The organism is Vibrio sp. JPW-9-11-11 (assembly GCF_013369335.1).
Classification (GTDB): domain Bacteria; phylum Pseudomonadota; class Gammaproteobacteria; order Enterobacterales; family Vibrionaceae; genus Vibrio.
This window is the reverse complement of sequence record NZ_SZQJ01000008.1, coordinates 57,672-173,014: the sequence shown is the minus strand read 5'-3', so window position 1 is coordinate 173,014 and position 115,343 is coordinate 57,672. Positions and strand designations below refer to the sequence as shown.

Genomic DNA, 115,343 nt, shown 5'->3' with positions numbered 1-115,343 from the left:
TCACAGCTGTCTCAGTTCATGGACCAAAACAACCCGCTTTCAGAAGTCACGCACAAGCGTCGTATTTCTGCATTGGGTCCTGGCGGTCTGACTCGTGAACGTGCTGGCTTCGAAGTACGTGACGTACACGTAACTCACTACGGTCGTCTATGTCCTATCGAAACGCCGGAAGGTCCAAACATCGGTCTGATCAACTCTCTATCTGCGTTTGCGCGCTGTAACGAGTACGGTTTCCTAGAGACTCCATACCGTCGCGTAGTAGATGGTGTAGTAACAGACGAAGTCGATTACCTATCTGCTATTCAAGAAGGTCAGTACGTTATCGCTCAGGCGAACACGGTTCTGACTGAAGAAGGCACATTTGCTGAAGAGCTAATCACAGCTCGTCAGAAAGGTGAATCTGGCCTGCACCCACGCGAACATGTTGACTACATGGACGTTGCAACTAACCAGGTTGTATCTATCGCTGCATCGCTTATCCCGTTCCTAGAACACGATGATGCGAACCGTGCATTGATGGGTGCGAACATGCAACGTCAGGCAGTTCCAACACTGAAAGCTGATAAGCCTCTAGTTGGTACTGGTATCGAACGTAACATCGCGGTTGACTCTGGTGTTACAGCGGTAGCGAAACGTGGTGGTGTTATCCAGTCTGTAGATGCTTCTCGTATCGTTGTTAAAGTGAACGAAGACGAGCTAGTACCAGGTGAAGCTGGTATCGATATCTACAACCTAACTAAATACACTCGTTCTAACCAAAACACGTGTATCAACCAGCGTCCATGTGTGATGCCGGGTGAACCAGTCGCACGTGGTGACGTTCTTGCTGACGGTCCTTCAACAGACCTTGGTGAACTAGCGCTTGGTCAGAACATGCGTATCGCGTTCATGCCTTGGAACGGTTACAACTTCGAAGACTCGATCTTAGTATCTGAGCGCGTAGTTCAAGAAGACCGTTTCACGACTATCCACATTCAAGAGCTGTCTTGTGTGGCGCGTGATACTAAGCTTGGTGCTGAAGAGATCACTGCTGACATTCCAAACGTAGGTGAGTCTGCCCTGTCTAAACTAGACGAGTCAGGTATCGTTTACATTGGTGCAGAAGTGAAAGGCGGTGACATCCTTGTAGGTAAAGTAACGCCTAAAGGTGAAACTCAGCTAACGCCTGAAGAGAAGCTACTACGTGCAATCTTCGGTGAGAAAGCATCAGACGTTAAAGATACGTCTCTACGCGTACCAAACTCAGTGTCAGGTACCATCATCGACGTTCAAGTATTTACTCGTGACGGTGTTGAAAAAGACAAACGTGCACTTGAAATCGAACAGATGCAGCTGAAAGAAGCGAAGAAAGACCTGACTGAAGAATTCCAGATTCTTGAGGGTGGCCTTCTAAACCGTGTTAAAGCTGTACTCATCGACGGTGGTTACACTGAAGCGAAACTCGATGCTATCGATCGTAAGAAGTGGTTAGAGCTAACGCTTGAAGACGATGCTCAACAGACTCAGCTAGAGCAACTAGCAGAGCAGTATGACGAGCTGCGTGCAGATTTCGATAAGAAGTTTGAAACTAAGCGTCGTAAGATCACACAAGGTGATGATCTAGCGCCAGGCGTACTGAAGATCGTTAAAGTTTACCTAGCGGTTAAACGTCGCATCCAGCCTGGTGATAAGATGGCGGGTCGTCACGGTAACAAGGGTGTAATCTCTAAGATCAACCCTGTTGAAGACATGCCTTACGATGAAAAAGGTCAGCCTGTCGACATCGTACTTAACCCACTGGGTGTACCTTCGCGTATGAACATCGGTCAGATCCTAGAAGTACACTTAGGTCTGGCAGCGAAAGGTATCGGTGACAAGATCAACCAGATGGTGAAAGAGCAGCAAGAGCTCGCTAAGTTCCGCGACTTCCTACAGAAAGTCTACGATCTTGGTGAAACGCGCCAGAAAGTAGACATCGCGTCTCTATCTGATGACGAAGTTCGTACGCTAATCAGCAACCTCCGTGGCGGTCTACCGATTGCAACGCCGGTATTCGATGGTGCTAACGAGACATCAATCAAAGAGCTACTGAAACTAGGTGACCTACCAGAATCTGGTCAGCTAACGCTGTTTGATGGTCGCACAGGTGATGCGTTTGAGCGTCCTGTAACTGTTGGTTACATGTACATGCTGAAACTGAACCACCTTGTTGATGACAAGATGCACGCTCGTTCGACGGGTTCGTACAGCCTAGTAACTCAGCAACCACTTGGTGGTAAAGCTCAGTTCGGTGGTCAGCGTTTCGGTGAGATGGAAGTATGGGCACTTGAAGCTTACGGTGCTGCTTACACGCTACAAGAAATGCTAACTGTTAAGTCGGATGACGTTAACGGCCGTACTAAGATGTACAAGAACATCGTAGACGGTAACCACAGCATGGAACCTGGTATGCCAGAATCGTTCAACGTACTGTTGAAAGAGATTCGCTCGCTAGGTATCAACATCGAGCTAGAAGACGAAGAGTAATCCCACGGGATTATTTGGTAGAAGGTGCTCACTTTTGCGGGTGAGCTCCTTTTAACTCCTTACAGGAGCTGATTGTGAAAGACTTATTAAACTTTCTAAAAGCGCAGCATAAGACCGAAGAATTTGATGCAATCAAAATCGGTCTATCTTCACCAGACATGATCCGTTCATGGTCTTTCGGTGAAGTTAAAAAACCTGAAACGATCAACTATCGTACGTTCAAGCCTGAGCGTGATGGTCTGTTTTGTGCGCGTATCTTTGGTCCAGTAAAAGACTACGAATGTCTTTGTGGCAAATACAAGCGTCTAAAACACCGTGGCGTTATCTGTGAGAAGTGTGGCGTTGAAGTTACACAAACTAAAGTTCGTCGTGACCGCATGGGCCACATCGAGCTTGCTTCACCAGTTGCTCACATCTGGTTCCTAAAATCGCTACCGTCTCGTATCGGTCTACTGATGGATATCCCTCTACGTGATATCGAACGTGTTCTTTACTTCGAAATGTACGTAGTCACTGAACCAGGTATGACAGATCTAGAAAAATCTCAGATGCTGACTGAAGAAGAGTATCTAGATCGTCTAGAAGAGTGGGGTGATGAATTCACGGCTAAGATGGGTGCAGAAGCGATCAAAGACCTACTTGCGTCTATGGATCTGCCTGCTGAAATCGAAGAGATGCGTGAAGAGCTTCAGTCTACTAACTCAGAGACTAAGCGTAAGAAGATCACTAAACGTCTGAAGCTAGTTGAAGCGTTCGTTCAATCGGGTAACAACCCAGAGTGGATGATCCTAACTGTGCTTCCGGTACTTCCGCCAGATCTACGTCCTCTAGTACCACTAGATGGCGGTCGCTTCGCGACGTCTGATCTGAACGACCTATACCGTCGCGTCATCAACCGTAACAACCGTTTGAAGCGTCTACTAGAGCTAGCGGCTCCGGACATCATCGTACGTAACGAAAAACGTATGCTGCAAGAGTCTGTTGATGCACTTCTAGATAACGGTCGTCGCGGTCGTGCGATCACAGGTTCGAACAAGCGTCCTCTGAAATCTCTTGCTGATATGATCAAGGGTAAACAAGGTCGTTTCCGTCAGAACCTTCTAGGTAAGCGTGTAGACTACTCTGGCCGTTCTGTAATCACAGTAGGTCCATACCTTCGCCTACACCAGTGTGGTCTTCCTAAGAAGATGGCACTTGAGCTATTCAAGCCATTTATCTACAGCAAACTAGAGACTCGTGGCCTAGCGACGACAATCAAAGCGGCTAAGAAGATGGTAGAGCGCGAAGAAGCGATCGTTTGGGATATCCTAGACGAAGTTATCCGCGAACACCCAGTACTATTGAACCGTGCACCTACACTTCACCGTCTAGGTATCCAGGCGTTCGAACCAGTACTAATCGAAGGTAAAGCGATTCAGCTACACCCACTTGTGTGTGCGGCGTACAACGCGGACTTCGATGGTGACCAAATGGCGGTTCACGTGCCTCTAACTCTAGAAGCACAGCTTGAAGCTCGTACTCTGATGATGTCGACAAACAACATTCTGTCGCCAGCATCGGGCGATCCGATTATCGTACCTTCTCAGGACGTGGTATTGGGTCTTTACTACATGACTCGTGACAAGATCAACGTGAAAGGCGAAGGTATGTACCTTGCTAGCCCAGCTGAGGCTGAGAAGGCATACCGCACTAAGACGGCTGAGCTGCATGCTCGCGTTAAAGTTCGCATCACTGAGACCGTTGTTGACGAAGATGGCAACAGCACAACAGAGACCAAGTTGGTTGATACCACTATCGGTCGTGCAATGCTATGGCAAATCGTGCCTCAAGGCCTACCTTACAGCATCGTTAACCAAAAACTAGGTAAGAAGCAGATTTCTAACCTACTTAACGAGGCATACCGTAAGCTTGGTTTGAAAGACACGGTAATTTTTGCTGACCAAATCATGTACACAGGTTTTGCTTACGCGGCACTATCTGGTGTGTCTGTTGGTATCGACGATATGGTTGTACCAGACGCTAAGTACACTGAAATCTCTGAAGCAGAAGAAGAAGTTCGCGAAATTCAAGAACAGTACCAATCTGGTCTTGTAACAGCGGGTGAGCGCTACAACAAAGTGATCGATATTTGGGCATCGACCAACGATCGCGTAGCTAAGTTGATGATGGAAAATCTATCTTCTGAAACCGTGGTTAACCGCGACGGTGAAGAAGAGCAGCAAGAGTCATTCAACAGCATCTACATGATGGCCGACTCGGGCGCTCGTGGTTCTGCAGCGCAGATTCGTCAGCTAGCGGGTATGCGTGGTCTGATGGCGCGTCCAGATGGTTCAATCATCGAAACGCCGATCACCGCGAACTTTAAAGAAGGTCTAAACGTACTTCAGTACTTTATCTCAACGCACGGTGCTCGTAAGGGTCTTGCGGATACGGCACTGAAAACAGCGAACTCGGGTTACCTAACTCGTCGTCTAGTAGACGTTGCTCAAGACGTAGTTGTACACGAGCATGACTGTGGCACCCACGAAGGTGTTGACATGATGCCGCACATCGAAGGTGGTGACGTTAAAGTTGCACTTTCTGAGCTTGCACTAGGTCGTGTTGTCGCTGAAGACGTTCTTAAGCCAGGTACAGACGAAGTTCTTATTCCACGTAACACCTTGATCGATGAGAAATGGTGTCAAATCATGGAAGAGAACTCAGTTGACCGCATGAAAGTGCGCTCTGTAGTTACCTGTGATGCAGACTTCGGTTGTTGTGCACAGTGTTACGGTCGTGACCTAGCACGTGGTCACCTAGTGAACCAAGGTGAAGCAGTGGGTGTTATTGCTGCTCAGTCTATCGGTGAACCGGGTACACAGCTTACGATGCGTACGTTCCACATCGGTGGTGCAGCTTCGACTGCAGCGGCTGAGAACAGCATCCAAGCGAAGACAACAGGTACGGTTAAGCTACACAACGCTAAGTTCGTAACCAACAAAGATAAGAAGCTTGTTATCACTTCTCGTGCATCTGAACTAACCATCATTGATGAGTTCGGCCGTACCAAAGAGAAGCACAAACTTCCTTACGGTTCTCTATTGACCAAAGGTAACAACGACGCAGTTGAAGCCGGCGAAACAGTGGCGAACTGGGAAGCGCACACCATGCCAATCATCACTGAAGTGGCTGGTCGCATCCAATTTGTGGACATGATCGACGGTGTAACAGTTTCTCGTCAAACAGATGACCTAACCGGTCTATCTTCAAGCGAAGTAACGGAAGCGGCTGCGCGCCCTGCAGCAGGTAAAGATATGCGTCCAGCTATCAAGCTTGTTGATGAGCAAGGCAATGATGTAACGATTCCTGGTACTGATATGCCAGCTCACTACTTCTTGCCTGGTAAAGCTATCGTGAATATCGAAGACGGCGCAGAAGTGGGTGTGGGTGATACGCTTGCACGTATTCCTCAGAAGTCTGGCGGTAACAAAGATATCACCGGTGGTCTACCACGCGTTGCTGACCTATTCGAAGCACGTAAGCCGAAAGAGCCTGCGATCCTTGCTGAGCACACAGGTACTGTGAGCTTTGGTAAAGAGACGAAAGGTAAGCGTCGTCTCGTGATCACTCGTGAGGGTGGCGATACATACGAAGAGATGATTCCTAAGCATCGTCAGCTTAACGTGTTCGAAGGCGAGAAAGTGGAACGTGGTGATGTGATCGCCGATGGTCCAGAGTCTCCACATGACATCTTGCGTCTACGTGGTATCCACGCAGTGACTCAATACATCGCGAACGAAGTTCAAGAAGTATACCGTCTGCAAGGCGTTAAGATTAACGATAAGCACATCGAAACTATCGTTCGTCAGATGCTACGCAAATGTACGATTACTCACGCTGGTGACTCTGAGTTCCTAGCGGGCGAGCAAGTAGAATACGCGAACGTTAAGATTGCTAACCGTGCTCTAGAAGCTGAAGGTAAAGAGCCTGCACGCTTCGAACGTGAACTATTAGGTATCACTAAAGCGTCGCTAGCAACTGAATCGTTCATCTCTGCGGCATCGTTCCAGGAGACAACTCGCGTATTAACAGAAGCGGCAGTTTCTGGTAAGCGTGATGAGTTACGTGGTCTGAAAGAAAACGTCATTGTAGGTCGTCTAATTCCTGCAGGTACGGGTTTCGCTTACCACCAAGATCGTCAAGCGAAACGTGCAGAAGAGCAAGAAGGTCCTTCAGCTGAACAAGCGACTGACAATCTTGCAGCGCTGCTAAACGCTGGTTTTTCTGCGGATGAATAATCCTGCCGACGAATAATCGTTGAGTAAGCAATGAGAAAAGGCACCTTCGGGTGCCTTTTTTGTTTCTGGAGAGAAAGAATGAGTGACGCTCGGATGGCGAACTGTGATGCTGGGCCATAGGTACCTATCGCTATGGGACACATCGAGTTGCGCTATCCTGCAACCTATGCGGCGTTATCTGCTCCCGCTTCAGTCGTACTCAGAAGTGTGTTCATAAAAAAGGTCGACGTTCACACGTCGACCTTCTCAACTCTTTAACTATTCACTAGGTCTATGCGCCGGGCGGCACTGCTAGGCTATCGGCAATCAATTGAATTAGGTGATCTTCGACTTCAAAGCGCGCTTCAATGATCTCGCCGATGAGCGATAGATCGCTGTCGAATGACTCAAGATCATCATCTTCACTGACATCGGCGTATTTATCGGTAAAGTCGAGTAAAGGTTCGGTGGTAAGGACGATTTGGCCGTAGGTATGGTTAATATCATCAGTCGCTTCAAACCCAGTTGCACGCCACTTATCCATCACCATATCGTAGATCTTAAAGTGACCTTCTGAGATGTAATCAACTAAGTGCTGACAAAAATTCTGTAATTCGGCAGGAGTCGGAAGGGAAGAGAGAGCTTGTTTAGATGAACAGGGTTTCAGTGCGGCGAGTTTGCAATACTCAATGATCAATGACTGTCTGGTTTCAAGCCAGTGGTCGATGACTTCACTTGAGCCACCCCATTGTTCTTGTGTTTTTTTAAATTTATTTAGCATGACCATATCCTCATGATCGGATCACAACTCCGGTGATCGTAAAGCTTTGAATAGCAAAGCACATACAGAGATATAACCTCTTGTCCTTACTAAAATTTATAGTCGTAAATTTACGTCACTACAAACTCTGGTATGAATTTAGATTGCCAGTAAAATAGAACAACTGCAAGCGATGAGGGGAGCTCATGTTAAAGAAAGGTGACATAAACCGTACCAAGGCGGCGTATTGGTGTGTGGTATCAGGAAGTGATATTTGGTTAGATCAAGGTCAACTGCCATTTGCGAGTGCAGAGTCGTTAGACTTGCCTTATCAATCTGCGGTAGAGGTTGGTTATTACCAAGGTCACCCAGTGATGTGGCTGAATGAATCGGAAGTCGAACAAGAGCTGAAGTTAAGCTCTTTACGAGACTGTTTGAATGTCGAATCTGAGCTTTTTTTATTGATGAGTAAAGCGGTTCAGTATGGTCACATGAGTCAAACTCTGCGTTTTTGTCCTCAATGCGGTGGTCGCAATTACCTTAACCACAATCAACTTGCGATGCAGTGCAGTGATTGTCGAACGCTACACTATCCAAGAATTTTCCCGTGTATTATTGTCGCGGTCAGAAAACAGCACCAGATCCTCTTGGCGCAGCACCCTCGTCATCGCAACGGTATGTATACCGTGATTGCTGGCTTCCTTGAAGTGGGAGAAACCCTTGAGCAATGTGTCGCCCGTGAGGTCAAAGAAGAGACAGGTATCGAAGTGATTAACATTCGCTATTTCGGTAGCCAGCCTTGGGCTTTTCCGTCGAGTATGATGATGGGGTTTGTTGCTGATTACCTATCGGGGCAGTTAAAGCCCGATTATAGTGAGTTGAGTGATGCTCGTTGGTTCACAATCGACGCACTGCCACCCGTTGCCCCTCAAGGCACAATCGCCCGCGAATTGATCGAACATACGATTGAACAAATAAAGCTATCTTGCTGAAAATAAGTAAAAAAAACCCTCCAGAAGGAGGGGGTAAGTAAGATGTCGTTATGAGATGCCAAGCACGAAGTGCTCGGTTTATAATTGTAGTTTTCGCTAGCAAACAAATTTTTAACACTGATACTGGGTGGGTGCAAATTAAGCACTGATTTAAAAGTTAATAACATGATCTAGGTTGCAAAGCACACCGCTTTTGCGAGCCAAACAGTGTTAGAATACCCGCCATAAAAAAGTAAGCCTAATAATTGGAAGAACGGAATGACTGAATTAAAAAATGACCGCTATCTTCGCGCGTTACTAAAGCAGCCAGTTGATTACACCCCAGTATGGATGATGCGCCAAGCGGGTCGCTATTTACCAGAATACAAAGCGACGCGCGCACAAGCTGGCGACTTTATGTCGTTGTGCAAGAACGCAGAGCTCGCGTCGGAAGTGACTTTACAGCCGCTGCGCCGTTTTCCTCTTGATGCAGCGATTTTATTTTCAGACATTTTGACTATCCCAGATGCGATGGGACTGGAGCTGCGTTTTGCTGCCGGTGAAGGCCCTGTGTTTGATAAACCGATCACGTGTAAAGCCGATGTCGAGAAAATTGGTATCCCAGATCCAGAAGGCGAGCTGCAATACGTGATGAACGCGGTGCGTCAGATCCGCAAAGACCTTAATGGTGATGTGCCCTTGATTGGTTTCTCAGGTAGCCCGTGGACACTGGCAACCTACATGGTTGAAGGTGGCAGCTCAAAAGCCTTCACTAAGATCAAAAAGATGATGTATGCCGAGCCACAAACGCTGCACCTACTTCTCGATAAGTTGGCAGACAGTGTGATTGAGTATCTTAACGCGCAAATTAAAGCGGGTGCTCAATCGGTGATGGTGTTTGATACTTGGGGTGGTGTACTGACTCCACGCGACTACAATCTGTTCTCACTGCAATACATGCACAAAATTGTTGATGGTCTGATTCGTGAGAACGATGGTCGCCGCGTTCCTGTGACTCTGTTCACTAAGAACGGCGGTATGTGGCTGGAGCAAATCGCCGCGACGGGGTGTGATGCAGTCGGTCTAGACTGGACAATCAACATCCAAGATGCGGTTCAGCGTATCGGTGATAAAGTGGCACTGCAAGGTAACATGGACCCGTCCATGCTATATGCTTCTCCAGAGCGTATTCGTGAAGAAGTGGCGACTATCCTGGAAGGATTCGGTGACGCAGGAACTGGTCACGTATTTAACTTAGGTCACGGTATCCACTTAGATGTGCCACCAGAGAATGCTGGTGTGTTTGTCGAAGCGGTGCACGAGTTATCTAAGCCATACCACAAATAACTGAGTAATCAATGAAAAGCGCCTGATATGACCAGGCGCTTTTTTATTATCGGTTATACTCATGGTTCCACCGCCGTTAGATAGATTAGGGAATACGGATTATTCATGAAAACTCGCGACAAGATAGTGCTGGCCGCACTGGAATTATTTAATCAGCACGGTGAGCGTAATATCACCACCAATCACATTGCTGCGTATATCGATATCAGTCCGGGCAATCTGTATTACCATTTTCGCAATAAACAAGAGATCGTACGTGAGATCTTTGCTTTGTATTCTAACGAGTTACTTGAACGCTTTACCCCAATTCAAGGTCAGCAAGAGAGCTTAGTATTACTTAAGCGCTATTTGGACTCGATTTTTACTCTGATGTGGAAGTATCGTTTTTTCTACGCCAACTTACCTGAAATTCTTCAGCGTGATGAAGACTTACACGACGAGTACATTAAAGTTCAAGAAAAACTGCAGGGTAACTTGATCAACATTATGCGTGCCTTCGTCAGCTTGGAGCTCGTGACTGTCGATGACAGTGAACTTAAGTCGTTGGTGAAAACGCTGCATATGATCGCGTCGAGCTGGCTGGGTTACCAGGCGGCAATGTCGCCGAAAACCCAAATTTCTGAGCAAGTGATCCACCAAGGCATGTTACAGATGATCTCGGTTATGAAGCCGAGAGCCACCACGCAGGGTCTAGAGCAGCTCCAGTTGTTAGAAGACGGTGTGAAAGCGATCCACGCGTAACTACCTAAGATATAACCAATTCAAATTGTCCCTTGTCGGCTTACCCATTAAAGTATTGCTAACAACTTTAATGGGTTTTTGTTATGCACTACGACGTTTTTAATGGCGATGCTGACGGCATTATTGCTTTGCTACAGCTGCGATTGGCTGAGCCGAAAGTTTCAACTTTGGTGACAGGGGTTAAGCGCGATATCCACTTGCTAGATAGATTGGCTGTTGAGCCCGGCGATTCTGTTGTTGTCCTAGATATCTCGATGCATAAGAACAAAGCCGCACTAGAAAAAATATTAGCGGTAGGGGCGCAGGTTTTTTACGCCGACCACCATCAGTCTGGCGACATTCCTCAACACTCTCACTTACAGGCTCATATTGATCTCGATGCCAATACCTGCACCGCACTGATCATCGATAAGTTACTTAATGGTCGTTATCGACTATGGGCGATAACGGCGGCGTATGGTGATAACTTGATTGACACTGCCGACCAGTTGGCCGATGAGGCGGGATTAAGCGCAGAGCAAAAAGCGCAATTAAAAGAGCTGGGTACGTTAATCAACTACAACGGCTATGGCGCGAAGTTAGCAGACCTTCACTTTGATCCCGCTAACTTGTTTTCCCAGCTTTTGGCCTATGATGATCCGTTTGCGGTTATTGCTGATCCCAACTCCCCCTTTCAAGCATTGTCTGCAGCGTTTAAAACCGATATGGGTCAAGCGATGGCCATAGCGCCTCATTATCAAAGTGAAAGGTTGACGGTCTTTGAATTGCCTAACCAGGCTTTTTCGCGACGAGTCAGTGGTGTGTATGGCAATGCGCTCGCCAATCGGTCTCCACACTCAGCACATGCGGTATTGACCGAGAATAGCGATGGCACCTACACCGTGTCACTACGAGCACCTTTGCAAAACAAACAAGGTGCAGGGGATATTTGTGCTCAGTTTCCTAGTGGCGGAGGGCGGGCAGCCGCTGCAGGGGTCAATGCATTACCGAAACAGCAGCTAAGCGCATTTATTGAGGAGGTCGAGCAGTACTACCGCGACTAAAGGATTGAACTCGGCAGGGGGCCGCGAATTTGGAATAGTCTACGACAAGTGTTAGCGGGTTAGCCAGCTTTTCGGGTTTTGAGTTTTACTATTGCGTCGAATTTCAAAGTAGAGCGAGGGCTGAGGTTGTCCCCCTGTATCACCAGCTAGTGCAATGGTTTCACCTTTAGTGACTTTGTCGCCCTCTTTTTTCAGTAGACTTTGGTTGAAGCCGTAAAGCGTCATATCGCCTTTGCCGTGGTCGAGCAGTACCACTAACCCGTAACCGCGTAAATAGTCAGCAAAAACCACCGTCCCCGAGTAAACAGACTTAACTGCTTGACCATAATTGGCATCGATCACCATGCCTTTCCAATTGATCTGCCCTGTCTGGCGAGACCCATAATGGTGGAGGATTTTGCCTTTCAATGGCCAAGATAATTTGCCTTTCTGTCGCGCTAAGCCATCCATAGGTACAGCATTGCGTTTAGCCGCTTTGGCGATTTCTGCTTTGAGGCGTGTTTCATTGCGCTGCAACTCTGACAAATACACTTTGTCATTTGAAATACTGCGGCGAATCTTAGACACGGTCCCTTTGCGTTGTGATTGCGCTTTGGCTAATTGATCGCGCTTTTGGGTTTGCTGGGTAAGCAAAGTGGTGATCTGCTGCTTTTCTAGCTCAAGCTGTTCACGGCTATTCGCCAGTTCTGCTACCACTCGCTCTAATTCAGCGATAGTCACGGTTCGTTGTTTGGCTAAGTGCTGAAAATACTGACTAATTCGGTCTTCTTCGACGCCTTGGTTAAGGATTTTACTCGATGATTTGGCACGCTGGGTGACGTAGTAGGTTTGCAGCAGCTCGGCCAGCTTGTCGCTTTGTTGGCGTTTTTTCTGTGCCAGTTGCGCCACTTTGTTTTCGAGATTGGCAATATTGCTATTGGTGTTAGCCAGAGAGCGTTTGGTTTGCTTAATTTCGTTCTCTAAGCGATTGATCGTGATCTCTTGGCTTTTCAGCGATTGTTGTAGCGTGTCTAACTGCTTTTTTTGTGTCGACAATGACTGTTTTTGGCGTGATATTTCGCCACTGACACCTTTGAGCTCATCATTACTGGCAGCGTAGCTAGGAGCTAATGAACAGGCGGAAAGTATCAGTCCGAGAGCAAAACATGTTTTGCTTACTGAGCGTATCCGGTTTGCAATCACCACCATTGAACAAGGCTTTCCTAACATCTTGAGAGGGAATCAGTATACCCAAACCTTTGATCGAGAAGAAAGAGGAAAGTCAAAACTTGTGCTCCTGTGAACGCTTGTCCATAAAAAAGCCCAAGCATAGGCTCGGGCTCAATAACTCAAGTTGGGATATTCTGATTAGGTTTATTTAACCAGAACTTCGCCCGTCATCTCTGCAGGGATCTCTAGGCCAGTCAGAGACAGCATAGTAGGAGCTAGGTCAGACAGTTTACCGCCTTGTTTAAACTCAACCGCTTTGTCACCCACGTAGATGAGAGGTACTGGCAGGTTAGTGTGCGCAGTGTGTGTACCACCAGTTTCTGGGTCTACCATCATTTCAGCGTTACCGTGGTCAGCGGTGATCAGCATCTGACCGCCTACTTCTTCGATAGCCGCAACAACTTTACCTACACAGGCATCTACCGCTTCAATGGCTTTTTCAGCCGCTTCATAAACGCCAGTGTGACCCACCATATCTGGGTTCGGGTAGTTACAGATGATAGTGTCGTACTTGCCTGACTTAATCGCAGCAACCATCTTCTCTGTTAGCTCTTCAGAGCTCATCTCAGGTTGTAGGTCGTATGTCGCGACTTTTGGCGAAGCAACAAGTTGACGCTCCTCACCTTCAAATTCTGATTCAACCCCACCGTTGAAGAAGAAAGTGACGTGTGCGTATTTTTCTGTTTCAGAGATACGTAGCTGAGTTTTACCTTGCTTAGATAGCCACTCACCGTAAGTGTTCTCAAGAGACGCTGGTGGGAAGGCAATGGCCAGAGGAATATCAGCAGCGTATTGCGTTAGCATTACGAAGTTGATCGCTGGGAATACTGCACGCTCGAAGCCATCAAATGCAGGGACGAAAGTACGCGTGATTTGACGCGCACGGTCAGCACGGTAGTTCATAAAGATTACCGCATCGCCATCTTGGATAGCCGCGTCGTCTTGGCCTTCCGCTTTAATCGCCGTCGCTTTCACGAACTCATCGTTCTCTTCACGAGCATAAGCGGCTTCAAGACCAGCAACGGCAGAGTCGTACGTGAATTCTGCTTTCGCTTGAGTCAGGAGGTCGTAAGCCACTTGAACGCGATCCCAGTTGTTGTCGCGGTCCATAGCGTAGTAACGACCCACTAGAGAAGCGACACGGCCTTTGCCTAGTTTGGCGAATAGATCTTGGAAGCGCTGTAGAGAGCCTTCAGCGCTGCGTGGCGGTGTGTCACGACCATCTAGGAAGCAGTGTAGATAAATTTTCTCTGCGCCACGTGCAGCTGCCATTTCAACGGCGGCGTAAATGTGGTCTTCGTGTGAGTGTACGCCACCTGGAGACATCAGCCCCATGATGTGTACTGCTTTCTCAGCTTTCACCGCTGCGTCGATAGCTTCCACCAACGCTGGCGTTTTAGCGAACTCGCCGTCAGCGATAGATTTAGTAATACGTGTCAGGTCTTGGTATACAACACGACCTGCGCCAATGTTAGTGTGGCCAACTTCCGAGTTACCCATCTGACCGTCAGGCAGACCAACATCCATGCCAGAAGCAGAGATTAGAGTATTTGGTTTGTTTGCAAACAAGCTATCCAATACAGGAGTTTTCGCGTTAGCGATTGCATTGCTTGCTGTATCTTCACGGTGTCCGTAACCGTCAAGAATAACTAGAGCCATTGGCTTCTTAGCTGTCATAGTGATGACCTCGTCAAATTTCAAAGTAACTTTAGAAACAAAATTAGCGTAATTTTACTACACTTTGTAACCAAAACTGTAGGTTAAGATCAAATATTGTGTGCGAAATATCGTTGTTATCTTTCACTATGCTCACGGTTGCTGAGTGTTTACTGCACCTTGTTACACGATCAAAACACCACCATTTTGGCATCTGATAGACAAAAATAAACCGGTTTGTGCCTATTAATATGATAGTGATTAACCCACTAGGATTCCGGTTCCGCTGACCGCTAGTATGGCGCCGATCCAAGCAAAGCGGTTGGGACGTTTGCCCGAGTAGACCCATAGTATAGGCAACAACATAATCGGTGTGGTAGAAGAGAGTAGGGCGACCATGCCGACATTACCCTGCTTGAGGGCGTAGAGGATCAGTGTCATACCGACCGCCATGGCAAGAAAGCCGTTGATGGCGGTGATCGAGAATATCTTGATAGTCATGGGTTGGGTGGCGCGAGCAAGTTTGGCCCCACTGATAAATAACAAGCAATGCGCCGCGAAGGCGGTCATCATGCGTATGGCTGATGCGGCAACAGGATCTATCTCCGTCAGCATAATGGGCTTGGCAATGATGCCGCCCAGAGCCTGACAAAGTGCCGCGACCAGACCAAGACTTATCCCGATCCAGACATTGCCTTTTACCGCTTCCAATTGGTTGGCTGATTGGCCTTTACGACCAAAGAAAATGGCGGTCAATACCCCTGAGAAAACCAGCAAGGCCCCAAGCAGTTCTAGCTTGGTCATGGTTTCGCTAAACAGGAAGTAACCTAGAATGGCGGAAAAAACCGCATGACAAGAGAACAGCAAACCTGCTTGCCGCGGCCCCATGCGATTGAGACAGGCAAAGAGAGCCGTGTCACCAATAAAAATACCGACCACTCCCGAGAGCATCATCGCCGAAATCGCGGTTGTTTCAACACTTGACCAGCCGCCAGTCACAAGCGCCATTGTGCCAAGAATGACCGAAGTACACCCCATACGCCAACGGCTATAAGCAAAAGTACCAAGATGTTGGGCAGGAACCACCGAGAGGAGACTGGCAACCGCCCAAAGAAAAGCCGCTGCCAGTGCCAGCCATTCATAACCCATCGACACGATTTCCTTGTGAGTAGGGAACAATAATGGCTGACAATATGCATCAAAAATACGTTAAAACAAACCTTAAACTTTAAAGCGTCCGACCTCCTCACGCATGGTCTGAGCTGAATTGCGCATATTATCGGCGCTTTGACTGCTTTGAACCGCTTGTCCCGCGAGGGTGTCCGAGGCGTCTTTGATCCCTTGTGTGTTGCGGCTGATGTCTTCGCTCACTGCGCGTTGTTCTTCGGCTGCGCTAGCAATTTGCAGCGCCATATCATTGATTTCAGTGATCGCATCGGTAATTCGGCCCAAGCTTTCTGCAGCTTGCTGAGCGTAGTTGACGCTGGTATCCGCCAGTGAGGTGCTGGTCTGCATGCTGTTGACCGCTTGCTTGGTATTGGTCTGCAGCGTTTCAATCATATTGCGAATTTCTTCTGTTGACCCATGGGTCCGTTGACTGAGTACTCTGACTTCATCGGCAACCACGGCAAAACCGCGCCCTTGTTCTCCGGCTCGAGCCGCTTCAATCGCTGCATTGAGTGCTAGTAGGTTAGTCTGCTCGGCGATTTCCTGAATGGTCGACAAGATTTGGTTGATGCTTTGTGTGTTATTTTCCAGCTCAGAAATAACACCAGCCGCTGCCGTCACTTGATCGGCCAGTTCGACGATCGCTTGGCGGTTTTTCTGGATCACTTGTTGACCATCTTGGCAGGCCAAGGAGGAGGTCTGCGAGGCGTTGGCGGTCAGCTCTGCGTGACTTGCAACCTCTGCGGCGGTGGCCGACATTTGGTGAATGGCAGTCGCGATCTGGTTGACGTCATTTTGCTGCACTTCGACTTGATGAGAAGATTGCTGCGAGAGTTGATTGGCTTGGATCGCTTGAGCCGCAAGGGTTTCGCTATGCTGAATAATTCCGCTTATCATCGCTTGCATTTGGGCTAAGAATTGATTGACATGTTCGGCCACTTCACCAATCTCATCACGGCGTTTGATCTCAACACGTTGGGTTAAATCGCCTTCGCCTTTGGATAATTGCTGTAAGGAAAGCGAAAGGTCTTGAAGCGGCTTTAACAGCTTAGTGATGGTGTAAGTGCTGACCGTGGCAATCACTAGATACAAAATGATAGAGGCCAATGCCGTGAACTGGATCTGTTCACTGACCGAGGCAAATGCAAGCGTTTTGTCGACCACAATACCGAGTGACCAATCGGTTGAAGGGACGTTGATCATGTAAACCAGCTTGTCACCCTGATTAGGCCAGCTGATGGTTGAAATCGTGGCATCGCTGATCAGAGATTGGATTTTGTTCGCGGTCAACACAGGGTTAAGTTCCGTCACCGGCTTTTGACTTAGCTTTTCATCTTGGTAGGCGACAATATTGTTGTTGCCGTCGACCAAGAAAGTAAAACCATCGTTGTCGAGGGTGACATTGAGGACTTGGTCGATGATATTGGTGACCGTTAAATCGGCCGCTAGCACGCCGGGTTGCTGTCCGGAAAATGCTTTGGCAAAGCTGACCACAATACTGCCATCAAAGTCTTGATAAGGCTCAGTTAAGATTAATCCTGACGCTTTCATTGCATCTTGATACCAAGGGCGAGTTCTCGGGTCATAATCCGCTGGCCAGTCTTCGCTTGGGTCGCCATAGGCAATGGAGCCATCCTCAAAGCCCGCGTACACAGAGAGAAAGTCACCTGCCCGTTTGGTGACCAGCATTTCACGCTGTGGGTCGCTTGATTCTGAGATGACCTTTTCATTGGCCAGCATCATGTCACTGCGTATGTCTAGCCAGTCGCTAATATAGCGTGCCGTCGCATGGCTGACATTGGCCATTTCGCTGTTTAGCGCGGCCGAGGTTTCATTCTTGAGTTGGCTTACGGATATCCAAGCTTGAACGCCACTTACGATGGCGATAACGATTGCAATCGCAACCTGCATTTTGAGTTTGATGGTATTTCTCATTGCCTTTCCTTTAGTTACGAGACAATAAATCGAGAAAGCGGTCGCTGGGAGCACCTGTCTGTAGCTGTATAGCGACAAATGGAAACGTACCGCTGAATGTTATTGTTCACATGAATGAGTGAAGCGGATCTTATTGTTATTATTCAGCAGATATTATATACACATCACAGGTAAAGGGTTGATCCATGTAGGGAAACTAGGATTTGTAGTGTAGGAGCAATGAAGTACTTGAACAAAATGTGACCTCAAGTCAAAAACAAGAGGTCACCGAAAGGGTCAGGTTAGGATGAGCGTACCCATATAGACGATCAGTAAGCCGATCACACCGATGATGACGCCTGTTTTCGCCATATCCTTGCTCTCGATTAAGCCTGTCGAGTAGGCTAGCGAGTTAGGCGGCGTTGAAACCGGTAAAATCATACCGAGCGAAGCAGAGAAAGCGACCACCACCAGTAAGCCTTGCAACCCTCCAACGCTGACTAAGCTCTCCATAGACGCGCCAATCGCAGCAGCAATTGGCATCAGCAAGTTGGCCGTTGCCGTGTTGGACATGAAATTGGCCATGATCCAACACACTAAAGACAAAGTCAGGACGACGGCAATGGGTGATAGCGACTCATAATCAATCGCGTGAGCCAGCGCTGAAGCTAGGCCGGTTTTGTCGAGTCCGATACCAATCGCGATACCGCCAGCAACCAGCCACAACACATCCCAATTGATCAGTTTCAGTTCAGACTTGCCCATAATACCGGTGAGTGTAAACACGGCGAGCGGAATGATCGAAACTACGTAGGTGTTCATACCATGCACCTTGGTGGTCATCCACAATAGGATTGTCGCGGCAAAAGTGACGTAGACGACAATCGCGCGCCAGTTCTTTTGAAATTGGCCATCCAGCTTTAAGGTCATGGTTTGTTGTGAAGCCGGGAAAAGCTTCTGCAGTAGGAACCAAGCAATTGTGAGCTGAACAATAACAAAGGGCAGACCCATCATCATCCAAGTCAAGAAATCGATACTGTTTTCTCCGGTTAGATACTGGAGAGCAATAGCGTTGGGGGGCGTACCGATTGGGGTGGCGATCCCCCCTGTGTTTGCCGCAATAGGAATACATAGCACTAGAGCTTTTATCCCGATATCCCCCTTCGGCGCTGACGCGACGATGGGCCCAAGTAGCGCGAGCATCATTACTGTGGTGGCGGTATTTGACATAAACATCGAGAACACGGCGGTGATCAGCATTAAACCGAGCATGATAAATTTAGGCTGGTGACCAAAGGGTCTGAGCAACACTCGGGCTAAGTTGTTGTCGAGTTCATATTTAGAAGCGGCGATCGCGAGGGCAAATCCGCCCATAAAGAGGATGATGATCGGAGAGGAAAACGCGCTAAAGATATCGGTATAGTTCATCAACTCCCCTAAGTCGTGACCTTCGGGTGGAGTTCTGAATAAATGCAATCCTTTGTTGGATATCATGACCAGTTCTAAAGCGATAATTAAAATCGAGGTCGCAAATACCGGTACGGGCTCCAACACCCACAGTAGGGCGGCGAGCAGAAAAATGGCCAATAAGCGGTGTTGGATTAAGGTGAGATCAGCGATCGGAATCCAATCAATGGGCATAAATAGCACACCAACCGGTAGGCCGAAACTGATTAAAAGCTTAATCAGAACGCCAGAATCAATCTTGAGCATAGTAAGAACAGCCTTGTTGCAAACAAATATCAGGCTATAGATTAATTTACAAACAGGGCAGCGTCTTCGACCGAGTCTAGACTTTTGATAAACAGTTGAATTTGTATGACTAGTTTTGTTTTGGGTCAAAAAAGCCCCGCAGTAGCGGGGCGATATGTCGGTTACCGGGTTTAGCTTTGCTGAGACTCGGATGATGGGGTTTGCACATGAGCATAGGCAGTACCCATGACCGTGGATTGACCATTCTGCATGCTGTCATCGAACTGGATTGCACCTTTAGCAAACAAGTTGATAACCGTCGAGCCGAGCTTAAAGCGGCCCATTTCCTCACCTTTTTTCAATATCACGGCTTTGTCGCCTGTTGCGGGATAATCCCATTTGTAAACGCTGTTGCCGCGTGGAGGAGTGATAGTGCCCGCCCACACTTGTTCAATGCTACCGACAATCGTTGCGCCAACCAACACCTGCGCCATTGGCCCAAATGCGGTGTCGAAAATACACACGACACGTTCATTGCGCGCAAACAGGTTAGGTACGTTCTCTGCCGTTAGTGGATTGACCGAAAACAGATCACCAGGAACATAAATCATCTGACGCAATGTACCATCGCATGGCATGTGGACACGGTGGTAATCACGTGGAGAAAGGTAAAGTGTGGCGAATTCCCCGTTTGCAAACTCTGCTGCCAGATCAGCGTCACCGCCGAGCAGCTCTTGGGCAGAAAAATCATGACCTTTCGCTTGAATCAATTTTCCGTCGGTAATTGGGCCGAACTGGCTCACACACGCGTCGGCCGGGTGGGTGATGACTGAATCCCCATCAGCAATAGGGCGCATTCCAGGTTTCAGTTCACGGACAAAAAAATCGTTAAACGTCTTGAAGTGCTTAGGGTCTGAATGCAGCGCTTCGTCCATATTGACGTTGTACTGTTTAATGAACCAGCGAATGACGGCCGTGGTTAGACCGCCTGCCTGGGCTGAGGCGAGTTTACCCATAAGCCGAGTTAAGCCGTGCTGTGGTATCCAGTATTGCAGTCCAACTTTAATCTTATCCATTGTGTTTCATTCCAATGTTATGTGTACGATTGACGAGTTTATGGGCGCGAGATGTTACTGAAATTGTTTTTCGATGTCAGCTGTTGCGCGCGTTTGCTTACAAAATTACCGCTACAGGTCGGCTTTTTTATTGCGTGAGTACTGACGGTTCGCTTTGTTCTCGGCCATGCTCTCTAAAATGCGATGGTAGTTTTCAAAACGGACTTCGCTGATTTCGCCCTCTTCAACCGCTTGGCGAAGTGCGCAGTTCGGATCGTCATTATGTTTACAATCTCGGAACTTGCAGCCACCAAGATAGGGACGAAACTCAATGAAAGCTTTGGTGATTTCGTCTGCCTCAAGGTGCCACAGGCCAAATTCGCGTACTCCTGGTGAGTCGATGAGATCGCCCCCAGTTGGAATGTGGTACAAGCGGGAAGCGGTGGTGGTGTGTTGGCCTAAACCAGAGTTTTGAGAAACCGCGCCTTCTTCTACGTTAAATTGTGGCATTAAGGCGTTGACCAAGCTGGACTTTCCTACCCCTGACTGGCCAACAAAAATGTTGATGCGGTCTTTCAGTTCCGCTTCCAGTTCTGCAATGCCTTCACCAGTTTGTTTACTGACAAACAATACCTTATAGCCAATGCGCTCGTATTCGCTTAGCCAAGATTTGTATTCTGCTAACTGCTCGGATTCGAGAAGGTCAATTTTGTTGAGTACCAGTAGCGGCGCAATTTGTAACGTTTCAGACGCGACTAGGTAGCGGTCAATGATGTTCAAAGACAATTCTGGTAACACAGATGACACGATGACCATTTGGTCTACATTAGCCGCAACGGGTTTTAGGCCGTCATAGTAGTCTGGACGAGTTAATACTGAAGTTCGAGGCTCGACCGCTTCGACAACGCCGCTGATACCTTCCATCGATTCTAGTCCTGGGCGCCAAATCACTTTGTCGCCAGAAACAAGCGTTTCAATCCCACGGCGTAGGTTGCAGCGTTGGACTTCTCCACTTTCGAGGTCTTCGATGTCAGCGTGCTGTCCAAAACGAGTGATAACCAGGCCGGATTTACTGCCTCCAAGCATAGACTCATCCCACTGGACGGTCTCTTCCTGCTTGAGTTTGCGTTTTTGGTTATGGCGAACACGCCTTACCTGACCTTTGGTTAGCTTTTTCTTTTTAGCCACGTTTCTCTACTTCAGTTGATTAATTTATCGAGTGATACCCATTTGACGAACGTATCTCAATCTATCTTGGATATCGGAATTTGGGTATAGTACCTCTTTTAGCACAAAACCAATAGGCAACGATTTATGTCCTTTAGCGATCAAAATCTGATTTGGGTTGATCTTGAAATGACTGGGCTGGACCCAGAAACACACAAAATTATCGAAATCGCCACCATAGTGACAGACAGTGAATTAAATATCTTAGCTGAAGGACCTGTACTTGCCATTCATCAACCTGAGCAAGAACTGCAAAAAATGGATGAGTGGTGTACTACCACTCATACAGGAAGTGGCCTCGTTGAGCGCGTACGTGAAAGTAAAATTGATGAGCAAGAAGCGATTCGCCAGACCATTGAGTTCCTAGAAAAGTGGGTACCGAAAGGTAAATCGCCAATCTGTGGCAACAGTATCGGCCAAGACCGTCGTTTTCTGTACAAGCATATGCCTGAGCTAGAGCAGTATTTTCACTATCGTTATATTGATGTCAGCACACTGAAAGAGCTCACTCGTCGCTGGAAGCCGGAAGTGCTTGAAGGGTTTAGCAAGCAAGGGAGCCACTTAGCATTGGATGACATCCGCGAATCTATTGCCGAATTGCAATATTATCGTCAAACCATCTTTAGCATCTAATCTCAGTAAAAAGAGCCGCATCGAAAGTGCGGCTCTTTTGCTATGAGGTTACGGGATAGGTAAAAAGACAAACTGTGCGACACCTTGGGCCACTTTGGTAATGCTGCGATTGGTTTTATCCGCCACAATCAGCGCCATCATATCTTGAATCATGATCATCTTGGTGAATAGTCGGTCGAAGCTCATATCACCGCCTTGCTCATTGGTATCGTTGGTGTAGATCAGCGGATTTCCTTCGCTATCTTTGCGGTGGTATAGGCGCCAAACAAATATCTCGATGTTTCTCGCGCTGTTGTACAAAGCTTGTTCGTCGAGCGAATCAAGGATAAAAAATTCTTGCTGGTGGTTGTAAGAACGTCTGAGCATTTCGGTTAGGCCGACCACAGCAGCGAAGACGCGATCGCCTTGATAGTTGGGGTCAAAGCTCAACAAAATTGCGTCAATGCCCGTCACTTGATTGAGCTCGTCAAATAACAATGACGGTAGCTCGACTTCTTCTTCTGAGCCTAAGATCTGTTCAATGCGACTTTCAATCGTTGCATCGGGTTTCTTGCTCAATTGAATAGGATTGCGAACATAGAGCTTGCGCGTTAACTCAGCCACTTGGGCCTTGAGTTGACGGGCGTGCACGTCCATGACGAAGTCAACATCGCTTTTCCCTAAGTTTCTGACTGGCTTAGGTAGGGAACCACATCCTGAAAGCAAAAGTACGAGCATGAGTAATGCGGCTAAGGGTGCACGAGAACGGCGAAAGTGCATACAAGATTAAATCCGTTTAATTAATTCAGCGAATTGAGGTTTCTACGTCCTGTTATATAGAAAAATTTAGGCTTCGGCGACGGAGTGCTTGCAAAAGGCAGGTCGATATCCCACTTTGTGTTTTTAAGGTCGGCTAGGTACTTGCTGCAACAGGGTTTTGGTCGGTTTTCAAGTCATTTACCCTAACGCTGTGCACTTTTTGCTCAAACACAAAAAAAATGGATGTTTTTTGCATGAAGGACTTGCATCACAAAAAAATGCTCTTATAATTCGCAGCCCTAAACGACATAAACGTTGTTGATGCGACACTAGCTCAGTTGGTAGAGCGCAACCTTGCCAAGGTTGAGGTCACGAGTTCGAACCTCGTGTGTCGCTCCAGTTTGATAGCTTTCATTGTGCTTAACAGTGACACTGCGACACTAGCTCAGTTGGTAGAGCGCAACCTTGCCAAGGTTGAGGTCACGAGTTCGAACCTCGTGTGTCGCTCCAAATTGATAGCTCTCATTGTGCTTAACAATGACATACGGACGCGGGGTGGAGCAGCTTGGTAGCTCGTCGGGCTCATAACCCGAAGGTCGTCGGTTCAAATCCGGCCCCCGCAACCATTTTTAAAGGTGTTGTGAATCGCTAGCTCGTCGTGCTCAGCCATTCATAAAACCCAGCGAAGGTCATAGGTTCAAATCCGGCCCCGCAACCAATTTCTCTTCAAGAGAATATGCGACACTAGCTCAGTTGGTAGAGCGCAACCTTGCCAAGGTTGAGGTCACGAGTTCGAACCTCGTGTGTCGCTCCATTTAATGGTCTTCATCGTACCTAACGGTGACATAATACGGACGCGGGGTGGAGCAGCTTGGTAGCTCGTCGGGCTCATAACCCGAAGGTCGTCGGTTCAAATCCGGCCCCCGCAACCAATTTCTCTTCAAGAGAATATGCGACACTAGCTCAGTTGGTAGAGCGCAACCTTGCCAAGGTTGAGGTCACGAGTTCGAACCTCGTGTGTCGCTCCAAATCTCCTCAGGTGAGAGATCACTTGAATCGGTCTTATGACTACCGCTCTTTTGTAATGCTGAGAAGCATCATGCCAAAGTAAAATAGTCCTCCTAATTATTAGGTGGGCATTTTTATGTCTAAATTTAGTCTTTCAACACGTGACGTGTTCATCCCAATTGATGGCAAGCTAGGTGCGAGCTAGGGTTCCACATAACCATCAACAGACTTATCCACAGAATATTGTTTGTGGATAACTTGGTGGGTAAGCTGAATTTTCTCTCTGTATAACACGGGACTAAAACGATCTTTTGCTACTATCTAGTATCAGTCAGAATGCGAGTCATGTTGTAAGTCATTGTTTTATCGTGATTTTTGTTTGATTTTCTTGTCTGGGGAAAGTCAGCCATTCGATCATTAAGTTATTGTTTTTTGATCCTAATCATTTATTAGTGATGTGGTTAACTTTTTCAACTGAAACAATTTGGCCTATGTTGCTTAATTTTTTCCACATTCTGATTTTTGGAGCTAAATCAAGTTCTGATGATGTCTAATCGGCAAGTATTATGCATCTCTTGGCAGTCCTTTTTCTACTATCCTGATCAGACGTTCAGTTTGAGTGGAGGTGTGAGCTAGCTGTTGTTGTTGCTCTGCTAGTGCCCAGTGAATATGTTGGTCAAGCATCTCATTCAATCCAAGGCGATCGGTAAGCGCCTGTACAATACGTAGGGAGTAGGGGGCATTGCCCATCGCGATGGCAAGATTCCTTAGCCATTGGACATGGCCAATTCGACGAATCGCTGAACCTTGCATCTTATTGAGGAAGGTTTGTTCGTCCCACATAAACAACTCCACCAAGTCGGCGTTATTTAACGCCTCTCGACGATGAAAATCTTCTTGCTGCGTGATCGCCGCAAAACGATTCCACGGGCAAACCAACTGGCAATCATCACAGCCATAAATGCGATTTCCCATCGCTTGGCGAAATTCTTCAGGGATGACGCCATCGTGTTCGATAGTTAAGTATGAGATACATCGCCTTGCATCAACGATACCGTCTTCAACAATGGCGTTGGTTGGGCATGAGGTGATACAGGCTTTGCATTTTCCGCATTCATTCTGGCTCGCTTCATCGACTGGAAGCGGAATATCAATGAGCAGTTCACCGAGAAAAAACCATGAGCCTGCTTCCTTGTCGAGAATCAGTGAGTGCTTCCCTGTCCAACCTAGTCCCGCTTTTTGCGCTAAAGGTCTTTCCAATATAGGGGCGGAATCAACGAAAGGGCGATAACCAAGTTGAGAGACTGCTTGTTCAATCTTTTGCCCTAGCTTTTTAAGCTGGTTTCGTATCAACTTGTGGTAGTCACGACCTAGGGCATAGCGGCTAATGTATGCTTGAGTAGGATCGGCGAGATTGGAGGCAAATTGTGCGTGTGGCGGAAGGTAGTCCATTCTTACACTGATAACACGCACTGTGCCAGGTAGTAGCTCATCAGGACGCGCTCGCATCATTCCGTGACGTGCCATCCAATCCATCTCACCATGAAAACCGGCATCAAGCCATTTTTGCAGCTGCGCTTCATGTTCAGAAAGGTCGACATCACAAATCCCTACTTTCTGAAAGCCGAGTTCTTGACCCCAAATTTTGATCTTGTCGGCGAGCTGTTGGTAGTTCATGTAGATGTGCTCCTGATAAAGGGGGCAGGATCTTAACGGATCTTATACTTAGGATCTAGCCAGCAAAAAACAGAAAACAGCGTCAAATTGATGATTTTTCGTTTTACTTACACAAGATCGCTTGTCTCTCAATTCCAACCCAGTTTACTATTCCAGTTCTTTTGATTTTTATATAATCACAGCCTAGAGATTGATCTTCATGACCACCAAACAATTTGCCCTTAAAGATGAACAAGCAACGATTCAACTAGGAACCGTTTTAGCGCAATTGTGTTCGCAGCAGACCACCATCTATCTGCATGGTGATTTAGGCGCCGGTAAAACTACTTTCAGCCGAGGCTTTATCCGCGCATTAGGTCATGAAGGTAACGTCAAGAGCCCTACTTACACCTTAGTTGAACCTTACCAACTAGCGGATTGGCAGGTGTATCATTTCGATCTTTATCGCTTGGCCGATCCTGAAGAGCTCGAGTTTATGGGCATTCGAGATTACTTTACCTCTGATGCGATCTGTTTGGTTGAGTGGCCAGAGAAGGGCCAAGGTTTGCTACCTGAAGCCGATCTCGATATCGAGCTGCGTTACCAGGGTAAAGAACGTATCGTTGAGATAACAGCGAACAGTCAATATGGATGTCAGTTATTGGAACCGTTGGAGTTATGTTGAAGCTTACCGTATTAAGGGCTGTTTTCTTTCCTATTTTCTTCGCCCTAAGTTTATTGCCGAGTTTGGTCATGGCGAATGCCCTTGAAGGGATTCGTGTTTGGCCATCACCTGATGAGACTCGTGTCGTCATTGATCTCCAATCTGAGGCTGACTACAGCTATTTTTCGCTTTCAAGTCCTGAACGTTTGGTGGTCGATTTAAAAAAAACATCGCTCAATACCCGTTTGCCGCTAACCATCTCAGACAGCCCGGTTCTGAAAAAAATTCGTAAAAGTTCCCCGCCGGAGAAAAGCACTTACCGATTAGTCTTCGAGCTTAAGCGCAAATCCACAGCCCAAATTTTTAAGTTAGCCCCTACTCCGGGTGGTCAATACGGCCATCGTTTGGTGATCGATTTGGCGCACCGCAATAGCACCAGTACTTCAACGGCATCAACCACGAACAATGCCACTCCTGCAACGGTGAGTCGTGATGCTTCTGAGCTATTAGGTACCGCGGATATTGTTGTCGCGATCGACGCCGGTCATGGTGGTGAAGATCCAGGGTCAATTGGTCCAACGCGTAAATACGAAAAGCACGCGACGTTGGCGGTATCCAAAAAAATTGCTGACCAGATTAATGCGGTACCGGGGATGAAAGCGGTGTTGACTCGTCGTGGTGACTACTACGTTAATCTGAATAAACGCTCGGAAATTGCGCGTAAAAACAGAGCGCACTTGTTAGTCTCAGTACATGCCGATGCGTTCCACTCGCCAAAACCTCGTGGCGGGTCTGTGTTTGTGCTAAACACTCGCCGCGCCAATTCGGAAATTGCTCGTTGGGTTGAGAATCATGAGGAGCAATCACAGTTGCTTGGCGGTGCTGGTGAGGTACTGGCGAAAAATAATAGCGACCGCAATATCAGCCAAACGCTACTCGATCTGCAGTTTAGTCACTCACAAAAAGAGGGCTATAAAGTTGCGACGAATATTTTGCGAGAGATGGGCCGAGCGGGAATTTACTTACATAAAAAAGAGCCAGTGAACGCAAGTTTGGCGGTTCTCAAGTCACCAGATATTCCGTCGGTGTTAGTAGAGACCGGCTTTATTTCGAATCCGACTGAAGAAAAATTGCTGTTCCAGCGCAGTCATCAAGATAAGCTAGCACGCTCGTTGACCAAAGCGATTGTGCAGTACTTCGAAAGTAGTCCACCAGAAGGGACGCTGTTTGCTAACCGTGGTAAGAGCCTTAAGCACAAGGTATCGCGAGGTGAATCACTGTCTATTATTGCGAGTAAATACGGTACTAGCGTTCAAGTATTGATGCAGGCAAATAAGCTGAAGAGTAGCAGTCTGGCAATCGGTCAAATCCTTGTCATTCCAGGTGCGAAAAATGCGATCAAAGTGCCTGAAATTACCAATCCTGTAGAAACGAAAACACTGACGCATGTTGTTCAGCGCGGGGAATATTTAGGTAAGATCGCCGCCAAATACAAAGTGTCGGTTGCGGCAATAAAACGTGAAAACAGGCTCAAGTCAGATACGTTAAAACTGGGGCAAAAACTCAAGATAACGGTGAGCTTGAAAGATCAGCCTCTGCGTAAGCACAAAGTTCAGCGTGGCGAGTTTCTTGGTAAGATCGCTTCGAAATACGGGGTGAGCGTTGATAGCATTCGTAAAGCCAACAAATTGCGCTCGGATCAACTGGCGGTTGGCCAAGTGTTGATCATTCCACACAATTGCTTCTGGAGTGAACCCGATGACGATCAAGATCCTTCCTGCCCGCCTTGCCAACCAAATTGCAGCTGGTGAAGTGGTCGAACGCCCTGCTTCTGTGGTGAAAGAGTTGGTGGAGAACAGCCTAGACTCAGGTGCAACGCGTATCGATATCGATATCGAGAAAGGGGGCGCTAAGCTTATCCGTGTACGCGACAACGGCAAAGGTATCGTTAAAGATCAACTTGGCTTAGCACTGAGCCGACATGCGACGTCAAAGATTCACACTTTAGACGACCTAGAAGCCATCATTAGTTTAGGCTTTCGTGGAGAAGCGTTAGCTAGTATTAGCTCGGTCTCTCGACTCACCATGACCTCGCGCCCTGCGGTGCAAGAACAAGCTTGGTCGGCATACAGCGAAGGGCGAGAAATGCAGGTTAAACTGCAGCCTGCGGCCCACCCGATTGGTACCACAGTTGAAGTCTTAGATCTTTTCTTTAATACCCCTGCGCGGCGTAAGTTTCTTCGAACTGAAAAAACCGAATTTACCCATATTGACGAGCTGTTAAAACGCATCGCACTGAGCCGCTTTGACGTGACGATCAACCTCAAACACAACGGAAAGCTGGTTAAACAGTACCGAGCGGCGAAAACTGAGCCTCAGGCTGAGAAACGTATCGCCGCGGTTTGTGGGAGTGCATTTGTGCGTCATATGCTCAAGATAGAGCTCGAGCATCAAGGCCTAAAGCTGCATGGTTGGATTACGACGCCAGAAGGGGCTCGTCAGCAAAGCGATTTACAATACTGCTATGTCAATGGCCGCATGATGCGGGACAAATTGATCAACCATGCGATACGGCAGAGTTACGAGAGTAGTTTACGACCTGATCAGTTTGCTACCTATGTGCTGTTTATTGAGCTTGATCCTCATCAGGTCGATGTCAACGTGCATCCCGCTAAGCATGAAGTTCGCTTTCACCAAGCGCGCTTAGTACACGATTTTATCTATCAAGCCTTGAGCGATGCGTTAGCGCAAAGTGAGCATATCAGTAAAACACAACAAACCGCGTCGGCTTTCCATACCGAAACCACGCCGTCTGATGTTGCTTCGATTGCGCCGCAAGAGCTTGAACCGTCTAAGTTTGAGCAAGAACAAGAGGCGATAGAGTCAGTGCCCACTTACCCAGGACGTAATGACTATCAATCCAGTCAGAGGCAAGTGCGAGAACGCAACCCGCGCAGTGATTGGCATGAATCCCGTCCTGAGCCACGTAACAAACAGAATGAGCGCTATGGTGAGCCAACCCCTCGCAAGCAAGAAGTACGCGCATATCAAGCACTACTCTCTACTCCGGATGTGGCACCAGAAGAGCGCCTTTCTCAAGCCCAAACGCAGACAGCGTCTCAGCCGCATCAAGAGGTTGAAGCGTTGGGTAAAGCCGTCGCTGTCGTACACGGATGCTATCTTGCAATGGGGGACAAAACCGGATTGCGCTTGGTCAGTTTGGCGCGCGCAGAGTGGTTGAGGGTCAGCGGTCAGTTGTCGTTAGGCCAAGGCGGTTTAACCAGTCAGCCTTTACTGGTGCCTTTAGCCCTGACGTTAGACAGTGTACTGCTTGAGGCCGCAGAGCAATCGGCAGCGGTACTAAAACAGTTGGGTATTGAACTTAAAGTACGAAATAGCAAATCGCTGATGGTGATGGGCGTTCCCCAACCGTTGCGACAGCAAAACCTGCAACAACTGTTGCCAGATCTGTTATCTTACGCTGTTTCTCGCTCGGCAACATCGCCTTCATTGAGTCGCACAGAGTTGGCAGACTGGCTTAGTGACCGTATTACTCAAGTGAAAAGCGACTACACTTTGTCGGAAGCGATACAAATTGTGTCTGATATTGAACACTTGTGGCAGGGTCAACTGCCTTTAGATGACAGCACATTTGTTAAACCGATTGATTTTTCTGCAACGATTGCAGCTTTAGAGTTATGAATAACGAACAATTACCTTTGGCGCTGTTTTTAATGGGCCCCACCGCATCGGGCAAAACAGAGTTGGCCATCCGTCTGCGTAAAAAATTCCCAGTCGAAATCATTTCGGTGGATTCCGCTTTAATTTATAAGGGGATGGATATTGGCACCGCTAAGCCCGATGCAGAAGAGCAAGCACAAGCGCCACATCGACTGATTGATATTTTAGACCCGAGTGAAGCTTACTCAGCGGCTGACTTTCGACGTGATGCACTGATTGAAATGCATCAAATTGTTGAGCAAGGCAAGATCCCACTTTTAGTCGGTGGCACTATGCTTTATTACAAAGCATTGCTGGAGGGATTATCCCCACTTCCTGCCGCTAACCCTGACATTCGTCAGCAAATCGAGCAACAAGCATTGACTCTTGGGTGGGATAAGTTGCACGATCAACTCAAGCAGATTGATCCTGTCTCAGCAGCGCGAATTCATCCCAATGATCCACAAAGGTTGTCTCGGGCATTGGAAGTTTATCGAATTTCGGGTAAAACTCTTACTGAGTTGACACAAACTAAGGGTGAAAGCCTGCCGTTTAGAGTCAAACAATTTGCAATAGCTCCCAAGGAAAGGGCAGAACTCCATCGTCGAATTGAGCTACGTTACGAGAAGATGATCGAGGCGGGATTTGAGCAAGAGATGCGTGCCTTGTACGCACGCAAAGATCTTCATCCTGATCTCCCATCGATTCGTTGTGTTGGCTATCGGCAGATGTGGGACTATTTGGATGGGAATTGCACGCTAGATGAAGCGATCTTCAAAGGTATATGTGCAACCCGCCAATTGGCCAAGCGACAAATTACCTGGTTGCGCAGCTGGGATAATTTAACTTGGTTGGATAGCGAAAACATTGAACAAGCACTAGAAACTGTCTCAAATGCCATAGCATCGGACGGTTTTAGCTGTGTATAATGTGATCGCTTTTGCGTGAATCCATCCTGTAAAGGTTTTGTTACTTGAAATTTCGGTGTTTTACCGTCATAACAGGTAACGACAGGGTGTTATTTTATTCGTTTAGCTCAGAGCAAAGGCCGCATCATTTTATGCCGCGCACCACTAGCTAAATAACTAAAACAAAATTACAAAATAAGGAAAATAAAATGGCTAAGGGGCAATCTCTTCAAGACCCATTCTTAAATGCATTACGTCGTGAACGTATTCCTGTATCTATCTACCTTGTAAACGGAATTAAACTACAAGGTCAGATCGAATCATTTGATCAATTTGTTATTTTGCTGAAGAACACAGTCAACCAAATGGTGTACAAGCACGCTATCTCGACGGTTGTTCCAGCTCGTCCAGTGAGCCACCACAGCGGTGATCGTCCACAAGGTGAGCGTCAGCAAGAGAAGTCAGAAGATTAATCAGTCTGAAGTATCTAGAAAAACATTAAGGAGTTGATTGCTTGTTTGACCGTTATGAAGCCGGTGAGCGAGCCGTACTTGTTCATATCAACTTCACGCAAGAAGGGGAGTGGGAAGATCTCAGCGAGTGTGAGATGCTGGTCTCTTCAGCAGGCGTGACTGCGTTACAAGTTGTAACTGGCAGCCGCCAAGCACCACACCCCAAATACTATGTCGGAGAGGGTAAGGCCCAAGAAATTGCCCAAGCGGTGCACTTAACGGACGCCGATATTGTGATTTTTAATCACGCCCTCTCTCCTGCCCAAGAACGTAACCTCGAAAAATTGTGCAAATGCCGAGTATTGGACCGCACCGGTTTGATCCTTGATATTTTTGCTCAGCGAGCCCGTACTCACGAAGGTAAACTGCAAGTTGAGCTTGCTCAACTGCGCCATATCTCTACCCGACTGATCCGGGGTTGGACCCACCTAGAAAGGCAAAAAGGTGGTATTGGTTTACGTGGTCCAGGTGAAACTCAGTTAGAAACTGACCGACGTCTATTGCGTGATCGAATTAAAGCCATACTTCGTCGCCTAGATAAAGTGGCTAAGCAGCGTGAACAAGGTCGCCGAGCTAGACATCGAGCGGAAATCCCAACCGTCTCCTTGGTTGGTTATACCAATGCAGGGAAATCGACCCTGTTTAACCGCATTACTGAAGCGGGTGTGTACGCCGCGGATCAATTATTTGCTACTTTGGACCCGACGCTACGTAAAATTGAGTTAGCAGATGTCGGTCCGGCCATACTTGCAGATACGGTAGGCTTTATTCGCCATTTACCCCATGATCTGGTCGCTGCGTTTAAAGCGACACTGCAAGAAACGCAAGAAGCTGACATTTTGTTACATGTTGTCGATGCCAGTGATGAGCGTTTTCGTGAGAATATCCGAGCTGTTGATGAAGTTCTGGAAGAAATAGACGCCCATGAGGTGCCTTATCTGATCATCATGAACAAAATTGACAACCTAGAAGGGCAGTCCCCGCGTATTGAGCGTGATGAGGAAGGCGTTCCTCGCCGCGTTTGGGTATCTGCGATGGAAGGTCTAGGTATGGATCTGCTATTCGATGCGTTGACCGAGCGCCTCGCTAGCCAAATGGTTCAATACCAATTGCGAATTCCGCCACAACATCAAGGCCGGATTCGTAGTACATTCTTCCAGATGAAATGTATTCAACGAGAAGAATATGACCAAGACGGTAACCTGTTGATTGAAGTTCGAATGCAACAGGTAGACTGGTCTAGACTTGAAAAAAGAGAAGGGGCAGTTTTACGTGACTTTATAGTTACTTAAATGACTGCTACAGTATAACGTCATATCAAATGATGGAGCTTTCTAATGGCGTGGAATGAGCCTGGTAATAACAACGGCAACAATGGCCGCGATAATGACCCTTGGGGTAGTAATAATCGTGGTAACAAGGGTGGCCGTGATCAAGGACCGCCAGACTTAGACGAAGTATTTAATAAACTGAGTCAGAAACTGGGTGGAAAGTTTGGTGGCAAAGGTGGTAAAGGTTCGCCGATGGGTGGCGGTAGCGCACTAGGTTTTGGTGTGATTGCTGTTATCGCTATCGCAATTTGGGTCTTTGCTGGCTTTTACACTATTGGTGAAGCGGAGCGTGGCGTCGTGCTGCGTCTCGGTAAATACGATCGTGTCGTCGATCCAGGTTTGAACTGGCGTCCTCGTTTTATTGACGAGGTGACACCGGTTAACGTGCAGGCTATTCGTTCATTACGTTCATCTGGTCTTATGCTAACCAAAGATGAAAACGTAGTGGCCGTGGCGATGGATGTTCAATACCGTGTCGCTGACCCATACAAGTACCTATTCCGAGTCACGAATGCTGACGATAGTTTACGCCAAGCAACAGATTCTGCGCTGCGTGCGGTGATTGGTGACTCGCTGATGGACAGTATTTTGACCAGCGGTCGTTTATCTATTCGTCAGAACACTCAAATTACTCTCGAAGATATCGTTGATAACTACGACATGGGTATCGAAGTTGTTGCGGTGAACTTCGAAGACGCTCGTCCGCCAGAAGAAGTGAAGGATGCGTTTGATGATGCAACGGCTTCTCGTGAGGACGCACAACGTTTCAAACGTGAAGCTGAAGCGTATCAAAATGATATTATTCCTAAAGCGAAAGGTCGTGCTGAGCGTCTACTCAAAGAAGCTCAAGGTTATAGTGAGCGTGTAGTCAACGGAGCTTTGGGTGAAGTGGCTCAATTTGAAAAGCTGCTTCCAGAGTATCAAGCGGCTCCAGAAGTGACACGTAATCGCCTTTACCTGGACACGATGGAAAAAGTCTACTCCAGCACATCGAAAGTTCTGATTGATTCAGAGTCGAGTGGCAACCTGTTATATCTGCCTATCGACAAGCTTACTGGTGGTCAAAAAGAGGCAAGCAGTCGCTCAATGAAAGAAACGTCTGCATATGATCAAATCGAGTTAGAGCCACAATCAAATAGTCAAACTAACGACTCTGGTTCTCGTTCTACATCACGTCAAGGGAGATATTAAGAATGCGTAAGTTAATGATCCCTGTTTTAGTCGTTGCACTTGCCCTTATGCTGATGTCGTTATTCGTGATCCCTGAAGGGGAGCGCGGCATCGTTATTCGCTTTGGTCGAGTATTGAAAGACAATAATGAGATCGCGCGAATTTACGAGCCGGGTCTGCATTTTAAAATGCCGCTGTTTGACCGTGTCAAAACACTGGATGCGAAGATCCAGACCATGGATGGACGCTCTGACCGTTTTGTAACGTCAGAGAAAAAAGACGTCTTGATCGATTCGTACATCAAGTGGCGTATCGAAGATTTTGGTCAATACTACTTGGCAACTGGCGGTGGTAACGCAAATACGGCGCAAACGCTGTTGAGCCGCAAAGTCACTGACGTGCTACGTTCAGAAATTGGTTCGCGCGAGATTAAACAAATCGTTTCTGGTCCGCGTAACACTGATGTATTGCCTGACAGCGCTGATTCAGACGTGGTAACGACTGAAGCGGCAAAAGAGGCATTGGAAGTCGATGGTGAACGTGACATCATCATGAAGAACGTTTTAAACGATACACGTAAAGATGCGATGGAAGACTTAGGTATCCATGTCTTCGACTTTAGAATGAAGAAGATTAACCTGCCTGATAGTATCAACCAGTCTATCTATAATCGTATGCGTGCAGAGCGTGAGTCGGTCGCAAGACAGTTCCGTTCTGAAGGTCGAGAGCAAGCTGAGATTATTCGAGCTCAAGCGGAGCTAGAGGTCGCTACCATTCTGGCTGAAGCGGATAAAACCGCTCGAATCACTCGAGGTGATGCAGACGCAGAAGCGGCCAATATCTACGCGGAAGCTTACAACAAAGATCCTGAGTTCTTTGGCTTTATTCGTTCATTACGCGCTTATCAATCTTCATTTAACAGTGAAAGTGACATTTTAGTGTTAGATCCTAAGAGTGATTTCTTCCAGTACATGAACAATGCGGCTGGTGGCAAAGCTCAGTAATTGGCTATTTGTTAGCATAAAGGCTCCGTATGGAGCCTTTATTTTTGGTAGAGAAAAGTATGTCGAACTCACTCTGGCTAGCGTTTGGGCTAGTGCTCATTGTCGAAGGGTTAGGCCCCTTGATCGCCCCCAATGGCTGGCGCAACATGGTGGCTCAATTGAGTCAGCAACCAGACTCGCAACTTAGACGCATTGGAGGTTGCCTTGTGGTGGCTGGCGCCGTGATCGCTTACGTTTTCAGCTAGTAGTGCGGAGGGGGCGTTTCTTCAGAAGGGTCGGCTAAGTTCGAAGAGTCGATGTTTTTGACTTTTCCTACCACGTACTTCATCTGATCTTGCATCTTGGAGATCAATAACTGTTGTTGGCTTAAGGCCTGATTCAACTCTTCAATCGTCTGCTCTTGGAAAGCCAATTGACACTCTAAGTCATTGACTCGGCTTTCTAATTGTTCAACTTGCTGCTTTGTCATCACTAATAATCCACATTCCAAGCCTGGGCGATACCTGCGGAGGTGCCCGAAATCACGCGATTTTGCGTATCAAAGGCAGCATCATACACCACAGCGCGTGGGGGGCGAGTATCTTTTAGTGGTTCGGCTTCAAAACCATCGACCCGTTTGCCGCTGTGACTGTCCCACACCATGATGCGGCTTGAAGGGGTTCCGGTGACTAAATAGCGCCCATCGTCAGAAAAACGCGCAGTAGAGAAAATCAATTGGCGCGAAAAACTGCGTAAATTTGATAGCGCTTCGCCAGTCGTTAAATCCCAGACAATGGCCTGATTGCCACCATCGGATGTAAAAGCGTATTTACCATCACGGTGCAGCGCCACCCGATTGACTCGTTGTTCGTGCTCAAATGTTTTTAGGACTTGTCCGGTTTGGGTGTCCCACAGATAAGCTTTGTAGTCGTTTCCACCCGTTAGGGCGAATCGGCCGTTGGGTGATAGAGCCACCGTGTTAACTTTTTCGTTGTGGGCAAGGAACTCTAGGCGCCTACCAGTGACTAAATCGACGTAAATTGCTTTACCGTTTGAGAGTCCAAGCAAGACTTGTTCACCGTTACTGGCAATGTCAATATCGCGAATTAGGCCGTCAGAAATAGACCAAAGCCCCTGAGCTTGAGTCCATGCAAGGTCCCAAACGGCAAAGTTTATCTGGGTTGCCGTGACGGCAAAGCGGCCGTTGTCGGAAATACGAATGCGAGACACTGTACTCGCTTGCGGGTCTTGTGCGCCTAAAGAGGCGAGCTCTTGGCCTTGGTAGAGGTCCCACAACACAAGCTGGTGCTCTTTTGAGTAGAGAAGTGCGAAACGTGCGTCTCGGCTCAATGCGAAACTCGTGGTCCCTTTGGGTTCAATTGTCCATCGTTGAGTGTCTGTGCTGGAGAAAAAACAGCCATTTAACCCGATGATGACAATTGTAATGATAAGTGAGTTAAAAATTATACGCATTGAGTCCAAATATCCGCTTGGTTTACGTTTAATTACAGCGCATATTGGTTATATTGGTACAACATGCAAATGTGTACCAATCTTTCTTAAAGATTTGTGCACAAAGACAAAAGTCTCAATTGGAGAGTTAAATGAAATCGATTTTTAAAGTGTCACTGCTGGCTGCAACTGTTGCACTGGCTGCGGGCTGTCAGAAAGAAGAAGAGCCAAAAGTAGACACCACCCCAGCGGCTGAACAGGTCCAAGCTGAAACGGGCAAACAAGTAGCGTTCAAAACAGAGGATGACAAGGCTGCGTACGCTATTGGTGTCTCTTTTGCTAATTACCTCAGCACCAGTTTAGACAAGCCTAGCGAAATCGGTATCACACTAAACAAAGATTTAGTCCTTAAAGGTATCGAGCATGTGTTCGCGGGTAACCCAGAACTCAACGAAGAAGAAACGCGCGCTGCGCTTGAAGCGTTAGACAAGCGAGTGGCGGAAACCATGCAAGCACAAGCCGCTGAGAAAGCGGCAGAAGCGAAGAAAGCGGGGGAAGACTTCCAAGCTGAGTTCGAGAAGCAAGAAGGCGTGAAGAAGACAGAAACCGGGCTACTTTACCAAGTCTTGACACCGGCAGAAGGTGAACAGCCGAAAGATACCGATACGGTTCAGGTCCATTATAAAGGTACTTTGATCGACGGTACTCAGTTCGATAGCTCTTACGATCGCGGCGAGCCTGCCACTTTCCCATTAAACCGAGTGATTCCTGGTTGGACAGAAGGCGTACAGCTAATGCCTGTTGGCTCGAAGTTTAAGTTCGTGATTCCACCACAACTGGCTTACGGTGAGCAAGACACGCCAACCATTCCTGCTAACTCTACTTTAGTGTTTGAAGTGGAATTGCTAAAAATCGATAACGGTGAAGACGCGACTCAATAGTCACTGGCAGCGATTAACATCAGGCCTAGCATAAGCTAGGCCTTTTTTATTGATGCCAAAGCGTGACTTTGATAACCAAATTTTTTTGTTCTAAATCACTAGATGGTCGGTTAGCTAGGTGTGCTTATCAAAATTTCTGATAAACTTACACCAATTTGTTGATTTTTCGCGCTAAGGCTTAAATAAAGTGACCACTACAGAAACAGTAAACACGGATATGTTGCTCGAAATGGAATCTGTCAATGTGATGCCATTTAGCGAGCACGACAAAATAATTCTAAGATCGTATGAAGCGGTGGTCGATGGCATCGCGAGCCTAATCGGACCGTTTTGTGAAATCGTTCTGCACTCATTAGAAGATTTGAATACGTCCGCGATCAAAATTGCCAATGGCGAAAATACCGGGCGTCAGGTTGGTTCACCGATCACCGACCTTGCTTTGAAGATGCTCAAAGATATCGAAGGATCTGAGCGTAACTTCTCCCGTTCCTATTTTACCCGCGCCAAGGGCGGAGTGTTGATGAAGTCGATCACGGTTGCAATCCGTAATGGAGAGAATCGTGTCATTGGCTTGTTGTGTATCAATGTGAATTTAGATGCACCATTCTCTCAAGTGTTGCAATCTTTTATGCCAACGGAAGAAGCGAAGCAAGCGGCCTCTTCAGTCAACTTTGCTAGCGACGTTGAAGAGTTAGTCGACCAAACGGTTGAGCGTACGATTGAAGAAATCAACGCGAATAAGTCGGTATCGAACAATACCAAAAATCGTCAAATTGTTATGGAGCTGTATGACAAAGGGATTTTTGACATTAAAGATGCCATTAATCGCGTTGCTGATCGTCTCAATATCTCTAAGCACACGGTTTATCTCTATATTCGCCAGCGCAAAACTGAGGACGAGTAACGGTGAGTGGTTTGACTTACACCCTAGTGGTTAATGGTCCGGTTTATGGTCGACAATCAGCAAGAAGTGCCTACCTCTTCGCCCAAGCCTTGATTGAGCAAGGTCATACTGTCGTCAGCGTGTTTTTCTACCAAGATGGTGTGACCAATGGCACGGCTTTGAGTGTTCCTGCCAATGATGAATTTGATTTAACCCAAGCATGGCAAACCATGGCCAAGCAGCATGCTATCCGTTTAGAAACCTGCGTTGCTGCAGCCCTGCGTCGTGGAATTGTGGGTGAAGATGAAGCAAGCCAGCATGGCCTAGCGCATAGTAATCTCGCGACTGGCTTTGAGCAGGCGGGGTTAGGTAGTTTAGCAGAGGCGATGTTAACCCAAGATAGAGTGGTGCAGTTTTGAGTCAGCTAACTTATTTATTTCGCAGTGCGCCGCATAGCCAAAATGCAGGCCGTGAAGGCGTCGATGCGTTGCTCGCAGCGTCGGCTTACTGTGAAGATATTTGCGTGCTGTTTGTCGGTGATGGTGTTTATCAGCTTCTGCTTGGGCAAGACCCTAGTGCTATCTTGAGTAAGGACTATGCGCCGATGTTAAAGCTGTTCGACTTGTATGACATCGAGCAGGTATTTGTGTGCGGTGAATCGTTACAAGAGCGTGGCCTAGCAAAGGCTGACTTAGTCATTGATGCTCAACTGTTGACTGTTGAGCAAATCCAAGCTCAATTACAACAATCCGCTAAACTGCTGTCATTCTGAGGCGACTATGTTACATATCATAAAATCGGTCGCGGCACTCAGTGACGCCGTGCGACTATGTCAGACACAAGATGAGTTATTGCTGGTGGAAGAGGCGGTTTACGCGGCTATCCCTCAGCACAGTGCTTTTCATCAACTAAAAAAGCTATCTGTTTTTGCCCTAAAAAACGACTTGGATGCCCGCGGTATCCGTCACCGGATTAGTCCATCTATTAAGGTGGTCGATTACGCAGGTTTTGTTGAGCTGACCGTAAAGCAAGCCAAATCTCTCACTTGGGATTGATCTCTTGTTCGTCTCGATGAAACTTTACGGACGAAATGTCCGAATTGGACAAAAAAGATCCGTATATTTCTTGACACACCTCTCACTGCTGAATAGAATTTTGCGTCCCTAACTGCCGACGGTGGTTGGGGCTAGATTTTTCACAAAGCTTACTTTCAAGTAAATCAGGAGCTAGTTAATGGCAACTATTAACCAGTTGGTACGTAAGCCACGTGCAAAGCAAGTTGTTAAAAGCAACGTGCCTGCACTAGAAGCGTGCCCACAAAAACGTGGTGTATGTACTCGTGTTTACACTACTACACCTAAAAAACCTAACTCAGCACTTCGTAAAGTATGTCGTGTTCGTCTAACGAACGGCTTCGAAGTGACTTCGTACATCGGCGGTGAAGGTCACAACCTTCAAGAGCACTCAGTTGTTCTAATCCGTGGTGGTCGTGTTAAAGACCTTCCGGGTGTGCGTTACCACACTGTTCGCGGCGCATTAGACTGTGCTGGCGTAAATGACCGTAAACAAGGTCGTTCTAAGTACGGTGTGAAGCGTCCTAAGTCTTAATGGAATCCGTTAAGTAAGGCCAAACACTAAATTATTTTTAATTTTTTGAAAAAACTGAAAAGTTTTGGATAAAACCTGAAGAAGACAACGGAGATAAATCCATGCCACGTCGTCGCGTCATTGGTCAGCGTAAGATCCTTCCAGATCCAAAATTCAAATCTGAATTGCTGGCAAAATTCGTTAACATCCTTATGGTTGACGGTAAAAAATCTACTGCAGAGAAAATTGTTTACACTGCACTAGACACTATGGCTGAGAAATCTGGTAAAGATCACTTAGCTGTATTTGAAGAAGCTCTTGAAAATGTTCGCCCAGCGGTAGAGGTTAAATCTCGCCGTGTAGGTGGTTCAACTTACCAAGTTCCTGTAGAAGTTCGTCCGGTTCGCCGTAACGCACTTGCTATGCGTTGGTTGGTTGAAGCTGCGCGTAAGCGTGGTGAAAAATCTATGGCTCAACGCCTAGCTGCTGAAATGCTAGACGCGTCTGAGAACAAAGGTACTGCGGTTAAGAAACGTGAAGACGTTCACCGCATGGCTGACGCAAACAAAGCGTTCGCACATTACCGTTGGTAATACCTTTCTGTGCCGCAGGGTTCCCTGCGGCGCTACTCTAGTTCCTATGCGCAAGCCTAGGAACTATTGCTATATCTAGGGGTAGGGAAAATTGCGTTAAGCACTCCTAATATCATCTAGAGATAGCAATAGTCCCTAATTCAAGAGGATTCAATCGTGGCTCGTAAAACACCTATCGAGCGCTACCGCAATATCGGTATCGTCGCTCACGTAGACGCAGGTAAAACAACCACAAGTGAACGTATTCTGTTCTACACTGGTCTTTCTCACAAAATCGGTGAAGTTCACGATGGTGCTGCTACCATGGACTGGATGGAGCAGGAGCAAGAGCGTGGTATCACCATCACCTCTGCTGCTACGACAACCTTCTGGCGTGGTATGGAAGCGCAATTCCCAGACCACCGCATCAACATTATCGACACCCCTGGACACGTAGACTTCACTATCGAAGTAGAGCGCTCATTGCGCGTACTTGATGGTGCCGTTGTTGTGTTCTGTGGTTCCTCGGGTGTTGAACCTCAATCTGAAACTGTATGGCGTCAAGCAGATAAGTACCACGTTCCACGTATGGTATTTGTCAACAAGATGGACCGTGCAGGTGCCGACTTCCTACGTGTGGTTGACCAAATTAAAAACCGTCTTGGTGCTAACCCTGTTCCTATTCAACTTAATGTTGGTGCAGAAGAAGACTTCAAAGGTGTTATCGACCTTATCAAGATGAAGATGATCAACTGGAATGAAGCTGATCAAGGCACGACCTTTACTTACGAAGATATTCCAGCAGATATGATGGAACTGGCTGAAGAGTGGCGCAACAACTTAGTTGAGTCGGCAGCAGAGGCTACTGAAGAGCTGATGGATAAGTATCTTGAAGAAGGCGAACTGACTGAAGCTGAGATCAAACAAGCACTGCGTACCCGCACACTAAACAACGAAATCGTACTGGCTACTTGTGGTAGTGCGTTCAAAAACAAAGGTGTTCAAGCGGTACTCGATGCAGTGGTTGAGTTCTTGCCATCACCAATCGACGTTCCTGCAATTAAGGGCGTGGATGACAATGAGAAAGAAGTGGAACGTCACGCAGACGATAACGAACCGTTTGCAGCGCTGGCATTTAAGATCGCCACTGACCCATTCGTGGGCACGTTAACCTTTATGCGTGTTTACTCGGGTGTGGTGAATTCTGGCGACGCCGTTTACAACTCTGTTAAGCAGAAAAAAGAGCGCTTTGGCCGTATCGTACAGATGCACTCAAACAAGCGTGAAGAGATTAAAGAAGTTCGTGCGGGCGATATTGCCGCGGCAATCGGCCTAAAAGATGTAACAACAGGTGATACGCTTTGTGATGCTAACCACAAGGTTATTCTAGAGCGTATGGAATTCCCTGATCCGGTTATTCAGATCGCCGTTGAACCTCGCTCAGTTGCTGATCAAGAGAAGATGGGTATTGCACTAGGTAAACTAGCGGCAGAAGATCCATCTTTCCGTGTCGAAACGGACGACGAAACAGGTCAGACTCTGATCTCGGGTATGGGTGAGTTACACCTAGATATCATCGTTGACCGCATGAAGCGCGAATTCAGCGTCGACTGTAACGTAGGTAAACCACAGGTTGCTTACCGTGAAACTATCCGTGGCAGCGCGGAAGTGGAAGGTAAATTTGTTCGTCAATCTGGTGGTCGTGGTCAGTACGGTCACGTATGGATCAAACTGGAGCCATCTGAACCTGGCGAAGGTTTTGTCTTTGTCGATGAAATCGTGGGTGGTGTGGTTCCTAAGGAATACATCAGTTCGGTAGCGAAAGGTATCGAAGAGCAAATGAACAGTGGTGTACTAGCGGGTTACCCAGTGCTAGATATTAAAGCAACACTGTTTGATGGTTCATACCACGATGTTGACTCTAACGAAATGGCGTTTAAGATCGCCGGCTCGATGGCATTCAAGAAAGGTGCACTTGAAGCGCAACCTTGTCTTCTTGAGCCTATGATGAATGTTGAAGTAACGACTCCAGAAGACTGGATGGGTGATGTTGTTGGTGATCTTAACCGTCGCCGCGGCATGATCGAAGGTATGGACGATGGTGTGGCGGGGATTAAGATTATCCGTGCACAAGTTCCGCTATCTGAGATGTTTGGTTACGCAACAGACCTACGTTCTGCAACTCAAGGCCGTGCGTCTTACTCTATGGAGTTCAACGAGTACGCTGAAGTACCGAAAAACTTCGCAGAGAAAATCATTGCAGACCGTGGTTACTAATAAAACGCTTTGAACGAGAAAAAAGTCTGGCTTTTTTTGAAGATCAAGGCGTCGAAATATTGCGCTGACTGACGTTGGCGCATAAAATAGCAATTTCTGGCGCGTCTCGATCAATAAGGATCGCGGCGAATCATAACTAGGAAGGAACACGATCGTGTCTAAAGAAAAATTTGAACGTACTAAACCGCACGTTAACGTTGGTACTATCGGCCACGTTGACCACGGTAAAACAACTCTAACTGCAGCTATCTGTACTACTCTTGCTAAAGTTTACGGCGGTGTAGCTAAAGACTTCGCATCTATCGATAACGCTCCAGAAGAGCGTGAGCGCGGTATCACAATCGCAACTTCTCACGTAGAGTACGATACTCCAACTCGCCACTACGCACACGTTGACTGTCCAGGACACGCGGACTACGTGAAAAACATGATCACTGGTGCTGCACAGATGGACGGTGGTATCCTAGTTGTTGCTGCGACAGATGGCCCAATGCCACAAACTCGTGAGCACATCCTACTAGGCCGTCAGGTTGGTATCCCATACATCATCGTATTCATGAACAAATGTGACATGGTTGACGATGAAGAGCTACTAGAACTAGTAGAAATGGAAGTACGTGAACTTCTATCTGAGTACGACTTCCCAGGTGATGACCTACCAGTTATCCAAGGTTCTGCACTAGGCGCACTAAACGGCGAAGAGCAGTGGGAAGCGAAGATTGTTGAGCTTGCAGAAGCACTAGACAACTACATCCCAGAGCCAGAGCGTGCAATCGATCAGCCATTCCTAATGCCTATTGAAGACGTATTCTCAATCCAAGGTCGTGGTACAGTAGTAACAGGTCGTATCGAGCGCGGTATCCTAACTGTAGGTGACGAAGTAGAAATCGTAGGTATCAAAGAGACTACAACGACTACTTGTACTGGTGTTGAGATGTTCCGTAAGCTTCTAGACGAAGGTCGTGCGGGTGAAAACGTTGGTGCACTTCTACGTGGTACTAAGCGTGACGAAGTAGAGCGTGGTCAAGTACTAGCGGCTCCTAAGTCAATCAACCCACACACTAAGTTCGAATCAGAAGTATACGTACTGTCTAAAGATGAAGGTGGTCGTCACACGCCATTCTTCAAAGGCTACCGTCCACAGTTCTACTTCCGTACAACTGACGTAACTGGTAACATCGAGCTACCAGAAGGCGTAGAAATGGTAATGCCAGGCGATAACATCAAGATGACTGTAGAACTAATCGCGCCAATCGCGATGGATGAAGGTCTACGTTTCGCAATCCGCGAAGGTGGCCGTACAGTTGGTGCTGGTGTTGTTGCTAAGATCTTCGACTAATTCTTACGAATTAATTGAAATCTTGCGCACTTCTTCTTTATTGAAGAACACGCATTAGAAAAAGGGAAGCTTAGGCTTCCCTTTTTCGTTTTTGGTTATAAGAAGGTCAAATTGAGATAGAGCGGTAATTAGCTGAAAAACAACAGTTATTGAACGCACTCTCGATCTCAAGTTATGGCGATTTTCTCTAAGGCATTGAATAAGCCCTTCGAGGAACAAGCCGATATAACAAAAGATTCTGGCTACGACTTAAATACAACTAGAAATGATAACGGTTCTTGTTTATATTTCTCTTTGTTGAGAGATATAGGAGTAACTGACGATGTATGTTTGTCTTTGTCATGGCATTTCAGATAAGAAAATTAGGAAGTTAGCCGTTGAGCAAGGCATTACGGACATCAAAGGCATAAAAAGATGCACTGCGTTGGGTAGTCAATGTGGCAAGTGCATTAAACCGACGAAAGAGATTTTAGCCGAAACAAGCTATCTACAATTAAAACAGGCCAGTTAGCGCTAGTGCTGATTGCTTTTTGACACCCTGCTATTTGGAACTAGAGTTAAAGGAGCCAAAGAGGAGGGCGTTTGTCATGAAAGGCGATCCAATCATTATTCAACATCTCAACAAAGTGCTCGGTAATGAGCTCATCGCGATCAATCAATATTTTCTCCATGCCCGTATGTATAAAGACTGGGGGCTAAAACACCTTGCCGACAAAGAATATCATGAATCCATTGATGAAATGAAACACGCCGATCATCTGATTGAACGTATTCTGTTTCTGGAAGGCTTGCCGAATCTGCAAGATTTGGGAAAGCTTATGATCGGTGAAGATACTCAAGAGATGCTTGAGTGCGATTTGAAATTAGAGATGGCGGCCATACCTGATTTAAAAAATGCCATTGCTTACGCAGAAGATGTCCATGACTATGTGTCGCGTGATCTTTTCCAGGATATTCTTGAAGATGAAGAAGAGCATGTTGATTGGCTCGAAACTCAGTTAGGTCTGATTGAAATGACGGGCATTCAAAATTATCTTCAAGCCCAATATGTCGATGATGACGAAGATTAGCTTAAAATAACACGTCACTAAGACGCTTTGAGCCCGCCCGCTAAACGAATAGCGGGCGGGCTTGTTTTACGTCACATTTTGCTTGCCTAAACTGGTTTGTTTCTGTACTATTCGTGCTCCTTAAACTCAGTCAATTATCTTTAGTTCCTTGCTTCCTCTGGATGACTGAGCCAATTGTGGAAGCTGAATAATCCGTAAGGAGCAACCAATGCGTCATTACGAAATCGTATTCATGGTGCACCCAGATCAAAGCGAGCAAGTTGCTGGCATGATCGAGCGTTACACTGGTTCAATCACTGAAGCTGGCGGTACTATCCACCGTCTAGAAGACTGGGGCCGCCGTCAACTGGCTTACCCAATCAACAAGCTTCACAAAGCTCACTACGTTCTAATGAACGTTGAAGCTGACCAAGCTGTAATTGATGAGCTAGAAACTGCTTTCCGTTTCAACGATGCAGTTCTACGTAACATGATCATGCGTACTAAAGCAGCGATCACTGAGCAATCTATCATGCTTAAGCAAAAAGAAGAGCGTGCTCCACGTCGTGAAGAGCGTTCTGAAGCTAAGCCTGAAGCTAAGTCAGAAGCTGCTGAGTAATTTGTCTTATGACCAATCGAATGGAGCTATCTGGCACTATCGCCAAACCGCCCGTTCGGAGTAAAAGTCCCAGTGGCATTGAACACTGTCGATTTTGGTTAGAGCATCGCTCTACTGTCATTGAAGCTGACCTACCGAGACAAGTGTATTGTCGTATGCCGGTAGTCGTTAGCGGGCAAAGGTCACAAGCATTCACTCAGAATTTAGTACAAGGCAGTAGCATTAAGGTAGGGGGCTTTGTCACCTATCAAACCGGCCGAAATGGTGTGGGAAAATTGGTGCTGCATGCCGACAACATTACTCAAATTTAAGATCAGGAGATAGCCCATGGCTCGTTTCTTCCGTCGTCGTAAATTCTGCCGTTTCACTGCAGAAGGCGTACAAGAGATTGATTACAAAGACGTAGCAACTCTTAAAAACTACATCACTGAAGCTGGTAAAATCGTACCTAGCCGTATCACTGGTACAAGCGCTAAATACCAACGTCAACTAGCTCGCGCGATCAAACGTTCTCGCTACCTAGCTCTACTACCGTACACTGACAAGCATCAGTAATCGGTTCGTTTTTAAAAAGAGGAATTAAACAATGCAAGTTATTCTACTTGATAAAATCGGCAAACTAGGTGCTCTAGGCGAAACTGTTAACGTTAAATCTGGCTACGCTCGTAACTTCCTTATCCCTCAAGGTAAAGCAGTTATGGCAACTAAAGCTAACGTTGAAATGTTCGAAGCACGTCGTGCTGAACTAGAAGCGAAAGCTGCAGAGCAACTTGCTGCTGCTGAAGCTCGTGCTGAGAAAGTTAACGCTCTAGAAGCTGTTGTTATCGCGTCTAAAGCTGGTGACGAAGGTAAACTATTCGGTTCAATCGGTACTCGCGACATCGCTGATGCAATCACTGCAGCTGGCGTTGAAGTGGTTAAGAGCGAAGTTCGTCTTCCTGAAGGCGCACTACGTAACACTGGTGAGTTCGAGATCAGCGTTCAACTTCACTCTGAAGTGTTCGCGACAGTTAACCTACAAGTTGTTGCTGCTGAATAATTCAGTATCAAGACGTATTTTAAAAGCACCTGTTCGCAGGTGCTTTTTTTATGTCTATCGTTTGGGATGCGGCTAAAACAAAAACAGCAGGTTGACTGAAAATATAGAGTCAGCCTTGGTCAGTCCTTCTGGGACTTTATCGTGATATTGGCGTGAGTGCGCGAGTTTGAGTGCAATGTCTTCGGTAATGTTGTTGGTGACGCTGAGGTCAGTGTCGGTGCGAGTATTGCTATGGCCTGAGACGATAGTGACATCCGCAGAGATAGATAGACTGTCCAACACTTGCCAACGAGTATTGATGTTACCGCGGAAAATTCCTTCACGAACGGTTTCAGGAAAGATGATGTCATCATCATCAATCTCATCGAGATTTGGCTCTTGATAACGAAAGCCGGGACCGACTTCGAGCTCAAACACGAAGGTATCCGTGTTTGAAAATTGATAGCCTAAACCACCTGATAGGGTGTAATCCTTAAAATAAGCACTATAAAGTGAATCAACGCCGCGGAAGCTGCTGTAAAGGTATGTTTTGGGCGTAAGCTTGTAGTCACTTTGCGCGCTGTAACTAGACTGCCTCTTGTCTTCCTCGCCATCTTTGTATAGCAGGTAGAACTTCCATTCGCCACTGGTTCGATGGCGGCCTGAGACATACTCGGCGTTGAGGCGCGAGTTCAGTGAGCGTGAGTCAGAGTTGCCAGTGTGCGCTTGATAGCCAAATTCGACCTCAGTTTCCCAAGGCGAGGGCAATTCAATATCCGAGTGGTTCTGTCCTTGTTCATCGGCATATACATACATTGAGCTGAATAGTCCCAAGCTCAAAAGCCAAAGTTTAGACACTAACGACCTCAAGATAGAAAAAATAATGGGATAATAGTAGAGCCAAAGGATAAGGTTACCGTCAACAACAGGTAAAATCTGGATGGGAATCCGACAAAGTCAGTTCTGGCTACAGACATCAGCGCCATTCTCGTTATAATTAGCGGTCCAGAGCAAGTTGTTGAGCAATACCATGGCTGAATCGAAAGTAGATTACCGAAACAAAAAGTTTAGCGACGCACAAGTTGATGCGATCAAAGTCCCCCCTCACTCACTGGAGGCAGAGCAGTCGGTCATCGGCGGTTTACTGCTCGACAACGAGCGCTGGGATACGGTGGCTGAGCGCGTGGTAGCCAAAGATTTCTATAGCCGTCCACATCGCCTGATCTTCGAAGCAGTCAAAGCGATACTTGAAGATAATAAGCCCCTCGATCTGATTACGCTCTCTGAGTTCCTCGAGCTGCGCGAGCAACTTGAAGACGTCGGCGGTTTTGCTTACCTTGCCGACCTGGTCAAGAATACGCCGAGTGCGGCCAATATTAATGCCTATGCGGATATTGTCGCTGAACGTGCTCTGGTGCGTGACCTGATTGGTGTCGCGAATGAAATCGCCGATGCCGGTTACGATCCTCAAGGCCGCAACTCCGAAGATTTGCTCGATCTTGCTGAGAGTAAAGTTTTTGCTATTGCCGAATCGCGCACCAACGAAAATGAAGGCCCGCAGAACGTCGACAATATCCTGGAGAAGACCCTAGAACGAATCGAGCTGCTGTATAAAACCCCGCAAGACGGCGTAACAGGGGTCAATACTGGCTTTACCGACTTAAATAAGAAAACGGCAGGCTTGCAAGGTTCTGACTTAGTCATCGTGGCTGCACGTCCTTCGATGGGTAAAACCACGTTTGCGATGAACTTGTGTGAAAATGCGGCGATGGAGCAGGAAAAACCAGTGCTGATCTTTTCGCTAGAGATGCCGGCAGAACAGATCATGATGCGTATGTTGGCGTCACTTTCGCGCGTTGACCAAACCAAAATCCGTACCGGCCAGCTCGATGATGAAGATTGGGCGCGTATCTCTTCTACCATGGGCATTCTGATGGAGAAGAAGAATATGTACATTGATGACAGCTCTGGTTTGACTCCGACAGAAGTGCGTTCACGCGCGCGTCGCATTGCCCGTGACCACGGCGGCTTATCGATGATCATGGTCGACTACCTTCAGTTGATGCGCGTACCGTCATTAACCGAAAACCGTACGCTTGAGATCGCCGAAATTTCCCGCTCGTTAAAGGCGCTTGCCAAAGAACTTAATGTGCCAGTTGTGGCGTTGTCTCAACTTAACCGCTCGCTTGAGCAACGCGCCGATAAGCGCCCTGTTAACTCAGACCTACGTGAATCGGGCTCTATCGAGCAAGATGCCGACTTGATCATGTTTATCTATCGGGATGAGGTGTACAACCCAGATAGTTCGATGAAAGGTACAGCGGAAATCATCATAGGTAAGCAGCGTAACGGCCCGATCGGCTCGGTGCGACTGACTTTCCAAGGTCAATGGTCACGCTTTGACAACTATGCAGGCCCTGCATTCGATATGGACGATGAGTAACTTATGACCCACATGAAAGCGGCGACCGCTTACATCGATTTGGCGGCACTCAAGCACAACCTCGCACAGATTAAACGTCAAGCGCCGCATAGCAAAGTGATGGCGGTGGTGAAAGCGAACAGCTATGGCCATGGCCTGCGTCATATTGCTAAAAGTGCCGATGGTGCCGATGCGTTTGGCGTGGCACGTATTGAAGAAGCTCTCCAGTTGCGTGCTTGTGGAGTGGTCACCCCCATTTTGCTGTTGGAAGGGTTTTACTCACAGGGCGATCTGCCTGTGTTAGTGACCAACAATATTCAGACGGTTGTTCATTGTGAAGAGCAGCTCGTTGCCCTAGAGCAGGCTCAGTTAGATACCCCTGTGGTGGTTTGGCTGAAAATTGATAGTGGGATGCATCGTCTCGGTGTTCGGCCAGAGCAGTATCCAGATTTTATAAGTCGTTTAAAAGCCTGTCGTAACGTCGCTAAGCCGCTGCGTTATATGAGTCATTTTGGTTGTGCTGATGAACTGAATAAATCGACCACTAACGAGCAAACCGAGCTGTTTATGTCTTTAACCGAGGGGTGTGAAGGTGAGCGTTCTCTCGCGGCGTCTGCGGGCTTACTTGCTTGGCCTGATAGCCAGCTCGATTGGGTGCGGCCAGGTATAATCATGTACGGCGTGTCCCCGTTTGGTGACACAACCGCTCAGCAAATGGGCTACCTGCCCGTGATGACGCTTAAATCACATCTAATTGCGGTGCGTGATGTCAAAGCGGGTGAGAGCGTTGGCTATGGCGGTATTTGGACCAGTGAGCGTGACACCAAAGTGGGCGTGATCGCGATTGGTTACGGAGATGGTTATCCAAGAATGGCCCCATATGGTACGCCTGTTTGGGTCAATGGTCGCAAGGTGCCAATAGCAGGGCGAGTTTCAATGGACATGCTGACTGTCGACCTTGGACCTGATGCGACCGACAACGTGGGTGACGAAGCGACCTTATGGGGAAAAGCGTTGCCCGTTGAAGAGGTGGCCTCACATATTGGTACGATCGCCTATGAGTTGGTGACCAAGTTGACCTCAAGGGTTGAGATGGAGTATTCGAAGTAAGCTAATGTCCTCCCAATTACTGAGAAGGCTGGCAGTGGTTGCCAGTCTTTTTGTTTGCGCGCCTGGGTTAAGTACTGAGAAAGACTCGGCATTTCTGCCTTTTTATTTTAGTAGTGACACACTGGGTCATACCTTTGGGGTTGCCGGGGTAGCCAAAGGGGTGGGTCAGCCACAGGCCGCTCTGTTCGGTATGGCGCTCTATTCAGACAAAGACAGCTATGTTGGATTTGTTTCTGCCTTTAACTATGCGCTATCTAATAATCTGCTGTTTAGTACTCAGATGTATCACGCTCAGTTTAATGACAGCCCGTATTACTTGGGCGAGCAGGGTCGTAACGACTCGCAAACGGGTCATCAAACAATGACTAACGGGTTTGAGCAGAATTATCAGTTTGAGTTTAAATACTTGCTACCTTGGGGCAGTGTTAAAAACGACGGCTTGATGGGCGCCTTCCAACCGGTTCGAGATGTCAATTTTGCTTCACCTGTCGAGTCTGGCGTGAGCTCACTTGTCTTGACGCCGTTCTACTCCTCGCGGGACTTGGAAATCCTAACCAAAACAGAGAAAGCGACAGGGATTGAGCTGACATTTGATTGGGACAACCGCGATAGTGTGAGAAATCCAACCAAAGGCTCACATTCTTCATTGGAAGTGACGTTAGGCGCTGAGCGCTGGCAGAGCGAAGATATCTGGACGAAATGGGCTTTTCAAACTAGTCAGTATTACGCGCTAGGACCTTTGGGTGAGTTATTTAATCAGCAAGTCTTAGCGTTTGATTTTTACACGGCAGATACTCCAAGCTGGAACCGTGTAAAACCGCCGGAACAAGACCAGGTTCGATTAGGAGGCTTGTATCGTCTGCGAGGATACACCAGTGGTCGCTACCATGGCCGCTCAGCGGTGCACTACTCGGCGGAATACCGAGTCGTACCTGATTGGCAGCCCCTTGATAGTATTCCAATCGTTAACTACTACGATTTGCCTTGGTGGCAATGGGTTCTGTTTGCTGAGGTAGGGCGCGTCGCTGATGAGTACGACGTTAAAACCCTACATAGCGAAATGAAGTGGACTTTAGGTGGCGCAGTACGCTTTCAGGTTGAGGGAATCGTCGTTCGTGCTGAAATGGCTCAGGGTAACGATGAAAGCACTTTTCGTGTGATGATCAACCAACCTTTCTAGGCATCTTCAGCCAGTGGTGCGAACCATGTTACTCCCCTTGAATTGTCGCAATAAGGGTTCTTGAACCTCCAAAGTTGCGGTGCTCACCCAAATATATGCCTTGCCAAGTACCTAACGCCAGTCGACCATTTGAAATTGGAATCATCACACTACACCCTAGCGTGGACGCTTTGATGTGCGCGGGCATGTCGTCGTCGCCTTCATATGTGTGTTGGTAGTAAGGCGCACGCTCTGGAACAAAGTGGTTGAAGTGTTTTTCCATATCATCTCTTACCGTGGGATCGGCGTTCTCATTGATGGTCAAACTGGCTGAGGTATGTTGGATAAATAGCTGTAATATTCCCACAGAATAGTCAGCAATCTGCGGCAATTGTTGTTCAATTTCATCGGTTATCAAATGAAACCCGCGTGGTCGCGCCCGAAGGTGGAGTGTTGTTTGTGTCCACATAAACAGAACTATCCTAGAAGTGTTGTGACAAATGGTTAAGCTTAATCAAGGTTAGTGTTAAGATTCTTAGCGTGATTTAGGTTGTTGTTCACTTTTGGATCAGGGAACGTGACCTAACTCAATGTGAGGGTAACTCACCTGCGCCATAATGTACGCTTGAAAAAAAATTACAAAGGTAGTTTAGTGGCATTTTGCCTAAACATACCTAATATTATTATTTTGCTTAATCGGGGATTCCACCAGTTTTCGCTAGACTGTATGGAATAGAACCTACTGTAACATCGGGATAGGTACCATGTTGAAAAATATCAATCCAACGCAAACACAAGCTTGGAAAGCGCTGACGGCGCACTTCGAATCGGCACAAGATATGGATATGAAAGCGCTGTTTGCTCAAGATCCAGCTCGCTTTGATAAGTTCTCAGCACGTTTCGGCACAGATATTCTCGTCGACTACTCAAAAAATTTAGTCAATGAAGAAACGCTAAAACACCTCTTTGCTCTAGCAAATGAAACTGAGCTGAAAGCAGCGATTGAAGCGATGTTCAGTGGTGAAGCGATCAACAAAACAGAAGATCGCGCAGTATTGCACACGGCACTGCGTAACCGCAGCAACAAACCTGTAGTGGTTGACGGTGAAGATGTGATGCCGGCTGTCAATGCTGTGCTAGAAAAAATGAAATCATTCACTGATCGTGTAATCGGTGGTGAGTGGAAAGGTTACACGGGTAAAGCGATTACTGACATCGTGAATATCGGTATCGGCGGCTCTGACCTGGGGCCTTACATGGTGACAGAAGCTCTTGCGCCATACAAAAACCACCTAAACCTGCACTTTGTTTCGAACGTTGATGGCACCCATGTCGTTGAAACGCTTAAGAAAGTTGATCCTGAAACAACGCTGTTCCTAATTGCGTCGAAGACATTCACCACGCAAGAAACCATGACTAACGCGCACTCTGCTCGTGACTGGTTCCTAGAATCAGCGGGCGATCAGGCTCACGTTGCTAAGCATTTTGCAGCGTTATCGACGAATGCGACTGCCGTATCTGAATTTGGTATCGACACAGACAACATGTTTGAGTTTTGGGACTGGGTTGGCGGTCGTTACTCGCTATGGTCTGCCATCGGCCTCTCTATTGCTCTTGCTGTTGGCTACGACAACTTTGTTGAGCTACTTGATGGTGCACACGAGATGGATAACCATTTCGCGTCAACGGAACTAGAAAGCAACATTCCAGTGATCCTCGCTTTGATTGGCCTATGGTACAACAACTTCCATGGCGCTGAATCGGAAGCGATTCTTCCTTACGATCAGTACATGCACCGCTTTGCGGCTTACTTCCAGCAAGGCAACATGGAGTCTAACGGTAAATACGTTGACCGAGACGGTAATGCAGTGACATACCAAACTGGCCCAATCATCTGGGGTGAACCTGGCACTAACGGCCAGCACGCGTTCTACCAGTTGATTCACCAGGGCACTAAGCTGATCCCTTGTGACTTTATTGCACCGGCCATTAGCCACAACCCTGCGGGTGACCATCATCAGAAACTGATGTCTAACTTCTTTGCCCAAACAGAAGCGTTAGCGTTTGGTAAGTCGGAAGAAACAGTGAAAGCGGAATTTGCCAAAGCAGGTAAGAGCGAAGCAGAAGCGGCGACGTTAGCACCATTTAAAGTGTTTGAAGGTAACCGCCCAACTAACTCTATTCTAGTTAAGCAGATCACTCCGCGTACTCTCGGTAACCTAATTGCGATGTACGAGCATAAGATCTTCGTACAAGGTGTTATCTGGAACATCTTCAGCTTCGACCAGTGGGGGGTTGAGCTAGGGAAACAGCTCGCGAACCAAATTCTGCCTGAGCTTGCCGACGAGTCTGAAATCAGCTCGCACGATAGCTCGACGAACGGCTTGATCAACGCATTTAAAGCGTTCAAAGCTTAATCGCCGTCATACTTGAAGCGGCAGCGTTGTTGACTGCGTAAGTTGACCCAAATCGAATAGATCTCCTATTTTCATTGGGCAGGACTTCACGGCGACCTAGCTGCCACTGCAATTATTTAGGCTACCCATGTTTTATGACGCCAACCTAATTAGGTTGGCGTTTTTTATGCGGCAAGAGATGTCTTAAGCGGTTGTATCGATGCTTGGAGAGGCTTCGGTGCTGGCGGTAAATTTCTGACTCAACATGGCAACCAGTTGGTCGTAGTACTGCATATTGGGTTTGTTGCCCAACAATTTACATAATTCATTGCCGGTGGGACTAAAGCGATAGTAGATCAAGCGAACGCCCTTGCTATGTGCTTGCAAAGCGAGTTGTTTGCCTTGGTATAACAAGGGTAATGGAGAGTCGAGTTCTATCTCGCCTGACTCAAGCTCAGTACCATGCATCAGGCCGAGTTCAAATAATACCAACAGGCTCGAGTAGGGGAGTTGGTAATTCCCTACATTGATATTGCTGGTGGTTGAACGCTTGCCAAAACTGAAGATTCCGCCTTGCGCTCGATAGCCGACCAGCAACTTTCGGCTATTATCCCCGCCAAAACTGCACGCCAACGCTGCCGCCCGTTGAAGAATTTGCGCTTCTTTCGGGGTCATGTCTTGGAGGACTTTGAGCGCTTTCATTGAGGTTGAGCCCGGGTTGGTGACTTCGCGTTTGAGTACCTGTGCCCATAAGCGCTGCATGGCGTGGTTGTGAACTTCTTGCGCCATATCGAAGTAGCGATACAGCCAGTCTTGGTCTGGGTCGCCAGCGGTTTCATCTTTACAGGAAATATGGGCAAGTTTGAGAATTTGTTCGAGGTTTTTCTGCCTGAGCTCTTTGCGCTTTCGTTCGCGAATGAGCGCGCGTTCAAGAGTACTTTTTTCGGGTTTGTCAGTTTGCAACAGGGCATCGAGGCCATAGGTCTGTGCAATATTAAGCACCCGGCTAGCGCTGTCTTTAATGTAGCTCGACTTCTTTTCACGCCGCTGCGGTTGCTCAGCTTCGTGCTCGATAACAACGGGCTTATTGGTTTCAGACATGCTATTTCCTTCGCCATCAGATGCTTAACTGGAGTATTAACTGTACCTCGGAACCCGTGAACCCGCCACAGAAAGAGTGTGAGCCAGTTTATAAAAATATCGCTACCATAAATGATAACAAGTTGTTAAAATTGTTATCATTAATTGTGAGGGCTTATGAAGTATTTTAATGACAATAAACTGAAGAAGCACCTGTCAATCGCCCTATTGTTACTGCTTTACCTAGCGGTGCTTGGTTATCTTTCTCGCTATATAGCTTAAAAAGGGCGCTAACAGGTCGCTCATTCTATTCACATTTACATATCATCGTACTCGGCGATCTCAGTGCCTTGGATGACATACCCCGTCTCTGCCAATTCATGGCTAATGGTTTCTGTTTTGAGTGTGCCTATCACATAAACCACGTCCCACAACTCTTGTACCGGTGCTCCTTTGGGAAACTTCACATAGATAATTTGATTGGGCGGCGGTGGCGGAACATGGATACAGGCACCAAAATAGGGAACCAGTAGAAATTCGGTGACCCGATTTTCATCGCCTTCCAATGGGATGACAAAGCCCGGAATTTTCACTTGGCTACCATTAAGCTCCGTTCTGACCCCGCCAATTTTGGATTGTTGCATCACGTCGCCTGAGTGGTCGACAGCGGGCATGCCATACGAGTCGAACTGATTACGTTCGCTTTCTGGGATCAAGTCAATCCACTCTAATTTGAGTGGCTCATCTGCATAGGCAGTGAGGCTTGTCCCGCCAAAAATCATTAATGTAGTGAGTAGTAGAGAGATAAATTTCATTGTTTAAACTCGAATTGTCATTCCGTCACTAAGAGACTGTTTATAAGCCCGCAAGGCGGGGATAAAGCCAATTAAGGTTCCAGCCAGTTGCACGGCCAAAAGTAGCATAAATTCGTAATGAGATAAGCCGACTAAAGCTAAGTTGATGCCGTACGTCTGTTGAATGAACGGGGCGGCAAACGCCAACAGCGTATATAAGCCTGCAGTGCCGACCGTTACGCCAATCAGTGTCAGAGCACTGGCCTCTAAAATCAGCAAACTAAACACATGTCGTGGCCTTGCGCCCATCGCTCTGAGGATTGCCATTTCTCGCCGCCGCTCTTGCAAGCTCGTCAACAGGCTCGACAACATGCCAAGCAAGCCAGCAATGACGACAAACACCGACACCGCCATCAAAGCTTGTTCGGCGACAGACATCATTCCCCACAGCTCATGTAAAGCTACGCCAGGTAAAATAGCACTTAACGGTTCTTTGGTGTAAGTATTGATTTGACGCTGCAGCGCGAAGGTTTGAATTTTCGATTTGAGTCCCAGCATCATTGCAGTGATCTGCTTGGGTTCAAAGTTCATCGCTTCGAGTTGGCTGGCAGTTGGAGTGTTACCTAAATTGGCACCACTCTCCCAGCCGACATGAATGGCTTCGATGGCTTGCAAAGAGACATGAACGGTTTTGTCTACAGGGGTTCCGGTAGGCGCAAGAATGCCGACCACGACAAAAGGAAGATTATCGTGGCGACTGAAACCGACATCGCTAATACCGTGCGCAATCACCATCTCACTCCCTACATGATAATTGAGCTGTTTGGCAACGTCTGCACCGATCACCGCTTCAAATAGGCCGTCGAACTCTCGTCCCTGACGAAAAGCCAAGTTCTGTTTTTGGCCGTAGCGATAATGCTCAAAATAGCGATGGTTAGTCCCCATCACGCGAAAGCCTTTGTGTGAGTCCCCCAGTGAAATAGGAATCGCCCAGTCAACCGAGCGGTGTTGGCTAAACTCTTGATAGCTCTTCCAATCGATATTATTGGTTGCATTGCCGATACGAAATACCGAGTAAAGCAGCAAATTTACCTGACCAGAACGACCACCCACGATTAGGTCAGTGCCTGAAATTGTATTGGCAAAACTGCTTTTAGCTTGGGTTCTAATACGCTCGACACCGAGGAGTAAAATCACCGAGATAGCGACGGTCAGGATCGTTAATACGGCAGTCACTTTGCGGTTGCGAACGCTTTTGAGGGCTAGAGTCAGCGTTGGCGTCATTGGGTACCTCCGGCGTAATTAAGTTGCTGAAGGTTAATGGTTTTATCAAAGCAAGCTTCTAAGGTTGGGTCATGACTGACGAACAGCAGCGTAGAATTGGCTTGATTGACTTGTTCTAAGAGTAATTCAATAAACGCACTGCGATTATCAAAGTCGAGTGAGGATGTGGGTTCATCAGCAATGATCATTTTGGGTTGGCCAATCAGAGCTCGTGCGGCAGCCACACGTTGTTGTTGACCGATACTCAGTTCCGTCACGGGTTTATCGAGCAGAGTGCGGGGTAAATGTAACTGCTGTAACAGTACGCGGGCCTTATCGGCTAAATCGCCGCTGACTTGTCGACGACGGGCAGATGAGAACTGGCAAGGTAACATCACGTTTTCAATCACGTTCAGATAAGGAAGTAAATTAAACTGCTGAAATATATAGCCTATGTTGTCCGCACGGAACCGGTCTCTTTGGCTGCCTGTCATCGATGAAAGGTCGCGACCCAATACCGAAACCTTACCTTGATTGGCGGTATGGATACCGGTGAGTAAACCTAACAGAGTCGATTTGCCACAGCCGCTTGGTCCTTTGATGAAAAGGTGTTCACCTGTCTTCACGCTTAGTGAGCGAATGTCCAGTGTCGGTTGACTGTTACCCGGCCAGGTGAAGCTCACGTGGTTTAGATCAACGACGGATTGGTGTTGTTGATTGTCCATTTAGTCTCCCATATCTCAGGCGGCCCATCCTTACTGAGCCGCCTGAACAAGGTTAGAAAGAGATGGTGTTTTGGCCGCGACCTAGTTCCAGTGCGGCTTGCTTCGTGTCTGTCAGGATGTTGACCTTGATTGACTCAGTCGCCGGGAAGAGTGTGAACCACTGGGTTTCAACGTTATCAATGGCTTGTATATTCTGGCACTGATAGTGGTATTGAACCGTAAATTCTCCATGACTTGAGTGCGACTCATGGTCTTCATGCTCATCGTGTTGATCATGTTCATGGTGCTTGTGGTTGTCGTCAGCATGGTCATCATGATGGTCGTGGTCGTGGTCGTGGTCGTGGTCGTGGTCGTGGTCGTGGTCGTGGTCGTGGTCGTGGTCGTGGTGTTCATCGCTCTCACCCGGAGTATGACGGATCGACTTATATTCAAGCTCGCAACCCGCACTGTTGGCGATGGTGAACACATTGTCTGCTTGCTGCAGCGTCGCTAGCGCTTTATCGAGGGTGTGCTGCTGATCTGTGTTTTGCGCAGCATGCTCAAAACCGACCACGTCTGCACCCGGAGCGGTGATTTCAAATAGAAGCTCATTGCCATCTTGGGCGATGTTGAACTCAACCTGGCCGTGAACATGAGCATCGTGTTGACGAAAGCCCTCGTCAGCGTGCGCGAAAGTGCTGGAAGTGAAGGCTAGGGCAAAAGCGATAGGAGTCAGTTTTTTCATTGTTTATCCTGAAATATTTAATCGATGGTTTACAGCCTTGTTGTTACGGCTGCTGAGGCAGTAATCATTAAGTATGGTTCAGGACAGGCGGTGAGCGTGCCAAATAGGCAAACACCAGTATGGGGGAGTAATGATAAGGTGTCAGCCGCTCAATCTCGCTGCTGATAGGCATCGAAACGATACCTGGCGTTGCGGCGCTAGTACCATGCAGGCCAGTGGCAAACAGTTGACAATGGTGCTCGGCATGATGAGCGCTGGCAAGGTCATATTGGTGGTCAAGGTACGCGGCGTTTAACCATAGCACCATCGCGATCGCCAAGCAGGCAATCATCTTTGAGCACAAGGGTGGGATAGCCAAACGTTTCACGATAAACCACAAGCCGAGAGTAAAAAAATGGAACTGTTATACTATAACAATTCCATTTGAAAGGCGAAGTCTAACTTGAGTGATTAGATGTGTTGTTTGATGAGGGTCAGCACTTGTTCAATCTCTTGCTGGTTTAGCGCGCCTTCTTTGACAAAAAGAACTTTGCCCTGTTTGTCTTGGACAATAATGGCCGATGATTCTTCGGCTAATTGCCAGGTTTGGGCGACACTGCCCTCTTCATCTAAGATGATTGATGACCAAGGGAACTCTTTTTTACTGTCTTGAGCGGACGATTTGACAAATGAGCCTGTTCCCCAAACCGCATCGTCTTGATTAATGATGGTGGTAGTTTGGTAACTCTGCTTGGCAAACTGAGCGTCAGTAATGGCGCTCATCAAGGCGGCGTTCATCTCTTTAGCGCTACTGCGTCCAGCGATTGCTTGAATGACGCGTACCTTACCGAGCATATCTTGGCTAGACCAAGTTTGAAAACTTGTGTCGTCACCGTTTAGTGTCACTTCACCATAAGCGGTGACCTCAACCTCTGGTACGGATTGACCTAGGGTGATGTTGTGAGCAAACGCAAAGCTTGGAGAGCATGCGATTACGAGAGCAAGTAGGGTTTTGATTTTCATTATGTTGTTCCTCTTATGTAAGCGCAAAAAGTATATACCGAAACTTTTCTAGTCGGTAAAAATCGATTGGCATAGCGTGAGCGAAGATCATTTTGTTAACAAATTAGTACACATTCGACTTTGATACGGTATAATCCACTCAAGTTCTAAGGATAAGAACGCTGCGGCCACTATTGGTCGCCTCATAGAAGGATATTGGAGTCGTTATGCTGCGTGAGTTTACCAATTACCGTCCCCAACAGATTGCTCGATTTGTTAAAACTTTGTTTAAAGGACAGTTTGCCATTCAAGGCGTCGGGGAGTTTGATTTTGATAATGGCAAGGTGTTGCTGCCAGATGTTAATGATCAACAGAAACTGATGACATTTAAAGAGATCAATCAGGCGATCGATGCCTTGTCAGCGTAAACAAACATCTGATGATAAAAGTCGCCCGTAGGCGACTTTTTTAGTTTTGAGGTGGAAAACACACCCCCGTACCGCCTAGTCCGCAATAACCTTGAGGATTTTTGGCTAAATATTGTTGATGATATTCTTCAGCATAATAGTAGCGCCCTGCTGGCAAGATTTCGGTCGTGATGTCGCCCGCTTTGGCGCCCAACAAAGCTTGATACGCTTGTTTGGACTCAAGCGCTGTGTCCCATTGCTGGTCGCTGTAAACATAGATGGCGGAGCGGTATTGGGTGCCCAAGTCATTCCCTTGGCGCATACCTTGAGTCGGGTCGTGTCGCTCCCAAAAAGTATGCAGCAGTTGTTCTAGAGAGATGACCGCGGGATCAAATACGACGCGAACGACTTCGGCATGACCGGTTTGACCGCTACAAACTTCTTGATAAGTGGGGTTGGGCGTGAACCCGCCAGCATAGCCAACACTGGTACTGAGTACGCCCTCTAACTGCCAAAACAGGCGTTCTGCGCCCCAAAAGCACCCCATGCCAAACAAGATTTTTTCGCAACCTTGGGGTGGCTCCGCTGTCAAACTAGATTGATTGACGAAGTGGCTATCTGTGATCGCCATGGTTTCGTTTCGTCCTGGTAACGCATTCTCTGCCGATACTAGGGTTTGTTTGTTGAGCATGATACACATCCTTAACTCGTCATTTTTTGTATAGACCGTCTAATTGACTGTTTTCATACAGACTTCTATTTGTACAGGCGGTATTATTCTGATAACCGATGTAAGCAGATAATTAATCATGATCCGACACTCTTTACCAGTTCTATTCTCACTACTTTGCTTGGCCCCCATGAGCTGGGCGCAGAGCGTTGATCTTGAGATTCAAGGTATAGAGGGGGCATTACGGGATAATGTGGATGCCTACTTATCGGCTATTCCCGAACAAGACTATGAAGTGAGCTTGCGCTTTAAAGCGCGTTTAGAGCGTAACTTCAACGAAGCCCTCAATGCACTCGGTTACTATCATCCTAGTTATGAGTTTGATGTCTCTGAGGATCAAACTCGGGTGACAGTGACTATTGAGCCTGGTCCGGTGGTGCTGATTGAAGAAGTGGACATTCAGGTCAGCGGCGAAGCGAGCACAGACAAAGACTTTTCCGCTGCCATTGAAAAAAGTGGTTTAAAAGTGGGCCAACCACTTATCCATAGTCAATATGATGCACTAAAAAGTAACCTACGTAACTTGGCTTTACAGCGGGGCTATTTTGAAGCGAACTACACGCTGAGTCGCTTAGAGGTATCACCGGATCTCAATCAGGCTTTTATTCGACTTCATTTCGATAGCGGCATTCGTTACCACTTCGGTGAAAGCACCATTCATGGCAGTCAAATTGACCAAGAGCGGGTTGAATCCCTGGCACCATATCAGCGTGGCGAACCTTATCTCGTTTCTCAAGTCGGTGAGTATAATCAAAACCTCTCTAACACCGATTGGTTTTCGTCGGTGTTTGTTGAGCCTGATCTGAGCAAGTTGGGACAAGGACGAGAGTTACCGATGAAAATCTCTCTGGCCCCACAAGCGCGCAATCAACTTGAGACAGGGTTAGGCTATTCAACGGATGTGGGCGTGCGTGGGAGTTTAAAGTGGAAAAAACCTTGGGTGAACAGTCGCGGGCACAGCTTTGATAGCAGTTTCTCGCTCTCTGCGCCTGAGCAAACGATCACGGCAGGTTATCGGATACCGCTCGACGATGTGTTGCGAGAGTACTATCGCATCCAGTATGGGATGAAAAAACTCGATAGCCGCGACACGAAGAGCTTAGAGTCTAATCTTGCTTTAGAGCGACATTGGGTGTTGGACAATGGCTGGCATCGCACTCTGTTTGTGCGGTATTTGATCGAAAATTATGAACAGGGTTTACAAGATGATACCGGGCAGTTTGTGCTGCCGGGCATCTCGTTTTCACGTAGTCGTATTCGCGGTGGCACCATGCCTATGTGGGGCGATCGCCAGACTCTTACCGTTGAGTATGGTGACTCGAGTATGTTGTCTGAAACTCGGGTGACTCGACTGATGGGGGGGATGACTTGGATTCGCAGTCTTGGCGGCAATCACCGTGGGATCTTCCGCATTGATGGAGGGGCAAATATTGCGGATGAGTTTGACAAACTCTCTCCATCGTTGCGTTTCTTTGCTGGTGGCGATAACAATTTACGCGGCTACGGCTACGAATCTATCTCTCCTAGAGATGCCAGTGGCGCGTTAACGGGCGCGAAATACATGGCAACCACATCCTTGGAGTATCAATACCGCGTTCACGGTAACTGGTGGGGGGCCGTGTTTTACGACCTTGGTGACGCCTTCAACGAAAAACCAGAGTTTAAGCGGGGTACTGGGGTAGGGATACGTTGGGCTTCGCCGGTTGGGCCGATTCGTCTCGATTTTGCATGGGGGCTAGATGCCGCGCCGGGTGACGAGTTTAAGATTCACTTCACTCTGGGGCCTGAATTATGATCAAACGGTTGGTGAAGTGGTCGAAGTGGTTGTCGCTTTCCATCGCGAGTGTCTTAACTCTAGTGTTGGTTATACTGGCGGTGGTGCTGTTGACCAACCCAGGGTTAAACTTGATAGTCTGGGGCGCGCAACAAGCGTTGCCGCAGTTGAAAATCGAGTCTACTCAGGGCGCGTTGCTGCCCCGCTTTACATTGCATGGAGTCAGCTTCAATGATTCAACGCTCAATATCACTACCCAAGCCAACTCAATCACATTGGCTCTCAACCCAGCCTGTTTCACTGAACCAGGCTTGTGTATCGATGAGCTTGGCTTAGATGGCCTACGTTTTTCCCTGCCCGAACTGGCGCCAAGCCAATCCAATCAGAGCGAATCGGATCCACCACAACCACAGCGCTCCATCACATCGCCGATCCCCGTCAAACTGAGCCGTCTGGTATTAACAGACGTTGACCTTGATCTCTTGGGTCACCATGTTCGGTGGGGGTTATTGAGTACCGGAGCATCGTTTCAAGGCAATCGTCTTAGAATAAACAAAACTTTACTTGAATCGGTGCGTATTCGGTTAGCTGAAACTGATGCAGAGGCATCGACGCCTCAATCAGGTTCTGCTGCTCATTCATCATCCACGATTGAGCCGGAACAAGACTTTGTTTTGCCGCAAGTGGTCTTGCCGCTGCAACTGGAGTTGGTCGGTATTGATGTGAAAGACTTTGTGCTTGATCAGGCCACGCCAGTTGTCATCAATCAGTTGGGGCTTGTCGCCAATGCGCGCGAGTCGCGGGTCAGCGTGAAAAAGCTCACTCTTGATATGCCACAGATTGATGCTGAGCTGGCGAGCGATGTCGAACTGACGGGGGGCTACCCGCTTAGCTTACGCTTAGACGCTGAGATTAAGGACGCGACAGCCAAAGGGCAAACCGTGTCGCTTGCCGCTGATGGGAGTGTCGCTGAGTTGAACCTACAAGCGACGTTGAGCGGGCTTGCTCAGGCTCAGCTTGAAGCTCAACTTCAGCCATTAACAGCGAATGTTCCGTTCGACCTTCGCTTAACTGACGTTGTGGCTCAGTGGCCGTTGGTTGGTCAAGGCGAGTACTTCGTTAATCTAGAGTCACTGCAAACGCAAGGCTCATTGGATGATTACACCCTGAGCTTGAACAGTGATATCAAGGGGCAAGCAATCCCTGATCTGGCACTCTCTCTCCAAGGAGAAGGCAACCTGTCGCAAATTAATCTCAATCATATTGAGATGGCCACACTCGGTGGTGAGGTCAGTGGCGACGCGATGGCCAACTGGCAAGCGCCGATCAATTGGGCGGCGAATCTGAATCTTAGCCACATCAAACCAGGTATGCAGTGGCCACAAGCCGAAGGCGATATCAGTGGCGTACTGACGACTCAGGGTCAGCTTACCGAACAAGGAGGGTGGCAGGTAGACGTCCCTATGCTCGATATTGACGGCTTGTTGCGTCAGTATCCACTCAATATAGAGGGGGCACTTAGCGCCGCAGATCCGGCCGGTAAAGGGGAGTTTATGGTCAGCACCCCTCGTTTGGTGTTGTCTCATGGTCCCAACACCGTGGAGGCAAAAGGCGAGCTGGCTCAAGAGTGGCAGATGGATCTGGCGATGAACATTCCAGAGTTTGAAAAAACCGTGCCTGACTTACAAGGCCGAGCGCGAGGTAACGTCACCCTGCGCGGGCAACTGACTGAACCCAAGGTCGGATTGGCGTTGACGCTGGATAAGCTAGATTGGCAACAACAAGCTCAAGTCGACAAGGTTCGGCTCAATGGTAACCTCAGTCCTTTTCCGGAGCTGAAGGGCCGATTGGCACTGAAGGTCGCCAATGCTCGGTATCAAGATTACCTTATCGACGATATCAGCTTGTTGTTGACGGGATCTCAGCCACAGCATGACCTGAAGCTGGATGTAAACTCTAACCTTGCTTCCATCAGTTTGGCGCTGAACGGTTCATTAACCGCTCAGCCACAACTGAACTGGAGCGGTCGATTAAAACGCATGTCGGTGTCATCGGAGCAGGGAGAGTGGCGATTAAATCAAGCGACTCAACTGGGCGTTGATATGGCGACCGAGCAAATCGCCGTTGCGGCGCATTGTTGGTCGCAGGCACAATCTTCGCTCTGTCTCGATCAGGACATTCAAGTGGGCCAAAGTGGTACGGCCTTGCTGTCACTGCAAGAGTTCGACTTTGACCAAATCGCGATGTTGTTCCCCAGCGAGACTCAAGTCACAGGGCGAGTTAACGCACAGCTGGCTGCGAAATGGTCACCAGACGCGCCGCCATATCTCAAGGCTGCTGTTCAGTCCTTACAAGGCTCGGTGACTCAACAATTAGAACAAGCGGTCACGGTGGGGTGGCAATCAGTCGAGTTGAATGCGCTACTCAACAATAACCAACTGCAAGCCGATTGGTTGTTGGATGTGACTGACAACGGTGATGTCTCGGGCAATGTCACGATTGCGGATGTGCTAAGCCAAGATAAGCAGTTAGATGGCCGTGTTAAACTGACCACGTTTACTCTCGATTTTCTTGCGCCGATTATCGGTGAGTTTAGTGAGCTTAAGTCGCAAATTTCAACTGACCTAGCGATTAAAGGGCCAGCATTGCAGCCACAAGTAACGGGGAAGTTTCTGGTAGATCAGATTAGACTCAAAGGTGAAATCTCACCTGTCGAAGTAGACTCGGGACGGGTGGTGATCGACTTCTCTGGGTATCAAGCGACGCTCGCGGCGGCGCTAAATACGCCTGATGGGAAACTCGAGATGTCAGGTGATGCTGACTGGCTGGATATCAATGATTGGAGCAGTCAATTACGTGTCTTTGCCGAAGAGCTGGTGGTTGATTTACCGCCGATGGTCAAGGTCAAAGTTCAACCGGATATGACGATATCAGCCACGCCCAATTTTGCGCGGATTGATGGTGACATTGCTCTGCCTTGGGGCAGGATCCTGGTAGAAGACCTCCCCCCAAGCGCGGTGGCGGTATCGAAAGATCAAGTTATCCTCAATGATGAGTTAGAGCCGATTGAGCAGCAGAGCAGTGTCCCTTTTGCTCTTGAAACCAATATCAATATTCTTATCGGTGACAACTTCAAATTATCTGCTTTTGGCCTTGAGGGCGGCTTAGTTGGTCGACTAAACGTTGCTCAGCAAGACAAAGGCCCGTTTGTTACTGGCGAAATTAATATTACCGATGGCTCTTATCGTTCGTTTGGTCAAGACTTACTGATTGAAGAAGGTAAGATCCTGATGAATGGCCCAGTAGACCAACCTTATGTGCAGATTAGTGCTATTCGGAATCCTGACAATACCCAAGATGAGGTGACTGCAGGGGTCAAGGTCACCGGTCCGGCCAGCGAGCCGACGGTGACGATTTTCTCTGAACCTGCGATGCCACAAGCCAACGCACTCTCTTACTTGTTGCGTGGGCAAGACATTGATGGTGAGGCGGGAGGCAACGCCATGACAACCACTTTAATCGGGTTGAGTTTAGCCAAAAGTGGTCGTGTGGTCGGGGAAATTGGTGAAGCATTTGGTGTGCAAGATTTGCAACTCGATACGGCCGGATCGGGAGACGATTCGCAAGTGACGGTCAGTGGCTATATTTTACCAGGACTTCAAGTGAAATATGGTGTCGGTATTTTTGACTCTGTGGGGGAATTTACCGTGCGCTATCGTTTAATGCAGGATCTCTATCTCGAAGCGATTTCTGGTGTTGATAGCGCGGTTGATGTGCTGTATCAGTTTGAATTTAATTAGCGGTAGGAGGCTGCGATGCAACATTTGGTTTTTGTCTACGGAACGTTGCGCTATGGCGAGTGCAATCATCATTTGTTGGCCAGCGCTCAGTTACTTGGGCGCCACACTACGGACCCTATTTACAGCCTTTATGATCTCGGTCCCTATCCTGGCGTAATAGAGGGAAGAGATTCCATTGTTGGCGAAGTGTATTTGGTCGACGAAGCCACGTTAGAGCAGCTCGATTTGTTAGAAGATGTGCCTGTTACCTATCGACGTGAGCAAATTGACACGCCATTTGGCTTAGCCTGGATCTATATTTATCAAGATAGCAGTCAACTTGATGTGCGAATATCGTCGGGTGATTGGTGTCAAAAGGTATAGCGTGGCTTGCTGTTCTGGGCGAGCGACGACTAAGGAGAATGTGATGAAAAGTGTGATGGCTTTGGTTCTACTGTTGCTCGCTGGTTGCAGCGGACAGCCTCTACCCATGTCGAATCTTGAGCAAGATTGGTATGAGTTCGGTCAACAACGTGCAGAAAATGGTTGGCTCAAACAGTCGTCAAGCACATTGGCGAAACGCGATAGCGCTGGCTTGCTGACGCCACAGCTCTATCTCGCTTATGAAAATGGTTACGCTAATGGGCAGTTAGCCTACTGTGCACAAAGCGCCTACATGTTGGGTGTTACCGGTAAGCCTTATCACGGTATTTGTGACAAGCAAGATCCCTTTTTCTACCAAGACTATATCTCGGGTCGCCACTCCACTGCCGGTTCTATGTTCTAATCAAAAAAAGAGTCGACCTAGGTCGACTCTTACTCTTCAACGCTTGAGCACACTATGCCTCATCGCGGTTCTGCTCTAAAAAGTCTTCTACTTGTTTGACCATGTTTTTTGAGCCGACAAAGAAAGGTACACGCTGGTGCAGCTCGGTCGGCTTGATGTCCATGATACGATTCACTCCATCGGAGGCGACACCGCCCGCTTGCTCAATGATGAAGGCCATTGGGTTGCATTCATACAACAGACGCAGTTTTCCATTTGGGTGGCTTTCAGTACTTGGGTAGAGGTAAATACCGCCTTTAAGCAGGTTTCGATGAAAATCGGCCACCAGTGAGCCAATGTAGCGAGAGGTATACGGACGATTGTCGCTGGGTGCACTCTCTTGGCAATACTTGATGTATTTTTTCACTCCGAGTGGGAAACGGATGTAGTTCCCTTCGTTGATCGAATAGATGCTGCCGTCTTGTGGAACCATCATATTTTCGTGCGATAAACAGAAAGTCCCTAAGGAAGGGTCATAGGTAAAGCCGTTCACGCCATTACCTGTGGTGTAAACCAACATGGTTGACGAACCGTAAATCACATAGCCTGCTGCGACTTGTTTGTGACCAGGTTGGAGAAAGTCTTCTTGAGTAGGGGGGGTGCCGATTGGCGACACACGGCGGTAAATTGAAAAAATGGTCCCAACAGAGACGTTTACATCGATATTGGAGGAGCCGTCTAGCGGGTCCATCAATACCACGTATTTAGCATTTTTGTTGAGTTCTTTGTTAAACGCTACTGCTTCATCTTCTTCTTCACTCGCGACGCCACACACTTGGTCGCGTGCTTCTAACGCTGCTTTGAACTTGTCGTTGGCGTAAACATCAAGTTTTTGTTGGTCTTCGCCTTGTACGTTGGCAGTGCCAACCGCGCCGGTGATATCGCCAAGGCCCGCGGCATTGATCTCGCGGTTAACGATCTTCGCAGCAAGACGAATCGAAGAGAGTAGGGATGATAGATCACCGCTAGCGTGGGGGAAGTCCGCTTGTTTTTCTACAATGAACTCGCCAAGGGTGCGCATTCCAGACATGGATTTTTTCCTTTAAAAAGTCGCTCAATGATATGGGGGATGGGGTGGAGTGATCTCTTGCGGATCTTTCGTCTTTACCCAAGCTTAAGTTTAAAAGTTAGATCTTTTTATTGGTAATGAACTAACTGCTTGAGTTCTCAATTTATTTGTCGACTCAACAACAACTTACATTTTATTTGCCGAGTTCAATTTACAGGTTAAAGAGTGACCAAATCGCACAACAATCAAGATGAAGGGTGATCAAAGTAGTTCGCTTTTCAGTGCTTTGTCGCCATAATGAGCAGATTATTTTTGCCGATAGCAGGGGCCGTTATGCACATTCATATCTTGGGAATTTGCGGAACATTCATGGGAGGGGCCGCGATGTTAGCGCGCCAACTCGGACACAAGGTGACGGGCAGCGATGCCAACGTCTACCCGCCAATGAGCACGATGCTTGAATCGCAAGGTATTGAAATCATAGAAGGCTTTGACCCAGCCCAGCTTGACCCTGCCCCCGATCTGGTGGTGATAGGTAACGCGATGAGCCGGGGTAATCCCTGTGTCGAACACGTCCTCAATACTAACCTAAGATACACCTCGGGGCCGCAATGGTTGCAGGAGTTTTTACTCCATGATCGTTGGGTGCTGGCTGTGTCTGGAACTCACGGTAAAACCACTACCTCAAGTATGCTAGCGTGGATTCTCGAAGCGTGCGGTTACCAGCCGGGTTTTTTGGTTGGCGGCGTATTGGGTAACTTTGGTATTTCTGCTCGCCTTGGCGAGAGTATGTTTTTTGTCGTCGAAGCGGATGAATACGACAGCGCTTTTTTTGATAAGCGTTCTAAGTTTGTCCACTACCATCCACGTACTTTAGTGATGAACAATCTAGAGTTCGACCATGCGGATATTTTTGACGACTTAGAAGCGATTAAGCGTCAGTTCCACCATTTAGTACGTACGGTACCGGGCAATGGACGAATTCTTGCGCCTAAACAAGACCCATCGATTGCCGACGTACTTGAGCGTGGCTGCTGGAGTGAGACGGAATACAGTGGCCAACAAGGGCAATGGCAAGCGCAAAAGTTGCTGGTTGATGGCTCTCAGTTCGAGGTGCTGTTCCAAGGTGAGGTGGTAGGTAAAGTCGATTGGGACTTGGTGGGGGATCATAATGTGGATAACGCGCTGATGGCGATCGCCGCTGCCCGCCACGTTGGGGTGACCCCCGATCTCGCGTGTGAAGCGTTAGCGGCATTTATTAATACCAAGCGCCGCCTTGAATTAAAAGGAGAGGTCAATGGCGTTCGTGTCTATGATGATTTTGCCCATCATCCAACCGCAATTGAACTGACCTTAGGTGGTTTACGTAACAAAGTCGGCCAAGACAAAATTATTGCGGTGCTTGAGCCGCGCAGTGCCACCATGAAACGTGGGGTACATAAGGAAGTGCTGGCTGCCTCGCTTGCCAAAGCCGACCAAGTGTTTTTATATCAGCCCGATTCTATTGATTGGTCGGTCAATGAGGTCGCTCAACAGTGCGTTCAACCAGCGATGACTAGTGGCGATATCGATGTCTTGGTTGAAAACATCGTTGACGCCGCGCAGCCGGGTGACACGATATTAGTCATGAGTAACGGTGGTTTCGCCGGTATACACCAAAAACTACTGGCCAAATTGGCCCAATAACCGAGTCACTATGAGTAGCAACAACCCTAAAGCGATTACCTTAGCTTTCACTGGTGCGTCTGGCGCGCCATATGGCCTGCGCCTACTTGAATGTTTGTTGGCCGCTGAGTATCGCGTCTACTTACTGATCTCCTCTGCCGCGCGCGTAGTGCTAGCAACCGAGCATGGTATGAAACTTCCAGCAAATCCCGAAGCCGCGCAACAGGCCTTGGTAAAACACCTTGGTTGCGCCAGCGAAAAGCTGGTGGTGTGTGGTAAGGATGATTGGTTCTCTCCGGTTGCCTCAGGTTCGGCAGCGCCGAAACAGATGGTGGTGTGTCCGTGTTCTGCAGGCAGTGTCGCGGCTATTGCGCACGGTATGTCTGACAATTTGATTGAACGTGCCGCCGATGTGGTAATGAAAGAGCGGGGGCAGCTATTGCTGGTGGTGCGTGAGACGCCATTTTCCACCTTGCATCTTGAAAACATGCATAAGCTATCGCAAATGGGTGTCACGATTATGCCTGCCGCCCCCGGGTTTTATCATCAGCCCCAATCGATAGAAGATTTGATCGATTTTTTGGTGGCACGCATTCTTGACCACTTAGGGGTTGAACAAGGTCTAGTGCCTCGCTGGGGCTATGATCCTCGTCATAGTTGAAGCGGCAGCGTGGTTGACTGACCAAATTCCCCCAAATTACACCGAGCTTTTGCGCTTATTGGGATGAACTTGCGTGCTGCTTAGTGGCATCTGCGACGATTTAGGGGATGGCTATTGAGAAACATAACTATTACAATCGACGCGTAACTCATCGGGGAGCTATTGAGTCAATTAAGATTGGCGCTTGGCTGAGATCGAGCTTTGCTCGGGACCCGTGTACCTGAACCAGATAATGCTGGCGTAGGAATTGAGTCTGGACACTAAATCACTGACGTCCCTCAACCCTGTGCCGCTCACACAAGGAGAGAGCGAGCAGTGAATACCACTCTAAGTACCATTTCAATCAGCGGCCTGGCCGCCGCGATGTTAACGTCGTGGTCTGCTTTTGCAGCCAACGACACGTTAACCGTTTATACCTACGACTCTTTTGCGGCCGATTGGGGCCCTGGTCCAACGATCGAGAAAGCGTTTGAAGCTCAATGTGGCTGTGACCTTAACTTTGTCGCGCTCGACGATGGTGTTTCCATTCTCAATCGCTTGCGTCTTGAAGGCGACAACACTAAGGCCGACGTTATATTAGGCCTAGACAACAACCTGATGAGCGAGGCTAAGCAAACCGGTTTACTCGCAGAGCATAAAGTCGATACTGGTAAGGTCAACTTGCCAAACGGCTGGCATGACGCAACGTTTGTCCCTTACGATTTCGGCTACTTTGCGTTTGTTTACAACACTGAAAAGTTGGTCAACCCACCGGAAAGCCTCAAAGAACTGATCGAATCACGCGATGATCTCAAGGTTATCTATCAAGACCCACGTACCTCAACGCCAGGCCAAGGATTGATGTTGTGGATTAAGTCTGTGTATGGCGAACAAGCGGCTCAAGCTTGGCAACAGCTGGCGAAGAAGACTGTGACCGTCACTAAAGGTTGGTCCGAAGCTTACTCTATGTTCTTGGAAGGTGAGTCGGATTTGGTGTTGTCGTACACCACCTCTCCCGCTTATCACCTCATCGCAGAAAAAGACGCTAAGTACGCGGCGGCGAATTTTGCCGAAGGTCATTACACCCAAGTGGAAGTGGCAGCTAAAGTCAAAAAAACGGAGAACAATGAGCTGGCCGACCAGTTTATGGCGTTCATTCTCAGCGATGAGTTTCAGTCGGCGATGCCGACCGGAAACTGGATGTATCCAGTGACTGATGTGGCGCTGCCGCAAGGTTTTGAGACGCTAACGACTCCGACTAAAGCGCTCGGTTTTTCTGCTGACGAGGTGGCACAAAACCGTAAAGCGTGGATTCGTGAGTGGCAAAACGCGTTAACTTTCTAAAGGCCACCTTTGTATCAAGTTCCTAAAGTCGGACTAGGGGTCGCGATTGTTATCGCGACCTTTGTTGTTTCTGCGCTCTCGGCGTTGCTGGGTCATGCACCAACGCTCGATATCTCGAGTGTGTGGCGCGATCCATACTACCGTCATGTGACCCAATTCAGCTTCTATCAATCACTGCTGTCCACCTTGCTCAGTGTTGGCTTTGCACTCCCTGTGGCACACGCGTTGTCGCGGCGAAGTTTCATCGGCAAGTCTCTGGTACTCAAACTGTTTGCTACCACGCTGGTGTTACCTGTATTGGTTGGGGTGTTTGGGTTATTGGCTATCTATGGCAATAGTGGTTTGCTTGCCCAGGGGCTGCAGCAACTCGACAGTAAGCTGCCATTTTCTATTTATGGTTTGAACGGTATTTTGCTTGCACACGTCTTTTTTAACTTGCCGTATGCCACACGTTTATTGTTGCAATCATTAGATGCCATCCCCGCAGAGCAGCATAAACTCTGTGCCCATTTAGGGATGGGCCATTGGGACAAGTTTCGTTGGGTTGAATGGCCAAGATTGCGTCAGCAGCTTCCTCACGTGTGTGGTTTGGTATTTATGCTCTGCTTCACCAGTTTTGCCACTGTGATGGCGCTCGGCGGAGGCCCTAAATCAACCACCATTGAACTGGCCATCTATCAAGCGATTAAATTCGATTTCGATCTGCAGGCAGGCGCTTTGCTGGCGATTTGGCAGATGATGCTGTGTGGTGTGATGGCGCTGATGATTCAACGTTTAGCGAAACCTATCCCGGTCTCCTCGGGGGCGCAGAATCACGCTATTGTTCTCACCAATGACAACCGTCTCTCTCAATGTTGGGATTGGGGGTGGATAGCGGCTGCACTGCTGTTGGTGCTACCGCCGCTGATGATGGTGTTAGCCAGTGGTATCAATAGTCAGGCGCTGAGCGTGTTTAACGATAGCCGCTTTTGGTTGGCCTTGAGCGCATCATTGAAAGTCGCTTTTTCTGCCAGCCTGATCGCGGTGGTGGCTGGGTACGCGATCTTGCTGACCAGCCGGCGTTTAAGGCTTAACTCGCGCAGTAAAAGTGCAGATCAAGTCGAGTTGATTGGCACAATTATTTTGGTCACCCCTGGCCTTGTGGTGTCGACAGGGCTGTTTCTATTGTTGCGCTCAATGACCGATGTGTTCAGCTTTGCGTTTGTTATTGTCGTGGTAGTCAATGCGCTGATGGGGTTACCGTATGTGATCAAAACCCTCTCTCAGCCGATGTTACATATCGAGCAACAGTATCAATATCTGTGTGCCAGCCTAGGACTGAGAGGTTGGCAACGGTTTAAAGTGGTCGAGTGGCGAGCGCTGAAAAAGCCGTTTGCTCATGCTTTCGCGATTAGCTTTATGTTTGCTATCGGGGATTTAAGCGCTATTGCACTGTTTGGTAGCCAAGATTTTCGTACTCTGCCACTGTATTTGTTCCAACTGCTTGGTAGCTATCAAATGGATGCCGCGGCGGTGGTGTCATTGACGTTGTTGTTGCTGAGTGTTGGTTGCTTTACTTTGGTTGAGAGGTTGTTCAACGTACATTCAAAGGTCGGTTATGTTAAGCCTAAATAAGGTCGATTATTATTACCATGATGAGCTGTTTCACTTTGACACCTCGATAGATGCAGGTGCCATTGTTGCCCTAATGGGGCCAAGTGGCGCGGGTAAGTCGACCCTGCTCGCTTTGGTGGCCGGTTTTATTGAGCCGTCACGAGGACAAATTCTCGTTAGTGGCGAAAACATTGTTGGTCAAGCGCCGCATCAACGCCCGTTTGCGATGCTATTTCAAGAGCATAACTTGTTTGCTCATTTGAGCGTGCGACAAAACATAGCCCTTGGGCTTCATCCGAGCTTAAAACTCACTGCGAGTGATTATGCTTTGGTCGAACTTGCCGCACAGCAGGTTGGCGTCGAGGGATATCTAGACCGGTTGCCAGAACAACTCTCCGGTGGTCAACGTCAACGGGTCGCGTTGGCCCGCTGCTTTGTTCAGCCTCACCCCATTTGGTTGTTGGATGAGCCCTTTTCGGCACTTGACCCTGTGTTACGTGAAGAGATGCTAGGGTTGGTCAAGCGTTTGGCGCGTGAGCGTAATGTGACGGTGTTGATGGTCACTCACCACCTCAGTGACGCGCGAGCGATTGCCAGCAAGTTTATTTTTGTCGCCAATGGCCGAGTGGAAGTGGCTGGGGAGATCGATCAGCTCACGGCTCAACATGCTAACTCAACACTGAGTGAGTTTGTCCGAGCCGGTGAGTAATCAAAACAAAGGGTTGGCCAACTAGGCCAACCCTCTAACTATTTCTCGCTTCTCGCTTAAAGCTGTGCGTCGTTGAGTGCTTTCAGAATCTGGAAGATCTCACGGTACGCTTTAGCTGGTTTGCCCGCTTTTTGCTCTTTACTTGCTTGGCGAGCGAGCTGACGTAGGCGTTGACGATCGGCGTCAGGGTAAAGCTCCATAACCTCATTAATGGCTTCGTCACCTTTTTCAACCACGCGTTCACGCAGTTGCTCAAGCTTATGCAGTTGCGCGGTTGCTTGCGAGTGCTTATTGCGTACTTTATCTAACGCCGCTTGCAGTGGCTCTGGATCTTCAAAGCGCATCAGCTTGCCGATATACTGCAGTTGGCGACGGCGAGCTTCGTTTTTAAAACGTTGTGCGTCTTTAATCGCGTCGGCTAAGTCTTCACTTAAAGGAAACTTTTCCAGCACAGAAGGTTTGAGTTCGACCAGCTCTTCACCGAGCTTTTGTAGCTCTTCCATGTCGCGCTTCATTTCGGTTTTGCTGACCCAAATGATCTCTTCCTCTTCTTCCCATGGCGCTTTTTGATTTTTACGTGCCATCTTTCTGCCTTAATATGAACATCTATTTCTCTATTTTAACAAGAATCGTGGGGAGAAAGCGAAATTCTTGTTATCCTAATGACAATTGATCTTAAGAAAAAAGCAGATATGGACGTAAGAGAGCAAGTTGCTCAACAGCGTGTTGAGCTAGAAGCCGCCGTTGCCAAGGCATTAGAAATGGCGGCAGCAAAATCAGACGCGGCTGAAGTCGCGATCAGCAAAACCACTGGCTTGAGTGTGTCTACCCGCATGTGCGAAGTAGAAAACGTTGAGTTCAATAGCGACGGGGCTCTGGGCATTACCGTTTATCGCAATCAACGTAAAGGCAGCGCGTCTACTTCTGACTTAAGTGAGAAAGCGATTCAACAAACCGTGTTGGCGGCGCTGGATATCGCTCAGTTTACCTCAGAAGACCCCTACGCCGGACCGGCGCCAAAAGAGCTGATGGTGAAAGAGATCCCAGACCTTGACCTTTTCCACCCCGATACACCTGATCCAGACTATGCTGCGCAGGTTGCGATTGCCGCCGAGAAGCAAGCCTTGTCTTATAGCGACAAGATCAAACAGAGTGATGGCGCGAGTTATGACAGTCATTACGGCTTGAAAGTGTATGGTAATAGCCACGGTTTACTGGCGAGTTATGCATCGAGCCGTCATAGCACTAGTTGTTGTGTGATTGGTCAGGGAAGTAACGGCGAGATGGAGCGTGACTACAGCTATACGGTTGCACGCCATAAAGACGACTTGTGGACACCACAAACGGTCGGGCAAAAAGCGGCCGAGAAAACCGTCAATCGTTTAGATGCTCAGAAGCTCAAAACTGGTCACTACCCAGTGATGTTTGCCGCTGATGTGGCTACGGGTCTGCTCGGCCACCTAGTCATGGCGATCAGCGGTGGCAACCTATACCGTAAATCTTCGTTTTTACTCGATAAGCTTGGTCAGCAAGTTCTGCCTGAGTGGTTTAATGTTTCTGAGCGCCCACACATTTTACGCGGCCTTGCCTCCAGCCCGTTCGACAGTGAAGGGGTGTTTACTCAAGATAGAGAGATCATTAGCGACGGTGTGCTGGCGACTTATCTCTTGACCAGCTATGCCGCGCGCAAAATGGAGATGACACCGACTGGTCATGCAGGTGGAATTCATAACTGGTTTGTTCAGTCAACCGGACAGAACTTCGAGCAGATGCTAAAGGAGTTAGGTACGGGTCTCTTGGTGACAGAAGTGATGGGGCAGGGCGTGAATATCGTGACTGGCGATTATTCTCGTGGTGCCGCGGGCTTTTGGGTCGAGAATGGTCAGATTCAACACCCAGTGTCGGAAATTACCATCGCCAGTAATTTGAACCAGATGTTTAAACAAATGGTTGCTGTGGGTAACGATGTCGAGACACGCTCGCAAATTCAAACCGGCTCTATCCTGCTTGAGAGTATGAAAGTCGCCGGGGAATAAGGTATCCGGCCTTTGCCGTAGGACGAGTTCTGCTTCCTAATCCTAAACCGACTGAAACGAAAAGGGTTGGCAATAATGCCAACCCTTCTTATATCTAGCCAAATTTCTCTATTTCTCAAACAGCTCAGCATGCAGTTTCTGAATGGCTTGCTTAGACACCGACTCATGCAGTAAGAAGCATAAGTTGTGTGGGCTGGCACCGTAACAGATCATTCGTAAGTTGAAGTCTTCTAATGTGCCGAAAACCTGTTTTGCATAGCCTTTGCTTTCACTCATGTTGTTGCCAATCAGCGCCACTAAGCATAGATTGTGTTCAACCTCGACACTGCATAGCTCTTCAAGTTCGGCGCGCACCTCGTTCGGCAACTCTGGAGCGCCGCCGGATGTGCCCGTTTGGTCTAAGGTCAGGGAGACACTGATCTCAGAGGTAGTGATCAAATCAACGGATATCTTATGCTTGGCGAGGATTTCAAACACCTTAGCGAGAAAACCATAAGCGTGAAACATTTTGGCACTGCGCAGAGTCACCATAGTTTGGTTGCAGCGCAGCGCGAGTGCGCGAAATAGGGGCGAGCTTTCGACCTGGTGTCGAATCCAAGTTCCCCCTTTCTCTGGTTCTTTTGACGATCCAACAAACACCGGAATATCATGACGTAGAGCTGGAACTAAGGTCGACGGATGGAGGATCTTGGCGCCAAAGTTCGCCATTTCCGACGCTTCGCTGAAACTGATTTCTGCAATCGGTGCCGCTTTGGCTGCGATACGTGGATCGGTGGTGTAGATCCCGGGAACATCGGTCCAGATCTCAAGCCCCGCCGCTTCGACTGCTTCAGCAATCAGCGCCGCACTGTAATCACTGCCGCCACGGCCTAGGGTGGTGGTATTGCCTTGTTCGTCCGCACCGATAAAGCCTTGTGTGACGACAACGTGTTGCTGACAGAGCGGCACCAGCGATTGCTTAGCCAACTCGCTAATTTGCGCCAGATCTGGCTCGGCTTTGCCAAAGTTGTTGTCGGTGCGCAGCACCTCACGGATATCAAAGCGCACCGCATTAACGCCGCGCTCTTTCGTTAATTGTGTCAGTAGATGGGTAGACATCAACTCACCGCAAGCAACCAAGTGATCGGTCAGTTTGTGGCTTGACTGAATTGAAGCCGCTTCGGCTAGGCTAGTGACGGTGTCGAGGATTGCGTACACCTCGTTGGCAGTTTGGGTCGAATCGGTGAGTTGATTGAGTACCGAATCATGGATTTGAGCCAATTGAGTCAGTAACTCGCTCCGACGTGTTTGATCTTGCACGCCATTGGCCAACTCGACCAATAAGTTAGTGACGCCAGAGCATGCGCTACTGACGACCAGTTTAGTGTTTGGATTATTTTCGATAATTGCAGCACAGCGGCTCATTGCTTCGAAGTTTGCAACGCTTGTCCCACCAAATTTTGCTACATTAAAACTGCTCACAGCATATCTCCCACGACTTCCTGAAATGATCTATTTGGTCATAAGACCAACATCCGATGTTTTGCTTTGATGAAGAGAGTTGAGCGTACAGAGAGGTGATGATTTGAATAATATACCTCAGAAGCTCATCATCAGACGGGGCTGATGACAGTTGCAGGGATTCAACCTCTGACAACCGACAGATACGAGCCGACAACTCATATCTACCTCGGCACTACTCCCCCTCAGAACATTGTATTGGAGTTGCGGCTCCACAATGCACCTACCTGGGCAGTGCTCCTCTTCTGCAAAATAATTTGCAAGTGGCATAAATATTCACCACTTATTGCTGCATTGAACGTGTTTCTCGCTAGGATGTCAATTAGAAATTGTGACTTTATGCATTTTGAAAATTAACAAACTTGTGACACTGGTTTGACCTCACGACTTTGGGCTAATTGCCGGGTTAGGTGAATTCGATTAAGGTGGATAACAGAACAACAAAATAATTAAGGAGCAGCCAATGACGATTCAAAGTTTTATTCCCCCCCACCGCATTCTTATGGGACCGGGGCCTTCAGATATTTCACCCCAAGTGTTGCAAGCTTTGAGTCGTCCAACTGTTGGGCACTTAGATCCCTTGTTCGTCGCGATGATGGATGAACTAAAAGTGTTACTCAAATACGCTTTCCAAACTGATAATGAGTTTACTATCGCGGTATCTGCACCAGGCAGTGCAGGGATGGAGGCGTGCTTCGTTAACCTAATTGAACCCGGTGATAAGGTCATCGTGTGTCGCAACGGGGTGTTTGGCGAACGCATGCGGGAAAACGTGGTTCGTGCAGGCGGCAATGCGGTGGTCATTGATGATGAATGGGGTTGCCCGGTTTCGGTGGATAAAGTTGCCCAAGCATTGAACGATCACCCGGATACTAAAATTTTAGCTTTTGTTCACGCTGAAACGTCTACTGGGGCCTGTAGTGATGCCGAGGCGCTCGGCCAGTTGGCGAAACAGCACGGGGTGCTAACTATTGTTGATGCGGTCACCTCTCTTGGGGGGATACCACTTAAAGTCGATGAATGGCAACTCGATGCCGTCTATTCAGGCAGTCAAAAGTGCCTCTCTTGTGTGCCAGGTTTGTCTCCAGTGACCTTTTCTGCTGCTGCGGTCGAGAAGATCCAATCGCGCACGACGCCAGTACAAAGCTGGTTCCTCGATCAAAGCTTAGTATTAGGGTACTGGAGTGGTGAAGGTAAGCGTAGTTACCATCATACCGCGCCAGTCAACAGTCTGTATGCTCTGCATGAGTCCCTGCTAATGCTAAAACATGAAGGGTTAGAAAATGCTTGGCAGCGTCATCGTGAGATGCATCAAAAGCTCAAGCAAGGGTTAGAGAAGCTTGGGTTTGAGTTTGTCGTTGAAGCGCACTCTCGCCTACCACAACTGAACGCGATTTATGTGCCTGATGGTATCGATGAAGCTCAAGTGCGCACCCATTTATTAGAGATCTACAATTTGGAAATTGGGGCAGGTTTGGGGGCATTAGCTGGAAAAGCTTGGCGTATCGGCTTAATGGGTTATGGGGCACGCAGCGAAAATGTGGCGCTTTGTCTCAGGGCGCTTGAAGAGTCACTTACGCAATAGCACATCGGTTCAAGGCGACATTAGGTCGCCTTTTTTTAACGCTTGCTGTGGTCGGCTTTTAAAGCGTCAATGTCAGGTGCAACGTATTCAAGCTGAGAAAAGTCTTGCTTTGGGAACAAGAATTGCGCTTCGGTGCGTATTTGCTCTGCCTTGATACTATCGCCCATCGCCAAATAGGCAAGGATCAAATTACGGTAAAAAGCGGGACGTGGTTTGTCTTTGATAATGGTTAAAGACCAATCAATATAAGGTTGGATGTATTGATGTTGTTGCTGACTCAACCCAATAAGCAAATAGGTACTGTAGATATCCCAATCGAAGCGATCTTGCCAAGCGGTCGCGTTAGAGACTCGATTGAGGATCTCAGGTTGTTTAGGTTGCGACTGTTCAAACTGCGTGAGCACATAATTACTGTGTAGAGCGGTTAACATAAAAATGCTGGTCACGATAGGAAGCAGTAAGCTGACAATGCGTAGTGACGCTCGGGACACGGCAGTGAGCGACAAGCTGCGATAGCGGCTCGCACGTTGGTCGACCCAATAGAGCAGAATGACAAAGGTGAGCCAATGAATCGCCGAATGATAAAAGGGATACTCAAGTTGACTGTGCAGAACGATTGGAACAAACAGCGCAAACATTGCCAGTCGTGTGCCCTTTTTGGCTTGAAATAAGCGCGCTAGAACAAATAGTGCAGCGAGTACAATCGCCAGCAGCGGCAGTAACCCTCCTTCAACTCCCCAATAGAGTAACTCATTGTGTGGGTGGTCCATGGCGGCCAAACCGGGTGGATAATCAGAGTTGAGTTGGTGTTGACGAGCGGTATAGACAATATATTCCGGTTCGAAGCGGCCATAGCCATAACCAGTGAACGGCTTTTCGATCAGCATGTCGATCGCTTGAGGAAAAGTATATTGACGCGGACTTTCTAAATGGGCTTTTTGTGCCACTAAGGACGTGGATTGGCTGGGCAGCGCAGATAAAGCCAACCCCATCACGGTGCCAAGCACTATCGATACCACCCAGCCCCAAAAGCGTTTTTTAGTTGCAAAGCGATAGAGATAGTGAAGCATCAGCAGCACGGTCAGCAGCGCGCCTATCCAGCCTGTACGTGAAGCCAATACGACTAACAGAGGAATCGTCATCAGCGGCATTAGATACAGTAGTGCGACTTCGCTGATCTTACGTTGATATTTGGTCGGTTGGCGAGCGAGTAGATAGCCCGATAAGCCTAATCCAGTCGCTAAAAAACTGGCCATTACGTTCGGCTGCTGAAAAATTCCGTATGGACGGTTGATCTCGGTGTTGTAGCCAAAAATATTATCGGGCTCGAGCCATAAAAACTGCACCCAACCAAACAGGGATTGAATAAACACAGCGATGGTAACAAACCACAGCAGCCGCTGTTTCTGTTTGTTACTAAAGCGAACCTGCTGTAAGACCACAAACAGCAGATAACCAGCCCACAAGCCGATTAATCGTGTGCTGGCGAGTTCGGGGTTAGAGCCAATATAAAAAATGGGCACGGTGAGCATGACACAGCAGATCAATAGGCCGATAGTGAGCTTGTTGTATCTAAGGACTGCATCTCTGCCGAGTTGGTAGAGCCCAATTGCAAGAGAAATACTGATGGCAAGCCATGTTGTGGTGTTGAAGGATAGCGCCAATCCAGCGCCGCCGGGATTGGGGGTGAAAATGTGCATTGCGAGTAAGAAAACGACGGCGACGGAAACCAAAAACGGCTTAATTAAAGGCAATTTGGGTGCCTTTAGTTCGAGCTCTGTTCCTGCTACATGCGTGGTTGCCATAATTTCTACACCTCAAAAAAACAGACCAGTGAATGAGTCACTGGTCTGTTTATCTTACAACTAATTACTCACTTAACATAGGTTTAAGGAAACGAGCTGTGTGCGATCCCTCAACAAGGGCGACATCTTCAGGCGTGCCAGTGGCGATAATTTCGCCCCCACCTTGGCCACCTTCAGGGCCAAGATCGACAATCCAGTCAGCGGTTTTAATCACATCTAAGTTATGCTCGATCACCACCACCGTATTGCCATGATCGCGCAGTCGGTGTAAGACACTGAGTAACTGTTGGATATCGTGGAAATGCAAGCCAGTGGTTGGCTCATCCAAGATGTACAGTGTCTTTCCGGTATCACGTTTTGACAGCTCGCGCGCGAGTTTGACGCGTTGCGCTTCACCGCCAGATAGCGTGGTTGCGGCTTGTCCTAAACGGATATACGAAAGACCAACGTCCATCAAGGTTTGTAATTTGCGTGCAATAACAGGGACTGGGTCAAAGAACTGACGAGCGTCTTCGACGGTCATTTCTAGCACTTCATCGATGGCTTTGCCTTTATAACGTACTTCTAACGTCTCTCGGTTGTAGCGCTTACCTTTACAGACATCACACGGCACATAAACATCGGGTAAAAAGTGCATTTCCACCTTAATCACCCCATCACCTTGACAGGCTTCACAGCGACCACCACGAACGTTAAAGCTAAAACGCCCAGGTTTGTAGCCGCGAGAGCGGGATTCTTGCGTCCCCGCAAACAGTTCGCGAATCGGGGTAAAAATACCGGTGTAGGTGGCAGGGTTCGAACGAGGGGTACGACCAATAGGGCTTTGATCAATGTCGATGACTTTGTCGAAGTGCTCAAGTCCTTTGATCTTTTTATAAGGCGCAGGCATAGCCGTAGTGGCGCCATTGAGCTGGGTGTGGGCGATCTTAAAAAACGTATCGTTGATCAGGGTCGATTTGCCTGAGCCCGATACGCCAGTGATACAGCTAAACAAACCGACGGGGATCTCTAAGTTAACCTCTTTAAGGTTATTGCCTGACGCCCCAATCAGCTCGACGACTTTTTTGCTATCTCTTGGCGTACGAGCAGTGGGCACGGCGATCTGTTTTTTTCCGCTGAGGTATTGACCCGTCAGTGAGTTGGGGTTGGCAATGATCTCATCCATCGTACCTTCGGCCACCACGTTACCACCGTGTACCCCAGCGCCCGGACCAATATCGATCACGTGATCGGCCATTCGTATTGCATCTTCGTCATGTTCGACCACCAAGACGGTATTGCCCAGATCACGCAGATGGGTGAGGGTTTTCAACAGACGTTCGTTGTCGCGCTGATGCAGTCCGATTGAAGGTTCATCAAGCACATACATCACGCCGACGAGACCTGCGCCAATTTGACTAGCTAGGCGAATACGTTGTGCTTCACCGCCCGAGAGTGTTTCGGCACTGCGCGAAAGATTGAGATAATTCAGCCCGACATTGACCAAGAACTGCAGTCGGTCGTTGATCTCCTTCATCACTTTTTCGGCGATTTGGGCGCGTTGGCCTTCGAGCTGAAGTGATGCAAAAAAGTGTAGAGCGTCGGCGATGCTCAATTCGACGATTTGTGGCAAGGTGGTATCACCGATAAATACATTTCGTGCCTCCAAGCGGAGCCGGCTGCCGTCACAGCTTGAGCAAGTTTTAGTCGAAATATACTTCGCCAGATCCTCACGTACCGCGCTCGATTCGGTATCACGGTAGCGTCTTTCTAAGGTATTTAAGATCCCCTCAAATGGGTGGCGTTTTACCCGGATATCGCCGCGATCATTGATATATTTGAACTCGATTTCAGCGCGGCCTGAGCCAGTGAGAATGATATCACGCGTCTTCTTTGGCAAAGACTTGAATGGTGCATGGAGATCAAACCCATAATGTTCAGCGAGTGAAGAGAGCATCTGGAAATAGTAGTAGTTCTTTTGATCCCAGCCGCGAATGGCTCCTTGCGCGAGGCTCAATGAGTCGTCAACGATCACACGAGCGGGGTCGAAATACTGTTGTACGCCGAGGCCATCGCAGGTATGACAGGCACCGGCCGGATTATTAAATGAGAACAGGCGCGGCTCGAGCTCTTGCATGCTGTAACCACAGTGTGGGCAGGCAAAGTTGGCCGAAAATACCACTTCTTCACCTTCGCCATTCATAGGGGCAACGACCGCAATTCCGCCTGATAACTCAAGCGTGCTTTCAAACGATTCGGCTAGGCGCTGCTGCAGGTCGTTGCGTACCTTGAATCGATCCACGACCACCTCAATGGTGTGCTTTTTATGCAGCTCGAGTGTAGGAGGATCAGATAAGTCACAGGTTTCGCCGTCGATTCGCGCGCGAATGAAGCCTTGCGCTGCCAAATTTTCCAGTGTTTTGACATGTTCCCCCTTGCGCTCTTTTACGATCGGCGCAAGCAGCATCATTTTTGAGCCTTGTGGCATCTCTAGCACCTTGTCTACCATCTGAGAGACAGTCTGCGCAGCCAGTGGCACTTGGTGCTCTGGACAACGTGGTTCCCCTACGCGGGCGTAAAGCAACCTCAAGTAGTCATAAACTTCGGTGATGGTACCAACGGTAGAACGCGGGTTATGAGAGGTCGATTTTTGCTCAATCGAGATAGCTGGTGACAAGCCTTCAATATGGTCAACATCAGGCTTTTCCATTAAAGACAAAAACTGACGAGCATACGCCGAGAGAGACTCGACATAACGACGCTGCCCTTCGGCATAAAGCGTATCAAAGGCTAAGGAAGATTTACCGGAACCCGATAACCCGGTGATCACGATAAGTTTATCTCGTGGAATGGTGAGGTTGATGTTCTTCAGGTTATGGGTGCGGGCACCGCGGACTTCAATCTGATCCATGCTTATCACTTTATGCAAAAATTTAGTGGGCTAAGTATTACATAGTGTGAGAAATGTGCAAAGAAAATACTGGATAAAAAAACAGTAAAGGCCGCATCGGCGGCCTTCGTTTAATACGCAGAAAGCGGGAGGTTAGATCGTTTCTTTGGTGGTTTTTTGTTTTCCAAGCTCTGAGGTCTTGGTGTCTTTTAAATAGAGGTTTTCAAAGCAGTAGTTGGTCGCTTCGATATAGCCTTCAACACTACCGCAGTCGAAACGTTGACCTTTAAATTTGTAGGCTAATACGCAGCCTGCTTCTGCTTGCTTGAGCAGCGCATCGGTGATCTGAATTTCTCCGCCTTTACCGGGCTCGGTGTTTTCGATCAGCTCAAAAATATCTGGGGTAAGGATGTAGCGGCCAATAATGGCAAGGTTGCTCGGCGCTGTTCCTGGCTCAGGTTTTTCGACCATGTCGTCGACGCGGTAGATGTCGTCTTTAATCATCTCGCCAGAAATGACACCATACTTGTGTGTTTCGTCGGCTGGTACTTCCTGAACGGCAACGATGGAGCAGCGGAACTGTTTAAATAGCGCCACCATCTGAGACAACACCCCTTCTTGCTCGTTAACGCACAGGTCATCAGCCAGTACCACGGCAAAAGGTTCGTCACCGACCAGTTCACGCCCGGTAAGAATCGCATGGCCGAGCCCTTTCATTTCACGTTGACGGATGTAAGTGAAGTGAGCGGTATTAATGATATCGCGAATGTCGATCAGTAGATCTTCTTTATTGGTGCCGCTGATCTGGTGTTCAAGCTCGTAGTTCATATCAAAGTGGTCCATGATCGAATGCTTGCCACGCCCGGTGACAATACACATACCATTCATCCCCGCTTGAATCGCCTCTTCAACGCCATATTCAATCAGCGGTTTATTGACCACGGGCATCATCTCTTTCGGCATCGACTTGGTTGCGGGTAGAAAGCGGGTTCCATAACCAGCGGCTGGAAATAGACATTTCTTGATCATCAATTAAACCCTTTCAAATATTTATTATGAATCAAACTGGCGCAACCTTATCATGAATTGCTGGTGCAGATAATCAGTGTGCGCCAAGATTGTTCAAAAAGTTGTGAAACGTTTAACTATTCACTAGTGCCTCATATGTTGCTTAGCCCAAGCCGCAGCTTGTACACGATTTTTCGCGCCGAGCTTTTTGAAAATTTTCTGTAGATGTGATTTGACGGTAAACTCACTGATAAACATATCGTCTGCGATTTGGATGTTAGACGCGCCATCCATTAAACAGCGTAGGATTTGAATTTCACGGGCGGTCAAATCGACAGTGGCGGGTGTGGTTTGAGTATCGATGATACTGCGGTAGTGAAACAGCAACTGAGCGGTCACTTTTCTTGGCAGCCAGTTTTCGCCATTGATCACAGCTTCGCAGCCGCGCACAATCAGATCGATATTAGTATCTTTATAGAAAATGCCCTTCAGGTGACCGAAGGCCAGTATTTCATCAGTGGTTAATCGTTGTCGAACATTGAAAACCAAAGTTTCAAACGACTTATCAGCCAAAGGTAGGCCACGAACCTGGCTCTTTAGTCGGGTATAGTTGTGGTGATCGATTAATAAAATGCGATGCTTGTGCTTTTGTAGGGCAAGTGACAGCTCGTTTGGTAAGATGCGCGGTATTGAAATTCCCAGCTTTTGTTCTAGCTTATCGATAAAGGGATAACCGATGTTTGGATCGTCACACAGAAATGAAATGGTTCGGGTATAAATGTTTCTAGCCATACTGTCCTCTAGTACTTATGTTGTATAAATTAGACTCAGAGTGACGTAACTAGATAAATGGCGCGAATTTGGGTTGAGGCTTTGCGTCGCGATTCATATGGCCAAGTAATTATGCGATTACTCAGGATCGTTACAATTTGAGACGACTCTAAAAAAACGCCAACCTAGATGTTGAATACCAAACTGAGCAGACATTGTGGCGGAGAGATTTGTCGCGAGCGTAAAGCGTGTTATCCTAATACGCTATTTTCTGTACAACCCAATTTAGACGGAGCGAAACATGGCTAGCCGTGGAGTGAACAAAGTTATTTTAGTCGGTAATCTGGGCACTGATCCAGAAGTGCGTTACATGCCAAGTGGCGGCGCAGTGGCCAATATTACCATTGCAACGTCTGAATCATGGCGTGATAAAGCGACTGGCGAACAGCGTGAAAAAACCGAGTGGCACCGTGTTGCACTGTTTGGCAAGCTGGCTGAAGTGGCTGGTGAGTACCTACGCAAAGGTTCACAAGTTTACGTTGAAGGCCAACTACAAACGCGCAAATGGCAAGACCAAAATGGCCAAGACCGCTATACGACCGAGGTTGTGGTACAAGGTTACAACGGGGTAATGCAAATGTTGGGTGGTCGCGCTCAAGGTGGTTCGCCAGCGCAAGGCATGGGACAATCTCAGCCGCAACAAGGTGGTTGGGGACAGCCACAACAGCCTGCTATGCAGCATCAACCTGCTCAGCAGCCTCAGTCTCAGCCGCAACAAGCCAAGCCTCAGTACAATGAGCCACCAATGGATTTTGATGACGACATCCCATTCTAACGATGAGTTATTGAAAAAAAGCCGCGCTAGTCGCGGCTTTTTTATATAGTAAAGAAAGAGATTCATCGCCAAGTCGTTGACGAAACTAATATCATCATCACTTCAACTGTTAGACGGCCAAACTTACACTATTAGAAAAGGAATTCTACATTCATGAGGTATACCCCTACCTTAAAACTGAGTACTCGCTTGGTTGCATTTGTAACTGTTATTGTTATCAGTGCGATGTTTATCCTTTTCTTAGGCGGTACGCTCTCTTTCAAACGTTTGGGGCAGGAATACTTAGACCACTCGCTGCAAGGGATTGTCGATGTGGTTGATAAAGAAATGGAAGACCCAGACGCGGCCTACTCGTTACAACGCTGGATGCCAAAAATGCTCCAGGCTTCGAGCGTCGTCGAAATGGAATTGCTGAATTCGTATGGGGTTATCTATCGCTTTAAAGATACCACGTCCAAAGTTGACCAAGCACTGCTCTACGAAACTGAATATGTCTTAGAGCGAAACCGCGGCTATCAAATTCGTTTCAAAGCGATTCCCCCCTATATCGGATACGGCTACTCAATGCAGGCGTTATGGTCCATTACTTTAGCGGTAGGATTCGTCGTGTTCTGTTTGCTGCGCGGTTTAAAATGGCTTAAAGAACAGTTGCATGGCTCCGAAATGCTGGAAGAGCGCGGTCGGATGATATTAGCGGGGCGAGTGGAGGAGTACGCCAAGGGCGATCACAGTGAATGGCCATACACCGCAAGCGAGGCATTGGATCGGTTGATCGAAGAACTGCAAGATGCTCGTCAAGAACGTAGCCGTTTTGATACGTTCATCCGAACTCAGACCTTTCTGGACCAACTAACCGGAACGGCAAACCGGGTATTGTTTGATAGCAAACTTGAAGCCGCATTGTCAGAAAGTGGCTCTCATGGTGGCGTGTTGATCTTGAGGATTGATGATTGGGATCAGATAGAAGAAGAGCAAGGCAGAGCGGCGGCCAATGATTTTGTTGTTGATGTTGGTGAAGGGCTCAACAATGTGATTCAGCGGTATCCTGACGTGATTTTATCTCGTTATTACAACTCAGATTTTGCGATTTTTGCGCCCAGCCTATCGAGTAAGGATATATCAAACATTGCGGTTCAGTGCTTAAATCAGGTCACGAAACTGACGCCACCTGCGCCGCTAGATCAAGACAACTGGGCCCACATTGGGGTCAGTATGTATCGCGAAGGAGAAAGTCAGGGGCGTATTATTGATGAGGCGGAAACGGCTTTGAAAAGCGCACAACTGCAACGGATTAATACGTGGAGTCGTTTTCACAAGCATGTTAGCCAGCAAGATGAGCGTGGTAGCGTGCGTTGGCGTACCTTATTCGATGTCGCGCTTAAACCCGAGAGTATCTACATTTTCTCACAACCTTGTTACTTACTCGGATCGCAACAACAGCATCAGAGTGACCATTATGAACTGTTTGCTCGAATTAATGATCCAGAAAAAGGCGTGATAAAAGCATCACGCTTTAATTCAGCAATTGAATCAGTAGGTTATGAAAGTGTGCTCGATAAAGCAGCTTTTTCGGCCATTATTCACTATTTGAAACAATCAGAGCCTTCAGAGAGTTACTCTATCAACCTCCATGTGGTACCTTTTGCAGATAGAGAGTACTTTAAATGGTTTCGTGATGAGTTATTACAGCTCAGTATGGATCTTCGCCAGCGTTTGATGTTTGAGTTTACGGAAGCGCGCTTGGTAAAACACCTCGACTATATGCGCCCCGTGACCAAAATGATCGTTGGTTTAGGATGTCAGGTAGCGGTAGGGCAAGCGGGGCGTTCCATTGTCAGTACCCACTATTTAAAAGAGTTACCGGTGAGTTACTTAAAACTGCATCGGAGTTTGATCAAACGAATTGACCAGCGCCATGAAAATCAATTATTTGTTCGAAGTTTACTCGGTGCGTGTGAGGGGTTAGCGACTAAACTGATAGCCGTTGGTGTCGACAATAAAGCCGAATATCAGACGTGCTTGGAGATCGGTGTGCACGGTATTCAAGGCCGCTATCTGTGTGAAGAATCACAGTTGATCCCAACCGAAGCTTCTTATCCACCCGTAAGACAACCAGAACGCAAAGTGCAGATTGGCCGTCGTAATCGATGGCGGAAAATATAATGACAAACAATACGCTATCCTCAATCATAGCTAGATTTACAGGCAAAGAATCATCGGCAACGCGTCTGTCCGTTGTCGTTCAGCCGCGTGCTCTTTTTTTCTCGTCATCAACCCAATATGAACTCCCTTCCCACCTAGCACTGAATGATCAACCGTGGCAACAGGTGTTGCTAGAGGCTCTACGTGAGTATTCAGTTGTCAATGCTAAGGTCGATATCGTTTTGCATTCGTCGCTGTATAAAACGTATCAAATTGACAAACCTAATGTTCCTGAGGAAGAGCTTAAGCAGGCGCTGCCATTTTTGCTCAAAGACTTGCTGAGTGAGCGCATTTCGGATGTCGTCCTAGACTATTTGCCCTTGTCGGCGAACAACAAGTTGCAAGTCTATGTGGTTGAAAGAGCGTTGATTAGTCAGCTTTACCAATCGCTGAAAGCTTTATCGGTAGAGCTTGAGCGTGTGTTGGTCGAAGATGAGATTTGGGGACACTCGGCGGGTGAACTGCAGAATTTTTTACTGTTACAACGCAGTCAGCATGGCCCATTTCGTGTTTGTGCTTTTGTCGATGCTCAAAATGCTTTCCAACGCACCATGCGTGGCGTTACTCCGCCACTGACGGGGGTTGCCAGCAGCATATTACAGCTTGATGGTATCGCCTTAGAGCTGCAGCGATCGATTGACTACCTTTCCTCTCAGTTACGATCCACAGCGTTACATAAAATGTTGATCTGTTGTGATGAGGAGTCGCAGCAAGAGATTGTTGACGCGCTTAACGAGCGTCTCAGCGTCAAAGTAGACCTGCTTTTTGAGCCGTCGGATTCTTCTGACCCCCCTTTGCTATCTGGCGAAACCTTGCTGCAAGTCTGCGAAAACTTGAACCACGCCGACATTAACCTGTTCCCGCAAGAGCTGAAGCCAAAAAAAGAGTATTTTACTTTAACATCGGTAATCGGCGTTTGGGGCGTGGCGGCAGGCCTATTGCTCGCTATGAGTGCCCATTTTTATTATCAACAAAGCGGTTATCAACAACAACTCTCTGAGTCTCAGCGCCATCAATCCGAGCTGCAGCAGCAAGTAAAACGGTTGCAACAGCAGTTAGCGCAACATAAGCCGACTGCTGCGAAAGAGGCCGCTGTCGCTAGACTACAATTAGAGATAGATGCCAATCAGCGCGCTCTAGAAGCCGTTGCGCGCTTCGATAAAACACAACAAGTGGGTTATTCGCCAGTTATGCGCTCGTTGGCCAATTTAGGACGAAGTGATATCTCGTTAACCCGTATTCGATTGAATGCTGAACGCTTGGACCTTACTGGCTTAGCGCAGAACCCTCAAGCGATCCCTAATTGGGTGAATCAATTTAACAGTGAGTTGAGTTTAGTAGGACGAACCTTTGAGCAGCTCAAGATAGGTCGTAACGATCAAGAAGTCGTTACCTTTGAGCTTTACACCCAGAGGGAGGACGATAGATGAGTGGTGTATGGCAAAGAGGGAATGAAAAGTTTGCTCAGATGAGCATGCGAGAAAAGCTATTGATCAGTTTGTGTGGACTTGTGGCGGTTGTATTTGGCCTGTTGACACTGGTTGTCGAACCTATGTATCTAACTAATCAACAGCTAAACCGTCAGATTGACAATATCGAGCTGAATAACCAACAGCTTGAAGCGGACACGCTCGTGATGCAAGCGAAGCTCAACAGAGACCCCGATTTAGAGTTAGATAAGCAACTCAAGCAGTTGATGATCGATAGTCAGCAAAGCTCGCAACAGCTAGCGCAAATGGTTGAAAGCTTGATTACACCGAGTGAAATGGCGCGCATGCTAGAAACCGTGTTGCTAGGGTCACAACGGCTCAAGTTAATGAGTTTAGAGTCATTGCCCAGTGAGCCGATTGTGCCGCCAGACGAACAACACGGGATCACGGGATACTTTTTACACCCGGTTAGGATCGAACTTTCCGGGCGCTATTTCGATATCGTCAACTTTTTAGAAACACTTGAAGGTATGCCCGTCAAGTACTATTGGCGTAGTTTCGACTACCAAGTGGAGTCTTATCCGCAGTCACGGTTAGTCCTCACGGTTTATACCTTAGGCACCAGGCAGGAGTTTATCGGTGGTTAAATTATTACTGTCACTGTTGGCCGTTGGCGCGATATTTGGCGTACACGCTAAGCAAGACCCAACCGCTCCTCTCGGCTGGGAGGCCTCTTCATCAAGTGCTAAAGCGACAAAAAGTGTGCCACCGCTGCCGCAATTGCAGAGCATTGTTTGTTTAACAGACACGCCCTGCGGTGCGGTGTTGAACGGGCAGTCACTGCTTACAGGTGAACGTGTGAGCGGTTATACGGTCAGGAACATCGAACCACAAAGCGTCACGCTTTCACGTGGTGATAAAGTTTGGAAGTTATCCCTCTTCTCTCTTGAAGTGAAACAGTAAGGTTTGTAGGAATTTATGCGTAGACTCGCTATAGCTATCACGATTGCTTCAACATTGGTTGGTTGTTCAATGGGGCATCGCGACCCTGTTGAGGCAAAAGGAGCTCTCAATGAAGCGATCAATCACAACAACAGTCGAGGTTTAGATAGCCTACCGGCGTCGGTTGAAGCCGATTTAATGCCGGAGTTATCGACCACCGGAGAGCTAGCGTCACAGACCATCAAACGTTTTCGTGTTCAAGCCAATCAAGTTGAAGCGAAAGCTTTTTTTGCCAGTTTGGTTAAGGGAACAGAATATAGTGCAGCTATCCACCCTAACGTGTCTGGAACCATTACCGTTAATCTAAATGACGTTTCCTTAGATGAAGTGTTGACCGTGGTCGAGGATATCTACGGTTATCAGATCACCAAAACGGGCAGCGTGATACAGGTGTATCCGGCGGGGCTACGTACCGTGACGATTCCTGTCGACTATTTGCAGTTTAAGCGCTCAGGACGATCGATTACTTCAATTTCAACGGGGACCGTGACCAACCCTGAGTCGGGCTCTAGCAGTTCGTCAGAGAGTAGCTCGTCTAACTCATCCAATAACTCTTCATCGTCTTCGAGCAGTCGCTACAATTCAGCCAAAGGTGGCACAGAGATAGAAACCTCCAGCGAGAGCGACTTCTGGCCTCAGTTGGAGCAAGCGGTCAGTCTGCTAATTGGTTCAAGTGATGGCCAAAGTGTGGTGGTAACTCCGCAGGCCAGTGTGATAACGCTGCGCGCTTATCCTGATGAGATCCGTGAAGTCCGTGACTTTTTGGGGGTTTCGCAACAGCGTATGCATCGACAGGTGATATTAGAAGCCAAAATACTTGAAGTGACTCTTAGCGATGGTTACCAGCAAGGTATCAATTGGTCGAAAGCGTTCAGTTCCAATGGTACTAACTATTCCATCGGACAGGGATCTGTCGTTAAAGATGCTACAGGGGCGATTATTCCGGCGGTACTCCCGGGCTTGGATGCTATTGGGAACTTATTGGGCGGGCAGTCTAACTTGGTCATTTCGAGCGGCAGTTTTGATGCTGTGTTGAGTTTTATGGCAACCCAGGGTGACCTCAATGTGTTGTCTAGCCCAAGAGTGACGGCGTCTAATAACCAAAAAGCGGTGATTAAAGTGGGTACGGACAGTTATTTTGTAACGGATTTCTCGTCCAACACTGACACGGGCACCTCAAGTACCAACACCACAACGGATGTTGAATTGACCCCCTTCTTCTCTGGCATCTCCCTCGATGTGACGCCACAGATCGACGACCAAGGCAATGTACTATTGCACGTCCATCCTGCGGTGATTGAGGTGAAAGAGGAAAACAAAAGTATCAGCTATGGTGACCGAGATTTAACCTTACCGTTGGCGACAAGTGCTATTCGTGAGTCGGATTCTGTCATTCGCGCCCAAGACGGCGATGTGGTGGTGATTGGTGGCTTAATGAAATCCGCGACGCAAGACAGAGTATCCAAAGTCCCATTCTTGGGAGACATTCCTGGGCTAGGGCACCTATTTAGAAATACCAGTCAGTACACAGAGAAAACCGAGCTGGTCATTTTGTTGAAACCCTCTGTGGTGGGCGTCAACACGTGGCAGAAAGAGTTAGAACGCTCGCGTGACTTGCTCCAAGAATGGTTCCCTGACGAGCAGTAATCGCGATGTATCTTGAGCATTTTGGGCTGGTCAGTTTGCCGTTCCACCTGACGCCCGATACAGAAATGTTCTTAGGCTTGACGCCTCACTATGAGGCGATTCATACCGTACGTGCTGCGCTCGACATGGGGGAGGGCGTCATTAAGGTCACCGGCGAGGTCGGGACAGGTAAAACTATGGTGTGTCGCATGCTGATCAAGCACGCGGAGCAAAATGTTGAGCTGGTATTGATCCCTAATCCAGCACTCGATGGCGATCAATTGCGTATGGCGGTGGCCAATGAACTTGGCGTCGATTATGTTGAGCCGAATCGAGTGGTCGACGTTATTCAACAAAGACTAATGTCGCTAGCCCAGCAAGGTAAGCAAGTTGTTGTCTTGGTTGATGAGGCTCAGGCGTTAAGCGATGAGGCCTTAGAGGTGTTGCGATTGTTTGGCAACTTAGAAACGGAACAACGCAAGCTAATGCAAATCGTGTTGTTTGGTCAGCCTGAGCTGGATGAGCGGTTAGCCTCTCACCATTTACGCCAACTGCGCCAACGCATCACGTTTAGTGCCCAGTTACGCGGTTTAACCGTCGCAGAGGTGGTGGCCTATATCGATAGCCGAGTTGAGAAAGTCGGTGGGCAGACCACACTGTTTAGTTTGAACCACAAAAAAGCGATTTGGCGCGCGAGTCACGGTTACCCCCGTTTGATCAATCAAATATGCCACAAAGCGTTAGTGCTAACATGTGGCGACGGGCTAAAACAAGTGAGTAATCACCAACTTTTTCGAGCGATTCATGATACCTATGACAGTTGTAAGCCCAAGTTCAAAAGCCCGCTACTGTGGGGATGGAGTTAAGCGATGAGTACCATTAATCGAGCGCTGGCAAAGCTGTCCAATCAGACGACACAGCAAGGTGTGGAAATAACCCGTGCCGAGGTTAAACCGGTCAAAAGTCGCTCTGTCGTTGCTTGGGTGGTCGGCAGCTTCGCCGCCAGCCTGGCCGTGGGTGGTTGGGCTATTTCGCAGCAATCGCCGTCTGAAGCCGTGTATCCTGCGCAAGTTGACGCGACATTTGAAACAAGTGTGTCGATGTCGCCTACCAGTAAACCTTCAACAGCTACCGAAGTGTTTGTTGCGCCAAGCACCTCGGTAACCCCAAAAAGGACAGCCTCTACTAAGCTTGCCTCTTCTACGAGCGCTGAATCAGAGTCCAAAGCGGCTTCGCAACCTTCTAGCCAACCCAAGCAAGTGTCTTCGAACGTTAACGCTCGCTCGTCAAGCTCAGTGCAGTCAGCGCAGCCAGTCAGCGACGTAGTTCAAGGCGAGCTCGTGGTGGAGCAAGTGTCTCTCACGGCAGAGCAGTTAGCTAAGAAAGCTGCGACTCGGGGTAAGAAGGCCCTTGATAACAACAACCTCAAGCAAGCTTTGGAAGCCTATCATCAAGCGCTGCGTTATACCCCAAACGATGGCGGCATTCGTCAGCGTTTGGCTGCGCTGTATTACGGCAAAGGTGAAGTACGCAAAGCGGCAGCCTTGTTGCAAAAAGGCATCGCGCTCAATAGCGAGGATGTCGATTTGAGGCTAGCGTTAGCTAAAATGTTGCTCAAAGAGCAGCAGGCTCCGGCCGCACTGACTGTACTTAGCGCCATGCCAGAGCAAGCTTCGATTGAATACTTATCTTTGCGCGCTGCGTTAGCGCAAAAGCAAAAGCAGGACGAAATCGCCCTAAACAGTTATCAGCAACTTGTCCGCCTTGAACCCGACAGTGGGCGCTGGTGGCTCGGGCTTGCGATTCAACAGGAGCGAGCGTTTGAACTTGTTCAAGCCAAGGCCTCTTATGGTGAGGCGTTGACTAAGCTTGGTTTGTCTAGCCAGTCACAGCAGTTTATCCGTGATCGTTTAGCCCTAATCCGCCGTTTAGAGGAGCAGCCACAGTGAAAATTCAACTTAGAAAACGGCTGGGCGATCTATTAGTCGAAGAGGGCATCATTACCGAGTTGCAAGTTGAGCAGGCGCTAAACGCACAGAAGACCACAGGGCGAAAGCTCGGCGCGACGTTGATTGAGCTTGGTTTCCTCACTGAGCATCAAATGCTGAGCTTTCTCGCTCAGCAGTTGGATATTCCTTTGATCGATTTAAGCCGGGCTAATGTCGATATCGATGCGGTCCAGCTATTACCCGAAGTGCATGCACGACGATTACGGGCCTTGGTGATTGGTCGTCAAGACAACACTTTGCGGGTTGCCATGAGCGACCCAGCCGATCTATTTGCTCAAGAAGCGTTGCTCGGTCAGTTGGGGCAATACAGTATTGAATTTGTTATTGCACCCGAAAAGCAATTGGTTGAAGGTTTTGATCGCTACTATCGCCGAACCAAAGAAATCGCTTCATTTGCGGAGCAGTTGCAAGCCGAGCATCAAGTGACAGAGGCGTTCGACTTCAATATCGAAGGGAACGACAGCGAAGAAGTGACGGTCGTTAAGCTGATCAACTCTTTATTTGAGGATGCGATTCAGGTCGGCGCGTCTGATATTCATATCGAGCCTGATGCCAACGTGTTGCGCCTACGTCAACGGATTGATGGTGTGTTACACGAAACTTTGCTCAACGAGGTCAATATCGCATCCGCTTTAGTGTTAAGGCTTAAGTTGATGGCCAACCTTGATATCTCGGAAAAACGTTTACCACAAGATGGACGTTTCAATATCCGCACTAAAGGTCAGTCGGTGGATATCCGGATGTCGACTATGCCGGTTCAACATGGTGAATCTGTGGTGATGCGTCTGCTCAACCAGTCTGCGGGCGTGCGTAAGCTTGAAGAATCCGGCCTTCCAGATCACTTGCTGCTTCGTTTAAGACGTCAGTTGAAAAGGCCTCACGGCATGATTTTGGTCACAGGCCCTACAGGTTCGGGGAAAACCACCACCTTGTATGGCGCGCTAACCGAGCTCAACCAGCCGAGTAAAAAGATCATTACGGCTGAAGACCCTGTTGAATATCGCTTGCCGCGAGTGAATCAGGTGCAAGTGAACCCAAAGATAGACCTCGATTTTTCGACGGTCTTGCGCACCTTTTTGCGTCAAGACCCGGATATTATTCTGGTCGGTGAGATGCGCGATCAAGAAACGGTCGAAATAGGATTGCGCGCTGCGCTGACGGGGCACTTGGTACTAAGCACCCTACACACTAATGACGCCGTTGATAGTGCGCTGCGTATGATGGATATGGGGGCACCTGGCTACTTAGTGGCCAGTGCTGTGCGCGCGGTTGTCGCTCAGCGCTTAGTGCGCAAAGTGTGCCCTGACTGTAAAACCGAAGAGCCATTGGATGAAGGGCGAAAACAGTGGTTGGCTCAGCGCTTCCCTAACCAGGTAGGTACTCAGTTCTGGGTGGGCAAAGGGTGCCAGAACTGTAATTTGACCGGGTATCGTGGCCGTATTGGTGTGTTCGAAATGCTCGAACTTGAGCAAGAAATGATGGATAAGTTGCGTGCCAACGACGCGGTAGGGTTTGCCCGAGTTGCGCGTCAATCTGAACACTATAAACCTTTGTTGGCGTCGGCGATGGAGTTGGCGATGCAAGGGGTGGTGAGTTTTGGTGAGGTCATGAGTTTAGGTGAAGGCGACTCGTCTGGTTTTGAACAAGCGATTTATCTCTAAGGTGAGCTATGCCGACGTTTAACTATCAAGGTCGCCATGCCGATGGGACGGCAACCTCGGGAAGTATCGACGCTCCAACCCAGGAGGCCGTAGTCGAACAGTTGATGAATAAAGGCATCATTCCGATTTCGGTTGAAATCGGAGCTCAAAGCCGTGGACTCAACATCGATCTCAAAACTCTGTTTACCCCAGCGATTCCGTTAGAGGTGTTGGTGATTTTTTGTCGTCAGTTGTATAGCTTGACCAAGGCAGGAGTCCCGCTTCTTCGCTCGATGAAAGGGTTAAGTCAGAATAGCGCCAACAAACAGCTTCAAGACGCTCTGGAAGATGTCACGCAAGAGCTGACCAATGGTCGCAGCTTATCGAGTTCGATGCAGATGTTCCCTAAAGTGTTCAGCCCGCTATTTGTCTCTATGATTCATGTTGGCGAAAACACCGGCCGCCTCGATCAAGCGCTATTACAGCTGGCAGGCTACTATGAGCAAGAGGTAGAAACACGCAAGCGAATCAAAACCGCGATGCGCTATCCGACGTTTGTGATCAGTTTTATCGTGGTGGCGCTGTTTATCCTCAATGTCAAAGTGATCCCTCAATTTTCCAGTATGTTTGCCCGTTTTGGGGTGGATTTGCCATTGCCAACTAGGATCTTGATTAGTACCTCTGAGTTTTTTGTTAACTATTGGGTGATGATGGTTGCGGTAATAGTGGCTGGCCTGTTTGGATTTAAGGCCTGGATTAATACCGCTGCAGGGCGAGAAAGATGGGATAAGTTTCGTTTGCGAATGCCCGTGGTTGGGGAGTTGGTGAATCGCGCGCAGTTATCACGCTTTTCACGTACCTTTGCCCTAATGCTTAAGGCAGGGGTGCCGTTAAACCAATCGTTAGCCCTTTCCGCTGAAGCGTTAGGAAATAAGTACCTGGAAAATCGATTACTGGAGATGAAAGCCTCCATCGAAGCAGGGGGAACCATCTCTTCAACCGCGATCAACAGTGGCGTTTTTACTCCCTTGGTCATCCAAATGATCTCAGTAGGTGAGGAAACGGGGCGAATCGACGAGCTGTTGCTTGAGGTGTCTGATTTTTATGATCGCGAAGTGGACTACGACTTGAAAACATTAACTGCGCGTATAGAACCCATTCTGTTGGTGATTGTAGCGGGCATGGTGCTGATCTTAGCGCTTGGGATCTTTTTGCCGATGTGGGGCATGTTGGATGCAATTAAAGGCTAAAACAGGCTACTCGCTCGAGCGCTTGCGCGGGGTGATTTGGCTTCTGGTCTTAATTACGCTATTGATGAGTTTTATTTTGATGTGGCAACGTATCGAGCAACAAGCCAATCGGTCGGCACTGCAGTTGGTCAGTCAGCGCATCACTGAGCGGGCGAGTTTTTACAAACAACAGTGGCTGTTGGCCAAGCAGCCCAGGCAGCTAGAGTTGGGTCAGCTTCGACTAAACTACACTAATATGGGATGGGTAAAGCCTATCAATACTTTGCAGCAACCAGACTGCCAGTATTGGCTCGAGGTGCTCTACCCTGAGCAAGAAATTATGGGTACGGTGCCGACCAAGATAGTCAACGAATCTATAGCGGGCAGTTATCGCTGTTTGTATTTATATAGCGAGGATAGATTTGTTGCTATCAGTTTGATTAAAAATGACTTCTCTGCGAGGTCGGGCTTTCTGGTTGAGTAGTTTTCTTGACGTGGAACATATAGCGAAATTATACAATCTCCGTATAATATATCGCAGCAAATTACAGGTTTTACACTATGGCAAATAAGCAAGCTGGTTTTACTTTGGTCGAGTTAGTGGTGGTGATCGTGGTGGTTGGATTACTCGCCGTCGCAGCATTGCCAAGGTTTCTCGATGTGACCGATGAAGCCAAAAAAGCCAGCATTGAAGGGGTAGCTGGTGGTTATGCCACAGGCGTGTTGTCTGCACGCGCTCAATGGGAAGCGCAAGCCAGACCTTCGCAAACGATTGATGGTGTCACGCGTAATAGTATCGATTACGATGGGGTAAACTTTTGGTTGACCAGCTCAGATCAGAGTAATGGTAATTTTCGCGATGGTTACCCGTATGCCGTGAATCGAGATAACAGTACGTTTCCTTCATCGCTGACCAACCAAGCGTGTATTGATTTGATGGATAACCTGCTACAAAACCCACCAAGAGTGGGGACGGTGGAAGACGCCGCGAGTAACCCAGATATCAGATATTCCGCACAAGCTAATGATGGTGATGCCACTTGCACCTACACGCAAAAAGAGGGCAATAGCGATCACCAGTTTGTGTATGAAATTGAAACAGGTCGTGTGACCGTAACCCTGCAGTAGCGCTGCAAGTAGTCAAAGAAGAGAGTGTATAGTATGAAAAGACAAGGCGGTTTCACCCTAATCGAATTGGTAGTGGTGATAGTCATTTTAGGTATTTTGGCGGTCACAGCGGCGCCACGTTTTTTGAATCTTCAAGGTGATGCTCGTGATGCTTCAATTCAAGGTCTAAAAGGAGCGATGGCTGGAGCTGCTGGTATTGTTTATGGTAAAGCAGCTATTGAAGGTGAAGATATCAAAGCGGATGGGGCTATTTCTGCAGGTAGCGATACCATTCAAACAGTATGGGGTTACCCAGAAGCTTCAACTGACGGTATTGCGAAAGCTGTAGCAGGAATAGGTGACTGGAAAAGAATCACAGCGGTATCTGGAGCTAACACAATTGCATATGGCTTCGATGCGGATTCTACTAACTGTTATGTAACTTACGGGATAGATCCATCAACATCTAATGCTGAGCCAACTTATACAGTATCTTCTTGTCAGTAGTGTTTGATACATAGGCCAGCATCGCTGGCCTTTTTCTTACCACCGTTTTTATATCCTCAACTCCTCTCAAATTTCCTTAAAAAACAACAGTGACAAACCTGGTTACGTTATACTTAACGCTATTGTGGTTGCGGGGTGTTTTTCTATGGCGCGCTTAAAACATACAGGTTTTACACTGGTTGAGTTGATCGTAGTGATCATCTTAGTGGCGATCGTTTCGCTGTATGCCGCCAGTCGCTATATTGGCCGTTCCAGCTTTGCGCCAGCGGTTGCTCAAGAGCAGGTGATCTCAGTGATTCGACAAGTACAAGTGAATCGCATGCAGTCCAATGTGGATAGCTCTTGCAGCTCAGATAGTAAGGTTGCGCTGCGTATTAGTTCGACTTGCCTTGGCTCTATCGAAGGCTGCACGCTCACCAGCGCGCAGCGCAGTGACTGGGTTGCGATTGATGAAGTGCGTTTTTCTCCCACTGTAAACTGCCTTGAGTTCAACTTACTCGGTGAGCCCAGCCAAGTGGTCGATGTTCAGATTCGTTCTGGCAGCGCGACGTGTCAGGTATCGATTAATTCGAACGGTTATGTCGCACCAGGGAGCTGCTCATAATGAAAAGAAGCGTGGTGCGAAAAAGCGGTTTTACTCTGATCGAGAGCGTCATCGTGATTGTAGTGATGGGGCTGGCGATGCTCACTATCATCAACTTTTTAGTACCACAGATTTCTCGCTCCGCCGATCCGCATTATCAGGTGCGCGCGGCGGCGTTAGGTCAAAGCGTGATGACCCAGGTACTGGCGCGCGGATTTGATCATCACAGCGACTTTCAAGGTGGCGCGGTTCGCTGCTCTTCGGTGGATGTCGGGGCAATAGACTGTTCCGCATTCGACACTAGCAGCCGAAGTTTAGGTCTCGATAGTGACCGAGGGGAAACCGCTGAGAATCCACAAAGCTATGACGATGTTGATGATTTTATTGGTTGTTGGGTCCCGGGTGGTAGCGAAATCTGCAGCGATCTTGATGATTTGATCAGTGATGGCAGTAGTAGCTATCGCAACTTTCGGTTGGATATAGACGTCAGTTATCCCGATGCTAGCGATGCAAGCTTGAAACAGGTGTCGCTCATCATCTCAGCCAGCAATCAATCCCCTATCCGTTTAATTGGCTATCGAGGGAACTATTGATGCAGCAGCGTGGCTTTACCTTGATTGAAATGATCCTCACCATAGTGGTGGGTGGAATTCTGGTGTTAGGTATCGCCGGATTTGTTGAACTCGGTGCGCGAGGTTATGCCGATACCGTCGATCGTCAGCGTTTGCAAACTCAAGCCAAGTTCGTGTTAGAGAAAATGGCGCGAGAAGTGCGCCACGCTGTGCCGAATCTATTTCGTAGTGAAGACAATTGCGTCTACTTCTATCCAATCATTTACTCCGGGTTTTATGCGATTTCAGGGAATGATATTGAGTTTATTGTCGGTCAGCGCGATGATCTCGATGCCAGCAGCTTCAACGACTTAGCCATGATTATCAACCCCACTACTAACCGTACCGTGCGTGATGACTCCTTTTCTCTTACCGGGCAGGTGACCGCTTTAGGCAATCAAGTGTTCTCGGTGGCGAATCAAGTAACGAATCTCACGAGTGAATCAGTGGCCAAGCGTTTCTATATCTTTCACCCTAATCAAGAGCGCCGCTATTGTATCGCTTCGGTGGCAGGGCGCAGCCGGGTGGAAAGAGATGGCGCGCCATTGTCTGATTTTGTGGTCAGTGGGTCTTTAAATTATCAGCCTGCAACGGTGCAAAATAACGGCTTGGTTCATGCGAATTTGACCTTTAGCCAAAATGGTGAGCGCACCAACTTTGAGCAAGAGATACAGGTGATCAATGTACCGTAAACGTCAACGAGGCAATCTCTACATTGTGGTGATTTTTGTATTAGTGGTGATGGGTTTTTTAGCCACCGCGTTGAGCCGCATCGAATTGTCGAACAGTGACGCTCAGACCCGAGATGTGCTGGGTACTCAAGCTTGGTTGTTGAGTCACTCAGTGAATGAGATGGCATTAACCTTATTTTATCCACTGAGTTCAACCGACTCGTCAGTTGCTGCACATTGTGACCCTGACGGAAACAGCAACACGAGTGCGGTATCGGTTGAACTACAAAATCGTGCCAATGCGCTCATCGCCACTGTGGCCAGTTGCCGCAATGTAACCCTCAGTTGTGACTTAAAGGGACCGCTCGATGGTGAAACGTTCTACTTGCTAGAAAGCCGCGTGACCTGTGGTTCCGGGCTCTCTGAGGTGGTGAGAAGCCAGCAAATTTGGGTTAAGGAGTCATTATGAGCAAAAAAATCGCGCATATAATTACCTGGATTTATTTGATGATTTTCGGGTCTCTGCCTGTCTATGCGAATACATGCGAAGTCAATCCAAGCGAAAGCTTCAAAGTGACCTTTGCAATCCAAAACTCTAGTTTGGGTGAGTCCTTGGAGGGCATAAAGGCTGTTGGCAACAAGAATACTTATGTCCCTATTTGGACTAATGACGATGGTGTGGTTGACACCAGTGATGGGGCACCGTTTGTCAGGGACCCAGACTATATGGTAGCTGGTGGCGATTATTGGGTAGAGTTATTATTTTACCCTGCCGCGAGTGGTAGTAGTGTTGGATCGATTGACTATTACGTAGATGACGGGAATGGGTTTAAATTTCTTGGTTCTTACGACGCAGATTTGAAAGGCATTCATCCTCAGAAAGTACTCTTGTCAGGAAGTGGCACTGTGTCTCTTAACTGTAACTTGCCTGTGACGCCACCACCCACACCTCTTCCCGATCTCTGTGAATATTTTCCGGAGCCACTGCAATCTAACCGTTACTACAATTCAGGGGCAGGTTGGCAGCAATGGGATGGTTACTTGAACTTCTCAGAGGGCAGTGGGAGCGGGAACCGTATCTATCTCAATGAGTTTACTCGTTCGCAACCTTTGGCTTTTACTAACTCGCGAGTGCTCGGTATCAGCAATAATGGCTGCGCATATAGTGATGGCGTTAATGTGGGTAATAGTTGTACGGTTGATAGTGAGCGTAGTGTGTTTCCGTCAGGGCCACCGCAGCCGAGTTCATTTAATTATGGCGGGGCAGATATCACATCACCGAATGGCGGAAACCGCTTGCTGACGCCAGGCCTGTATAACTCTTTCTCATTTGGGCTAAATGGCAGCTCAATAACACTCGAGCCCGGCGAGTATTGGGTTAATACGCTTAATTTCAACAATAACGACATTGCCCTCTATGTGACGGGAAAAGTGGTATTGCACTACAACCAAATTAACTTTAGTCAAAATAGTCGCGTTTATATCAACGCTGCGACCAACGAAACCAATGATTCAAGCTTCGATCATAATAATTTGTCACTGATTGGGCATGGCAACACTTCTCAGTTTTTTCCACAGCGTGGTAGCGATATCAGGCTAAAGGCGAACATCTACGTGTCAGCTGAGGCGGCTGCTGGGTTTGATATTAACGTTGTTGATCGTTTCCAAATGCAAGGGTCTATCACTGCGCCAGTTATTAATTTTCGTGCAACTGATAACAGTTATATCAAAGCGAAGTCTGTGAGCGGTTGTTTTACTCCACCACAGCCTGCGTTATCACGAATCGAGATCAAACCGTACAACTACCACCTTACCTGTGAAGCGAGCCCACAAGATATCGTTGAAGTACATATGCTCGATAGTGACGGTAATCTGGTTTCAGGGTACTCGCCAGACTTGAGACAAACGGGCGGCAACAACTTAGAGATCACCAGCTTAGGTGAATCGGGGGGGATTGCGAAGTTTAAGGTGCGTACCTCAACTCCTAATGTACTAGGTGACTATGCATTAACTGCAGAGCTCAATGCGGAAGGCAGCACTTATAGCGACAGTGATTTTATGCGCTACGTGCCTTATCGCTTTAATATCGCCGATCAGTTGGTATTCGCTGGGCAGGACACGACCGTGCCAGTCGAGGTTGAAGCTTGTGATGGCGGTAATGTGATCTCTTTGGGCTATACCGGATCACCGAACGCAAGTTTTACTTATAATCGCCCAATTACCGCAATCCTTGATAGCAATGACTTTTCGTTTACGGCTGCGCTAAACGATAGCAATCGAAATGCACTGATGAACTTTAAAGAATCAGGCCATATCACAGTGACGTTAGAGGATACGTCGTTTGATTGTAGCGGTGAAGCGGGCTGTCCAAGTGAAGGCGGTGCGCTCAAAGGCGAGTTTGATGTCTACTCACGACCTTGGAAAATTGCACTTTGCGATGTAACCGATAGCACGATTGGTACTAGTAACCCGGCCACCACAACGGGTTCCCCAGGCTTTATCAGTGCGGGGAGTGAGTTTGATGTGACCTATCGTCCCATCGTTCATAGTGACTCATCTAATGGTGAGAGCAATGAATGTTTATATCCCGCGACGGGCAACTATCCACTCGACAATGGGCCGATAGAGCTCACATTGAGTTTGGCCTATCCAAGCGGAGGTGAGGAAGGTACTCTTGTCCCTGCAGTGACAAGCTTTGTGCCGAGTGATGGTTTAAGTAAAAGCGTGCGTCACACTTGGTCTCAAGTCGGCACGTTACAATTGGAAACCAGCGCCAGCTACCTTAATTTAGCAGTGATGCCCTATCAGCAAGCTATCGGCCGTTTTTACCCAGACTTCTTTACCACCGAAACCAATGCGTGGAATGATCCTGCTATTACTGGCGGTGAGCAGGGCTTCACTTATATGAATCAACCGTTTGGTAGTGTCACCGCAACGGTGGGCGCTTTTAATGTGCAAGGCAATCCAGTAAGCAACTACGGGTTATTTGCTGAAAGCTTGCAAGCGGTGTTTATGATGGATAACCAAGATCGACTCGTGAATGCCGATGCGGCTAGTTTGGCCACACAATCTCGCTACCAGGATCATCAATGGCTATTAGATAGTGATCAAATAACGTGGAGTAAACAATCCGATCTCACGCCGGATGGGCCGTTTAACTACCTATCGGGCAGTGCGCTAGAGGTAAACTTAGAGATTTCACCGGCCACTATTAATGATCCAGTGCGTTTCAAGCAGTCTGCGACGGATACCGATTCGTCAAGCAGTCAAGTGCTGCCCGATGAGCAGCCGAGGCTGGTGTTTGGGCGCTATAACATGACCGATGTTGGTGGTGTTGAGGGAGCCCAATTGACTGTCCCCCTGCAAGTGCAGTACTGGAATGGCAGCCGTTTTGAACGCAACCTACAAGATAGTTTCTCTCAGTTTGATGGCCGCCATTACTGTACACAAATGATTTGGCCTAATAATGGCGAGTCAGGTGACAGTGTTGTTTTGGCGGGTAACGCTACTGTGAACACTGGTGGTTCCAATGCTCTCGTCACGACACAAACCCCGCCGAATCGAGAACAGGTAGAGGTGTGGTTGAGGCTTGATAATAGCGCATCCTCATCAAATTGCAATGGGACGAATAACGATATGGCTTGGTTGATGTACGACTGGGATCAAGATGGTGTCGCGGAGGAAAATCCATCGGCAGTGGTCACTTTTGGCATTTTCCGTGGTAATGACCGTGTTATCTTCCGCGGTGAACCCGGTCTGACAGGGCAGTAATTTTTGTTATTTTTTTGCCCATCGTTAGGAATCTGTTAGAAATTGCGTGTTTCAGCCCATGTTTACACTTCAATGCCTTGCTGTGACGGCAAGGCATTGGTACATTTAGTGCAATTTTCTATCTTCTAATTCTTTCAGGACGAGCGAAGAATATGTTCAAAAAACTTCGTGGCATATTTTCAAATGACCTATCTATCGATTTAGGTACTGCCAACACTCTTATCTACGTTAAAGGACAGGGTATTGTCCTAGACGAGCCTTCAGTTGTAGCCATCCGTCAAGACCGTAAAAGCGCGGGCAAAAGTGTCGCTGCAGTCGGACATGCGGCAAAACAAATGTTGGGCCGTACTCCGGGTAACATCTCTGCAATTCGTCCGATGAAAGATGGTGTGATTGCCGACTTTTATGTCACCGAAAAAATGCTGCAACACTTTATTAAACAAGTACACGACAACAGCGTGCTGAAACCAAGCCCGCGCGTATTGGTGTGTGTCCCATGTGGATCGACTCAAGTTGAGCGTCGTGCGATTCGTGAATCGGCGCTAGGCGCGGGTGCACGTGAAGTTTACTTGATTGACGAGCCAATGGCGGCGGCGATCGGTGCAGGCTTGCGTGTCTCAGAGCCAACAGGCTCTATGGTGGTTGATATTGGTGGTGGTACCACTGAAGTCGCCGTGATCTCACTCAACGGTGTAGTGTACTCCTCATCAGTACGCATCGGTGGTGACCGTTTTGATGAAGCAATCATTAATTATGTTCGTCGTAATTACGGTAGTTTGATCGGTGAAGCGACCGCTGAGAAGATCAAACACGAGATCGGTTCTGCTTATCCTGGTGATGAAGTCGAAGAGATCGAAGTGCGCGGCCGTAACCTAGCGGAAGGTGTACCACGTAGCTTTAGCTTAAATTCAAATGAGATCCTTGAGGCGCTGCAAGAGCCCCTAACGGGTATTGTCTCTGCCGTGATGGTGGCACTCGAGCAATGTCCTCCGGAGTTGGCGTCAGACATCTCTGAAAACGGAATGGTATTGACCGGTGGCGGCGCGCTGCTGAAAGATCTCGACCGTTTATTGACGGAAGAAACCGGGATTCCGGTTGTGATCGCAGAAGACCCTCTCACTTGTGTTGCGCGCGGCGGTGGTAAAGCACTCGAGATGATCGACATGCATGGTGGCGATCTGTTTAGCGAAGAATAATCGAAACCTCTTGGTGATACCAAGAGCCGCAAGATAAGGATCTCATACTCTATGAAGCCGATTTTTGGCCGGGGACCTTCACTTCAGTTACGTCTATTTTTTGCCGTTATTCTATCAGCCAGCTTTATGCTGGCTGATAGTCGTTTAGGCGCGTTTGCACAAGTACGCTATTTGCTCAATAGCTTGGTCGCGCCGATTCAGTATTTGGCTGACGTTCCGCGAGTGATGTTTGAAGGGGCTTATGAACGCTTCAATATCCGTCAGGATTACATGGAAAGCACACGCACGCTTAAGCGTGAGGTGTTGCGTCTAAAAAATGACTTACTGCTGTTGGATCAGTACCGGGAAGAAAACCAAAGACTGCGTAAGCTGCTGGGCTCTTCATTCATCCGTGATGAACGTAAAGTCGTGACTGAAGTGATGGCGGTCGATACCTCGCCTTATCGTCACCAAGTGGTGATCGATAAAGGCCAGATTGATGGCGTTTATGTTGGACAGCCAGTTGCGAATGAAAAAGGCATTGTTGGACAGGTGACGTTTGTTTCAGCGCACAATAGTCGAGTGTTGCTGTTGACCGACAGTCTGAGTGCGATCCCGGTACAGGTGATCCGTAACGATATTCGTGTGATTGCCTCGGGGAATGGCAAAACGGATCGAATCAATCTCGACCATATTCCAATCAGCCTAGACATTGAACAAGGCGATCTGTTGGTTACCTCAGGTCTGGGGGGCATTTACCCTGAAGGATTTCCTGTCGCGCATGTGGCAAACGTGGAGCGCGATACGGCTCGAGAGTTCGCGGTTATCGAAGCTGAGCCTGTGGTGGATTTTGAACGCTTACGTTATTTGCTTTTGATATGGCCGAATGATTCTCGCCAGGAGAAAATTCAACAAGTATTACCTGACAATGTGGAGGAGCCTCAGTAATGGCCAATAGTGTCTTAAAGGGGAAGCTTGTTATTAGCGGATCGTTTTTGATCGCGTTGACACTACAAACGATTCCTTGGCCAGGTATGCTTGACCTGTTGCGCCCATCTTGGCTACTGCTGGTCACTTGTTATTGGGTGCTGGCCTTGCCGCACCGAGTGAACGTCGGTTCTGCATTAGTGTTAGGCTTGCTGTGGGATTTGCTGCTGGGTTCTACTTTAGGTATTCGTGGCATGATGATGTCGATTGTGGTTTACCTGGTCGCACTCAACTTTCTCGTCATGCGCAATATGGCACTCTGGCAGCAAGCGATTTTAATCGGCGTGATGTCGATGATCCTCGATGTGTTGATCTTCTTTGGTGAGTACTTAATCCAAGATGTTACTTTTAATCCGGTCTCACTATGGAGCGGTTTGATTAACTGTATTTTGTGGCCATGGATGTTCCTGTTAATGCGTCGAGTACGACGCCACTGGCATATAAGATAAACAATGAAACAACCTCTGATTCTGGCGTCTGGTTCGCCACGACGCAAAGAGCTATTAAGCCAATTGGGCTATACGTTTTCGGTGCTCAAAACCGATGTCGAAGAGCAGCGTCAGGCGAGTGAAAAACCGTTTGATTATGTGGCGCGCTTATCAAAAGACAAAGCCTTGGCAGCGGTCGAACTCGACCCAGAATCTGTGGTCATTGGCTCAGATACTATCGTGGTGTGTGACGAGAAGGTATTGGAAAAGCCAGATGACTTAGCGCATGCTAAACAGATGTTATTGATGCTTTCCAATCGAGCGCATCAAGTGATGACAGCGGTGACTGTCGCCACACAAGAGATTCAAGAAACTGTGGTTGTCACCACAGACGTTTGGTTTAAACCCTTGTCAGAGCAAGAAATAGAACAATATTGGCAGACGGGCGAACCATGCGATAAAGCTGGTAGTTATGGTATTCAAGGTCTGGGGGGGCGATTTGTCACTCGGATAGAAGGGAGTTATTACGCCGTTGTCGGCTTACCTCTTTATGAAACTGACCAGCTCTTGCGCAAATTTTTATAATTATTTTTTGAGGTGCGCTCATGAGTGCAGAGTTGTTGATTAACGTGACCCCGAGTGAAACTCGCGTGGCCATGATTGAAGGGGGAACCCTCCAAGAAATTCATGTTGAACGAGAGGCCAAACGCGGCATCGTTGGCAATATTTACAAAGGCAAAGTAAGCCGTGTCTTGCCGGGAATGCAGGCGGCCTTCGTTGATATTGGCCTAGAAAAAGCCGCGTTCTTGCATGCATCCGATATTGTGCCCCATACCGAGTGTGTGGCAGAGAACGAAAAACAACAGTTTCAAGTGAGAGATATTTCTGAACTGGTTCGTCAGGGACAAGACATCGTGGTGCAGGTGGTCAAAGATCCTCTCGGCACTAAGGGCGCACGTTTAACCACCGACATCACCTTACCCTCGCGTTACCTAGTGTTTATGCCAGGGGCGAGCCATGTTGGCGTGTCGCAGCGTATCGAAAGCGAAGCTGAGCGTCACCGCTTGAAGAAAGTTGTGGGTCATTATTGCGATGAAAACGGTGGATTTATCATTCGTACTGCGGCTGAGGGCGCCGATGAGAAGGAGCTGTCCCAAGATGCGGCATTTTTGAAGCGTCTATGGTCAAAAGTGACCGAGCGACGCAGTAAGTACAAGACACGCTCGACACTGTATGGCGAACTTGGTTTATCGCAACGCATTTTGCGTGATTTTGTCGGTACTGAGCTCAACAAGATCTTAGTCGACTCGCGTCAGGAGTTCGAAAATCTTACAGAATTTACTTCGGAATACGTCCCAGAGTTAACCGACAAGTTAGAGCTCTATGAAGGGGATAAGCCGATTTTCGATATGTACGACACCGAGAACGAAATCCAGCGCTCGTTGGAGCGTAAAGTGGAACTCAAATCGGGCGGCTACCTGATCATCGACCAGACTGAGGCGATGACGACCGTGGATATCAACACCGGGGCCTTTGTAGGACGACGTAATCTCGAAGAGACTATCTTCAATACCAATATTGAGGCGACACAAGCGATTGCACGTCAACTGCGTCTGCGTAACCTTGGCGGTATCATTATTATCGATTTTATCGATATGGCCTCGGATGAGCATCGCAATCGGGTCCTTTCTTCATTGGAGTCAGCCCTCAATAAAGATCGCGTCAAAACCAATATCAATGGTTTCACTCAATTAGGTCTGGTTGAGATGACGCGGAAGCGCACCCGAGAAAGCATCGAACATGTACTGTGCTCAACGTGCCCAACTTGTGAAGGGCGCGGCAGCGTCAAAACAGTCGAGTCAGTCTGTTACGAGATTCTGCGTGAAATTACCCGAGTGAATCGAGCTTACGACGCCGATAAGTTTGTCGTCTACGCTTCGCCTGCAGTGGCAGAAACTTTGCAAGGAGATGAATCTCACGCCCTTGCCGAGTTGGAGGTGTTTATTAGTAAGCAAGTGAAGATTCAAGCGGAACCTTTGTACATTCAAGAGCAATTTGACGTTGTGATGATGTAAAGGCGTGTCGTGAACTCTACTGTGACTCGCTTAACGCGATGGTGTCTTGGGTTGCTGGTAACGGTGTTGGTCTTATTGGCCATGACCGTTACTGGGTTGCGTATTGCTCTGCCACAGCTCAACCACTTTCAACCGCAGATTCAGGCCTGGGTGAACCAAAGCTCCGGGCTTGAGTTTCAGATCTCTGATATTCATGGCTTTTGGCGCAACACTCATCCATCGTTATCGTTGCGAGGCGTCACCGCAGACACGCCTGAAAGCAGTGGTATTCATTTCTCAGCCAACAATGTCGAGATCGAACTGGATCTTTTTCAATCCTTGATCGAGCGCCAACCTGTGGTGGCTGATTTGAGTATTCATCAACTCAAGTTGGACATCAGCTCCATTGAATGGACTCAAGATAGTTCAACCCCCGAGCTCAATCCTCAAGGAGAGCAAAAAACCGTTGTCGAGCAACTGGACCAACTACTGCTGCGTCAATTAGACCGATTTTCTCTTAAGCAGTCACAAATTCACTTTCTTGGTGTCGATGGTACACCGCGTGATTTGGAAATCACGCGTTTACAGTGGCAAAACGATGGCCGTCATCACATTGCTGATGGTGAGGTCAATTTAGCCGATAGTCATGTTAATTCGGCTGAGATCAAAGCTAACTTTGTCGATCACGGCTCGCTGCAAGAAGTGAGCGGTGAGTTTTATCTTTCGGCGCAGAATGTTCTGCTCACTCCATGGCTGACCAAGTACTTCAAAACCGAAATGGGGGTCGAAAAGGGCCAGGTGAGTTTCAGTAGTTGGCTGACTCTGGATCGGAACAACCCGGTGAGTGCTTATGTCGAACTTCAGCCATCAGAACTTATTTGGCAAGAAGGCAAGCGTCATGAGTTGTTACTCGAGTCGGGGGTGATCGAGTTAGAGCCAAGGGATAATGGTTGGCAAGTGAATGCTTACTCACTCAATGTTTTCACCGATGACCAAGCTTGGCCAGAATTGGATGTAGCCTTCGATTGGCAGCCCGGAGCTTGGCGAGCTAACGTCTCTCAGCTTGACATTGCATCGCTGACGCCGCTGGCGAAACTCGTGCCGGAGTCGAACGCCACGAGTCAACTGCTCGATACCTTGTCTCTGGGGGGAAGGGTTGAAGATATCCGCATTGCCGCCGAAGGGGGCTGGGAGAATCTGCGTTACTCTGGGCAGTTAACTCAAGGCAGTATGGCACAATGGGCGCTACTGCCAGAAGTTCATCAGTTGTCAGCGACGATTGTAGGCAGCCTCAATCAAGCCCATGCTCAAGTGACCTTGATTGACGATGTGTTGCCGTATGGTGAGGTGTTTCAAGCGCCATTGAACATCAAGCAAGGCCAAGTCGATATCGTTTGGCAACGGGGTGAGGATGGCTGGTCGCTATGGGCTGATAAAGTGACAGCGGCGACCCCTGACTTACAGGTGTTGGGAGCGTTTCGCTTGGACTTCCCGCAAGGCCAGAGTCCATTTCTATCTTTCTATGCAGAAGCTGATTTGTATAACGCAGGGGAAACTTGGCGTTACTTACCGACACTCGCGCTGGGGCGTGAGCTGACCGATTACTTAAGCACGGCGATTCAAGCCGGTAAAGTGAACACGGCTAAACTCCTGTGGTACGGGGAATTGGCCGATTTTCCCTACCAGCGCAATGATGGCATGTTCCAAGCTTGGGTAGGGCTGAAACAGGCCAAGTTCAGTTTTGACACGGCGTGGCCACCGATCACTGATTTACAGCTCGATTTGTTGTTCCAGAACGATGCGATGTACCTTGACTCCCACAGTGCCACGTTAATGGATGTGACTGCCAAGCGGATTACTGGACGAATCCCAGCGTTGGCAGAAGGTGGTCATATCGAGATTGAAGCCCAAGCCGTGGCGCAAGGAAACGCGGTGCGTGATTATATGACGGCTTCTCCCTTGGTCGATTCCGTGGGCGCGGCACTGACAGCTGTTCAAGTCGATGGGCCAGTCGAGTCTAGCTTTCGGCTCAATATACCGTTTCATCGGGACAGAGAAGCGCGTGCTTGGGGCTATGCCGAACTGAACCGCAATCACGTGACTATCGAGTCTCCTCCGATGACATTAGAGACCGTCTCTGGGCGTGTTGAGTTTGATAATGACGTGGTCAGTGCGGCGGGGTTGGAAGCGAAACTACTTCGACAACCGGTGTCGATAGATTTTAGTGGTGAAAATATTGCCCAGGGTTACGGCGTGGCGATCGATGTCGTCGGGGACTGGGATATTAAACCGCTCACTCCTTATTTGGGCCAACGCTGGCTGGGACCGCTGGACGGTCACGCGCCATGGCGTATGGATGTCGACATCCAACTCAATGATGTTGGCTTTACTTATCAGATCGATACTGAAGCCGACTTAAAGTTTGTAAGTAGTCACTTACCAGCGCCGTTTTTGAAACCATCTGGGGTGGCTGGCAAAGGGCGCTTACAAGCCTCTGGTAACCAAGAGACCATCACTGCGCGAGTTCAATTGCCGAGCTTCAAGTATCAGGCTGAAATCGATATTCGGCCTGACGTCCCTGTGCTTACCGACACTAACTTGGTCGTCGGTAAAGGCAGTTTTAAGATCAGCCCTGTTGCGGGTCATCATGCTCAAGTGAGGCTCAATCGTGTCGACCTAGATGATTGGATTGAGATGCTAACTGTCGATCAAGGCCCTTCGAAAGCGGTGTTGGCGACAATGAAGACACCACAGGTTCCGTTACCAGAGCGGGTTGATATTGATGCAACAGAGCTGCGTTTAGCTGGAATCGATTGGAACGATGTTGATTTTACAGCTAAACGCAAAGGGTTAGGTTGGTATATAAGCTTAGATAGTCAAGAAGCGAAAGGCGAAGCCAGCTATCTAGAACCTTATGATTTATCGGTGGCTTTGCAGCGATTACATGTCTATGTGCCAGGGCTTGACGCCGAGACAACACAACCTAAATTGTTTGAAGATAGTCCACAACCGCAGCCGTTAATCAGCGCGTTTGAACGTGAGTTTCATCAACAACTGCCCAATATTACCTTGGCGATCGATGACTTTTGGTTGCAGGGGTATCGAGTGGGCAAAGCGCATCTCGATTTGCAGCGTCAGGGCGATAAACTAGAGTGGAAAAAACTGACTTTTGAGAGTGGAACTAACCAGGTCGACATTACTGGCTGGTGGTTGCTGGACGATACCCAGAGCCACACTCAGTTTGATATCAGTATGTCGGGTGAGAACAACAGCGATGTGATGGAGCGCTTTGGCATCACTACGGGAATTCAACGCGCTCCTTTTGATATTCAAGCTCAAGTTGATTGGGATGGCTCGCCATGGCGTGGTCGAATTGATACCTTGTCGGGAGAAGTCTCGACCAAGCTCGGTAAAGGCGTCATCTCCGACGTCAGTGGCGCAGCGCGTCTGTTGGGCTTATTCAGCCTTGATTCTATCATCCGTAAAATGCAGCTCGATTTTAGTGATGTGTTTGATAAAGGGATGGCGTTTAACTCAATTACCGGTAGTGGATCCATTCGTAATGGTGTTTTTCTCACCAATGACATCCAAATGGATGCGGTCGCGGGTGAGATGCTAATTAAAGGCTTAGCTAACCTCAATACTCGCACTGTGGATGCGGAAGTGAGCTTTACTCCAGATATCACCTCTGGGATCCCTGTTCTGACAGCGTTTGCGGTGACACCACAAACCGCACTCTATGTGTTGGCGATTACCACGGTTATCTCGCCTGTGGTCGAAGTTTTTACTCAGGTAAACTACGAAGTCAAAGGGCCATTGGACGACCCAGTGGTGAAAGAACTATCACGGAGTCGAGGGGAATTTAAGTTACCTGATAAGCTTCGTGAAGCGGCGAAATAAGGGAAGCACACATGGAAAAAGTGGGTTTGATACAGATGACGTCAGGGCCAGATCCGCAACGAAACTTGGCCCATATTGGTCAACAAGTGGCTGCCCTGGCTGCGCAGCAGGTGAAACTGGTCGTGACGCCGGAAAACGCTTTGGTTTTTGGTGGACGTCACGACTACCATAGCCTTGCCGAAACACTCTATCATGGCCCACTCCAGCGAGCTTTATCTGAGATGGCTAAACAGCATCATGTGTGGTTGTTAGTCGGCAGTATGCCGATTCGCCGTGCCGAGGGCGTCACAACGACTAGCCTGCTTTTTTCCCCACAAGGTGAGCCAGTGTGTCACTATGATAAATTGCACATGTTCGATGTCGATGTCGCCGATAGTCATCAGCGCTATCGTGAGTCAGAGACCTTTACCCCGGGCAATCAAGTGGTCACTTATCGTGCCCCTTTCGCTCATCTTGGTTTAACGATCTGCTATGATGTACGCTTTCCTACACTATATAGTGAGTTAGCACAACGAGGTGCGAATATCATCGTTGTGCCTGCTGCCTTTACCGCAGTAACCGGCCGAGCCCATTGGCAAACTCTGCTCAGCGCTCGAGCCATCGAGACACAAGCTTGGGTTATTGCGGTCAATCAAGTGGGGACTCACCCATGTGGAAGAGAAACGTGGGGGCATTCAATGGTCATTTCGCCTTGGGGTGAAGTGGTTGCAGCTTTGACAAATGAGGTCGGCAATTTATTGGTCGATATCGATCTGAATCAAGTAGAAGAGTTGAGAGTGGCGATGCCGGTTCAACAGCACGCGCGATTCAGTCACCAGTTACAAGAAAATTAAGAGCACATATATGACAATCAACCAAGTAGAAGATGCCTTGTTAACACCCGCGGGCCTAGGGGAACAAGAAATTGCTGACACCTTAGCCAGCATTGCCACTCGTCAAATCGATTATGCGGATATTTATTTTCAATCTAGCTGGCATGAGTCACTGGTTTTGGAAGACAGTATTATCAAAGACGGGTCATTCAATATTGATTGTGGTGTGGGTGTTCGCGCAGTAACGGGTGAAAAAACGGGTTTTGCGTATTCTGATCAAATCCAGCTCGAAGGCCTTAAACAAAGTGCTTACGCGGCACGAGGCATCGCTCAACAAGGGCAAAATGGCCGCGTTCAAGCATTCAAGCGCAGTGAGAACCAACACTACTATGCTGCGGTCAATCCGTTAGAGAGCTGGAAAAAAGAACAAAAAACGCAGTTGCTTAAAGAGTTGGACGCGTATATTCGCACCAAAGAACCACTGATCAAAGAAGTATCGATTAGCCTAAGTGGTGTACACGAGCAAATGTTAGTTGCCGCTACTGATGGCACGTATGCCGGGGATATTCGTCCGCTGGTTCGTTTGTCGATCAGTGTATTGGCGCAGCAAGGTGAGCGCCGTGAACGTGGTAGCGCCGGCGGTGGTGGTCGTTTTGATTACGATTTTTTCCTCAGTGAAAGTGAAGGATGCAAAGTGGCGTATCACTTCGCTGATGAAGCGATTCGTATGGCGCTGGTCAACCTCGAAGCAGATGCGGCCCCCGCAGGAACGATGCCAGTGGTACTCGGCTCTGGTTGGCCAGGGGTGCTGCTACATGAAGCTGTCGGTCATGGGCTTGAAGGCGATTTCAACCGCAAAGAATCATCAGTATTCAGTGGTAAAGTCGGTCAAAAGGTTACATCAGATTTATGTACTATCGTCGACGATGGTACATTAAAAGACTTACGCGGCTCACTGAACGTTGACGACGAGGGGGTAAATGGTCAATACAACACCCTGATTGAAAACGGAGTTTTGAAAGGCTATATGCAAGACAAGCTCAATGCGCGCCTTATGGGAGCCCAACCTACGGGCAATGGACGCCGTGAGTCTTATGCTCATTTACCTATGCCACGCATGACTAATACTTATATGTTGCCGGGCCAGCACACACCAGAAGAGATCATCTCGACGGTGAAAAAGGGCCTCTATGCGCCTAACTTTGGCGGCGGTCAGGTGGATATTACGTCAGGAAAATTTGTTTTCTCTGCATCTGAAGCTTATTTAATTGAAGATGGTAAGGTGACTCGTCCGGTGAAAGGGGCGACCTTAATTGGCTCCGGTATCGAAGCAATGCAGCAAGTCTCAATGGTCGGTAATGACTTAAGCATCGACCGTGGAGTGGGTGTGTGCGGTAAAGCCGGCCAGAGTGTGCCCGTCGGTGTGGGTCAGCCAACGCTGAAACTTGACTCCATTA

101 protein-coding genes, 6 tRNA genes, 1 pseudogene and 2 riboswitches (2 of these 110 cut by a window edge) are annotated in these 115,343 nt (G+C 48.1%); of the genes and pseudogenes, 79 read left to right on the top strand and 29 right to left on the bottom strand.

What is annotated here, in order from left to right; all coding sequences use genetic code 11:
- Both rpoB and rpoC read left to right on the top strand, forming a co-directional pair.
- Window positions 1–2,505 carry the 3' portion of a DNA-directed RNA polymerase subunit beta gene (gene rpoB / locus FCU94_RS12305; RefSeq protein ID WP_176288819.1) on the top strand. 1,524 nt of this gene lie to the left of the window's left edge, so the window shows 2,505 of its 4,029 coding nt (coding positions 1,525–4,029); the start codon falls outside the window, past its left edge; it ends in the stop codon at window positions 2,503–2,505.
- A 74-nt stretch (window positions 2,506–2,579) separates the two neighbouring features.
- A complete protein-coding gene (rpoC, locus tag FCU94_RS12300) occupies window positions 2,580–6,782 on the top strand; it encodes a DNA-directed RNA polymerase subunit beta' (protein WP_176288818.1) in 4,203 nt (1,400 codons plus the stop codon).
- Between the two features lie 271 nt (window positions 6,783–7,053).
- Here rpoC and rsd read toward each other — a convergent pair whose 3' ends face one another.
- Window positions 7,054–7,548, bottom strand: coding sequence for a sigma D regulator (gene rsd, locus FCU94_RS12295; protein ID WP_176288817.1), 495 nt, complete (start codon window positions 7,546–7,548; stop codon window positions 7,054–7,056).
- 179 nt (window positions 7,549–7,727) lie between these two features.
- Between rsd and nudC the strand changes: the two genes are divergently transcribed.
- The 4 genes from nudC to FCU94_RS12275 all read left to right on the top strand — a co-directional run bounded on the left by nudC (window position 7,728) and on the right by FCU94_RS12275 (window position 11,623).
- Window positions 7,728–8,513: an NAD(+) diphosphatase gene (gene nudC / locus FCU94_RS12290; protein WP_176288816.1), complete on the top strand. Its 786-nt coding sequence runs from the start codon at window positions 7,728–7,730 to the stop codon at window positions 8,511–8,513.
- 258 nt (window positions 8,514–8,771) lie between these two features.
- Window positions 8,772–9,839 carry a uroporphyrinogen decarboxylase gene (gene hemE, locus FCU94_RS12285; RefSeq protein ID WP_176288815.1) on the top strand — a complete coding sequence of 356 codons (1,068 nt, stop codon included), beginning with the start codon at window positions 8,772–8,774 and terminating at the stop codon, window positions 9,837–9,839.
- A 105-nt stretch (window positions 9,840–9,944) separates the two neighbouring features.
- Complete coding sequence (locus FCU94_RS12280) at window positions 9,945–10,580, top strand: TetR/AcrR family transcriptional regulator (RefSeq protein WP_176288814.1); 636 nt, start codon at window positions 9,945–9,947, stop codon at window positions 10,578–10,580.
- 83 nt (window positions 10,581–10,663) lie between these two features.
- A complete protein-coding gene (locus tag FCU94_RS12275) occupies window positions 10,664–11,623 on the top strand; it encodes a DHHA1 domain-containing protein (protein ID WP_176288813.1) in 960 nt (319 codons plus the stop codon).
- Window positions 11,624–11,674: 51 nt separating this feature from the next.
- Here FCU94_RS12275 and FCU94_RS12270 read toward each other — a convergent pair whose 3' ends face one another.
- From FCU94_RS12270 to rsgA, 7 genes are all read right to left on the bottom strand, one after another.
- Complete coding sequence (locus tag FCU94_RS12270; protein WP_176288812.1) at window positions 11,675–12,811, bottom strand: murein hydrolase activator EnvC family protein; 1,137 nt, start codon at window positions 12,809–12,811, stop codon at window positions 11,675–11,677.
- A gap of 165 nt (window positions 12,812–12,976) precedes the next feature.
- Entirely contained in the window at window positions 12,977–14,509 is a 1,533-nt protein-coding gene (gpmM, locus tag FCU94_RS12265; protein ID WP_176288811.1) for a 2,3-bisphosphoglycerate-independent phosphoglycerate mutase, read from the bottom strand.
- Between the two features lie 240 nt (window positions 14,510–14,749).
- Window positions 14,750–15,637 carry a DMT family transporter gene (locus tag FCU94_RS12260; RefSeq protein WP_176288810.1) on the bottom strand — a complete coding sequence of 296 codons (888 nt, stop codon included), beginning with the start codon at window positions 15,635–15,637 and terminating at the stop codon, window positions 14,750–14,752.
- A 72-nt stretch (window positions 15,638–15,709) separates the two neighbouring features.
- Window positions 15,710–17,590 (bottom strand): methyl-accepting chemotaxis protein, encoded by a 1,881-nt coding sequence (locus FCU94_RS12255; protein WP_176288809.1) that lies wholly within the window; start codon window positions 17,588–17,590, stop codon window positions 15,710–15,712.
- Between the two features lie 276 nt (window positions 17,591–17,866).
- Window positions 17,867–19,282, bottom strand: coding sequence for an SLC13 family permease (locus FCU94_RS12250; RefSeq protein WP_176288808.1), 1,416 nt, complete (start codon window positions 19,280–19,282; stop codon window positions 17,867–17,869).
- Between the two features lie 170 nt (window positions 19,283–19,452).
- Entirely contained in the window at window positions 19,453–20,337 is an 885-nt protein-coding gene (gene asd / locus FCU94_RS12245) for an archaetidylserine decarboxylase (protein WP_176288807.1), read from the bottom strand.
- A 111-nt stretch (window positions 20,338–20,448) separates the two neighbouring features.
- The gene (gene rsgA, locus FCU94_RS12240) at window positions 20,449–21,504 is read right to left on the bottom strand and encodes a small ribosomal subunit biogenesis GTPase RsgA (protein WP_176288806.1); all 1,056 of its coding nucleotides are present in this window, start codon (window positions 21,502–21,504) and stop codon (window positions 20,449–20,451) included.
- A 126-nt stretch (window positions 21,505–21,630) separates the two neighbouring features.
- Between rsgA and orn the strand changes: the two genes are divergently transcribed.
- Window positions 21,631–22,176, top strand: a complete 546-nt coding sequence (gene orn, locus FCU94_RS12235) for an oligoribonuclease (protein ID WP_176288805.1) — start codon at window positions 21,631–21,633, stop codon at window positions 22,174–22,176.
- Between the two features lie 48 nt (window positions 22,177–22,224).
- Here orn and FCU94_RS12230 read toward each other — a convergent pair whose 3' ends face one another.
- Window positions 22,225–22,935 carry a hypothetical protein gene (locus FCU94_RS12230; RefSeq protein WP_176288804.1) on the bottom strand — a complete coding sequence of 237 codons (711 nt, stop codon included), beginning with the start codon at window positions 22,933–22,935 and terminating at the stop codon, window positions 22,225–22,227.
- Window positions 22,936–23,237: 302 nt separating this feature from the next.
- On the opposite strand from FCU94_RS12230, the gene FCU94_RS12225 reads away from it, so the two are divergent.
- The 6 genes from FCU94_RS12225 (at window position 23,238) to FCU94_RS12200 (ending at window position 23,942) form a co-directional block, all read left to right on the top strand.
- A tRNA-Gly gene (locus FCU94_RS12225) sits at window positions 23,238–23,313 on the top strand.
- Between the two features lie 35 nt (window positions 23,314–23,348).
- Window positions 23,349–23,424 (top strand) — tRNA-Gly (locus FCU94_RS12220).
- Window positions 23,425–23,463: 39 nt separating this feature from the next.
- Window positions 23,464–23,540, top strand: a tRNA-Met gene (locus FCU94_RS12215).
- A 112-nt stretch (window positions 23,541–23,652) separates the two neighbouring features.
- Window positions 23,653–23,728, top strand: a tRNA-Gly gene (locus FCU94_RS12210).
- 41 nt (window positions 23,729–23,769) lie between these two features.
- Window positions 23,770–23,846: transfer RNA gene (locus FCU94_RS12205), tRNA-Met, on the top strand.
- Between the two features lie 20 nt (window positions 23,847–23,866).
- Window positions 23,867–23,942, top strand: a tRNA-Gly gene (locus FCU94_RS12200).
- A gap of 544 nt (window positions 23,943–24,486) precedes the next feature.
- On the opposite strand, the gene queG is transcribed toward FCU94_RS12200, so the two are convergent.
- Window positions 24,487–25,599, bottom strand: a complete 1,113-nt coding sequence (queG, locus tag FCU94_RS12195; RefSeq protein ID WP_176288803.1) for a tRNA epoxyqueuosine(34) reductase QueG — start codon at window positions 25,597–25,599, stop codon at window positions 24,487–24,489.
- A 199-nt stretch (window positions 25,600–25,798) separates the two neighbouring features.
- Between queG and tsaE the strand changes: the two genes are divergently transcribed.
- The 9 genes and pseudogenes from tsaE (at window position 25,799) to FCU94_RS12150 (ending at window position 35,132) form a co-directional block, all read left to right on the top strand.
- Complete coding sequence (gene tsaE / locus FCU94_RS12190) at window positions 25,799–26,263, top strand: tRNA (adenosine(37)-N6)-threonylcarbamoyltransferase complex ATPase subunit type 1 TsaE (RefSeq protein ID WP_176288802.1); 465 nt, start codon at window positions 25,799–25,801, stop codon at window positions 26,261–26,263.
- A pseudogene (locus tag FCU94_RS12185) lies at window positions 26,257–27,978 on the top strand (LysM peptidoglycan-binding domain-containing protein); the annotation flags it as partial. The gene tsaE and the pseudogene FCU94_RS12185, both read left to right, overlap by 7 nt.
- 22 nt (window positions 27,979–28,000) lie before the next feature.
- The gene (gene mutL / locus FCU94_RS12180) at window positions 28,001–29,944 is read left to right on the top strand and encodes a DNA mismatch repair endonuclease MutL (protein WP_176288800.1); all 1,944 of its coding nucleotides are present in this window, start codon (window positions 28,001–28,003) and stop codon (window positions 29,942–29,944) included.
- Window positions 29,941–30,891: a tRNA (adenosine(37)-N6)-dimethylallyltransferase MiaA gene (gene miaA, locus FCU94_RS12175; RefSeq protein ID WP_176288799.1), complete on the top strand. Its 951-nt coding sequence runs from the start codon at window positions 29,941–29,943 to the stop codon at window positions 30,889–30,891. The genes mutL and miaA overlap by 4 nt, the downstream gene beginning before the upstream one ends.
- Before the next feature lie 188 nt (window positions 30,892–31,079).
- A complete protein-coding gene (gene hfq / locus FCU94_RS12170) occupies window positions 31,080–31,343 on the top strand; it encodes an RNA chaperone Hfq (protein ID WP_038209787.1) in 264 nt (87 codons plus the stop codon).
- 41 nt (window positions 31,344–31,384) lie between these two features.
- Entirely contained in the window at window positions 31,385–32,674 is a 1,290-nt protein-coding gene (gene hflX, locus FCU94_RS12165; protein WP_176288798.1) for a ribosome rescue GTPase HflX, read from the top strand.
- Window positions 32,675–32,719: 45 nt separating this feature from the next.
- A complete protein-coding gene (hflK, locus tag FCU94_RS12160; RefSeq protein WP_176288797.1) occupies window positions 32,720–33,904 on the top strand; it encodes an FtsH protease activity modulator HflK in 1,185 nt (394 codons plus the stop codon).
- 2 nt (window positions 33,905–33,906) lie between these two features.
- The gene (hflC, locus tag FCU94_RS12155) at window positions 33,907–34,887 is read left to right on the top strand and encodes a protease modulator HflC (RefSeq protein ID WP_176288796.1); all 981 of its coding nucleotides are present in this window, start codon (window positions 33,907–33,909) and stop codon (window positions 34,885–34,887) included.
- 59 nt (window positions 34,888–34,946) lie between these two features.
- Window positions 34,947–35,132 carry a DUF2065 domain-containing protein gene (locus tag FCU94_RS12150; protein ID WP_176288795.1) on the top strand — a complete coding sequence of 62 codons (186 nt, stop codon included), beginning with the start codon at window positions 34,947–34,949 and terminating at the stop codon, window positions 35,130–35,132.
- Here the strand turns inward: FCU94_RS12150 and FCU94_RS12145 are convergent.
- Complete coding sequence (locus FCU94_RS12145; protein ID WP_176288794.1) at window positions 35,129–35,356, bottom strand: SlyX family protein; 228 nt, start codon at window positions 35,354–35,356, stop codon at window positions 35,129–35,131. The genes FCU94_RS12150 and FCU94_RS12145 overlap by 4 nt on opposite strands.
- A gap of 2 nt (window positions 35,357–35,358) precedes the next feature.
- Complete coding sequence (locus FCU94_RS12140; protein ID WP_176288793.1) at window positions 35,359–36,339, bottom strand: WD40 repeat domain-containing protein; 981 nt, start codon at window positions 36,337–36,339, stop codon at window positions 35,359–35,361.
- Between the two features lie 131 nt (window positions 36,340–36,470).
- Here FCU94_RS12140 and fkpA point away from each other — a divergent pair, with 131 nt between their 5' ends.
- From fkpA to rplI, 15 genes are all read left to right on the top strand, one after another.
- Window positions 36,471–37,259, top strand: a complete 789-nt coding sequence (fkpA, locus tag FCU94_RS12135) for an FKBP-type peptidyl-prolyl cis-trans isomerase (RefSeq protein WP_176288792.1) — start codon at window positions 36,471–36,473, stop codon at window positions 37,257–37,259.
- Window positions 37,260–37,446: 187 nt separating this feature from the next.
- A complete protein-coding gene (locus FCU94_RS12130; protein ID WP_176288791.1) occupies window positions 37,447–38,163 on the top strand; it encodes a helix-turn-helix transcriptional regulator in 717 nt (238 codons plus the stop codon).
- Window positions 38,164–38,165: 2 nt separating this feature from the next.
- Entirely contained in the window at window positions 38,166–38,561 is a 396-nt protein-coding gene (gene tusD / locus FCU94_RS12125; protein ID WP_176288790.1) for a sulfurtransferase complex subunit TusD, read from the top strand.
- Window positions 38,558–38,914 carry a sulfurtransferase complex subunit TusC gene (gene tusC / locus FCU94_RS12120; RefSeq protein ID WP_176288789.1) on the top strand — a complete coding sequence of 119 codons (357 nt, stop codon included), beginning with the start codon at window positions 38,558–38,560 and terminating at the stop codon, window positions 38,912–38,914. The genes tusD and tusC overlap by 4 nt, the downstream gene beginning before the upstream one ends.
- A 7-nt stretch (window positions 38,915–38,921) precedes the next feature.
- Complete coding sequence (gene tusB / locus FCU94_RS12115; RefSeq protein WP_176288788.1) at window positions 38,922–39,197, top strand: sulfurtransferase complex subunit TusB; 276 nt, start codon at window positions 38,922–38,924, stop codon at window positions 39,195–39,197.
- Window positions 39,198–39,375: 178 nt separating this feature from the next.
- Window positions 39,376–39,750: a 30S ribosomal protein S12 gene (gene rpsL / locus FCU94_RS12110; protein WP_004399892.1), complete on the top strand. Its 375-nt coding sequence runs from the start codon at window positions 39,376–39,378 to the stop codon at window positions 39,748–39,750.
- A gap of 101 nt (window positions 39,751–39,851) precedes the next feature.
- Complete coding sequence (gene rpsG, locus FCU94_RS12105) at window positions 39,852–40,322, top strand: 30S ribosomal protein S7 (protein WP_045957025.1); 471 nt, start codon at window positions 39,852–39,854, stop codon at window positions 40,320–40,322.
- Between the two features lie 156 nt (window positions 40,323–40,478).
- Window positions 40,479–42,578 (top strand): elongation factor G, encoded by a 2,100-nt coding sequence (gene fusA / locus FCU94_RS12100; RefSeq protein ID WP_176288787.1) that lies wholly within the window; start codon window positions 40,479–40,481, stop codon window positions 42,576–42,578.
- Between the two features lie 154 nt (window positions 42,579–42,732).
- Entirely contained in the window at window positions 42,733–43,917 is a 1,185-nt protein-coding gene (gene tuf / locus FCU94_RS12095) for an elongation factor Tu (protein WP_176288786.1), read from the top strand.
- 322 nt (window positions 43,918–44,239) lie between these two features.
- The gene (locus FCU94_RS12090) at window positions 44,240–44,428 is read left to right on the top strand and encodes a (2Fe-2S)-binding protein (protein WP_176288785.1); all 189 of its coding nucleotides are present in this window, start codon (window positions 44,240–44,242) and stop codon (window positions 44,426–44,428) included.
- A gap of 76 nt (window positions 44,429–44,504) precedes the next feature.
- Window positions 44,505–44,987 (top strand): bacterioferritin, encoded by a 483-nt coding sequence (gene bfr, locus FCU94_RS12085; RefSeq protein ID WP_176288784.1) that lies wholly within the window; start codon window positions 44,505–44,507, stop codon window positions 44,985–44,987.
- A gap of 208 nt (window positions 44,988–45,195) precedes the next feature.
- Window positions 45,196–45,585, top strand: a complete 390-nt coding sequence (gene rpsF / locus FCU94_RS12080; RefSeq protein WP_041154705.1) for a 30S ribosomal protein S6 — start codon at window positions 45,196–45,198, stop codon at window positions 45,583–45,585.
- Window positions 45,586–45,593: 8 nt separating this feature from the next.
- On the top strand, window positions 45,594–45,896 hold the full coding sequence (gene priB / locus FCU94_RS12075) for a primosomal replication protein N (protein ID WP_176288783.1): 303 nt from the start codon (window positions 45,594–45,596) through the stop codon (window positions 45,894–45,896).
- Window positions 45,897–45,912: 16 nt separating this feature from the next.
- Window positions 45,913–46,140, top strand: coding sequence for a 30S ribosomal protein S18 (gene rpsR / locus FCU94_RS12070; RefSeq protein WP_000090472.1), 228 nt, complete (start codon window positions 45,913–45,915; stop codon window positions 46,138–46,140).
- Between the two features lie 31 nt (window positions 46,141–46,171).
- A complete protein-coding gene (rplI, locus tag FCU94_RS12065) occupies window positions 46,172–46,624 on the top strand; it encodes a 50S ribosomal protein L9 (protein ID WP_176288782.1) in 453 nt (150 codons plus the stop codon).
- Window positions 46,625–46,696: 72 nt separating this feature from the next.
- Here rplI and FCU94_RS12060 read toward each other — a convergent pair whose 3' ends face one another.
- Entirely contained in the window at window positions 46,697–47,461 is a 765-nt protein-coding gene (locus FCU94_RS12060) for a DUF481 domain-containing protein (RefSeq protein ID WP_176288781.1), read from the bottom strand.
- Between the two features lie 172 nt (window positions 47,462–47,633).
- On the opposite strand from FCU94_RS12060, the gene FCU94_RS12055 reads away from it, so the two are divergent.
- From FCU94_RS12055 to FCU94_RS12045, 3 genes are read left to right on the top strand one after another with little or no spacing between them, the layout of a single operon-like run.
- Window positions 47,634–49,046: a replicative DNA helicase gene (locus tag FCU94_RS12055; protein WP_176288780.1), complete on the top strand. Its 1,413-nt coding sequence runs from the start codon at window positions 47,634–47,636 to the stop codon at window positions 49,044–49,046.
- A gap of 12 nt (window positions 49,047–49,058) precedes the next feature.
- Window positions 49,059–50,135: an alanine racemase gene (alr, locus tag FCU94_RS12050; protein ID WP_176288826.1), complete on the top strand. Its 1,077-nt coding sequence runs from the start codon at window positions 49,059–49,061 to the stop codon at window positions 50,133–50,135.
- Window positions 50,136–50,139: 4 nt separating this feature from the next.
- Complete coding sequence (locus tag FCU94_RS12045; RefSeq protein ID WP_176288779.1) at window positions 50,140–51,315, top strand: BamA/TamA family outer membrane protein; 1,176 nt, start codon at window positions 50,140–50,142, stop codon at window positions 51,313–51,315.
- A 28-nt stretch (window positions 51,316–51,343) separates the two neighbouring features.
- On the opposite strand, the gene FCU94_RS12040 is transcribed toward FCU94_RS12045, so the two are convergent.
- Window positions 51,344–51,763: a secondary thiamine-phosphate synthase enzyme YjbQ gene (locus FCU94_RS12040; protein WP_176288778.1), complete on the bottom strand. Its 420-nt coding sequence runs from the start codon at window positions 51,761–51,763 to the stop codon at window positions 51,344–51,346.
- Window positions 51,764–52,058: 295 nt separating this feature from the next.
- Between FCU94_RS12040 and pgi the strand changes: the two genes are divergently transcribed.
- The gene (gene pgi, locus FCU94_RS12035) at window positions 52,059–53,711 is read left to right on the top strand and encodes a glucose-6-phosphate isomerase (protein WP_176288777.1); all 1,653 of its coding nucleotides are present in this window, start codon (window positions 52,059–52,061) and stop codon (window positions 53,709–53,711) included.
- Window positions 53,712–53,894: 183 nt separating this feature from the next.
- On the opposite strand, the gene FCU94_RS12030 is transcribed toward pgi, so the two are convergent.
- The 7 genes from FCU94_RS12030 to FCU94_RS12000 form a co-directional block, all read right to left on the bottom strand.
- Window positions 53,895–54,791 (bottom strand): TIGR03899 family protein, encoded by an 897-nt coding sequence (locus tag FCU94_RS12030; protein WP_176288776.1) that lies wholly within the window; start codon window positions 54,789–54,791, stop codon window positions 53,895–53,897.
- A gap of 296 nt (window positions 54,792–55,087) precedes the next feature.
- Window positions 55,088–55,552 carry a DUF3299 domain-containing protein gene (locus FCU94_RS12025; RefSeq protein WP_255199262.1) on the bottom strand — a complete coding sequence of 155 codons (465 nt, stop codon included), beginning with the start codon at window positions 55,550–55,552 and terminating at the stop codon, window positions 55,088–55,090.
- A 36-nt stretch (window positions 55,553–55,588) separates the two neighbouring features.
- Entirely contained in the window at window positions 55,589–56,848 is a 1,260-nt protein-coding gene (locus FCU94_RS12020) for an ABC transporter permease (RefSeq protein ID WP_176288774.1), read from the bottom strand.
- Entirely contained in the window at window positions 56,845–57,552 is a 708-nt protein-coding gene (locus tag FCU94_RS12015) for an ABC transporter ATP-binding protein (RefSeq protein ID WP_176288773.1), read from the bottom strand. Before FCU94_RS12015 ends, FCU94_RS12020 begins: the two co-directional genes overlap by 4 nt.
- A 52-nt stretch (window positions 57,553–57,604) precedes the next feature.
- The gene (gene zrgA / locus FCU94_RS12010) at window positions 57,605–58,276 is read right to left on the bottom strand and encodes a zinc uptake protein ZrgA (protein ID WP_176288772.1); all 672 of its coding nucleotides are present in this window, start codon (window positions 58,274–58,276) and stop codon (window positions 57,605–57,607) included.
- Between the two features lie 67 nt (window positions 58,277–58,343).
- Window positions 58,344–58,643: a DUF2607 family protein gene (locus FCU94_RS12005; RefSeq protein ID WP_441351742.1), complete on the bottom strand. Its 300-nt coding sequence runs from the start codon at window positions 58,641–58,643 to the stop codon at window positions 58,344–58,346.
- 83 nt (window positions 58,644–58,726) lie between these two features.
- Window positions 58,727–59,278, bottom strand: coding sequence for a YtfJ family protein (locus tag FCU94_RS12000; RefSeq protein WP_176288770.1), 552 nt, complete (start codon window positions 59,276–59,278; stop codon window positions 58,727–58,729).
- Window positions 59,279–59,484: 206 nt separating this feature from the next.
- On the opposite strand from FCU94_RS12000, the gene FCU94_RS11995 reads away from it, so the two are divergent.
- Complete coding sequence (locus FCU94_RS11995; RefSeq protein ID WP_176288769.1) at window positions 59,485–59,685, top strand: DUF1107 domain-containing protein; 201 nt, start codon at window positions 59,485–59,487, stop codon at window positions 59,683–59,685.
- Between the two features lie 40 nt (window positions 59,686–59,725).
- Here FCU94_RS11995 and msrA read toward each other — a convergent pair whose 3' ends face one another.
- Window positions 59,726–60,355 carry a peptide-methionine (S)-S-oxide reductase MsrA gene (gene msrA / locus FCU94_RS11990; RefSeq protein WP_176288768.1) on the bottom strand — a complete coding sequence of 210 codons (630 nt, stop codon included), beginning with the start codon at window positions 60,353–60,355 and terminating at the stop codon, window positions 59,726–59,728.
- Window positions 60,356–60,473: 118 nt separating this feature from the next.
- Between msrA and tamA the strand changes: the two genes are divergently transcribed.
- Genes tamA through FCU94_RS11970 form a run of 4 tightly spaced genes read left to right on the top strand, consistent with a single transcriptional unit; the run spans window position 60,474 to window position 66,734 of the window.
- The gene (gene tamA, locus FCU94_RS11985) at window positions 60,474–62,189 is read left to right on the top strand and encodes an autotransporter assembly complex protein TamA (protein ID WP_176288767.1); all 1,716 of its coding nucleotides are present in this window, start codon (window positions 60,474–60,476) and stop codon (window positions 62,187–62,189) included.
- A complete protein-coding gene (gene tamB / locus FCU94_RS11980) occupies window positions 62,186–65,968 on the top strand; it encodes an autotransporter assembly complex protein TamB (RefSeq protein WP_176288766.1) in 3,783 nt (1,260 codons plus the stop codon). Before tamA ends, tamB begins: the two co-directional genes overlap by 4 nt.
- 15 nt (window positions 65,969–65,983) lie before the next feature.
- Window positions 65,984–66,331 carry a gamma-glutamylcyclotransferase family protein gene (locus FCU94_RS11975; protein ID WP_176288765.1) on the top strand — a complete coding sequence of 116 codons (348 nt, stop codon included), beginning with the start codon at window positions 65,984–65,986 and terminating at the stop codon, window positions 66,329–66,331.
- A 43-nt stretch (window positions 66,332–66,374) separates the two neighbouring features.
- Window positions 66,375–66,734: a DUF2799 domain-containing protein gene (locus FCU94_RS11970; protein ID WP_176288764.1), complete on the top strand. Its 360-nt coding sequence runs from the start codon at window positions 66,375–66,377 to the stop codon at window positions 66,732–66,734.
- Between the two features lie 52 nt (window positions 66,735–66,786).
- Here FCU94_RS11970 and fbp read toward each other — a convergent pair whose 3' ends face one another.
- Complete coding sequence (fbp, locus tag FCU94_RS11965; RefSeq protein ID WP_176288763.1) at window positions 66,787–67,803, bottom strand: class 1 fructose-bisphosphatase; 1,017 nt, start codon at window positions 67,801–67,803, stop codon at window positions 66,787–66,789.
- 312 nt (window positions 67,804–68,115) lie between these two features.
- Here fbp and mpl point away from each other — a divergent pair, with 312 nt between their 5' ends.
- From mpl to thiQ, 5 genes are all read left to right on the top strand, one after another.
- Entirely contained in the window at window positions 68,116–69,468 is a 1,353-nt protein-coding gene (gene mpl / locus FCU94_RS11960) for a UDP-N-acetylmuramate:L-alanyl-gamma-D-glutamyl-meso-diaminopimelate ligase (protein ID WP_176288762.1), read from the top strand.
- 10 nt (window positions 69,469–69,478) lie between these two features.
- Window positions 69,479–70,108: a flavin prenyltransferase UbiX gene (locus tag FCU94_RS11955; RefSeq protein WP_176288761.1), complete on the top strand. Its 630-nt coding sequence runs from the start codon at window positions 69,479–69,481 to the stop codon at window positions 70,106–70,108.
- Window positions 70,109–70,250: 142 nt separating this feature from the next.
- A riboswitch (TPP riboswitch) is annotated at window positions 70,251–70,372 on the top strand.
- 51 nt (window positions 70,373–70,423) lie between these two features.
- Window positions 70,424–71,431, top strand: coding sequence for a thiamine ABC transporter substrate binding subunit (gene thiB / locus FCU94_RS11950; RefSeq protein WP_369597247.1), 1,008 nt, complete (start codon window positions 70,424–70,426; stop codon window positions 71,429–71,431).
- Between the two features lie 9 nt (window positions 71,432–71,440).
- On the top strand, window positions 71,441–73,045 hold the full coding sequence (gene thiP, locus FCU94_RS11945; protein WP_176288760.1) for a thiamine/thiamine pyrophosphate ABC transporter permease ThiP: 1,605 nt from the start codon (window positions 71,441–71,443) through the stop codon (window positions 73,043–73,045).
- Window positions 73,029–73,733 (top strand): thiamine ABC transporter ATP-binding protein, encoded by a 705-nt coding sequence (thiQ, locus tag FCU94_RS11940; RefSeq protein WP_176288759.1) that lies wholly within the window; start codon window positions 73,029–73,031, stop codon window positions 73,731–73,733. Before thiP ends, thiQ begins: the two co-directional genes overlap by 17 nt.
- A 56-nt stretch (window positions 73,734–73,789) precedes the next feature.
- On the opposite strand, the gene yjgA is transcribed toward thiQ, so the two are convergent.
- A complete protein-coding gene (yjgA, locus tag FCU94_RS11935) occupies window positions 73,790–74,317 on the bottom strand; it encodes a ribosome biogenesis factor YjgA (RefSeq protein WP_176288758.1) in 528 nt (175 codons plus the stop codon).
- Window positions 74,318–74,425: 108 nt separating this feature from the next.
- On the opposite strand from yjgA, the gene pmbA reads away from it, so the two are divergent.
- Window positions 74,426–75,769 carry a metalloprotease PmbA gene (gene pmbA / locus FCU94_RS11930; protein WP_176288824.1) on the top strand — a complete coding sequence of 448 codons (1,344 nt, stop codon included), beginning with the start codon at window positions 74,426–74,428 and terminating at the stop codon, window positions 75,767–75,769.
- A 108-nt stretch (window positions 75,770–75,877) separates the two neighbouring features.
- Here the strand turns inward: pmbA and lysC are convergent, their stop codons facing one another.
- On the bottom strand, window positions 75,878–77,230 hold the full coding sequence (gene lysC, locus FCU94_RS11925; protein ID WP_176288757.1) for a lysine-sensitive aspartokinase 3: 1,353 nt from the start codon (window positions 77,228–77,230) through the stop codon (window positions 75,878–75,880).
- A 113-nt stretch (window positions 77,231–77,343) separates the two neighbouring features.
- Window positions 77,344–77,522, bottom strand: a riboswitch (Lysine riboswitch).
- 210 nt (window positions 77,523–77,732) lie between these two features.
- On the opposite strand from lysC, the gene FCU94_RS11920 reads away from it, so the two are divergent.
- Window positions 77,733–78,854, top strand: a complete 1,122-nt coding sequence (locus tag FCU94_RS11920; protein WP_176288756.1) for a pyridoxal-phosphate-dependent aminotransferase family protein — start codon at window positions 77,733–77,735, stop codon at window positions 78,852–78,854.
- Window positions 78,855–78,889: 35 nt separating this feature from the next.
- Here FCU94_RS11920 and FCU94_RS11915 read toward each other — a convergent pair whose 3' ends face one another.
- The 4 genes from FCU94_RS11915 to FCU94_RS11900 all read right to left on the bottom strand — a co-directional run bounded on the left by FCU94_RS11915 (window position 78,890) and on the right by FCU94_RS11900 (window position 85,328).
- Window positions 78,890–80,659, bottom strand: coding sequence for a PglL family O-oligosaccharyltransferase (locus tag FCU94_RS11915; protein ID WP_176288755.1), 1,770 nt, complete (start codon window positions 80,657–80,659; stop codon window positions 78,890–78,892).
- Window positions 80,660–80,723: 64 nt separating this feature from the next.
- On the bottom strand, window positions 80,724–83,549 hold the full coding sequence (uvrA, locus tag FCU94_RS11910) for an excinuclease ABC subunit UvrA (protein ID WP_176288754.1): 2,826 nt from the start codon (window positions 83,547–83,549) through the stop codon (window positions 80,724–80,726).
- A gap of 132 nt (window positions 83,550–83,681) precedes the next feature.
- A complete protein-coding gene (gene galU, locus FCU94_RS11905) occupies window positions 83,682–84,557 on the bottom strand; it encodes a UTP--glucose-1-phosphate uridylyltransferase GalU (RefSeq protein WP_176288753.1) in 876 nt (291 codons plus the stop codon).
- Between the two features lie 123 nt (window positions 84,558–84,680).
- Entirely contained in the window at window positions 84,681–85,328 is a 648-nt protein-coding gene (locus FCU94_RS11900; RefSeq protein ID WP_176288752.1) for a response regulator transcription factor, read from the bottom strand.
- 280 nt (window positions 85,329–85,608) lie between these two features.
- Between FCU94_RS11900 and FCU94_RS11895 the strand changes: the two genes are divergently transcribed.
- The 26 genes from FCU94_RS11895 to tldD form a co-directional block, all read left to right on the top strand.
- Complete coding sequence (locus FCU94_RS11895) at window positions 85,609–86,142, top strand: single-stranded DNA-binding protein (protein WP_176288751.1); 534 nt, start codon at window positions 85,609–85,611, stop codon at window positions 86,140–86,142.
- A gap of 153 nt (window positions 86,143–86,295) precedes the next feature.
- A complete protein-coding gene (csrD, locus tag FCU94_RS11890) occupies window positions 86,296–88,305 on the top strand; it encodes an RNase E specificity factor CsrD (RefSeq protein WP_176288750.1) in 2,010 nt (669 codons plus the stop codon).
- Entirely contained in the window at window positions 88,305–89,774 is a 1,470-nt protein-coding gene (locus FCU94_RS11885; protein ID WP_255199260.1) for an MSHA biogenesis protein MshI, read from the top strand. Before csrD ends, FCU94_RS11885 begins: the two co-directional genes overlap by 1 nt.
- Window positions 89,771–90,421 carry an MSHA biogenesis protein MshJ gene (locus tag FCU94_RS11880; protein ID WP_176288749.1) on the top strand — a complete coding sequence of 217 codons (651 nt, stop codon included), beginning with the start codon at window positions 89,771–89,773 and terminating at the stop codon, window positions 90,419–90,421. Before FCU94_RS11885 ends, FCU94_RS11880 begins: the two co-directional genes overlap by 4 nt.
- Window positions 90,414–90,737 (top strand): MSHA biogenesis protein MshK, encoded by a 324-nt coding sequence (locus FCU94_RS11875; protein ID WP_176288748.1) that lies wholly within the window; start codon window positions 90,414–90,416, stop codon window positions 90,735–90,737. The genes FCU94_RS11880 and FCU94_RS11875 overlap by 8 nt, the downstream gene beginning before the upstream one ends.
- A 15-nt stretch (window positions 90,738–90,752) precedes the next feature.
- Window positions 90,753–92,423 carry a pilus (MSHA type) biogenesis protein MshL gene (gene mshL, locus FCU94_RS11870; protein WP_176288747.1) on the top strand — a complete coding sequence of 557 codons (1,671 nt, stop codon included), beginning with the start codon at window positions 90,753–90,755 and terminating at the stop codon, window positions 92,421–92,423.
- Between the two features lie 5 nt (window positions 92,424–92,428).
- On the top strand, window positions 92,429–93,268 hold the full coding sequence (locus tag FCU94_RS11865) for an ExeA family protein (protein ID WP_176288746.1): 840 nt from the start codon (window positions 92,429–92,431) through the stop codon (window positions 93,266–93,268).
- A gap of 3 nt (window positions 93,269–93,271) precedes the next feature.
- On the top strand, window positions 93,272–94,351 hold the full coding sequence (locus tag FCU94_RS11860) for a tetratricopeptide repeat protein (RefSeq protein ID WP_176288745.1): 1,080 nt from the start codon (window positions 93,272–93,274) through the stop codon (window positions 94,349–94,351).
- The gene (locus FCU94_RS11855) at window positions 94,348–96,072 is read left to right on the top strand and encodes a GspE/PulE family protein (protein WP_176288744.1); all 1,725 of its coding nucleotides are present in this window, start codon (window positions 94,348–94,350) and stop codon (window positions 96,070–96,072) included. Before FCU94_RS11860 ends, FCU94_RS11855 begins: the two co-directional genes overlap by 4 nt.
- 8 nt (window positions 96,073–96,080) lie before the next feature.
- A complete protein-coding gene (locus FCU94_RS11850; RefSeq protein WP_176288743.1) occupies window positions 96,081–97,301 on the top strand; it encodes a type II secretion system F family protein in 1,221 nt (406 codons plus the stop codon).
- Window positions 97,285–97,764 (top strand): MSHA biogenesis protein MshF, encoded by a 480-nt coding sequence (locus FCU94_RS11845; protein ID WP_176288742.1) that lies wholly within the window; start codon window positions 97,285–97,287, stop codon window positions 97,762–97,764. The genes FCU94_RS11850 and FCU94_RS11845 overlap by 17 nt, the downstream gene beginning before the upstream one ends.
- A gap of 77 nt (window positions 97,765–97,841) precedes the next feature.
- Window positions 97,842–98,408, top strand: a complete 567-nt coding sequence (locus FCU94_RS11840) for a prepilin-type N-terminal cleavage/methylation domain-containing protein (RefSeq protein ID WP_176288741.1) — start codon at window positions 97,842–97,844, stop codon at window positions 98,406–98,408.
- 33 nt (window positions 98,409–98,441) lie between these two features.
- Window positions 98,442–98,894: a type II secretion system protein gene (locus tag FCU94_RS11835; RefSeq protein ID WP_176288740.1), complete on the top strand. Its 453-nt coding sequence runs from the start codon at window positions 98,442–98,444 to the stop codon at window positions 98,892–98,894.
- 145 nt (window positions 98,895–99,039) lie between these two features.
- On the top strand, window positions 99,040–99,498 hold the full coding sequence (locus FCU94_RS11830; RefSeq protein WP_176288739.1) for a prepilin-type N-terminal cleavage/methylation domain-containing protein: 459 nt from the start codon (window positions 99,040–99,042) through the stop codon (window positions 99,496–99,498).
- Window positions 99,498–100,070: a type IV pilus modification PilV family protein gene (locus tag FCU94_RS11825; RefSeq protein WP_176288738.1), complete on the top strand. Its 573-nt coding sequence runs from the start codon at window positions 99,498–99,500 to the stop codon at window positions 100,068–100,070. The genes FCU94_RS11830 and FCU94_RS11825 overlap by 1 nt, the downstream gene beginning before the upstream one ends.
- Complete coding sequence (locus FCU94_RS11820) at window positions 100,070–100,780, top strand: PilW family protein (protein WP_176288737.1); 711 nt, start codon at window positions 100,070–100,072, stop codon at window positions 100,778–100,780. The genes FCU94_RS11825 and FCU94_RS11820 overlap by 1 nt, the downstream gene beginning before the upstream one ends.
- Complete coding sequence (locus FCU94_RS11815) at window positions 100,770–101,228, top strand: type II secretion system protein (protein ID WP_176288736.1); 459 nt, start codon at window positions 100,770–100,772, stop codon at window positions 101,226–101,228. Before FCU94_RS11820 ends, FCU94_RS11815 begins: the two co-directional genes overlap by 11 nt.
- Window positions 101,225–104,530, top strand: coding sequence for a DUF6701 domain-containing protein (locus FCU94_RS11810; RefSeq protein WP_176288735.1), 3,306 nt, complete (start codon window positions 101,225–101,227; stop codon window positions 104,528–104,530). The genes FCU94_RS11815 and FCU94_RS11810 overlap by 4 nt, the downstream gene beginning before the upstream one ends.
- A gap of 152 nt (window positions 104,531–104,682) precedes the next feature.
- A complete protein-coding gene (locus tag FCU94_RS11805; protein WP_176288734.1) occupies window positions 104,683–105,726 on the top strand; it encodes a rod shape-determining protein in 1,044 nt (347 codons plus the stop codon).
- A gap of 51 nt (window positions 105,727–105,777) precedes the next feature.
- The gene (gene mreC / locus FCU94_RS11800; protein ID WP_176288733.1) at window positions 105,778–106,653 is read left to right on the top strand and encodes a rod shape-determining protein MreC; all 876 of its coding nucleotides are present in this window, start codon (window positions 105,778–105,780) and stop codon (window positions 106,651–106,653) included.
- Window positions 106,653–107,141, top strand: coding sequence for a rod shape-determining protein MreD (gene mreD, locus FCU94_RS11795; protein ID WP_176288732.1), 489 nt, complete (start codon window positions 106,653–106,655; stop codon window positions 107,139–107,141). The genes mreC and mreD overlap by 1 nt, the downstream gene beginning before the upstream one ends.
- 3 nt (window positions 107,142–107,144) lie before the next feature.
- Window positions 107,145–107,705, top strand: coding sequence for a Maf family protein (locus FCU94_RS11790; protein ID WP_176288731.1), 561 nt, complete (start codon window positions 107,145–107,147; stop codon window positions 107,703–107,705).
- Window positions 107,706–107,725: 20 nt separating this feature from the next.
- Window positions 107,726–109,195 carry a ribonuclease G gene (gene rng / locus FCU94_RS11785; protein ID WP_176288730.1) on the top strand — a complete coding sequence of 490 codons (1,470 nt, stop codon included), beginning with the start codon at window positions 107,726–107,728 and terminating at the stop codon, window positions 109,193–109,195.
- A gap of 9 nt (window positions 109,196–109,204) precedes the next feature.
- A complete protein-coding gene (locus FCU94_RS11780; RefSeq protein ID WP_176288729.1) occupies window positions 109,205–113,074 on the top strand; it encodes a YhdP family protein in 3,870 nt (1,289 codons plus the stop codon).
- Between the two features lie 11 nt (window positions 113,075–113,085).
- The gene (locus tag FCU94_RS11775) at window positions 113,086–113,907 is read left to right on the top strand and encodes a carbon-nitrogen hydrolase family protein (RefSeq protein WP_176288728.1); all 822 of its coding nucleotides are present in this window, start codon (window positions 113,086–113,088) and stop codon (window positions 113,905–113,907) included.
- Window positions 113,908–113,917: 10 nt separating this feature from the next.
- Window positions 113,918–115,343, top strand: partial view of a metalloprotease TldD gene (gene tldD, locus FCU94_RS11770; RefSeq protein WP_176288727.1) — the 5' portion only. The gene runs 20 nt beyond the window's last position; the window shows 1,426 of its 1,446 coding nt (coding positions 1–1,426); its start codon is at window positions 113,918–113,920; its stop codon lies beyond the right edge, outside the window.

What these genes read in the sequence shown, in the direction of transcription:
- hflK (WP_176288797.1), top strand. Translation starts at nt 32,720, where the DNA reads ATGGCGTGGAATGAGCCTGGTAATAACAACGGCAACAATGGCCGCGAT.
- zrgA (WP_176288772.1), bottom strand. Translation starts at nt 58,276, where the DNA reads ATGAAAAAACTGACTCCTATCGCTTTTGCCCTAGCCTTCACTTCCAGC.
- FCU94_RS11955 (WP_176288761.1), top strand. Translation starts at nt 69,479, where the DNA reads ATGAGTAGCAACAACCCTAAAGCGATTACCTTAGCTTTCACTGGTGCG.
- FCU94_RS11820 (WP_176288737.1), top strand. Translation starts at nt 100,070, where the DNA reads ATGCAGCAGCGTGGCTTTACCTTGATTGAAATGATCCTCACCATAGTG.
- FCU94_RS11920 (WP_176288756.1), top strand. Translation starts at nt 77,733, where the DNA reads ATGACGATTCAAAGTTTTATTCCCCCCCACCGCATTCTTATGGGACCG.
- FCU94_RS12260 (WP_176288810.1), bottom strand. Translation starts at nt 15,637, where the DNA reads ATGGGTTATGAATGGCTGGCACTGGCAGCGGCTTTTCTTTGGGCGGTT.
- FCU94_RS11775 (WP_176288728.1), top strand. Translation starts at nt 113,086, where the DNA reads ATGGAAAAAGTGGGTTTGATACAGATGACGTCAGGGCCAGATCCGCAA.
- FCU94_RS12020 (WP_176288774.1), bottom strand. Translation starts at nt 56,848, where the DNA reads ATGACGCCAACGCTGACTCTAGCCCTCAAAAGCGTTCGCAACCGCAAA.
- FCU94_RS11975 (WP_176288765.1), top strand. Translation starts at nt 65,984, where the DNA reads ATGCAACATTTGGTTTTTGTCTACGGAACGTTGCGCTATGGCGAGTGC.
- FCU94_RS11845 (WP_176288742.1), top strand. Translation starts at nt 97,285, where the DNA reads ATGCAATTAAAGGCTAAAACAGGCTACTCGCTCGAGCGCTTGCGCGGG.
- tamB (WP_176288766.1), top strand. Translation starts at nt 62,186, where the DNA reads ATGATCAAACGGTTGGTGAAGTGGTCGAAGTGGTTGTCGCTTTCCATC.
- tamA (WP_176288767.1), top strand. Translation starts at nt 60,474, where the DNA reads ATGATCCGACACTCTTTACCAGTTCTATTCTCACTACTTTGCTTGGCC.
- queG (WP_176288803.1), bottom strand. Translation starts at nt 25,599, where the DNA reads ATGAACTACCAACAGCTCGCCGACAAGATCAAAATTTGGGGTCAAGAA.
- FCU94_RS12000 (WP_176288770.1), bottom strand. Translation starts at nt 59,278, where the DNA reads ATGAAAATCAAAACCCTACTTGCTCTCGTAATCGCATGCTCTCCAAGC.
- FCU94_RS11860 (WP_176288745.1), top strand. Translation starts at nt 93,272, where the DNA reads ATGAGTACCATTAATCGAGCGCTGGCAAAGCTGTCCAATCAGACGACA.
- tusB (WP_176288788.1), top strand. Translation starts at nt 38,922, where the DNA reads ATGTTACATATCATAAAATCGGTCGCGGCACTCAGTGACGCCGTGCGA.
- FCU94_RS12145 (WP_176288794.1), bottom strand. Translation starts at nt 35,356, where the DNA reads ATGACAAAGCAGCAAGTTGAACAATTAGAAAGCCGAGTCAATGACTTA.
- rng (WP_176288730.1), top strand. Translation starts at nt 107,726, where the DNA reads ATGAGTGCAGAGTTGTTGATTAACGTGACCCCGAGTGAAACTCGCGTG.
- priB (WP_176288783.1), top strand. Translation starts at nt 45,594, where the DNA reads ATGACCAATCGAATGGAGCTATCTGGCACTATCGCCAAACCGCCCGTT.
- FCU94_RS11825 (WP_176288738.1), top strand. Translation starts at nt 99,498, where the DNA reads ATGAAAAGAAGCGTGGTGCGAAAAAGCGGTTTTACTCTGATCGAGAGC.
- FCU94_RS12090 (WP_176288785.1), top strand. Translation starts at nt 44,240, where the DNA reads ATGTATGTTTGTCTTTGTCATGGCATTTCAGATAAGAAAATTAGGAAG.
- FCU94_RS11915 (WP_176288755.1), bottom strand. Translation starts at nt 80,659, where the DNA reads ATGGCAACCACGCATGTAGCAGGAACAGAGCTCGAACTAAAGGCACCC.
- FCU94_RS11805 (WP_176288734.1), top strand. Translation starts at nt 104,683, where the DNA reads ATGTTCAAAAAACTTCGTGGCATATTTTCAAATGACCTATCTATCGAT.
- FCU94_RS11995 (WP_176288769.1), top strand. Translation starts at nt 59,485, where the DNA reads ATGCTGCGTGAGTTTACCAATTACCGTCCCCAACAGATTGCTCGATTT.
- pgi (WP_176288777.1), top strand. Translation starts at nt 52,059, where the DNA reads ATGTTGAAAAATATCAATCCAACGCAAACACAAGCTTGGAAAGCGCTG.
- miaA (WP_176288799.1), top strand. Translation starts at nt 29,941, where the DNA reads ATGAATAACGAACAATTACCTTTGGCGCTGTTTTTAATGGGCCCCACC.
- FCU94_RS11840 (WP_176288741.1), top strand. Translation starts at nt 97,842, where the DNA reads ATGGCAAATAAGCAAGCTGGTTTTACTTTGGTCGAGTTAGTGGTGGTG.
- FCU94_RS11790 (WP_176288731.1), top strand. Translation starts at nt 107,145, where the DNA reads ATGAAACAACCTCTGATTCTGGCGTCTGGTTCGCCACGACGCAAAGAG.
- orn (WP_176288805.1), top strand. Translation starts at nt 21,631, where the DNA reads ATGTCCTTTAGCGATCAAAATCTGATTTGGGTTGATCTTGAAATGACT.
- FCU94_RS12055 (WP_176288780.1), top strand. Translation starts at nt 47,634, where the DNA reads ATGGCTGAATCGAAAGTAGATTACCGAAACAAAAAGTTTAGCGACGCA.
- FCU94_RS12025 (WP_255199262.1), bottom strand. Translation starts at nt 55,552, where the DNA reads ATGATTTTTGGCGGGACAAGCCTCACTGCCTATGCAGATGAGCCACTC.
- FCU94_RS12255 (WP_176288809.1), bottom strand. Translation starts at nt 17,590, where the DNA reads ATGAGAAATACCATCAAACTCAAAATGCAGGTTGCGATTGCAATCGTT.
- gpmM (WP_176288811.1), bottom strand. Translation starts at nt 14,509, where the DNA reads ATGACAGCTAAGAAGCCAATGGCTCTAGTTATTCTTGACGGTTACGGA.
- hflC (WP_176288796.1), top strand. Translation starts at nt 33,907, where the DNA reads ATGCGTAAGTTAATGATCCCTGTTTTAGTCGTTGCACTTGCCCTTATG.
- FCU94_RS11880 (WP_176288749.1), top strand. Translation starts at nt 89,771, where the DNA reads ATGAGTGGTGTATGGCAAAGAGGGAATGAAAAGTTTGCTCAGATGAGC.
- FCU94_RS12280 (WP_176288814.1), top strand. Translation starts at nt 9,945, where the DNA reads ATGAAAACTCGCGACAAGATAGTGCTGGCCGCACTGGAATTATTTAAT.
- FCU94_RS11810 (WP_176288735.1), top strand. Translation starts at nt 101,225, where the DNA reads ATGAGCAAAAAAATCGCGCATATAATTACCTGGATTTATTTGATGATT.
- msrA (WP_176288768.1), bottom strand. Translation starts at nt 60,355, where the DNA reads ATGCTCAACAAACAAACCCTAGTATCGGCAGAGAATGCGTTACCAGGA.
- FCU94_RS12040 (WP_176288778.1), bottom strand. Translation starts at nt 51,763, where the DNA reads ATGTGGACACAAACAACACTCCACCTTCGGGCGCGACCACGCGGGTTT.
- rpsG (WP_045957025.1), top strand. Translation starts at nt 39,852, where the DNA reads ATGCCACGTCGTCGCGTCATTGGTCAGCGTAAGATCCTTCCAGATCCA.
- tsaE (WP_176288802.1), top strand. Translation starts at nt 25,799, where the DNA reads ATGACCACCAAACAATTTGCCCTTAAAGATGAACAAGCAACGATTCAA.
- galU (WP_176288753.1), bottom strand. Translation starts at nt 84,557, where the DNA reads ATGATCAAGAAATGTCTATTTCCAGCCGCTGGTTATGGAACCCGCTTT.
- mreC (WP_176288733.1), top strand. Translation starts at nt 105,778, where the DNA reads ATGAAGCCGATTTTTGGCCGGGGACCTTCACTTCAGTTACGTCTATTT.
- FCU94_RS12015 (WP_176288773.1), bottom strand. Translation starts at nt 57,552, where the DNA reads ATGGACAATCAACAACACCAATCCGTCGTTGATCTAAACCACGTGAGC.
- mutL (WP_176288800.1), top strand. Translation starts at nt 28,001, where the DNA reads ATGACGATCAAGATCCTTCCTGCCCGCCTTGCCAACCAAATTGCAGCT.
- hfq (WP_038209787.1), top strand. Translation starts at nt 31,080, where the DNA reads ATGGCTAAGGGGCAATCTCTTCAAGACCCATTCTTAAATGCATTACGT.
- FCU94_RS11900 (WP_176288752.1), bottom strand. Translation starts at nt 85,328, where the DNA reads ATGGCTAGAAACATTTATACCCGAACCATTTCATTTCTGTGTGACGAT.
- mshL (WP_176288747.1), top strand. Translation starts at nt 90,753, where the DNA reads ATGCGTAGACTCGCTATAGCTATCACGATTGCTTCAACATTGGTTGGT.
- FCU94_RS11865 (WP_176288746.1), top strand. Translation starts at nt 92,429, where the DNA reads ATGTATCTTGAGCATTTTGGGCTGGTCAGTTTGCCGTTCCACCTGACG.
- csrD (WP_176288750.1), top strand. Translation starts at nt 86,296, where the DNA reads ATGAGGTATACCCCTACCTTAAAACTGAGTACTCGCTTGGTTGCATTT.
- rpsF (WP_041154705.1), top strand. Translation starts at nt 45,196, where the DNA reads ATGCGTCATTACGAAATCGTATTCATGGTGCACCCAGATCAAAGCGAG.
- rplI (WP_176288782.1), top strand. Translation starts at nt 46,172, where the DNA reads ATGCAAGTTATTCTACTTGATAAAATCGGCAAACTAGGTGCTCTAGGC.
- FCU94_RS12275 (WP_176288813.1), top strand. Translation starts at nt 10,664, where the DNA reads ATGCACTACGACGTTTTTAATGGCGATGCTGACGGCATTATTGCTTTG.
- FCU94_RS11895 (WP_176288751.1), top strand. Translation starts at nt 85,609, where the DNA reads ATGGCTAGCCGTGGAGTGAACAAAGTTATTTTAGTCGGTAATCTGGGC.
- rsd (WP_176288817.1), bottom strand. Translation starts at nt 7,548, where the DNA reads ATGGTCATGCTAAATAAATTTAAAAAAACACAAGAACAATGGGGTGGC.
- FCU94_RS12230 (WP_176288804.1), bottom strand. Translation starts at nt 22,935, where the DNA reads ATGCACTTTCGCCGTTCTCGTGCACCCTTAGCCGCATTACTCATGCTC.
- FCU94_RS12150 (WP_176288795.1), top strand. Translation starts at nt 34,947, where the DNA reads ATGTCGAACTCACTCTGGCTAGCGTTTGGGCTAGTGCTCATTGTCGAA.
- thiQ (WP_176288759.1), top strand. Translation starts at nt 73,029, where the DNA reads ATGTTAAGCCTAAATAAGGTCGATTATTATTACCATGATGAGCTGTTT.
- FCU94_RS12250 (WP_176288808.1), bottom strand. Translation starts at nt 19,282, where the DNA reads ATGCTCAAGATTGATTCTGGCGTTCTGATTAAGCTTTTAATCAGTTTC.
- alr (WP_176288826.1), top strand. Translation starts at nt 49,059, where the DNA reads ATGAAAGCGGCGACCGCTTACATCGATTTGGCGGCACTCAAGCACAAC.
- FCU94_RS12030 (WP_176288776.1), bottom strand. Translation starts at nt 54,791, where the DNA reads ATGTCTGAAACCAATAAGCCCGTTGTTATCGAGCACGAAGCTGAGCAA.
- rpsL (WP_004399892.1), top strand. Translation starts at nt 39,376, where the DNA reads ATGGCAACTATTAACCAGTTGGTACGTAAGCCACGTGCAAAGCAAGTT.
- hemE (WP_176288815.1), top strand. Translation starts at nt 8,772, where the DNA reads ATGACTGAATTAAAAAATGACCGCTATCTTCGCGCGTTACTAAAGCAG.
- fbp (WP_176288763.1), bottom strand. Translation starts at nt 67,803, where the DNA reads ATGTCTGGAATGCGCACCCTTGGCGAGTTCATTGTAGAAAAACAAGCG.
- FCU94_RS11830 (WP_176288739.1), top strand. Translation starts at nt 99,040, where the DNA reads ATGGCGCGCTTAAAACATACAGGTTTTACACTGGTTGAGTTGATCGTA.
- nudC (WP_176288816.1), top strand. Translation starts at nt 7,728, where the DNA reads ATGTTAAAGAAAGGTGACATAAACCGTACCAAGGCGGCGTATTGGTGT.
- FCU94_RS11850 (WP_176288743.1), top strand. Translation starts at nt 96,081, where the DNA reads ATGCCGACGTTTAACTATCAAGGTCGCCATGCCGATGGGACGGCAACC.
- FCU94_RS11970 (WP_176288764.1), top strand. Translation starts at nt 66,375, where the DNA reads ATGAAAAGTGTGATGGCTTTGGTTCTACTGTTGCTCGCTGGTTGCAGC.
- FCU94_RS12140 (WP_176288793.1), bottom strand. Translation starts at nt 36,339, where the DNA reads ATGCGTATAATTTTTAACTCACTTATCATTACAATTGTCATCATCGGG.
- FCU94_RS11815 (WP_176288736.1), top strand. Translation starts at nt 100,770, where the DNA reads ATGTACCGTAAACGTCAACGAGGCAATCTCTACATTGTGGTGATTTTT.
- rpsR (WP_000090472.1), top strand. Translation starts at nt 45,913, where the DNA reads ATGGCTCGTTTCTTCCGTCGTCGTAAATTCTGCCGTTTCACTGCAGAA.
- mpl (WP_176288762.1), top strand. Translation starts at nt 68,116, where the DNA reads ATGCACATTCATATCTTGGGAATTTGCGGAACATTCATGGGAGGGGCC.
- uvrA (WP_176288754.1), bottom strand. Translation starts at nt 83,549, where the DNA reads ATGGATCAGATTGAAGTCCGCGGTGCCCGCACCCATAACCTGAAGAAC.
- bfr (WP_176288784.1), top strand. Translation starts at nt 44,505, where the DNA reads ATGAAAGGCGATCCAATCATTATTCAACATCTCAACAAAGTGCTCGGT.
- FCU94_RS11835 (WP_176288740.1), top strand. Translation starts at nt 98,442, where the DNA reads ATGAAAAGACAAGGCGGTTTCACCCTAATCGAATTGGTAGTGGTGATA.
- fkpA (WP_176288792.1), top strand. Translation starts at nt 36,471, where the DNA reads ATGAAATCGATTTTTAAAGTGTCACTGCTGGCTGCAACTGTTGCACTG.
- FCU94_RS12045 (WP_176288779.1), top strand. Translation starts at nt 50,140, where the DNA reads ATGTCCTCCCAATTACTGAGAAGGCTGGCAGTGGTTGCCAGTCTTTTT.
- FCU94_RS11885 (WP_255199260.1), top strand. Translation starts at nt 88,305, where the DNA reads ATGACAAACAATACGCTATCCTCAATCATAGCTAGATTTACAGGCAAA.
- FCU94_RS12270 (WP_176288812.1), bottom strand. Translation starts at nt 12,811, where the DNA reads ATGGTGGTGATTGCAAACCGGATACGCTCAGTAAGCAAAACATGTTTT.
- yjgA (WP_176288758.1), bottom strand. Translation starts at nt 74,317, where the DNA reads ATGGCACGTAAAAATCAAAAAGCGCCATGGGAAGAAGAGGAAGAGATC.
- pmbA (WP_176288824.1), top strand. Translation starts at nt 74,426, where the DNA reads ATGGACGTAAGAGAGCAAGTTGCTCAACAGCGTGTTGAGCTAGAAGCC.
- asd (WP_176288807.1), bottom strand. Translation starts at nt 20,337, where the DNA reads ATGGATAAGATTAAAGTTGGACTGCAATACTGGATACCACAGCACGGC.
- mreD (WP_176288732.1), top strand. Translation starts at nt 106,653, where the DNA reads ATGGCCAATAGTGTCTTAAAGGGGAAGCTTGTTATTAGCGGATCGTTT.